The sequence below is a fragment of the Virgibacillus sp. LDC1 genome (assembly GCF_025792345.1).
In the GTDB taxonomy this organism is placed as follows: domain Bacteria; phylum Bacillota; class Bacilli; order Paenibacillales; family Paenibacillaceae; genus Paenibacillus_AQ; species Paenibacillus_AQ lautus.
Genome location: NZ_JAOXLZ010000004.1, coordinates 1 through 81693, shown reverse-complemented (window position 1 = coordinate 81693; position 81693 = coordinate 1). Strand labels below are relative to the sequence as shown.

62 protein-coding genes, 1 rRNA gene, 1 pseudogene and 1 riboswitch are annotated in these 81693 nt (G+C 51.3%); of the genes and pseudogenes, 14 read left to right on the top strand and 50 right to left on the bottom strand.

The features are described 5' to 3' along the window. From OHJ21_RS24710 to bcp, 23 genes are all read right to left on the bottom strand, one after another. A 16S ribosomal RNA gene (locus OHJ21_RS24710) occupies positions 1 to 397 on the bottom strand; the annotation flags it as partial. Between the two features lie 626 nt (positions 398 to 1023). Beyond that, entirely contained in the window at positions 1024 to 2394 is a 1371-nt protein-coding gene (locus OHJ21_RS24705) for an NCS2 family permease (RefSeq protein WP_100540230.1), read from the bottom strand. Between the two features lie 216 nt (positions 2395 to 2610). Then, a riboswitch (purine riboswitch) is annotated at positions 2611 to 2709 on the bottom strand. Between the two features lie 226 nt (positions 2710 to 2935). After that, the gene (locus OHJ21_RS24700) at positions 2936 to 3874 is read right to left on the bottom strand and encodes an NADP-dependent oxidoreductase (protein WP_486021416.1); all 939 of its coding nucleotides are present in this window, start codon (positions 3872 to 3874) and stop codon (positions 2936 to 2938) included. Between the two features lie 235 nt (positions 3875 to 4109). Continuing rightward, positions 4110 to 5648 carry a glutamine-hydrolyzing GMP synthase gene (guaA, locus tag OHJ21_RS24695; protein ID WP_100540228.1) on the bottom strand — a complete coding sequence of 513 codons (1539 nt, stop codon included), beginning with the start codon at positions 5646 to 5648 and terminating at the stop codon, positions 4110 to 4112. Positions 5649 to 5726: 78 nt separating this feature from the next. Beyond that, positions 5727 to 8051: a transglutaminase TgpA family protein gene (locus OHJ21_RS24690; protein ID WP_486021415.1), complete on the bottom strand. Its 2325-nt coding sequence runs from the start codon at positions 8049 to 8051 to the stop codon at positions 5727 to 5729. Continuing rightward, complete coding sequence (locus OHJ21_RS24685) at positions 8023 to 9321, bottom strand: DUF58 domain-containing protein (protein WP_486021414.1); 1299 nt, start codon at positions 9319 to 9321, stop codon at positions 8023 to 8025. Before OHJ21_RS24685 ends, OHJ21_RS24690 begins: the two co-directional genes overlap by 29 nt. Then, positions 9318 to 10325 carry an AAA family ATPase gene (locus OHJ21_RS24680; RefSeq protein WP_326119870.1) on the bottom strand — a complete coding sequence of 336 codons (1008 nt, stop codon included), beginning with the start codon at positions 10323 to 10325 and terminating at the stop codon, positions 9318 to 9320. Before OHJ21_RS24680 ends, OHJ21_RS24685 begins: the two co-directional genes overlap by 4 nt. 307 nt (positions 10326 to 10632) lie before the next feature. Next, positions 10633 to 15069, bottom strand: a complete 4437-nt coding sequence (locus OHJ21_RS24675; RefSeq protein WP_486021413.1) for an endo-1,4-beta-xylanase — start codon at positions 15067 to 15069, stop codon at positions 10633 to 10635. Positions 15070 to 15126: 57 nt separating this feature from the next. Continuing rightward, a complete protein-coding gene (locus tag OHJ21_RS24670) occupies positions 15127 to 16086 on the bottom strand; it encodes a carbohydrate ABC transporter permease (RefSeq protein ID WP_100540223.1) in 960 nt (319 codons plus the stop codon). After that, positions 16086 to 17045 (bottom strand): ABC transporter permease, encoded by a 960-nt coding sequence (locus tag OHJ21_RS24665; protein WP_100540222.1) that lies wholly within the window; start codon positions 17043 to 17045, stop codon positions 16086 to 16088. The genes OHJ21_RS24670 and OHJ21_RS24665 overlap by 1 nt, the downstream gene beginning before the upstream one ends. Positions 17046 to 17131: 86 nt before the next feature. After that, positions 17132 to 18835, bottom strand: coding sequence for an extracellular solute-binding protein (locus tag OHJ21_RS24660; RefSeq protein WP_100540221.1), 1704 nt, complete (start codon positions 18833 to 18835; stop codon positions 17132 to 17134). Between the two features lie 126 nt (positions 18836 to 18961). After that, the gene (locus tag OHJ21_RS24655; RefSeq protein WP_486021412.1) at positions 18962 to 20494 is read right to left on the bottom strand and encodes a response regulator; all 1533 of its coding nucleotides are present in this window, start codon (positions 20492 to 20494) and stop codon (positions 18962 to 18964) included. Further along, positions 20466 to 22310, bottom strand: a complete 1845-nt coding sequence (locus OHJ21_RS24650; protein ID WP_326119873.1) for a sensor histidine kinase — start codon at positions 22308 to 22310, stop codon at positions 20466 to 20468. The genes OHJ21_RS24655 and OHJ21_RS24650 overlap by 29 nt, the downstream gene beginning before the upstream one ends. 17 nt (positions 22311 to 22327) lie before the next feature. Continuing rightward, positions 22328 to 23875, bottom strand: a complete 1548-nt coding sequence (locus OHJ21_RS24645; RefSeq protein WP_100540218.1) for a helix-turn-helix domain-containing protein — start codon at positions 23873 to 23875, stop codon at positions 22328 to 22330. 189 nt (positions 23876 to 24064) lie between these two features. Further along, complete coding sequence (locus OHJ21_RS24640; RefSeq protein WP_326111926.1) at positions 24065 to 24898, bottom strand: carbohydrate ABC transporter permease; 834 nt, start codon at positions 24896 to 24898, stop codon at positions 24065 to 24067. Positions 24899 to 24929: 31 nt separating this feature from the next. After that, entirely contained in the window at positions 24930 to 25880 is a 951-nt protein-coding gene (locus OHJ21_RS24635) for a carbohydrate ABC transporter permease (RefSeq protein ID WP_113059341.1), read from the bottom strand. 30 nt (positions 25881 to 25910) lie between these two features. Beyond that, positions 25911 to 27233, bottom strand: a complete 1323-nt coding sequence (locus OHJ21_RS24630) for an ABC transporter substrate-binding protein (protein ID WP_100540215.1) — start codon at positions 27231 to 27233, stop codon at positions 25911 to 25913. Between the two features lie 140 nt (positions 27234 to 27373). Then, positions 27374 to 28927, bottom strand: coding sequence for a response regulator (locus OHJ21_RS24625; protein WP_486021417.1), 1554 nt, complete (start codon positions 28925 to 28927; stop codon positions 27374 to 27376). Further along, positions 28902 to 30680, bottom strand: coding sequence for a sensor histidine kinase (locus OHJ21_RS24620; RefSeq protein WP_326119874.1), 1779 nt, complete (start codon positions 30678 to 30680; stop codon positions 28902 to 28904). Before OHJ21_RS24620 ends, OHJ21_RS24625 begins: the two co-directional genes overlap by 26 nt. 316 nt (positions 30681 to 30996) lie before the next feature. Further along, the gene (locus OHJ21_RS24615; protein WP_486021411.1) at positions 30997 to 32172 is read right to left on the bottom strand and encodes an NAD(P)/FAD-dependent oxidoreductase; all 1176 of its coding nucleotides are present in this window, start codon (positions 32170 to 32172) and stop codon (positions 30997 to 30999) included. Positions 32173 to 32204: 32 nt separating this feature from the next. Further along, complete coding sequence (locus OHJ21_RS24610) at positions 32205 to 32675, bottom strand: DUF1641 domain-containing protein (RefSeq protein WP_100540211.1); 471 nt, start codon at positions 32673 to 32675, stop codon at positions 32205 to 32207. Between the two features lie 270 nt (positions 32676 to 32945). Beyond that, the gene (locus tag OHJ21_RS24605; protein ID WP_486021410.1) at positions 32946 to 34253 is read right to left on the bottom strand and encodes a polysaccharide deacetylase family protein; all 1308 of its coding nucleotides are present in this window, start codon (positions 34251 to 34253) and stop codon (positions 32946 to 32948) included. A 761-nt stretch (positions 34254 to 35014) separates the two neighbouring features. Then, the gene (bcp, locus tag OHJ21_RS24600; RefSeq protein WP_326111935.1) at positions 35015 to 35470 is read right to left on the bottom strand and encodes a thioredoxin-dependent thiol peroxidase; all 456 of its coding nucleotides are present in this window, start codon (positions 35468 to 35470) and stop codon (positions 35015 to 35017) included. 156 nt (positions 35471 to 35626) lie between these two features. Between bcp and OHJ21_RS24595 the strand changes: the two genes are divergently transcribed. The 5 genes and pseudogenes from OHJ21_RS24595 to OHJ21_RS24575 all read left to right on the top strand — a co-directional run bounded on the left by OHJ21_RS24595 (position 35627) and on the right by OHJ21_RS24575 (position 40981). Then, positions 35627 to 36700 (top strand): LCP family protein, encoded by a 1074-nt coding sequence (locus OHJ21_RS24595; protein ID WP_100540208.1) that lies wholly within the window; start codon positions 35627 to 35629, stop codon positions 36698 to 36700. 81 nt (positions 36701 to 36781) lie between these two features. Further along, positions 36782 to 38098: a glutamate-1-semialdehyde 2,1-aminomutase gene (locus OHJ21_RS24590; protein ID WP_486021409.1), complete on the top strand. Its 1317-nt coding sequence runs from the start codon at positions 36782 to 36784 to the stop codon at positions 38096 to 38098. A gap of 172 nt (positions 38099 to 38270) precedes the next feature. After that, positions 38271 to 39213, top strand: a pseudogene (locus tag OHJ21_RS24585) (aminoglycoside 6-adenylyltransferase). A gap of 231 nt (positions 39214 to 39444) precedes the next feature. Next, positions 39445 to 40044, top strand: coding sequence for an RNA polymerase sigma factor (locus OHJ21_RS24580; protein WP_486021408.1), 600 nt, complete (start codon positions 39445 to 39447; stop codon positions 40042 to 40044). Then, the gene (locus OHJ21_RS24575) at positions 39995 to 40981 is read left to right on the top strand and encodes a DUF4367 domain-containing protein (protein WP_486021407.1); all 987 of its coding nucleotides are present in this window, start codon (positions 39995 to 39997) and stop codon (positions 40979 to 40981) included. The genes OHJ21_RS24580 and OHJ21_RS24575 overlap by 50 nt, the downstream gene beginning before the upstream one ends. A 285-nt stretch (positions 40982 to 41266) precedes the next feature. Here OHJ21_RS24575 and OHJ21_RS24570 read toward each other — a convergent pair whose 3' ends face one another. The 14 genes from OHJ21_RS24570 to OHJ21_RS24505 all read right to left on the bottom strand — a co-directional run bounded on the left by OHJ21_RS24570 (position 41267) and on the right by OHJ21_RS24505 (position 57325). Then, on the bottom strand, positions 41267 to 42715 hold the full coding sequence (locus OHJ21_RS24570; protein ID WP_486021406.1) for an ABC transporter substrate-binding protein: 1449 nt from the start codon (positions 42713 to 42715) through the stop codon (positions 41267 to 41269). A gap of 130 nt (positions 42716 to 42845) precedes the next feature. Then, positions 42846 to 43712, bottom strand: a complete 867-nt coding sequence (locus OHJ21_RS24565) for a carbohydrate ABC transporter permease (RefSeq protein ID WP_486021405.1) — start codon at positions 43710 to 43712, stop codon at positions 42846 to 42848. Between the two features lies 1 nt (position 43713). Next, positions 43714 to 44649, bottom strand: a complete 936-nt coding sequence (locus tag OHJ21_RS24560) for a carbohydrate ABC transporter permease (RefSeq protein ID WP_100540200.1) — start codon at positions 44647 to 44649, stop codon at positions 43714 to 43716. Between the two features lie 96 nt (positions 44650 to 44745). Further along, a complete protein-coding gene (locus tag OHJ21_RS24555; protein WP_326119880.1) occupies positions 44746 to 46065 on the bottom strand; it encodes a response regulator transcription factor in 1320 nt (439 codons plus the stop codon). Continuing rightward, on the bottom strand, positions 46065 to 47897 hold the full coding sequence (locus OHJ21_RS24550; RefSeq protein WP_326111945.1) for a cache domain-containing sensor histidine kinase: 1833 nt from the start codon (positions 47895 to 47897) through the stop codon (positions 46065 to 46067). Before OHJ21_RS24550 ends, OHJ21_RS24555 begins: the two co-directional genes overlap by 1 nt. Before the next feature lie 301 nt (positions 47898 to 48198). Then, on the bottom strand, positions 48199 to 50064 hold the full coding sequence (locus tag OHJ21_RS24545) for an SLC13 family permease (RefSeq protein ID WP_486021404.1): 1866 nt from the start codon (positions 50062 to 50064) through the stop codon (positions 48199 to 48201). Positions 50065 to 50438: 374 nt separating this feature from the next. After that, positions 50439 to 51701, bottom strand: coding sequence for an SGNH/GDSL hydrolase family protein (locus OHJ21_RS24540; protein ID WP_486021403.1), 1263 nt, complete (start codon positions 51699 to 51701; stop codon positions 50439 to 50441). A gap of 74 nt (positions 51702 to 51775) precedes the next feature. Then, positions 51776 to 52111 carry a hypothetical protein gene (locus OHJ21_RS24535; RefSeq protein ID WP_486021402.1) on the bottom strand — a complete coding sequence of 112 codons (336 nt, stop codon included), beginning with the start codon at positions 52109 to 52111 and terminating at the stop codon, positions 51776 to 51778. Between the two features lie 180 nt (positions 52112 to 52291). Then, positions 52292 to 52558: a hypothetical protein gene (locus tag OHJ21_RS24530; RefSeq protein WP_100540194.1), complete on the bottom strand. Its 267-nt coding sequence runs from the start codon at positions 52556 to 52558 to the stop codon at positions 52292 to 52294. Between the two features lie 62 nt (positions 52559 to 52620). After that, positions 52621 to 53484 (bottom strand): inositol monophosphatase family protein, encoded by an 864-nt coding sequence (locus tag OHJ21_RS24525; protein WP_100540193.1) that lies wholly within the window; start codon positions 53482 to 53484, stop codon positions 52621 to 52623. Between the two features lie 264 nt (positions 53485 to 53748). Beyond that, a complete protein-coding gene (gene uvsE, locus OHJ21_RS24520) occupies positions 53749 to 54750 on the bottom strand; it encodes a UV DNA damage repair endonuclease UvsE (RefSeq protein ID WP_100540192.1) in 1002 nt (333 codons plus the stop codon). Further along, positions 54747 to 55064 (bottom strand): hypothetical protein, encoded by a 318-nt coding sequence (locus OHJ21_RS24515; protein WP_006208215.1) that lies wholly within the window; start codon positions 55062 to 55064, stop codon positions 54747 to 54749. Before OHJ21_RS24515 ends, uvsE begins: the two co-directional genes overlap by 4 nt. Before the next feature lie 98 nt (positions 55065 to 55162). Continuing rightward, positions 55163 to 56257, bottom strand: coding sequence for a D-alanine--D-alanine ligase (locus tag OHJ21_RS24510; RefSeq protein ID WP_326111954.1), 1095 nt, complete (start codon positions 56255 to 56257; stop codon positions 55163 to 55165). A gap of 45 nt (positions 56258 to 56302) precedes the next feature. Beyond that, entirely contained in the window at positions 56303 to 57325 is a 1023-nt protein-coding gene (locus OHJ21_RS24505) for an amidase domain-containing protein (protein ID WP_394058270.1), read from the bottom strand. 314 nt (positions 57326 to 57639) lie between these two features. Between OHJ21_RS24505 and acnA the strand changes: the two genes are divergently transcribed. Then, positions 57640 to 60357: an aconitate hydratase AcnA gene (gene acnA, locus OHJ21_RS24500; protein WP_486021401.1), complete on the top strand. Its 2718-nt coding sequence runs from the start codon at positions 57640 to 57642 to the stop codon at positions 60355 to 60357. Positions 60358 to 60540: 183 nt separating this feature from the next. Next, positions 60541 to 60696: a hypothetical protein gene (locus OHJ21_RS24495; RefSeq protein ID WP_165789747.1), complete on the top strand. Its 156-nt coding sequence runs from the start codon at positions 60541 to 60543 to the stop codon at positions 60694 to 60696. Between the two features lie 173 nt (positions 60697 to 60869). Here OHJ21_RS24495 and OHJ21_RS24490 read toward each other — a convergent pair whose 3' ends face one another. Then, positions 60870 to 61610 carry an IclR family transcriptional regulator gene (locus OHJ21_RS24490; RefSeq protein ID WP_071220874.1) on the bottom strand — a complete coding sequence of 247 codons (741 nt, stop codon included), beginning with the start codon at positions 61608 to 61610 and terminating at the stop codon, positions 60870 to 60872. 220 nt (positions 61611 to 61830) lie between these two features. Here OHJ21_RS24490 and OHJ21_RS24485 point away from each other — a divergent pair, with 220 nt between their 5' ends. The 5 genes from OHJ21_RS24485 (at position 61831) to OHJ21_RS24465 (ending at position 66533) form a co-directional block, all read left to right on the top strand. Then, entirely contained in the window at positions 61831 to 62823 is a 993-nt protein-coding gene (locus tag OHJ21_RS24485; RefSeq protein WP_100540188.1) for an alpha/beta fold hydrolase, read from the top strand. 161 nt (positions 62824 to 62984) lie between these two features. Then, positions 62985 to 64160 carry a Fe-Mn family superoxide dismutase gene (locus OHJ21_RS24480; RefSeq protein WP_100540187.1) on the top strand — a complete coding sequence of 392 codons (1176 nt, stop codon included), beginning with the start codon at positions 62985 to 62987 and terminating at the stop codon, positions 64158 to 64160. Positions 64161 to 64626: 466 nt separating this feature from the next. After that, positions 64627 to 64905 (top strand): hypothetical protein, encoded by a 279-nt coding sequence (locus OHJ21_RS24475; RefSeq protein WP_076325901.1) that lies wholly within the window; start codon positions 64627 to 64629, stop codon positions 64903 to 64905. A gap of 68 nt (positions 64906 to 64973) precedes the next feature. Beyond that, the gene (locus OHJ21_RS24470; protein WP_486021400.1) at positions 64974 to 66227 is read left to right on the top strand and encodes a Tle-like phospholipase domain-containing protein; all 1254 of its coding nucleotides are present in this window, start codon (positions 64974 to 64976) and stop codon (positions 66225 to 66227) included. Positions 66228 to 66260: 33 nt separating this feature from the next. After that, positions 66261 to 66533: a hypothetical protein gene (locus OHJ21_RS24465; protein WP_100540185.1), complete on the top strand. Its 273-nt coding sequence runs from the start codon at positions 66261 to 66263 to the stop codon at positions 66531 to 66533. A 107-nt stretch (positions 66534 to 66640) separates the two neighbouring features. Here OHJ21_RS24465 and folE read toward each other — a convergent pair whose 3' ends face one another. The 9 genes from folE to OHJ21_RS24420 all read right to left on the bottom strand — a co-directional run bounded on the left by folE (position 66641) and on the right by OHJ21_RS24420 (position 77122). Then, positions 66641 to 67234 (bottom strand): GTP cyclohydrolase I FolE, encoded by a 594-nt coding sequence (gene folE / locus OHJ21_RS24460; protein ID WP_100540184.1) that lies wholly within the window; start codon positions 67232 to 67234, stop codon positions 66641 to 66643. Between the two features lie 122 nt (positions 67235 to 67356). Beyond that, positions 67357 to 67593, bottom strand: coding sequence for a YneF family protein (locus OHJ21_RS24455; protein ID WP_486021399.1), 237 nt, complete (start codon positions 67591 to 67593; stop codon positions 67357 to 67359). A 141-nt stretch (positions 67594 to 67734) separates the two neighbouring features. Further along, complete coding sequence (queG, locus tag OHJ21_RS24450) at positions 67735 to 69582, bottom strand: tRNA epoxyqueuosine(34) reductase QueG (RefSeq protein ID WP_486021398.1); 1848 nt, start codon at positions 69580 to 69582, stop codon at positions 67735 to 67737. A gap of 43 nt (positions 69583 to 69625) precedes the next feature. Beyond that, entirely contained in the window at positions 69626 to 70228 is a 603-nt protein-coding gene (gene lepB / locus OHJ21_RS24445; RefSeq protein ID WP_100540182.1) for a signal peptidase I, read from the bottom strand. Between the two features lie 201 nt (positions 70229 to 70429). Next, a complete protein-coding gene (locus OHJ21_RS24440; RefSeq protein ID WP_100540181.1) occupies positions 70430 to 70855 on the bottom strand; it encodes a GNAT family N-acetyltransferase in 426 nt (141 codons plus the stop codon). A 436-nt stretch (positions 70856 to 71291) separates the two neighbouring features. Further along, a complete protein-coding gene (locus OHJ21_RS24435; protein WP_486021397.1) occupies positions 71292 to 72380 on the bottom strand; it encodes an efflux RND transporter periplasmic adaptor subunit in 1089 nt (362 codons plus the stop codon). A 33-nt stretch (positions 72381 to 72413) separates the two neighbouring features. Beyond that, the gene (locus OHJ21_RS24430; protein WP_243390922.1) at positions 72414 to 73691 is read right to left on the bottom strand and encodes an ABC transporter permease; all 1278 of its coding nucleotides are present in this window, start codon (positions 73689 to 73691) and stop codon (positions 72414 to 72416) included. A gap of 68 nt (positions 73692 to 73759) precedes the next feature. Then, the gene (locus OHJ21_RS24425) at positions 73760 to 74527 is read right to left on the bottom strand and encodes an ABC transporter ATP-binding protein (protein ID WP_326111965.1); all 768 of its coding nucleotides are present in this window, start codon (positions 74525 to 74527) and stop codon (positions 73760 to 73762) included. Positions 74528 to 74554: 27 nt separating this feature from the next. Then, positions 74555 to 77122 (bottom strand): hypothetical protein, encoded by a 2568-nt coding sequence (locus OHJ21_RS24420; RefSeq protein WP_100540177.1) that lies wholly within the window; start codon positions 77120 to 77122, stop codon positions 74555 to 74557. Between the two features lie 326 nt (positions 77123 to 77448). Here OHJ21_RS24420 and OHJ21_RS24415 point away from each other — a divergent pair, with 326 nt between their 5' ends. Continuing rightward, the gene (locus tag OHJ21_RS24415) at positions 77449 to 78057 is read left to right on the top strand and encodes a superoxide dismutase (RefSeq protein WP_100540176.1); all 609 of its coding nucleotides are present in this window, start codon (positions 77449 to 77451) and stop codon (positions 78055 to 78057) included. 268 nt (positions 78058 to 78325) lie between these two features. On the opposite strand, the gene mutY is transcribed toward OHJ21_RS24415, so the two are convergent. After that, on the bottom strand, positions 78326 to 79474 hold the full coding sequence (gene mutY, locus OHJ21_RS24410; protein WP_100540175.1) for an A/G-specific adenine glycosylase: 1149 nt from the start codon (positions 79472 to 79474) through the stop codon (positions 78326 to 78328). Positions 79475 to 79498: 24 nt separating this feature from the next. Further along, the gene (acpS, locus tag OHJ21_RS24405) at positions 79499 to 79894 is read right to left on the bottom strand and encodes a holo-ACP synthase (RefSeq protein WP_100540174.1); all 396 of its coding nucleotides are present in this window, start codon (positions 79892 to 79894) and stop codon (positions 79499 to 79501) included. Positions 79895 to 80084: 190 nt separating this feature from the next. Here acpS and OHJ21_RS24400 point away from each other — a divergent pair, with 190 nt between their 5' ends. Then, positions 80085 to 80636: a dihydrofolate reductase family protein gene (locus tag OHJ21_RS24400; RefSeq protein WP_100540173.1), complete on the top strand. Its 552-nt coding sequence runs from the start codon at positions 80085 to 80087 to the stop codon at positions 80634 to 80636. Positions 80637 to 80704: 68 nt separating this feature from the next. Here OHJ21_RS24400 and nadE read toward each other — a convergent pair whose 3' ends face one another. Then, positions 80705 to 81514 (bottom strand): ammonia-dependent NAD(+) synthetase, encoded by an 810-nt coding sequence (gene nadE / locus OHJ21_RS24395; protein ID WP_100540172.1) that lies wholly within the window; start codon positions 81512 to 81514, stop codon positions 80705 to 80707. Positions 81515 to 81693 lie beyond the last annotated feature (179 nt).

The following is an 81693-nucleotide window of genomic DNA, read 5'->3' as shown; positions in this document are numbered from 1 at the left end:
AGGCTTTCGCCCATTGCGGAAGATTCCCTACTGCTGCCTCCCGTAGGAGTCTGGGCCGTGTCTCAGTCCCAGTGTGGCCGTTCACCCTCTCAGGTCGGCTACGCATCGTCGCCTTGGTGGGCCGTTACCCCACCAACTAGCTAATGCGCCGCAGGCCCATCCCCAAGTGACAGATTGCTCCGTCTTTCATTATTCCACAATGCTGTGAAATAAATTATCCGGTATTAGCTACCGTTTCCGGTAGTTATCCCAGTCTTGAGGGCAGGTTGCCTACGTGTTACTCACCCGTCCGCCGCTAACCATTAGGAGTGCAAGCACTCCTTCAAGTCCGCTCGACTTGCATGTATTAGGCACGCCGCCAGCGTTCGTCCTGAGCCAGGATCAAACTCTCCAATAAAGTTTGACTTGCTCATTTCTTAACTGACGAGAATTTGTTCAATTCTCTATTTCAACGTCCCACCGAAGTGGTTCGTTTTACTCACTCGTTGTTCAGTTTTCAAAGATCAACTTCTTCGTTACTGGCGAATCTCGTTCGCACCAGCAACTCTTATATCTTATCACATCCACTCGATCATTGCAAGCTTTTTTTTGAATTTGTTTTTCAAATTCATTTTGGCTTGTTGACTCAAGCGTTTGTTTCGACCGTATTTCTTGGCCGGAAATATAATATACCATGCGCGGATCTTGAATGCAAGTCTTTTTTCAAAAGATTTTTTCATAGAATGCTCTCTATCTAATATAGTGTAGCTGACAGAAAAGAAAGAACTCAATGTTTTCTGCTCTTGATGACATGTCTACTTGGTCACTGAATCTCAGATTCGAAACGTCCCGCTTTATGTGCATCCATAGGAGAATGTCTGAGTAAGCTACCAACTTTCCTCAACCGTTCATGAGTCATACGCATCGTTTTTATCTTATCTATCACCCATATCTACATTTCAGAAATAAAAAAGCGAAAGCTCCGGATAGATACCCGAAGCCTTCGCTCTATTTGTTCATTTATTATGAGATAGAATTCCGAAACTATTCGGCACCGAGGAAAGCGTACCGGATCAAGATGATCACAAACAGGATCCACATCAGCCAATGCACCTTAGTATCTGTGCGTCCGATCAACTTGCCGAATACCGCCAGGATGACATAAGCAATGATACCGGCAGAGATGCCGTTAGCGATACCGCCAGTGAAAGGCATCAGGATGATGGTCAAGAATGCCGGGAATGCCTGCATGAAATCATCCCACTCGATATCCCGCACCTGGCTCATCATCAGTACACCGACAATGACAAGCGCTGGAGCTGTAGCAGCCGAAGGAACAACCAGAGCAATCGGAGCCAAGAACAATGCCAGAATAAAGAGTACGCCTGTAGTAACCGCAGTCAAGCCAGTACGTCCACCCTCTGCAACACCGGAAGTACTTTCTACGAAAGCTGTGATTGTACTGGTTCCAAGGAATGCGCCTGCGCTTACGCCGCCAGCATCCACGAGCATCGCTTTACCAAGCTTCTTCTCGCCTTCCTCTTTATTCTTCAGGAGTCCCGCACGACCTGCGGTACCAACCAATGTACCGAACGTATCGAACAATTCAACAAATGTAAAGATGAAGATAACTTCTACAAGACCAATGCCAAGGGCGCCCTTCAAGTCCATCTGACCGACAGCCAGATTATCAAATGAAGGAATCCAGCTTGCAGTGCTCAGACCTGACAGATCGGTTACTCCCATTGGAACACCAATCAGCGTCGTCAGCACGATACCGATAAGCAAAGCGCCCTTCAATTTGAGAACCATCAGGATGGCAATCAGGAACAGGCCGATGATCGCAAGCAGCGTATCCTTGTTCTCAACGAAATTCCCCAGGCCAAGATTGAAGGCACCGCCTGGTACCGGATGAGTAATATCCGTTCCCGGGTTAATGGAAGCCGTCACGATGTTGCCCAGCTTAAGACCAACGATGGTAATGAACAGGCCAATACCGACCGTAATGGCAATCTTTAAGTTGTTCGGTACCGCAGTCAACAGCATTTGGCGGACTTTGGTTACCGTGAGAATAATGAAGACAATACCGGAGATAAATACTGCACCGAGTGCGGCCTGCCAGGTAATCGCTCCGTTCGAGCTTAATACAACTGTCATGAAATATGCGTTCAAACCCATACCAGGCGCCAACGCAACCGGAATGTTAACGAAGAAGCCCATCGCCATCGTCACAAGGCCGGCACCTACTGCAGTAGCGAAAAATACGCCTTCCTGCGGAATACCCGCGCCATCAGGACCCAGGAACAAATTGTTGACCAGCAGGATGTAAGCCATGGTCATAAAGGTCGTCAAGCCTGCGATAATCTCGGTTCTTACATTTGTTCCGTGTTCCTTTAGTTTAAAGAAACGCTCCATTGTAGAGATATCCCCCTTAAAATTAATGACCGGCAACATACAAAAAAAGACCCTAAGGAATAAATCCCCAGGGCCGTCGCTTGAAAAAAGAGCCGCAAAACAATCATTCGCATGCTGCAGGGCAGCATCCTTATCGAATAACCAGCTGCTGCAAGATGGAGCGCTGCTCCATCTTGCAGGCCGATATCTCGAATGCTGGACGAGTCCGCATCATTATATTGCCGCTCTTCTTTTCGTAGCGAGATCATTACGGTGACCTGTAGAGACTCCCGGGCCCATTCCCGGGATTATACGAAAAAGCTCGTTATTTGTAGTTGTCATGTCAGTTTCTACACATATTCTAGGACGAGACGCCCAACCTTGTCAATAACAAAAACGAATATTAAACTTGTCAATTTAAAGAAATGTTCGGAAATTGATATTCCCATGCGCACATGATCACTGAAATCCGTTCGAGAGGCGTTTCATTCGTGATAGTAGCAGACGCGATCGAAGCCGGATTGTTTCCACACGCAGGATGAAATAGGGAGCACTGTGCTCCTTAGGAGAAGCTTATTGCTATTTTACCGACAGCATGATGGGTCTCACTCAATGCGTGGGCATCGTAGAGCCCTTTTTGCGAAAAAGGAAACGTAGCTCCCACAACTGATCTTATCTTTTTTTGCTCCAACAGGTCGGCTATTTCCTGAAGCTGCTGACCATTGGGATCCAGCCATATATTTTTGGCGGTTACGTCATATTCCCTTACCAGCTCTTCATCAAAATCGCTGACAATCGATATGATTCGCCCGGTATGTTTTTTCAGCACTTTAAAGCTATTCTTCTGAACGTCACCGCCCATCGTATCGAACACAACGTCCACATCCGATAATACATCTTCAAATCGGGTCGTGCGATAGTCAATAATCCGATCAGCTCCGAGTGGAGCCAGAAGCTCATGATTACGTTCCCTGGCTGTCGTTATAACGTAAGCTCCCGCTTGTTTGGCAAACTGGATAGCGAACATGCCAACGCCACCTGCGCCTGCGTGGATCAATACCTTCTCTCCTTGAGTCAGTTCACCATGTGTAAAAAGCGCCTGCCAAGCAGTCAGTCCTGCGAGCGGAACGGATGCGGCTTCCTCCCATGAGATAGCAGCAGGCTTCCGCGCCAGCAGGTGATCATCCACCAAAGTATATTCGGCATATGTGCCAAAACGGGTGGTTTCCGGACGGGCAAACACTGCATCTCCCACTTTCCAATCCGTTACCTCGTTCCCAATTTCCGAAATTATCCCGGCAACATCCCATCCCAAAATAATCGGAAACTCCCAATCCATCATTTGTTTTAAATAGCCTTCACGGAGCTTCCAGTCAATTGGATTGATCGAGGTGGCAGCCACTTTGACTAAAACCTGATGAGCTTGCGGTGTTGGCTTAGGTACTTCTCTTTCCTGAAGCTCTTCCTTGCCCCCATAACGATCAATGACGATAGCTTTCATTCTTTTCCTCCTCACAGGTTCAGGTCTTGGTTCTGCCTTAAAGCTCGCTCTTAACAATGCACCCTAACGTATTATTCATCTTATTTCACAAAAGATGCATACAATCCAAACGATTGGCTCCTATCCGTCCATTGGTTAAAGGAAAAAAATTCGTGTGTTACAAGCACACATAAAAAACCTTCAATCCCACAGTGTGGATTTGAAGGTTTTTTGGTTTAGTGCAGCAGTATAAAAACTATTCCCACTCGATCGTTGCTGGTGGTTTGGAAGTCACGTCATACACGATACGGTTGACATTCTCGACTTCGTTCACGATACGTACGGAGATCTTCTCGAGCACATCCCATGGGATACGCGCCCAGTCCGCAGTCATGCCGTCAATGGAGGTTACCGCACGGATACCTACGGTGTAGGAATACGTACGTGCATCACCCATTACGCCGACACTCTTCATGTTCGGAAGTGCCGTGAAATACTGCCAGATCTCGCGATCCAGTCCCGCCTTCGCAATCTCTTCGCGCAGGATGTAGTCGGAATCACGAACGATTTGCAGCTTGTCCTCCGTTACTTCACCCAGTACGCGAATCGCAAGACCCGGGCCAGGGAAAGGTTGACGGTGAACGATCTCATCCGGTAAGCCCAACTCCTCGCCGACTTTACGAACCTCATCCTTAAAGAGTGCTTTGAGCGGCTCGATCAGCGTGAATTTCATGTCTTCAGGCAGCCCGCCGACATTGTGGTGGGATTTGATTGTATGCGCCGTGTCCGTACCGCTCTCAACGATATCGGTATACAGCGTGCCTTGTGCCAGGAATGCAAAATCATCAAACTTGCTGGACTCCTCATCGAATACGTAGATAAACTCGTTGCCGATGATTTTCCGTTTTTTCTCCGGATCGTCTACGCCTTTCAGCTTGGACATGAAGCGTTCCTGAGCGTCAATCTTAACGACCTTCATATCAAACTTGCCGACGAAGGTTTCCATCACGCTCTCGGCCTCGCCCTTGCGCAGCAGTCCATGATCGATGAACATACATGTCAGCTGATCGCCGATGGCCTTGTGAATCAGCATGGCCACAACGGAGGAATCAACGCCGCCGCTCAGCGCGCACAGCACTTTTTGTTCGCCGACGACTTCACGGATTTCGCGAACCTGGTCCTCGATAAAAGTCTCCATGCTCCAGTTGCCTTCGCAACCGCACACTTCGTACAAGAAATTCTTGATCATTTCGTTACCATGGACGGAGTGACGAACCTCCGGATGGAACTGCACAGCGTACAGCTTCTTATCCTCGTTACTCATTGCAGCGATCGGAGCGGATTCCGTTCCTGCATCCAGCTTAAAGCCGGAAGGCAGCGATACCACGTGATCACCGTGACTCATCCATACCGTTTGTTTTTGCTCAATCCCTTTGACAAGTATCGAGTTCGGAGCAAATTCCAATTCGGCTTTTCCGTATTCACGTTTCGAAGCACGTTCTACTTTTCCGTCCAGCTGTTGAGCCATCAACTGCATGCCGTAGCAAATGCCGAAGATCGGCAGTCCCAGATCATAAATGGCGGGGTCCACATGCGGTGCATTCTCGGAATACACGCTGGAAGGACCTCCTGAGAAAACAATGCCGCGCGGGGAAAGTTCTTTAATTTTCTGGGCGGGCGTGTTGTATGGCAGAAGCTCACTATAAACGCCAAGATCGCGAATACGACGTGCTATAAGTTGGTTGTACTGTCCACCGAAGTCCATAACGACGATGATTTCATTAGGCTTATTCATTACCGGGCCTCCCTTGATTAATGAAATTAATTATACGCAACCCTAATTCATACCGTCAAGAAAGAGGGCCCTTTGTTTTCATGCCAGTTTTTTGACAATTCGAATACATTGGCGTAAAAAGAGTACTTTTTCAGTACGGGACCACGGTTCATCATGGTATGCCGCCCGCTCCCAGCGCTGTGCAAACTGCTCCAGCTCCGCCCTGAATTCGGTATCTGCAATCGACAAGGCATTGACGTATTGGCGCATGGTCTGCCCTCTTTCTAACTCTCCAAACCTTCGCTGGAGCTTGTCCCAAACCCAGACCGAGGCCGATACGAGTCCCTCCCGCCCGCTTACTGCTATCGTTCTGGCCATCCTCATGAAGGCCAAACTTTCGCGCACGGTCGGAATTTGATACATAACTGCCACTAGGATGGGAAGAACCAATAAGAGTACGCCCCCAAACATCACAGGACCGATGGCGGCTATCAGAAGGAGTACTTTAACAACTCCGTAAATCATGGAATTCCACAAGCTGTTCCAGTACTTAAGCCCGGCAGAACCGGAATCACCGGCAAGCGGAGGCGTGGACATCTGCCCGAAGCCAAAGCCTGGGGTTGGATCGAACATTACCCAGCCTTGTCCCGGAAAAAAAACCTCAACCCACGCATGCGCATTCTTTTGTGCTACCGCATAGCGGTCAAGAGTACCTGCCACCCGCTCACCCGGTGCAAATCCGGTCACGTAGCGTGCGGGTATGCCCTCGGATCGGAGCAGCACGGTCATGGTCGTAGCAAAATGAACGCAGTACCCTTCCTTCGTATCAAACAAAAAATAATCCGTAAAATCCCTGCCTTCCGGAGGCACGGATGTTTGCAGGGAATAGGTATAGTTCTGCTCCAAATAGGATTCGATAGCTTGCGCCTTTTCATACCTATTCACAGCGTCCAATGTGATCTCCCTTGCTAAATCCCTCACCCTGAAGGGCAGCTGCTCGGGAAGCTGCAGGTACATCTCCTTCAAATATTCGGGATCGTTGTCAGTCGCACTACGGAGTAACTGCTCCTCCGGCTGATGGTATAGAGTTTCTATGGTATAACCGGATACCGCCCTCTCGCCTTGCAAGGATACCGTTTCGGACAGCCTGTCAACGGCAAGCCTCGGTGTACCTCTCTCTTTGGAGAAATGCATCTCCTTCACGCGGGTAATAAGGCCTCCGGACAGCACGGTCTGGATGGGGGTATCTTGTTCAAAAGTCAGTGTCTGGACCAGCCTGTCTCCATTAGGACGCTCCCAATAGGGGAGGATGTCGCTCAGGTCTTCGGATAGCTTGACGGGCTTGCGGATCGAGGGATCTGCATCCCACTTCCGCCCATCATACCGGTTATACGTGTCTCCCCGCCAATAAGTCGGTTCAGGCGATTGTGCGGTAAAATACAACGCATCGTTCAGCGTCAGCGGACCTCCCAAATCTTTTCCCTGGGAAGCGTATCCGGCAACCTGAGAGGCAGGAATCGACGGTTCCGCGTTTCCCCAGATTCGATCCCCCCATCCCGTCAGTCGTTCCGCCATTTCGGATACCGTTAATCCCACACCCGCCGAAGGCTCGCTAAAAACTCCTCCCACTCGGGGAATTCCGGCGATCAAACAGGAAGCAAGCAGCACCACCAGGCTCCAGCGAAGCACTGGCAGCCCGGATAAGCGGCCGGATCGAACAGGCTCGGGGATATCAGTTCCACTATAGGATCCCTCAACGGTTTCCTGCTTCAGCTTAAGAATCAGCATCATACCCTGGGCCAGTAAAATATACAGTACAGCCCGCAGCATATCACGGTATATGCTCTCCTCCATGGCGGATTCCAGCACTGCCAAATAAACCAGCGTCGAACCGCCAAACAACCACACGGTTCGGCGATACAAAGCCAGCATATGGACCGCTGATACCATGATCGCCCAACCGACAAGGAGGATGATGGTTCTCGTCTCCTGGCTTAAGGCAGTAAACTCCCATGCATTTCCGAATACCGAAACGTCACCCGGTAGTATATCCGAAGCATAATCGGTCAGCCATGCCAGCGGACGGCTGTATTCAAACAAACGGGCACACAGCCAAACCACCAGAACGGCGTTCAGCGGCAGCCACACCCAGCCCCGCAACGTAAATAATCCTTGCAGCAGCAAGAATAAAGCCCAGATGAATAAGGTTTGGAGCATAAGATGGCCGCCCATGTCCCCTGCATCCCGAAGCGGCAAGAGCCACTCTGACAGCAGTCCCATAACCGGCAGCGTAATCAATATGCGGTGAAGAAGCGTTCCGTGCGACAATCGGGAGACGAAAATATGGGGGACGCTCCAGGCTCCGGATATCCCGGTCTTCCGATGGCCTCCATCCCTAACGGGCGAGCTTCCCGGTTCGATCATGGCCGGCACCTCCTATCTGCATTGGCTTCCCATTTGTCGGCTTTTCATGCAAATAAACCAGCCTCCCGCCTTTGCTGAAAAACTCTCGTGCCCACTCCGGCTGCGCCTGATTCTCCAATGGACTAACCCATGAGCTTGAATTTCCAGTCGATTTTAGACGCTTTACACTTTGCGTACAGAAGATGGTAACTTTCCTGCTGCCCTCATTGAGCAGGTTGATTGCTGCGACAGCCGCACCCTGATGAAAAACGCCCGTAATAATCGCCCAATCCGTATTCTTTTGCGAGGGAGAAAGAGACTTCTCGAAACTTTGGTTCCGTACTGGATCTTTCCCGGCTAGTTGAACGGAGGCAAGCGGCACCAACGTATTCTGCTGCTCCTTGGATACGCCTTTGCGTTCGATCGATTGGCCCTCTAAACCCGCTCCATCCATACATAATTGATAGGGAATTCTGCATCGAATGAGCCGGGATACAAATCCTGCTGCCGCAGATACCGCGCCTTCAAATGCATCCTCCGGTTTCAAAGCGCCAAGACCTTCATACCCTTGGAGCGATGTATCCAGCACAACCCCCTGCCTTGATCCATAGCCCTCATGCGGCATGAATGATTGCAAGCGTCCGAGCTTCGCGGAATTCTTCCAATGAATCCGGTTCATGGGATCGCCGGGAACATAATCGCGCACGCCTGAACCTCTCATTTCATTCCAAACGTTAAAGCGTATACGTTCATCTTCCATGTCCATATCGCTTCCATGTTTGGGCACCTGGGCCTCCGGCCACTCGGCGGGTCTTGGCAGCACGATCATGCCGCCTGTATCGCTTTGCACACTCCGGCTTGTCCTGAACCAACCGAACATATCGCCCCATTCCACCTCGCTATAGATTGAAGACCAGACTCCGCGGGGAACCTGGTTCAGTCTGTAGGTATACTCGAGCCTTCGCTTCATGCCGGGGAACAACAGCTTGCGATGTTCCCTGCTGCCGATCCGGTCGGTTATGATAAGCCACGGCACGGGCAGAAGGGAACGATAAGTTACTCGAACCGTCATCTGAGCAGAATCCCCCGCCTGTATGCACGAAGGGAAGCTTGTATGCGAAATGGTGATTCGGGTTGGGCCCAGCAAACTCGTCAAAGCCCCGCCAAGCAATAGAATCGTGGATGCCCACCATACAAGCCGCAGCGATTCCCCGCCTAACCAAACATAAAGGCCCAACGAAACGGACCAGATGGCCGCTCCTCTCGACCATTCCAGCAGACGGCGTCTCATGACGGATTTCCCTTCCGGCTGCGCTGGCGCGGCAAATCAAACCTCGTAATGATGGACTCCACCATTTCATAAGGAGTTACGCCGGCAGCGCGTGCCTCATGGGACAGATGAATCCGGTGGGTGAGCACAGATACGGCAACACGTAGACAATCATCAGGGACGACATACATTCGACCTGTCAAAAAAGCAGCTGCCTGTGAAGCGCGGAGCCACGCCAATGTCCCTCTCGGACTAATCCCCAGAGTCACGCCCTGTTGTCTTCGGGAAGCATCGGCCACACTGACCATGTAACGTTTTATGGTGTCATCCACAAATACACGGGAGACCATCTGCTGCATCCGGATGAGCTCGGAACCCATCATGAGCGGTTTCAGATCATCCAATCTGGAACTGCCCATCCCCCGCTCCAGCAGCTCCAATTCACCTTCCATATTGGGATATCCCAGCGATAATTTCATCAAAAAACGATCCAGCTGCGCCTCCGGCAGGCGGCTTGTCCCTTCATATTCATAAGGATTTTGCGTTGCCAGCAGGAAGAAGGGGGCAGGCAGCGGATAGGTATGACCGTCCACGGTGACGCGTCCCTCTTCCATCGCCTCCAGCAGCGCGGATTGTGCCCGCGGCGATGCCCGGTTAATTTCATCGGCCAACACAATATTGGACATCACGGGTCCTGGCCTAAATACGAATTCCCCCGTATGGGGATAATAGACCGATGCCCCTGTAATATCCCCTGGCATCAGATCATACGTAAACTGAATGCGGCTGAAATCACAGCCGATTAACGCAGCCACCGACTTCACCAGCATGGTCTTCCCGACTCCCGGCACATCCTCCAACAGCACATGTCCTCCGGCCAGCAAGGCAATCATCGTTAACGAGATTTGCTCCTCATGTCCTACAATGACACTGCCGATCCGTTGGGTAACCCTCCCCAGAAGCTCGGGTGCCCACTCCGGATGATTTGCTTCTTCAGCATGAACGGATGAACTAAACAAGAACATCAACCTCCAACCTATATTCATAGATTATTAGATAGCGGTAACTTGGAATCTTGAATCTATGAATAGGTTTTCCAAGAAAGCACGAAGATAGACGTCTTTTGCTAGAAAAGGATTGGCCTGCCCCGCATGAATTATATAGGTACGGTCGGCCTTGCCTAAGCACCTGGTTCGGAGAGTTCTTGACGATACTCACCAAACCACGAAAAAGGCCAGCCCGTTGCTACGGCTGGCCTTCAACACCATTCTACTTACATGCTAGCTTTCATCGTTCACATCAGATCATCGCATTAACGATTCACGGCCTTCATCATTTCCAATTCCAAATCCGGTCAAGGATCACCGCAGCCTGAGCACGCGTAAAGTAAGCCTGTGGAGCAAAGCTGCCATTCATGCCGTTCACGATGCCCGAGCCGGCAAGCAGCGCTGCACTCGATTTGGCATACTCAGCAACCTGATCCCCATCAGCAAAAGAATCCAGTGACCCCTGCATTTCCAGCTTCCTGCCGGCTGCCTCCAGAGCACGCTGCGTCATCACCATCATGTCCTGGCGTTTCATCGGCGTGTCGGGCAAGAAACGGTTTCCTCCGACACCTTGAACCAGTCCAAGCTCTGTGGCGATCTGCACGTCTTCGTAATAATATGCCGAAGACGTAACATCTCCGAATGCTGCCTGGCCTTCGCCCGAGCCCTCCAGCTCCAGCGCGCGTACGAGCATAACGAGAAATTGAGCTCGAGTAATCGGGTTCAACGGGTTGAATCTCGTTTCGGTCTCCCCTTGAATCATTCCACGGGATGCCATCGTTTCGATCGCATCGATCGCCCACGGTACATGCTTCAAGTCATGAAACGTCTTGAATGCGGAAGCGACTGCAAACGTGCCGCCATGCGGCAGCGCTGCATGCACGATCCCCTGTTTCGCATCATAGCGGCTGTTTGCAAGAGGCCGGTCTTGCCCGTTGGCATCGATCTTCCTAACAACGATATGATCCGGTTGTGCCAGCTCTTCCTGGGTTGGTGTATAAGGCACCAACCAGAGTAGGCGAGCCTTGCCCGATTTCCAAGACAGGGCCCGATCTCCGGCAAGAACCTCTATCTGGAACACCGGACGATCGCCGATCTTCTCGCGGAGGGCCGCATCCAGATTGCTGCCCGAAGCTTTCGCTAGACGCAGCGTGACGGTTTCTGTATCCGTTACACCGGTTCCCTGAATCAACATGCTTGGCAGTTCCAGCGTGCCAAACTCCGTTTGGAGGATAAGAACTGCCTGCGGATTCCCCAGCAGCCACTTAACCGGCAGCTGAATATCGTAGGACCGGGCTCCTTTTTGAGCCGGGATGTCCACAACCGCTCGCTTCGTCCCCTCTGTCCCAGCTGCCGCCTTCTCCAACGCCTGCTGAAGGAATTGGCTCGAGACAGCAGTGATGATCCGCCCGCCGTTGTTCCGGATTTCAAGTGAAGACCAAGACGTGCTCGGAACCGGACTCGTACTGCTTCCGCCTCCGCCCGTGGTTCCTCCGCTTCCTCCGTTACCGCCGCCGTTATGTTCTCCGCCGTTTCCATTGCCTCCGCCAGGAGCGGAGCTCTTCGTGAATTCCAGCACGCCGAACCTGGACGTGTTCTGATAGGATTGGCCGGTCGGATCCGACCATATGGCCACGCTGTCTCTTGTACCCTGACCGTCTTCATCGTTATTCACCTGCAAATCGAACCCGATGACTGTCCCTTTCTCAGCTTTGATCTTATCCAGGCGGATCGCTGCTTCAACGACATATCCGCCGTCGGTCACCTTCGCTGCGGATGTGAAGTTATCCTCGCCCGCATGACCGCCAAAAGAACGCACATTGTTGAAGTTCATCCGATACTGTCCGTCATCCTCCTGGTAGGCATCCGTCTTTCCATTATTCTGATCCACGAAAATCTCTACCGAATCCTGCTCCCATACGTTGGGACTCGCATCTGATAACAAGCTGTCGCTAATGACGGCATAAACGTACAGGTGATTCTCATCCCAGAGCGTCCGGAATTTAGCGGTCGCGCCGCTGTTACCCTCAACCCATACGCCGGTTGCCAGTTCCCCGGCTTCCTTCCAGATGCCGTCGAGCTCGCCATCCACCTTCGGGGTGCCATAGCGGGCCTGGGCCAAGTTCGGCGCAGCAGCGAGAGTAAGAATGCCGAGTCCGTCTTGATCGCTCTCCTGGGCATGCCTAAGATCGCTCCAGGACACCATTGCCCCATTCTTGCCATGCTCGGAACCGTCATCCGTGCCGGAATCCGTCACTCTGACATCGAAATAAATGTCGTTGCCCAGCGATCCTTCTCCGTTAAGCGGAAGCAGGGCTTCCCCTGTGTAACCTCCCGTGGTCTCTGCCGTGTTGGAGGCTCCACGCTGAATCCGGACTTTTTGCAGGGTACCGTTCACCACTGCGAAGATGTCAACCTGATCTCCCGGGGATATCGATCCGTCTTTCACGTCAACCCTGACATAGATATGGTCCTTGTCCCATAGTGTCTTAAATTCAGCAGATAACGATCCTAGCTGCTCTGTCTTAAGTGCCGAAACCAGATTCCAGGCAAAATCCGGTTGTCCGTCGATGACCGCCTTACCCTCCACAGACGCTCCGGTCTTTCTCACAATCGTTAGCCTGGAAGGATCGACCATTCCCCAATAAGCAGGCTTGGCCTGATATTGCTTGTCAAAAGGAAACGGAGCATCCTGGCGGCCTGTACCCGCGGGACGATCATGCAGCCAGGTGTGGTCGTCTGCAATCCCCCAAATGGTAACATTGCTGATCCAGCCTCCTTCCACACCCGCATCGACGCCCGTTTGGTCCAGCCGCTTCAGCTCTTCAAACAGCTCTTTGTACCGATAACCTTGCTTGTCGAGCAATTCCTGAGGGACGGTCTGGTACGCGTCGGTATTGTTCGTATACACCGAAACGTCCAGCTCGGTAAGCTGATTGTCAAAGCCCGCCTCGCCGAACATCCGGATGGAATCCGAGATTTGCTGGATGGACGGCCCGCTGATATTGATGTGCGTTTGATGGCCCACGCCATCGATCGGAACGCCTTCCGCCTTCAGCTGTTTCACGAGATTCAGCAGATAATCGCGTTTCTTCGGATTGTGCGTGCTGTAATCGTTGATGTACAGCTTGGCCTCGGGACCGGCTGCATCACGTGCCGCATGAAATGCGGTCCGAATATAGTCGAGCCCCGTTATTCGGTACCACTGACTGTCCCGCATGCCATCCGGACGCCCTTCGTCAATGACCTCATTCACGACGTCCCAATCGCGGGCATCGCCCTTGTAGCGGCCGACCACTTCATGGATATAGGCTTCCAGCCTCTGAAGGACGAGCACTTTATTCTCCGGCGTAGCTTCAAGATAATGGCCCTGATCATCCTTCAGCATCCATTCGGCCCCTTGCTGATGCCACAGCAGCGTATGGAACCGGAGGTTCATGCCATGATCCCTGGCATAATCCCTAATCAGATCCGCGTTGGTAAAATTATAGGTTCCTTCGCTTGGATTGAGAGATTCCGGTTTCATCACATTCTCGGCAACGAGCGAGTTGTAATGGTAATCCAAAAGCTCCTTGTGCACGCCGGACAGATGCTTGGGCTCTACCGCTGCCCCGATCTCGAAATAATCCTGATACACATCCTTCAGTGCCGGAATATCCGTCTGAATGGAACCCGGCAGAGCGAGCTTAATGTCATCGACATAGAAATTGGAAAGATCCGAGGTTTCCACATACAGCTTCAATGTTTCCATATCCGAACTGAAACCGAAGGTTCCTCTCAGCTCCACCCACTCCGTACCGCTCGCGGAGGCTGAGGCGACGGTCGTATAGGACGTGTCTGCTGCGCCCGCCGCTTTGTTTTCCATCGAAAGCGATATTTTGACCGCAGCGGCAGGGACCTCCTCAAGCCTGACATAGGCTGAGATTGTATACGTTTTTTGGCGTACCATGATGTCTTTAACATCTTGGCTGGGCCCGTTCCAGTTGTTCGTCCGATCATGGACCTTTAATCCGTAGCCGCCGCTATGGGCTGCTTCTGGCAAAGCTTCTACTGTCTCCGAATCGCGTGGTCCCCAATCCATCGTCGTTCCGTCTTCAAAATCCCATACGACCGTATTCTCTCCCCCCGGAATCTCATTGCCGGGGTCCGGTGCGGGCTCAATCAACCGGACCTTGAATTCGTCCATATAATAAGCGGCGTCCGGACTGCTCGGGCTCTGCAAATATACCTGCAAGGCTGAGGCATTAACATCGTATTTATAATTGCCTTTTACCTCTACCCACCCATCGGCGGATACATCAACCGGAATGCTGAAGTTCACGTATTCCGGCTCGGCTCCGGTTTGCTGCATGGCAAGCTGAAGCTTCTGAGACCCTTGGGTGCCCTCCTTCAAATGGACAAAAGCGGAAATTTCATAGGTAGCTCCCTTGTCCAGCTGATTCGTGGCGGATAGATTAAACCCCGGTCCGTTCCAGTTCGCCGTCCTTCCCTCCGTCAACAAACTCCCTGTCCCTTCATAGGCATAGGTAGCGGAAGTCACCGTCTCCGTTCCCCGCTTAAACCACCCCTCCGTCCCGCCGTCAAAATGATGGTGAATCACAAGATCCTGATCAGCGGGGGGATGGGCCGGTTCAACTGCCGCCGCACTCCAACTAGGCGGTATGAGCAGCATGAACGCGATCAGCATCAGGCTGGTCTTCCTAATGATTGTTCTCTTAGACACGGCATGCTTGCCTCCTCATCGGTTGCATTTATGGTCTGTCCTCTAGCAAAACCTTGGTTATTCTTTTACGCTGCCCACGTTCAATCCGACCACGAAATATTTCTGCAGAAACGGGTATACCACCAGAATGGGAACGGAAGCCACAACCGTTACGGCAGCGCGAATCGAAATCGGCGTTACCATGTTCACCGCAGCGTCCTGCGTCATCCCGGCTCCTGCAGCCACTGCCGGATTGCTGTTCGCGTTCATACTGGATGACAGCAGCTTCATCAGCTCATACTGCAAAGTGCTCAGCTCTTGGCGGGAGGAGGTATAGATGAATGCATCGAACCAGGAGTTCCAAGCCCCCACGGCCACGAAAAGCGCAATGGTTGCCAGCACCGGCTTACACAGCGGGAAGATGATCCGGATGAAGATTTTAAAATCCCCGGCTCCGTCAATTCTTGCCGATTCGACCAAGCTTTCCGGAATCGTTCCGATATACGTCCGGATAACGATCATATTGAATGCGCTGATCATCGACGGGATCACATATACCCAGAATGAATTCAGCAGGTGCAAGTCCTTCATCAGAAAATATCCAGGAATCAAACCGGCGTTAAAGTACATCGTCAGAATAAAGATCAATGTAATCGGCTTGCGGAACACATATTCCCGACGACTCAGCGTATACGCCAGCATCGTGGTCAAGACCAGATTCAGCAGCGTTGAAAGCACCGTTCGTGCCACGGAAATCCAGAACGCATCATATATCGTTCCCGAAGCAAATACCGCCTTGTAATTCTGCCAAGTAAATTCCCTCGGCCAGAGATAGATACCGCCCCGGATCGTATCATTCCCCGCATTCAGGGAAACGACGATCGTGTTCAGGAACGGATATAATGTAACAATGACAAGACCAATCATAAACAAGGTATTGAACGTATTAAAAAGGATCGGCTCTACTCTTTTTTTTCTGACGGATTTAGGCGCTGCGGCAGCAGTTGCTGGCCCAGGGCTGATTGTTTGATTTGCCATTATAGCAGCCTCTCTTCCCCTAGCCGTTTCGCGACTCCGTTTGCAATCAATAACAGCGTCACACTAACGACCGTTTTAAATATACCGGCAGCCGTTGCTAATGAGTAGTTTCCTTGGGCAAGCCCGTACTTCAGCACGAAAATGTCAATCGTTTGCGACCAGTCGACAACAAGACCGTTGCCCAGCAAGTATTGAACCTCGAAGCCTGCTTCCAGAATGTGACCGACCTGCATGATCAACAGAATGATGATCGTTGGCTTAATGCCCGGCAAAGTGACATGGAACATTTTCCGATAGCGGCTTGCCCCGTCCATATCGGCAGCCTCATAAAGCGCCGGGTCGATGGATGCCATCGCAGCCAAATATATAATCGTATTCCAGCCGACTTCTTTCCAAACATGCGACGCCCCGACGATTCCCCAGAAGTATTTGCCTTCACTGAGCCATTGGATCGGCTCCTTGATGAGATGCAGCTTCATAAGGATATCATTGATGATTCCGTTCGAAGCCAAGCTCGTCGCCACAATCCCGGTTACGATGATCCAGGATAGAAAGTGCGGAAGATAGGAGATCGTCTGTACGGTTCTTTTCCAAACCACTTTCTTGATTTCATTCAGTAACAATGCAAGGATAATTGCAGTCGTAAAGCCGAGAATCATATTGATAACACTCATTGCGAGCGTATTGCGAAGCACTTGCAGGAAACTTTCATCCTTAAAAAGAAATTCAAAATGTTTAAATCCTACCCACGTCTGTTCACTAAAGTCTCTAGCCGGCTTGTAGTTCTGGAAAGCCATGGTCCATCCCCAAATAGGAACGTAGGCAAACAAGATGATGTAAGCCATCAGAGGCACCGACATATAGATCAACTGTCTCTGTTCTTTGAGTACGGCCCAGGTGATTTTCTTGTTTGTCTTAGGCTTCCGGACGGCAGAGTCTTTGACAAAGGTCTCTTCCATAAGTTTGTTCTCCCCAAAACCCCATATTTCGTAAACAAGGAAGGCATGAAGCCTTCCCGTTTCCGATTCATGTACCTTCCGTTGCCTTACTTAACAGACCAAGTGTCTCTTCTCCATTGCAGCACTTCATTAATCCGATCTTCATAAGCCTTGATGTTGAGCTTGCGGATTTCAGTGACGTACTCATCCCAGACGCTATCGTATTCTTCTGGTTTAGCAAGAATGGCTTTTGGTAAGTACTTCGTGGACAACTCATTTTGCTTCGTATTCACGATTTTCGCTTCAGATCCGTCTACCAGGTCGACAGACCATGCCGGGTAAGCGATGTCGTTCTCGGGAGCCGGACTGAAGAAGTCGACATAGCTATTGAATCCATATTGGGCGAGGAAGTTCTTGTCATACTCTTTCATGCCTGCCAGAATTTCTTCAGGCTGGGCAGCCGCATCTGTAGCGTTGCCGTCCGAGAATAAACCTTCCATTTTTGGGGCTTGGCCGTAGAAGGAATCGGCTTTATTCGCGAGCTTCCAGGTTGCATCGGTAAACTGATCGCGCTGCTCTTGCGTTTTCATGAATCGGCCATCTTTGACGATGTAATCTTCCCCTTCGATCCCCCAGGCCAAGATTTTTTGCCAATCTTCTTGAATCAGCGTATCCAATAGTTTAATAATTCTGATAGCCTGCTCTTCGGATGCATTGACCGTAATCCCGAACCCGTTATTGAGGTTCAGAGCCGGACGATCTTTGTAATGATCCCGGATGCCTTCATCAAATACAAGCGGAAGACCAACATATGTTCTTTCATCTTTCTTCTGGGTAATCAGCGCGTTTTCTGCGCTTTGGAAGTTCCAGTGCTGGTCAAACATACCAAGAACTGCGCCGCTGGAGATTTTCGCCATATACTGGTCGAAGTTTTGAGTAAACGTTTCTTTGTCGATGATGCCCAGGGTATTCATCTCGTTCAGCTTTTTATAATAGCGTTTGGCATAGTCCTTATCGGCAAAAATTTCCGCCTTGCCGTCTTTAACGACCACACCGCCATCGTTCGGATGACCGATCAAATGCTGAGGAGCATTGAACAGCCCCCAGTTTTTCCAGTCATAGTTCAGAATTTCAAAGCCGATCGTCGGCGTACCGTCGATGGTCGGATGCTTTTCCTTGTATTGTTTAATCAAGTCAAAATATTGATCCAAGGTTTTAACCTCTGGATATCCCGCCTCTGCCAACACGTCCTTCTGAATCCAGAAAGCCGGGCCCGAATACCAAGACGAGCTAACGTCCGCATTCGTTACACCGTAGTTTGGAAGATTGTAAATATGACCGTCATTCGGGTCTTTCATCATGTTCCAGTACTTCTCATAATGCTTCTTCAAGTTTGGCGCATGTTCTTCAATCAAATCCTCGAGCGGGATAAAGGCACCGGCAGCTGTCAGCTTTTGATTCGCTGTCATCATGTCCGGATAATCGCCGCCTGCAATCATAACGCCGAGCTTCTGGTCAATATCGCCTGCCAGGAACTCGAATTTGAAGGATGCTCCTGTCTTTTCCCTGATTAATTTATAAATCTTGTTGTCAGGTGTTGGTTGCTGGTCGGGCTGACCGATAAAAACACTCACCTCAAATGGTTCGATCTTATCCCCGTCCGTCCCGGGTGTTGTTTGTTCTGCGGAGTCCTTTGCTTCCGGCTGGGCCCCGCTATTCCCGTTTCCGCCCCCGCAGCCCGTAAGGACGATGCAAAGCGACAACAGCAACACCGTGCTGAGCCGAAGCCATGATTTTGTCTTACCCCCCATAAAAGCACCTCCGTCATAATGTGGTTACATCGTTGGTCGATACGCCTCTTCATGTAACCTTCCTTTATTGTAAAAGCGCTTTCAAAGGCGGACTATACTATAATTAAAGCATTAACCTTAAAAACTTTAGAACATCCTCTTCTTGAACTCATTCGGTGCCATGCCCCATCTTCTTTCGAAATGCTTAAGGAATTGGTTGTAGTGGGTGTAGCCGACCCTTTCGGCGATTTCGCTGTTCTTCAGCTTGTTCTGCTTCAACAGCGCGGCCGCTTCCTCAATCCGCAAATTATGTATGAGTTCGTTGAAGCCAATCCCATTCTTACGCATCAGTAGCTGGCCGAGATAGACGGGATGCAGATAAAAAAGCTCCGCCAATCGCTTAATGGTCAGATTCTCCCGGTAGTGCTGCCGAATATAATCGTTAATCTCCTGGATTATGCCTTGCGAATGCCGGGCCTGCTCCTTGAGAAGAAGCTCGATGCACTCTTCCCCGAAGCGCAGCAGCTCACCCATCAAGTCGTTCAAATGGAAGGTTCCGTCCGTTAATCCAGCTGCATTGGATTTGGCTGCCAGGATTCGAGCTTCCGCACCTTCCGCCTCCCTCACCAAATCCATGATTTTATACAAAACATGGATCACCATTTTCTTCACGATCCCCGGCGCGATTCGCTGCTCCGCAAACCTGGACGCAGCCAATCCGGCAGCCTCGCGGTATCCCTTCTTGTCGAGGAGTTCCACGGACCTGATGACATCATCCATTAGGTTCGTGGGGTAACGATAATGAAACGGCCGATCCCGTACCTCTTCATATGAAATCATCCCGCCGTACGCCGGATCGTAAAATTGATGCTCGATGGCTTCCTTGGCGGTTTCGTAGCAGCGATGGATATGCACCAGAGACTGCTGGCCTTCTCCTACAGCCATAAACAGCCGCTGTCCTGCATAATGGCGGACCAGCTCGCGGATCGTGCCTGAGGGTACGCTCCCGTTGTCAGGGGAATAACCGTTCACCAAACCAAGCCGGTTCGATTCCAGATCGATGACATACTCCGAATTCGCGTGGGCTGACAAGCGGGCGACGGTTTCCTTGACGTCAGGAAACAAGGCAGACTCTGCTTGGATCAGACATACGTTCCACTCTTGATGGGCGGAGGATAAAACCTGAAGCCTCGACAGGCCGCTAGCCCTAAGCGGCATCTCCAAGAGCGTTTGCATGATCAGCGAAACATCCTCTTCCCTCTTAGCAATCGCGCTCAGGCTTAATCTGCGATGCTCCTGCATCAGCTCAGCATGAATCTTGCCGAGCTCCTCCTCGGCTTCCTCTGCAATAATAGGCTTCAGCATGTAGTGATGGATGCCGTGCCGCAATGCCTTCCTTGCATATTCAAATTCACTGTAGCCGCTCATGATGGCAAATTTCACACCGCTATCCCGGTGATGCTGCTGCCAGGTTTCAATCATATGAAGCCCGTCCATTAGCGGCATGTTTACATCGGTAATGACCAAATCCGGCGCAAGCCCATGAATCATCTTCAAGCCTTCCACTCCGTTGCCCGCGGTTCCGCAGACGCTAAACCCCAAGCGTTCCCAATCGATCCACAGCGCCAGCCCTTCCAGCGCACCCGGTTCGTCATCGATCAACAGCACTTTGAAAGGCATGGTTCTCCCCCTCTCCGCCTTCATGCTCCCGAGACTCCAACAGCCGGATCGGAATCTCGAATGAAACGGTTGTCCCTTGATTCGGGGTGCTGGCAATGTTGAAAATGACATGATCGTCGTAGTACAGCTCCAGCCGCCGATATACGTTTCGAATGCCGAAGCTGTTGCCCGAGAACTGCTCGTTGCGAACCGAGAGAATAATGTCCCGTAGCTTGCCTTGCTCAATGCCCTTACCGCTATCCGTAATGACGATGCGAAGATAATCACGGGCAACTGAAGCGCTTATGGTCACCAGACCCGCTCCATCCATCGCCTGCAGTCCATATTTGCATGCATTCTCAACGAGCGGTTGAATGCTCATTTTCGGAATTTTATAATGAAGCGCTTCCATATCGATGTTGAATTGATATTCGAATTTATCCCGAAAGCGGAATTTTTCGATTTTGAGATACATTTCGATAAATCTGATTTCCTCCTCCACGGAGACCAAATCCTCTCTCCAGCTCAGCAGTCTGCGAAGCAGCTTGGACAAGCTTTTGATAATATCCGTCACGTCCGTGTATCGATTCTTCGTGCAGACCACCAATATCGCATTCAGGGTATTGAACAGGAAATGGGGATTCATCTGGCTCTGCAAAAAGTTCAATTCAGCCCGAACCCGCTCCATCTCCAGGCTTTTCTTCTGAATCTCCAGCTTGTACACATTGTTGATCAGGGAGTTCATCTTCGCTGTCATCTGATTGAAATTCCGGATGAGTCCGCCGATTTCGTCCCGGCCTTCGTCCAGTTCAATCAAGTCGAACTTCTCGTTGCTCACCTTCTGCATATGACGGGACAAACGCTTCACCCGGTAATTGTAGGACCGGAGCATAACGGTAATAAAGACCGCCGCAACCAGCGTAACAACCGCTGCCAATACAACGGTAAACAGCTGCATATCCAGCATGGCGCTCGTAATCCGGCTCCCCCGGTTGATGCCGATCAGCTTCCACCCCTTCACGTACCTGGCCGTTCCGATCGAGAACACATGCCGATCCTCTTCATCGTATTGCTCCAGGTCAAGCTTCGAATATGCGCTGTACTTCCCTCTTTCATAACCGCTGCTGGCCGACATAATAATCTCATTGTTCTCGTTCACCAAATACATATCCAGATAATCGCGTTCCCGTACAATAACGTCATAGATCTTGCTCAGGTCGATGTCGATGCGAAGCAGCTTCTCATAAGTGGAATAGCTATCAAAATAATCCATCTTCTCAATGACGCTTAAATACGGAACCGTCGAAGCCGAATTGCTTGCCTCCGTAGCCCTGTATGCCGCCACCAGCACCGGATGGGCCGAGCTCTTCCACAACGCATACCAGTCGCTCTCGAGCACATTATCGTTGATCACATGATAATTGCCGCCGGACACAATGGTGGAATTTTCGGTGAAGATGCTAATCCGCTGAATCTGGTTGTTAACCGGTATGTAGCTCGTTACCCGATTCCGGAGCTGCTCATCAAAGGTTTCGTAGAAGTCCAGCTGGGACTCATACTCGCGATCGAGCATTTCGTAAAGGGTCTTATCCGTACTCAGCGCATGACTGACAGCCACCCCGCCGTCGATGAAATTATGAATATCCTTCCTAGCCCGCTCCATCGAGATATCGAGGTTCTGCTCCTCTCTCTCCCGGATCAGCTCCGACATCCGATCCATAAAGATGAGGTTGACCACCAGAATAGGCAGCAGTACACCAATGACAAAAATAAGAAAAAATTTAGTTTTCAACGGAATATCGTTGACGAAATTCCCCAGCCTGAACATTCTCTTCATGAAGGCACCCTCCCGGTCTAGCGCTGCTTGCTTTCAACATGATTCTTGTAATTCGAGGGCAGAATCCCGGTTGTCAACTTAAACTTATGGATAAAATAGTCCGCGTTCGGGAACCCGACATGGAGCGCAATCTCGGAAACCTTCATTCCGCTCCGTTTCAGCAGCAGCTTGGCCTCCTCGATCCGCTTGTCATTCAGGTATTCCTTGAACGGCTTGCCAGCATGCTTCTTGAACAGCTGCCCCAAATAGGTGGCGTTCATATGGAAATGTCGTGCCAAATCCTGAAGCTGAAGCCTGCTCCGGTACTCCCGGTCGACATACTGAATCACTTGAAAAATGGTGTTGTGCTCGTTAAGCTTGCTTAACTCTTCCAGCTGCGAAGCGGCCTCAAACGCGAGCAACCGCATATAATTCTTCAACGGCGCTTTATGGCAAGCATCACTCAGATGACCAAGCTTCCTTTGCAGCCGGTTCATGAATAGATCCGGATCTCCATTCATTTCCGCGATTCTTCGACACAGCTTCAATTCCAGATCGGCCACATCGGCTTGAAAAGCCCTCAGGTGGAGGAGATGATCGGGCATGCCCGTAAAAATCCGCGCCAAGCATGACTCGATGGACGCATGCTCCCCCGCCATAATCATGGAAAGCAATTCGTCCATCCATCCGCAGGGAAGTCCCCGGAGCCGCTCCGCTCCTCTCGGTTCTTGGCAACAAAACACGCCGCTTCGGCCTTGGCTTCGCTTATCGTCGCGCACCTCCGCGCTTTGCCTGTAAAGCTTTCCGATCGCCTGGATTCCCTCCCCTGTGCCGCTTAACGCCACGATAACCGGCCCTTCAAGCTCCCGGGCCAGAGCAGACTGCAACTGCAGCGCAGTCTCCATGACCTCATCCGGAGTCGAATGCTCGACATGCAGCACCACTCCGATGCTCCCGCTATTGTCTTGGAAGCATCCCAGTAAGCTCGGGGGCCCGTAATCGGTCATCCATTCGATCCAATCCACTCCCGTTTCAGTAATCCCTGTTTCAATCAATAGGCACTGCAGCAGCGGCTCGCCCTGGATTTGCATCGCATTGCTGGCTTGCTCGGCCAAATCAGGACTCAACTCTTCCCGAATGAGCCGGTTCAACAAATAATGGACGGCAAGGCCGGCTTTCTTCCGGTAGCTGCGTTCAGCGTCTCGTTCGTCCTGGATCTCATGGCTGAGCTTGGCAAGCACTGCCTCGATCTCCTCGTCATCAATCGGTTTCAGCAAATACTCGGCGACCCGTTGGCGCATGGCTTGATGCGCGTATCCAAAATCATCATATCCGCTCAAAATAACGAATTTCGGAGGAAGAGGCAGTATCCGTTTGCTGTGCTCAATCAATTCCAGGCCGTTCAGGACTGGCATGTGGATATCCGTCATCACCAGCTCGGGCTTCAACTGTTCCATTAACTTTAGCGCTTCCGGAGCGCTCAGGGCTTCTCCGCATATTTGAAATCCAAACCGGTTCCAATCGATCATGGTTCGAAGTCCTTCCAGAACCCATGGTTCATCGTCCACCAGAAGTACATTGAACAATACCCTCGTCCCCCTTCATGATATGTTAGATGTAAGCGTACTCATTTTACCTTATACTACCATACTAGTATATCTGTGAGAATATACTGCAGCTCCTCTGCTTTATATTGGTATCCTGGTCAGAACACAAATAACCCGTAAGCGGGGGTCCTTATACAAGAACTCCGCTTACGGGCTGCTTAAGCTCGCCTACCCCTTAATTCCGGATAAAGTAACGCCTTCGATAATGTATTTCTGTCCGATGATATACACGATGAGGACCGGGATCAGTGCAATGGATGCCCCGGCCATCATGAGCGTCCAATCCGTGGCATACATGCCCCGGTACAAATTCAGCATCATCGGCACGGTAAACTTATCCGTACTGCTGAGAAAAATCAGTGGGTTAAAGAAGTTGTTCCACATCCCGAGGAAGGTAAAAATCCCGAGTGCCGATAAAGCCGGTTTGATTAGAGGTATCATGATCCGGGCGTAGATCGTCCAGCGATTCGCGCCGTCCACGATGGCCGCCTCTTCCATTTCCTTCGGAATGCCTCTGAAGAATTGCCGGAGCAGAAATACCCCGAAGGCGTTCAGCAGCGCGGAAGGGACGATAATCGCCAGATGCGTATCCAGCCATCCGATATTTTTCATGATCAGATAAAGCGGAATAATGGTCACTTGTCCCGGCACCATCATCGTTGCCAGAAACAGAATGAACAGCGGCTCCCGGAACGGGAACGTGATTTTGGCAAAAGCATAAGCCGCCATGGAGCAGGTAATCAGCTGTGAAACCACGACGATGATATTGATGTAGAAGCTGTTGAAATACGCACGCCCGAACGGCAGCGCCGTCAGCGAATCCTTATAATTGGACCAGATGAACGGGTCCGGAATCCATTTGGGCGGCACGACGAATACTTGCGACAAATCCTTGAGCGAGCTGAGCACCATCCATACAAACGGCAGCGCCATCATGCAGGCGCCTATGATCAGCACGATATGCAGCACCACGGTGGACATCCTCAATCCCCGATGTATCATTCATGTTCCCTCCTTCCTAAAGGTTCGACCATCAGTCTTCGTAATGCACCCACCGCTTGGACATTTTCATCTGGAACAAGGTGAGCGACAGAATCATCACGAACAGGATGACCGCCGACGCCGTGCTCTTGCCAAAGGTAAAGTCCGCAAAGGCGGTCTCGTAGATGTGATAGACAAGCGTATAACTCGCCTTCGCCGGCCCGCCGGAGGTCATGACAAACGACTGGTCGAACACCTGAAAGGAACCGATGATGGACATGATCGTTACGAAAAAGGTCGTCGGGGACAGCAGCGGTATCGTAATATGGATCAGCTGCTGCCATTTGCCGGCGCCGTCAATCTCGGCTGCCTCGTAATAACTTCTTGATATGCCCTGGAGCCCGGCAAGGAACAGGACCATGTTGCCTCCCAGCCCCATCCAGACGCTCAGCAGGGCAATCGAAGGCATCACGTACCTGGAATCCGTCAGCCAAGAGGGGCCCGTTATCCCGAACCACTGCTGCAGGTACATGTTAATAAGGCCGAAGTCGGCGTTGAACAGCCACATAAACACAACCGCGACGGCAACGGACATCGTAATGTTCGGCATGAAGTAGATCAGCCGGTACAGAATCTTCCCGCGGACCCGGTTCAAGCCTACCGCTACCAGCATGGCGAGAACGATGCCTGTCGGTACCGACAGAATCGTGTAATACACCGTGTTCACCAGTGCGATGTGGAACTCCTCATCCTGAAGCTGGGACACGAAATTTTGGAGACCGATAAACTTCTTGGCTCCCATGCCGTCCCAGTTCATCATGCTGATGACAAAAGCCGAGATGAGAGGGACCAATGAAAAAGCGATCAAGCCGATCATCTGGGGAAAGATAAAAAAGTAGCCCCATAAACCGTCGGACGTCTTGCTCTTTAAGGTTGTTCTCCTCTCCGGAATCCGCTCCGGAGAAGGAGCGGCTCCGGAGCTTCCTGCAGGCTGCGTGTTCATTTCATCTCACCGTTCCTCCCCAGAGCTGGATCAATTCTTGCCGCTCTTGTAATCCTGAATTTTCTTGTTGGCCATATCCTGAATATCCTTCAAGGAGCTTTCCAGATCCTGATCTTTCAGCCACAACGCCTCGAACTTGGACGTAATATCCTGGCTAAGCCCGGGAATGCCGGCTTCGAACGGAGTCAGGGAATACCCGATCTCACGCGCGTCCAGGAATAACTGGGCATGCTCCGGCAGATTCCCTTCCAGCACTACTTCATCCGTTCCCTGTACCGACGGGACCGCATTGCCGCCGCCCTGCAGGCGGAAACGTTGACCCTCTTTGCTTACGTACTCGGAGAAGAAGGTGTATGCCGCTTCCTTATTCTTCGATGCCTTGTTCATCACCATGTATGCGGTCGGGATACCGGCCGGCTCGATTTTATTGCCGGTATTGGTTGGCCATGTGACCACGTCATACTCAAGTCCTTGATTCTTCTTGAACAACGGCAGGTACCAGCGGCCTGCAGCAACGAATCCGACCTGGTTGGACATAAACATGGCATCTCCGCCTTGCCCTTTGGGAAGCGTGCCGGAGAAGGTGATGTTTTTGGATTTCACGTTGTCGTACAGGAAGCGGAACGCCTCCATTGCTTTCGGATCCGAAGCTGCCACGAAATTCCCTTCGTCGTCGTACACCCGACCGCCGTTGGAAGTAACCCAGCTGTGGTAGCTGTTCCAAGAGTTATCCAGCACGTAGCCGTACTTTTTGCTGTCCCGGATCTTGTCCGACATCTCCTTGAATTTGTCCCAGGTCCACTGACCGTTCGCCTGAAGATCGGCCGGCATCTCGGTAATCCCTGCTTCCTTCAGCACCTTCTTGTTGTACCACAGCACCATCGGATTACAGTCCACCGGTACCCCGAAGGTCTGACCATCCCGCACGGCTGCGCCCCACAAGCCTTCAAAATAATCCTCTTTCTTGATCACGCTTTCCGGTGCTTCCATATACGTCGTCAAATTCTCAATGCTCTGATTCTCGATCAGTTTCACGACCAGGGCGTCCCCTGCGTAGAAGACATCCGGAGCGGTCCCACCTGTTAATTGGGTTAATATTTTCTGATCATACTCGCCCGGAATCGGAATAAATTCGACCTCAATGTCCGAGTGCTTCTTATTAAAGTCCTTCGTGAGCTCCTGAAAGCGGCTAAGCTCTCCGGGATTTCCCCAGGTTGCCCATTTAATCTTGACCTTCTCACCGCTTCCGGACTCCCCACCCTCTGATGTTCCGCCGCCTCCACACGCTTGGAGTATGGATGATAGTAGAAGAATGATTACAAGCAATGACCCTCTCACCTGTTTCCTTGTCATTTCATTTCCTCCATTCAAACCAGATTTGGACTCGCTGGCACAGCTCTTGTAAACGCTTTAATTATAAAATTTTGACAAAAAGCTTTTGAACGGATTATGTTCCGAAAAAGTGGATTCTTTTCCGATCCTATGAATTCCCATTATTTCCGCTGCTGTCCCTGGTACTCCGCAGGCGTCATGCCTACCATCTTCTTGAACAGCTTGCTGAAGTATTTCACGTCATTAAATCCGGAGCGGTCCGCCACTTCATACACTCGCAGCGATGTCGTGGAGAGCAGCTCCTTGGCCCGTTTCAACCTCAGATCAATCACATAGTCAATGAAGTTGTGTCCCGTGACACGCTTAAACAATTCGCTAAAATAGTTGCGGCTGACGGCCACTTCGTCCGCCACCTCCTGCAGGGAGATCGGCTCGGTAAAGCGTACGTTAATATATTGAACGGCCTGCAGCACGATTCGCTCATGCAGCGTAGATTCCGGTACAGGGTGACGCATGGCCTCGTCCCGCAGCGTATGGAAGCCTTGAAGGACCAGCTCCTTCACTTCCCCCACCGAGCGAAGCTTGCCCACTTCCCCGATCTGTGGAAGCGGCGGGCCGCCGGGAAGATGAAACATAGCGAGCAAGCTCAGAAGCTCCTCTGCTTCTCGGATGACCGACGGTTTCTTCATCCTTCCGGGCTGCCAGCGCAGCATGATGGACTGCAGGCGCTCTCCGCTTATGTCCATGTTCCCAACCGTCAGCGCGGCTCTTAGGGCATGCAGCTCGGCAGACGGCCTCTCCTGAGCCGAATCGGCATCGGTCAGGGGGAGCTCCTCTGCCCGCAGTGTCTGTTTATCTTTATGAAAAAAGAGGCCTTCCAGGCTCTCGCTAGCTTCTCGAAACGCTTCCTGCAGCTTATCCATGCCGTTATATCTCCTGCTGAGCCCCATGGTGCATCGGGCCGGCAGATGGATTGCTGCTTCATGCTCTGAAGCAGGCACCCTTCCTGCATGCCGCAGAGGCACGTAGGCAGCGATCCGGTCCGTCTCCAGCCGAACTGCCAGCGCCTCCGGCACCTGGTCATATAACAGCCCCATCAATCGCTCAATCTCGTCATGCCAATCCTTGGGCTGCACCCCGGCTGCACCAGCCCCTGAATCAGAGTCAAGCTGGAGCACGGCCAGCATATAAGCGCCATTTAGATTTTGGGCTTCCAGATTGGCGATTGCCCCCGGTTCTCCGGACAGCGCCTGAAAGAGGATTTTCTCAGCGGCTTTCTTCTGATTCATACGCTGCTGGTGCTCATGCTCGGTCAGAATCCGCTGCATTTGCTTCTCCTCTTCGAGCTTCGAACGCATGTGATCCAGCACAGCACCCAAAGATTCCGCATCCAGCGTCGGCTTGAGAATATAATCCGAAGCGCCAAGCCTTATGCCTTCGCGCACGAATGCGAAATCGCTATGACAGCTGAGCAGCAGCACCTTCACCCAAGGACAAAGCTCTCTTGTCCGGCGGGTCAGTTCCAAGCCATCCATGACCGGCATCGCGATATCCGTGATCAGAATGTCCAGATCCCCCTTCAGAATCCATTTCATTGCCCGTTGTCCATTGGAGGCTTCTCCCACAAGCCGGTAACCATATTTCTCCCAGTCGAAGGTCGAGCGCAGTCCTGTACGTGCGATCGCTTCGTCATCCACGAGCAGCACTCTGTACATAATCTTCACCCCTTTGCCTCGCAAACGTTATCGTGACCCGCGTTCCTCCGCCTTCCGGGCTTTCCACCCATACCCCATAGCGGCTGCCGTAATACAGCTGGACTGTTTGGTGAACATGACGCAGCCCGATGCGGGTCATGCCGTGCTTGGAGTGATCCTGTTCATACGACAGCAGTCCCTCTATTCGTTCAGGCTTGATGCCGATTCCATTATCCTCGATCCGAACCATGACATCCTGCTGGTGTGAAGTTACCCGAATCGTAATGACGCCGGCTTCATCAAGCGGGGCAATCCCGTGAAAGATTGCATTCTCCACAATCGGCTGCAGCAGCATCCGGGGAACATAAAGGTCCTCCATTTCCTCGGGGCAGTCGATCCTCAGCTCAATTTGATGGTCATAACGGTAATTCTGGATGATCATATATTTCCGAAGCAGCTCAAGTTCATCTCCAAGCCTTATAAACACGCCGTTTCGCTCCAGGCTCCCCTCCAGCAGATGAACAAGGGCCGTGACCGATCGATCCACGTCATTCGTCCGATTAAGCTTGGCCATCCAGCGAATCGAATTCAATGTATTGTAAAGAAAATGGGGATTGATCTGATACCGCAGCGCACGGATTTCCGCCTTCTTCTTCTCGGATTCCTCCGCAGCGATTCGCCTGATGAGCAAATCGATCTGCTCAATCATTTTGTTGAAGCTTCGGCCCAACTGGCCGATTTCACTGGGCCCCACATTCTTGCTGCGGACCGACAAATCACCTGCTTCGCTTCTGCGCATCAAGCGGCTTAAATGAACGAGCGGATTGCCAATCCTCCGCGTCATGAAATAACCGATGCCGATCGCCGCCAGGATCGATCCGAATACAATCCAGACCGTGAAACTCCGAATGCTCGCCGAATCTGCCGTCAGTTCCTTCAGCGGCACCATGCCGACCACATGCCAGCCGTTGTTCAGGCGCGAAGGGATCATCAGCGTTTTTTTGTTGTTCAGGTTATATTCCGTCAAACCCGAGGGCAGCTTGATCGGGGACTGCTTCCCGTACATTGAAGGATCGGGATGGTAAAAGTAACGATTCTCGTCATTGGCCACGTACATATACCCTGTGTCGCCGAACTGGACATGGTTTAATTCATCGATCAGGACGTCTCCCATAATCTCGATGAACATCACCCCGACAATCTCCCCCGTATCCCAGCTTCGGATTGCCCGGCCCAGCCCGAACACGGGAAATCCCATTCCCGTTTGCTTCAGGTAGGAGGTATCGGACAAACCGAACCATACTGCCTGCCCGTTCGCCTCCAGTATCGATCGATACCAAGAAGAATCCCACTGGTCCGGGATGGACATCAAGGAATCGGCGCTCAGGACCGAATTGTTCCGCTGCACGTCAAACACGTACACGTCCAATATCTCCGGCGAGTTAATCATGATGGAGGTCAGCAGGTCCTTCCCCTCCTTTACCTTCAACGTCAGGTCATATTTACTGATATCCTGATCCTCCAGAATGCCGTGAACCACCTTGCTGTTCAGCACCATCATCGAGGAATCGTCCAGTTTCTTGAAGAACATATTCAGCTTGTCACTGACTTGGGTGATGGTGAGGGAAGCCACTTTACTGACCTGTTCCTCCACGATTGAGGCCGATTTGTTATACGACAGGAACCCCATAATGAGAACCGGGAGTGTTGTGCCGATGAAAAAAAACAAAAACAGTTGAATGACAATGGAATGAAGACGATGATATCCCCGCATACATGCTCCCTCCGTTCATAAAATGAAAATTGCGGACCTTTTACGATAGCGCTTACATAACTGTTTGCCCTTCTTTCTTCTACCAATTGGACTCTCACCTTCTGCCTTTCCCTTACCTCCTTCTCTAACATCCCCTCCGGAGCACGCGTTTGAAGATCATATTGCCTTCCTCGCTCCCGGGTGTAATCATCGTATTATGTTTTCATGTCGATGTCCCTAAGTCCATCTGCTTATGTTTGTCTGCGCAAAAAAAAGATGGACCCGAAAAACTCCGGGTCCATCTCTTTATATGTTGATATAATGCCGCCTTCTAGGCTTAGTAAGCCAGTGTAAACAAACCGTTGATGTGGGACAGGTAACGCATGTTACTTGCTTCTTTCATCAAGGTTGCAGGCAGACCTTTCAATTGAGTCTTGTTAGCACCAATGGTACCGATGGCATCTTTACGTCCCAAGCTGCCGAGCGTACCGGAGAATACCGGGGTGAACGAAGCTGGTGCGCCGCCATTCAATTGAGCGAAGATGTTGTAGCCGATCAGCTCGCCCATTTGCCATGCCAGCTGTGCAGTTGGCGGGTATGGACGACCTTCTGGTCCCATGACCACCGCGCTGTCGCCTGCAATGTAAACATCAGGGTGAGATGCGGATTGCAGGAATTCGTTGACAACCGCACGTCCACGATTGACTTCGATGCCGCAGTTTGCCACAACGGAGTTGCCCTGTACGCCGCCCGTCCATACCAAGGTGCTGGTTTCGAGCGTGCTGCCGTCTTTCAGTTCAACGGTCGTGCCGTCCATTTTGGTAATCGGCAATCCGGTCAGGAAGTTCACGCCGCGTTTCTGCAGGCTTGTTGTCGCGCGGTCAACCAGTTCGGCAGGGAAGCCTGGCAGAATGGAAGGAGCTGCTTCAACACAATAAAGCGTGATTTCTTGTGGGTCGATACCGTATTTGCGAGCCAGCTCGCTTCTCATATCGGCATATTCACCAACAAGCTCAACGCCTGTCAAACCGCCGCCGCCAACCACGATGGTAGCGTCCGCTTTGTTTTTCGTTTTGCTGTATTCCGCAATGCGGGACTCCACATGAGCACGCAGACGATTCGCATCGTTCACGGACTTCAGAATGAAGCTGTTCTCTTGCAATCCCGGAATACCGAAGAATGCCGTTTCGCTGCCCAGTGCGATAACCAGGGCATCATATGTGAAGTTTCCGCCGTCATCGAGGGAAACCGAACGCTCATCCGGCTTGATTTCCTTAACGTTGCCGATGCGCAGGTCAACGTTCGCGCCGCGCAGAAGCTTGTCGAGCGGCAAAGCTACTGCTTTCTCTGCGATGTTGCCTGCTGCCAGACGGTGCAATTCCGTAATGATCTGATGGGTTGGGAAACGGTTGATCAGCGTGATTTTTGCAGCAGCACCAAAATGCTCGCGTGCAGAAAGCGCACTAAGCAAGCCGCCGTAGCCTCCGCCCAAAATTAAAATATGTTTAGACATGACCATCCTCCGTTCTTCGTATGATTTATGGATTAACGCTTGTTTTGTTGGTCACGTTCGTTAAGAACGTCCAAAAAAGCCTGAGCATAGCGAAGACCCTTTTGAACCTGAGGATCTTTCAGCATTTTCATCAGACCAAATACGCCGATCTGAGCTTGGTCGCCTTGAGCGTGTACACGGTCTCCGGCTTCGATGGCTGCAGATGCAACGCCTTTTGCTGCTGTCGTGATTGGCTTCGCGAATCCGCTAAGGGAAGCCATGGTGTCTTCCGCAAGCACGGGATCCGTAGCTACGGATTTACCGAAGTCATATGCCTTAGTCATGACGGTCAGCATTTCCGTAAGTTTTGGAAGATTGTCCACGAGAGTTGTGAGGGATTCCTGAACCTCGGGCTTGAGCAGTTGTTCGAGCAGCACATCAGGACGGCTGGACGCCGCAGCTTCTTGGTTTCCTACAACATTTTCCGGAGTTTCGGACGGCTGTGGAGAAGATGTTTCTGTCATAAAGAATTGCCTCCTTTTCTTTAAGTGAATTCCCAAGATGGACTTGGCGACGATCGAACCGGCTAGTTTTAATTTTGGGATAACCGGTATCTATTATGCATCACGTACAAAAGTGCGAACTTATGGGTGACTCACTATCGCCAAAAATAAAGCAGGGGGAAGCCTCCCCCTCCTTTAATCTGAAACAATCTTAGGGATTGTGATAAATATCTCTAAGTACTAGTCTATAACTTGTGAAGCATAATTACAAACATAAAATGCAATTTTCGACTACAAAGTTAGAACGCGATACTCGCTTTCCTCATATGTCACTCTTGTAACAGGTCGGCCGGAAAAGTCAAGCGCTTCCCGAAGCGGAATCCAAGCGGTGCCGCCGATTAAATGAACATCCGAAGACACCGGTTTGCCCCCTGTTTGCATGGGGAATAGCAAGCCGTTAAGCGGATCTGCTTCCCAGCGATTCCCTGCCAGTGTCACCTGCACGGTCTTGTTGTGAGACTTCCAAGACACGCTTCCGCCGAGCCGCTCCACCAGGGAACGCAGCGGTACCATCAACCGGCCGTCCACCATTTTGTATTCCCCTGCCGAAAACGCAGTCTCCATTCCTCCGAATTCCACGGCCAGCGTTCGCCCAGTCTCAAATAGCGCGGCGTTGGCTGCGACATGCTCGCGAATCCACTGCTTTGAAGGCTGCGAAGCCTTCCGTGCACTCTGCTGGGCACGAAATTGTACGGGCTGGATTTCCGGAGACAGTACATCAAAGGCATAGCCTTGCTTTTTATAATATGAAATAATGTCCGGCAGAGCCTTTACGCTTTCGGCATGCCCTTTACCGTCATGAAGAAGCACAATGGCCTCGTTGCCGTTCACTTTCGTGGTTGCCCCTTTGACGATGTCTTTAACCGGGACGCCTCGATACCTGGAGTCGCCGCTGTCGACGTTCCAATCAAATACATGATAGCCCCCCTGCTTCATGAATTGAAAATAGGCTTCGTCAAAATGGCCGGCCGTCCCCCCGGGAGCTCTGACCAGCTGCGGCCGCTCACCCGTAATTAAACGAATGATTTCCTCCGTTCTCTTAATCTGTCCCCAGAAATCCTGAAAATGCCCGTAGAGCTTGTCATAACGATGATCATATGTATGATTCCCGATCACATGGCCTTCCTCGTAGATGCGGTTAATAATCTCGGGACGGGTCTCCGCTTCCTTGCCCAGTACAAAAAACGTGCCTTTAATTCCTTCCCGCTTCAAAATATCCAACACATCAAGCGTCAGATCCGATGGCCCGTCATCAAATGTCAGGTATACCGTTTTGTCACTTGGTTTCTTATATTGAACAGGTGCGGCGTTCACGGCCGATGGTTTCTTGAATGCAGTCGTGACGATTGGCTTGCTTGCCTCTTCCGGCTTCACCTGTACATCCTGCCGAGTTACTGTCATTGGCGGCGATGCCAGAGGAGACTGTTCCACATATATGTCTATCGGCCGCTGGACCTCAAGCCCCATACCGATCATAATCAGCAATGCCAATACGCCGAAAAATACCGCAATTGATGTTACCCGCACCATATTTTTCATTATCAACTCTACCTCCATCATTTCTATGAGTTCGGCTTCCTGATAGATTATATGGAGGGCGTTTCAAAAAAAGACTAGGATTTGATATTTTACAACCGGAAGGGATGATAGAACATCCCGTCAGACAAGAAAATGGTGCGGTCGTGCGAGTCTTCACCGGTTCTTCTGGCAATGTCGTATCCGCCACCCTTGAGAGGAGCGGAACCTTTGGGGCAATGCCGTGAACGCGGCTAAAAGCCAGGTGTTGTGGCTGGGCCCTGGAATCGACGGAGAGCCAAGCGAATGACGGGCAACAGGATCCGCATGGTACTCCCAAACAGCTCGATTCTCCTGGATTAGCGATATTTGATGATATTCGAGGACTGTGGTTCCGCTATTCCTTTGTTTTCTGCCCTTTAATGGAGGTATGAGGACATGAGATCCGCTATTGCAAGATATTGCGGGCTAAATTCGTGATTTTGGGTGCATTAACGGATCCTCTGTCCGGATGGCCTCCCAAATGGATCGGTTTTCGGTAAATAGCGGATCGAGTGTCCAAATGGGCTCAAAAACAGCTCGTTTTTACAGCATACAGGGGATCCTATGTCTGCCGGCCCGAAACAGCTCGTTTTCGGTAAATAGCCAAACGCGGGCGAGCAGCTGAGGGAGCCGGTGGCCTCCTGCGGTCCCTTCGCCGGCCTATACCTCTGGTCTTATTTCTCTAAAAAAACGGTCCCTTATCATGCCTTTCCAGGCATGCTGAGGGACCGTTCTTCATATAGCTATGACAGCACGGCTGCGAGAACCGCTTCGACATGACCTTTCACTTTCACTTTCCGCCACTCGCCTGCCAGCTTTCCCTGCTCATCAATCAAGAAGGTAGAGCGTACAATACCCATATACTCGCGGCCGAACATCTTCTTCATCTGCCAGACGTCAAACATTTCGCTAACCTTATGCTCCTCATCAGACAAGAGCAAGTAGGGCAGGCTATGCTTATCGATGAATTTGGCATGGGATTTCAGCGGATCCGGGCTAATCCCGATCACGACTGCGCCCGCCTGCTCCAAGGCTCCGTAATGGTCCCGGAAGCTGCAAGCCTCCTCGGTGCAGGTTGGGGTCATATTTTTCGGATAGAAGAACAGCACGACTTTACGTCCACGAAAATCGCTTAAAGCTATCTTCTCCCCGTTCGAAGCCGGAAGTGAAAAATCCGGCACTTGGCTTCCGACTGTCAACTGTGTTTGATCTGCGATAAGGCTCCACTCCTACTTTACGGACTTTAGTCCCGAAAATTGATTGTCTTTTCGAAAAAAATTATAATAGAATGAATGTCGAATGTTCAAATGTTCTATCGAATTTATTCATCAGCGTAATCCGAAAGGAAGAACACAATGACCAAAAAAACAAAGAAGACGATTATATGGAGTGTCAGCCTCATCCTCGCCGCTATTATTGGTTATGGCATTTATTATGCGGCATCGTTCTACGACGGCTTACAAAGTCTTCAGAAATCAGGTGAATCCTCCCCTTTTCGTGAAATTGAAAAGGTAGATGCCAAAGTGCCGGCGCCGCCCGAGTGGGAAGGAACGGAGACGGTTAACATTCTGCTGATGGGCGTGGATGCACGCGGTTTTGAGGAAGGGGAAATTCCTCGTTCCGACAGTATGCTTGTTGCCTCGATTGATCCGGTGAAGAAAAAAATGCACTTATTCTCTATTTTGCGCGATACTTACGTAGAAATACCCGGATATGACCGCAACCGAATCAATACGGCCATCACGCACGGCCCAAATACGGCGATGAAGGCGGTAGGCGATCTGCTGGGCATTCCGGTTCAATACTACGTCTATACGGATTTCCAGGGTTTCATGAAGCTGGTTGATTCCGTCGGCGGGGTTGATTTCTATGTTGAGAAGGACATGAATTATGCCAGTAAAGCAGATAAAAACGAATACGACATCGAATTGAAGCAAGGCATGCAGCATCTGGATGGCAACGCGGCGCTGCAATATGTCCGGTTCCGCTACGATGCGATGGGCGACTTTACCCGCACCGAGCGTCAGCGCGAGCTCTTGAAGGCCGTAGCCAAGAAAATGCAGACCACCACGTCCATCATGAAGCTTCCGGACATTCTGAAGTCCGTCAGCCCGTACATTGATACCAATCTCGATGTCGAGGATATGTGGAAGCTTGCGAACGTTGCCTACAAGAGTAAAATGAGCGGCAGCGAACAGGTACCGCCGATGAAACTCCTGAAGGAAGAACATATCGGCGGCGCTGCCGTTCTAACGGTGGGCAATCCGGATACGCTGAAACAGTATATCCAGGATATCATGAACCCGCCAACGCCTGACCCTGAGACCGAAGGCAGCGAAGGCACGGAAGGTGATTCCGAGAACAGCGATACCGAGAAGAGCGACGCTGAAAGCTCCACTGTTCCATCTGCAACAACGGATCGTAACTAATACACATACAGCAATCAGGACAGGGCGCTACGTCATTTTAGCTTCCTGTCCTGCTTCATGAAGAAAGGAAGTTTAACTATAATGTCAACATCCAGAAACCGTTCCGAAACTCTATATCAAGAAGCGCTGCAGCATATCGTAGGCGGCGTAAACAGCCCCTCCCGTTCGTTCAAGGCCGTAGGCGGCGGTGCCCCCGTTTTCATGAAACGTGCAAGCGGATCCCACTTCTGGGACGAGGACGGCAACCGCTATATCGATTATTTAGCAGCCTACGGCCCGATCATAACCGGACATGCCCATCCGCATATTACAGCTGCAATCACGTCGGCAGCTCAAAACGGTACCCTCTACGGGACGCCGACCGAGCTTGAGATCACCTTGGCCAAAATGCTGAAGGCCGCCATCCCGTCCATGGATAAGGTGCGTTTCGTCAATTCCGGCACCGAGGCGGTCATGACCACGATCCGGGTGGCCCGCGCCTACACCAAGCGCAACAAAATCATCAAGTTCGCCGGCTGCTACCACGGCCATTCCGATCTTGTCCTCGTAGCTGCAGGCTCCGGCCCCTCCACGCTCGGCATTCCGGACAGTGCCGGGATCCCGGCAAGCATTGCAACGGAAGTCATTACCGTTCCGTTCAACGATCTGGAAGGCCTGCGCGCTGCCCTCGACGCATGGGGCGATGATGTGGCTGCCGTTATGGTGGAGCCCATCGTTGGCAACTTCGGCATGGTGATGCCGAAACCGGGATTCCTCGAAGGCTTATGCCAGATGACGCACGACAACGGCTCGCTGGTCATCTATGACGAAGTCATCAGCGCTTTCCGCTTCCACTACGGATCTACCCAAACCTATGCGGGTCTGGCCAATCATGAAGCGATTCAGCCGGATCTTACGGCTCTTGGCAAAATCATAGGCGGCGGTCTGCCTATCGGCGCGTATGGCGGCCGTAAACACGTGATGGAACAGGTCGCACCGCTCGGCCCAGCTTATCAAGCAGGAACTATGGCGGGTAATCCCGCCTCCATCGCTGCCGGAATCGCTTGCTTGGAGGTTCTGCAGGGTGAAGGCGTATATGAAGAAATGGAGCGCTTGACCATCAAGCTGACGGAAGGTTTGCAGGCATCCGCTGACCGCCACGGCATTCCGCTCACGATCAACCGCATCCGGGGTTCCTTCTCCACTCACTTCTGCGATCATGCGGTCACGAACTATGATGAAGCGCAGGACACCGACGGCGAAGCCTTTGCCGCATTCTTCCGCCATATGCTGGACCGCGGCGTGAACCTGGCTCCTTCCAAATACGAGGCCTGGTTCATGACCACCGCCCATACGGATGACGACATCGAGGCTACGCTTGAAGCTGCGGAGGAATCTTTTAAGGCCATGAAGAATTAATTTAGATATATTAGAAATCACGAAAAGGAGTTTTCCCCATGAAAAAGCGCTTGAACAAGTTATAACATGCTCCATATCCATGCCATGCTTCTACGGTCCGGATTCGTGGACCTCCTGACCTGTCCGATTCGAAACCTGAGTCATCTAAATATGAATGCGGAGGCTGGATAACATGAGAAGCGAACAAGAAATGATGGATTTGGTATTGGGCTACGCAGCCCGCGACGAACGGGTTCGGGCCGTGACCCTGGAGGGCTCCAGAACGAATCCCAACGTGCCGAAGGATATTTTCCAGGATTACGATATCAGCTTTCACGTAACGGACATGGACAGCTTTATTCAGGATCCGAACTGGATTGACGTTTTCGGGGAACGGTTGATTCTGCAGACGCCGGAAGACATGGCCTTGTTTCCCCCGGATCTTGGAGGCTGGTTCTCGTACCTGATGTTATTTACCGACGGCAACCGGATTGACATGACCCTGATTCCCATTGAGGAGAAGGAGAAATACTGCAGAGAAGACAAACTGATCCAGATCTTAATGGATAAAGACCAGACCTTCCCTAAGGTTTCTGCTCCGTCCGACGAGGATTTCTGGGTAAAGCGCCCGTCGGCAGCCTTTTTCGAGGATTGCTGCAATGAATTCTGGTGGGTATCCACGTATGTAGCCAAGGGCTTGTGGCGGGAAGAAATACTGTATGCCCAAGACCACTTTCACAACATCATGCGTCCGATGCTGATGAAAATGCTGGGGTGGCAGGTAGGTACCCAGACCGGTTTCTCGCTCAGCATAGGCAAGAACGGCAAGTACTTGAAAAACTACCTGTCATCGGACAGCTGGAACGAGCTGATGTCCACCTACCCTCGCGGAACCTACGAAGAGGTGTGGGAGGCGCTGTTTACGATGGGAGCGCTGTTCCGCAGAACCGCGCTTTATGTCGCTGAACAGCTGGGCTTCGAATACGATATGGGACAGGATCAGCGCGTGACCTCCTTCCTGCAGCATGTCCGGCAGCTGCCGGCGGATGCTAAGGCGATCTATTAAGATTGCGGGAAGCTGTGGTTCCCTTGATTCCAAATATCGAATCCAGGCAGCCGGGCTCGAAGAGGATTAACCACTGGTCCAAATGAAGCCACGATTGCTAAGAAAATGAATCAGCAAAGAGAGACGCCGCTCCGGCGTCTCTCTTTTTTTGTTGCAGAATTCTCCCCAATCCATACAGGGCACCGCTTACTCCAACTCGATTTTGCCGAATGCCCTCTCCTGCAAACAAGATTTATTAAATCCATTTGTCACATTTGTGCTTTGCCCAAGCGTAATACAAATTGTAAAGGGGTGAAACCACTTGGATGAACCAGCATTCCATCAGATCGCTGCTGATGTTTTAAAGGGAGAGATCGACAAATATGAACTGATCATGAACCGCTGCCACAAAGCCATCTTCAACTATTGCTATCACATGCTTGGCGACTATGCCGAAGCCGAAGATTGCACACAGGAAGCTTTTTTGAAAGCTTATCGCAATCTATCTAAATTCGAACCGGACAAGCCCTTCGAAGCCTGGCTGTACCGCATCGCCTCCAACCAGTGCATCGACTACCTCCGCAAGCGAAAGCTATCCCGATACCTCCCCTTTCTGTATCAGAAGGATCAGGATAACAGGCATGTCGATCAGGTCATCGAGCACAAATACTACAATCCGTCCGTGCTCAGTGCGCTGGCCAGGCTAACCGCCGAGGAAAGAAGCCTGCTCATCCTGCGCTGCGTCGAGGACAAGAGCTATCACGAGATCAGCCTTATTTTGCAACAAAGCACGACCTATCTTAGGAAAAAATTTCAGCGGGCCGCAGCCAAGTTCCGCAAACATTATGCCATGGCCGAGGGGGAAGAAACGAATGAGCATGGACAACGACCAGGACCTGAAACCACTCTTTCAAAGGGTTGAGCCGCTCGGGGCGGCCCTCCAGGAACGCGTCATGAACCAAATTCGGAAAAAACATCTTAAAAGGGAGCGATTTTTCGTGAAAAACAAAGTGAGCATTCTCTTAATTACCGGCATGCTGCTTACCGCATCGACCGGTTTCGCAGCAGTAAAGTACCACTCTTTAACCAACGGCAAGGGAGAGGTAGTCTATGAGGAGAAATCGAACGCAGAGTCGCCTTCGCGTAAGGACTATTCAAAAGAGGAACTGAACCGTATACATCTGATGAACACCATCTGGGACGAACAGATCATGCCGGGCGAAGCCGCCATCATTTATGTCGTACCGGATAATCCGAAGCATGCCATCGACATCAAATCCACTCCACATGCCGTCAAGGATTTCGCCAAGCTGCAAAGCATGGTGAACGTGCCCGGTTTGCCGCTGGCCAAGGAGCTTTCCGGTTCGGGCACATACACGTTCAATAACGCCAGCGTGCACATGGAGCGCGAGACTGACGTGAACCCGCTGACCGAGCAGGAAAAAGCCGACATCGCCAAAAAGCTGCTTGAGAAAGCCAAAGCCTCCGGGAAGGACTACGCCCTGATGCCGGTGAAGTTCACCGATCAATTCTGGCTTTCGACGGTATATTATGCCAGCGGCAATAAAAAAGTCTCCCTTACCATTCTGAATAACGGGGACCACGGAAGCGTGACTTCCTACTGGGATGAGAGCACGGGCATGACCAGCCGGAAAATCGAGATCAACGGGCAGGATGTGCTGCAAAAAACGTGGAACGGCGGAAACTCGGCGCAGCTGGCACAGCTGGACTGGGTCTATGAAGAACCAACCACCGGACATCACTACATGTTTTCGCTCAACGCTACCACGGGTGACATCGCTGCCGAAGAGCTGATCCGCATCGCCAAGACGATCATTCCAAAGGCGGATTCCAAGTAAGCAGCGTTGTGTCACTTGGCTTAAGGCCGTCATAATCATAGCCAATCGTAATCACCAATATGGCTCTTTTTCGTAGGAACGCTGTAAAAATGAAAAATTATACAAAAAAGCCGCCTGATTCGTGTCGGGATCCGGGTACGAATCAGCGGCCGTGCTTGAGAAGGGCTGACCTTTCGCCCGGCTTTTGCAACTATAACCAAGGATATGAAAAAGCAAAGAGAGACGCCGCTCCGGCGTCTCTCTTTTGTGCTGCCATGTTCCCCAATCCCATCCGGGGCAGTACCCTTACTTCTGCTCGATCTTATCGAAGAAATTCTCCTGAACCAACTTGGCCGTATCGTCCAGCTGTTTCTTGGAATCCGTGCCTTCCTTCGAGAACGATTCCTGCACGACATTGGACATCGCGGCATAATAATCCTGGGTGCCGAATTGCGCTTCCGGCTTGCCTTCCAACAGGCTGAAGAGCTGCGGATCATATTTGTAGACGTTGTCGTACTTATCGTAGATGGCTTTCACCTTCGCGGCATACTCGGAATCATCGCTGAAATATTCCAGCGGGGTCGGAACAAAGTATTTGCCTTCGGCTTTGCGGGCATTAATCGTATCTTCCACCGATTTCAGCGCATCGTCCGTAAAATAATCAAACGTGATGTAACGGAATGCCATTTCCTGCTCTTCCTTCGTGGCATTCGGGTTGATGACCAAGTAATTGCCGCCCAAAATGCCGTGATGTGCTCCGCCTTTCTCCATCGCAGGCATCGGATACGCAAGCACATCCTCAGGCTTCATGCCCCCTTCATTCAATGCCGGCTGGATCACGTCAAATGCGCCCGCAATGACCATCGCCGTACGTCCCTGCTGGAACGAGCTGACGGCATCGCCCCAACCAAGGGCCCAGTCCTGCGGAATGGCATTCGCTTCCCATCTCAGCTTCTTGTAGAAGTCCAGCGCCTTCACGCCGGCTTCCGAGTTAAACACCGCTTTCACTTTACCGTCTTCGTTCACTTCAATGTCCCCGCCAGCTTCAAACAGGAAATTGGTCCAGTTCCAACCCGCTTCATTGCCTTTACCCATCGGCGCGATTCCGGAAATGCCGGCCTTCGGATCTGCGGCGCCCTTCGCTGTGTTGTACATGTCGTCCCATGTCCAATCCATTGGCGGAACGGGCACGCCCTTCGCATCCAGGAGCTTCTTGTTCACAATCGTTGACGTGATGTACCCGTTCTGCGTAACGCCGTACACCTTGCCGTCCACGATGAATTGATCCTGCAGCACGGGGTTCATGTCGTCCTTGTACTCCCAGTCGTTCCAGAACTCCGTAATGTCGGCCACCCAACCCCGCTCCACGAGCAGCTGTGCTTCCGTAGCCCAAGTGTTATAAAACGTCGGTGCTTCGTTCGAAGCCATCTTGACCCCAATTTCGTTGACGCTGTACTGCCAGTCATCCTTCACGATGGTCACGTTCGGATATTTCGCCTGGAAACGGGCGATTTTATCATCCTCCTGCTGACGCAGCGTTGTGTCATCCGGCAGCGGATAGTGGATCTTAATCGTTATCTTTTGATCCGCGATATCCTCTTTCGGTTCCTCTGTCTGCGTTGTAGTCGTTCCGCCCGAATTGGCGGTCCCTCCGTCTTTATTGCCGACCTCCGGCGCTGCTTTGCCGCCGCCGCATGCGGCGAGCAAGGAGCTGAACAGCATAAGGCAGATCAGTAGTGCTGAGAACTTGCGCATGGATACTCCCCTTTTCCTTATTGAAATAATAATGTCCTTTCTTATCTCCATCATAGAATCGAAACCCGGAAAGGACGATGTGCATTCATATGACGATCATGTGCAGGGCTACGATGCTGTACACGCTGCCCTATCCTTTAACGGCCGAGAGACTGACGCTGCGCATAATGAATTTCTGGAACACCAGAAATACGAAGATCGGCGGCACCATGACCATGAACAGAATCGCGAATTTCACGCTGCTGTCCAGGCTCCTTGCGTTGATGACATATTTGTAGATGGCCGTAGCCAGCGTGTACTTGTCCTGCGTCTGCATGACCAGCGACGGCCAGAACCAGTCATTCCATGCCGTGGAGAAAATAAAGATTGCCAGCGTTGCGAAGATCGGAACGGACAGCGGAACGGCAATCCGCAGGAAGCTGCTCAACTCCGAAGCGCCGTCAATGCGAGCTGCCTCGAAGATCTCCGGATGAATGCCATCGAAGAAGTTTTTGATCAGCAGGAAGAAGTATGCGTTCGCTCCGGCCGGCAGCCAGAAGGCCCAATAGGAATTCAGCAGCCCAAGCTCCTTCAAATTGACGAAGTTCGGAATCATGTAACTCGACGCCGGAATAAACAAGGTCATGAGAATAAAGAAATAGATGGCCCGGTGATAGGGAACCCGGATCCGGGATATGCTGAATGCCGCCAAGCCCAGTACCAGAATCGTCACCAGCAGATTGCCGCCAAAAATAAGCAGCGTATTCTTCAGAAACATCGGCAGATCGATGTATTCCCACCCCTTCGGGAAGTTACCCCAATGCCATTCCGACGGAAAAAAGCGCGGCGGAAACGTGTTGATCTCCTGATTGCTTTTCAGCCCGTTAAACATCGTCATGCCGATCGGGTACAGCATCGTAAAGACCATCACCGCGATGCACAGCACCATAAACCCGTATACCGCCTTGTTCCACGGTTTTCTCAAATCCGAAGCGGACAGTATGCCTCTCTCTTTCATCCTAGTACTCCTCCCTGTTCATCTTGAATTGCAGGATGCCCAGCAAACTCAGCACCAGAAACATCAAAATGCCCATAGCGGTTCCTGCCCCGTAATCCAGCTGGTTAAACGCGTATTTTACGGTTAGAAGCGCATAGGTGAGCGTGGCCTTGTTCGGTCCGCCATCCAGCATCGCAAGCTGCGACTGATACGCCTGCGAAGTGCCGATCAGCTGCAGAATCAGCATAAGCATAATCAAATTGCGCATCGAGGGGAGCGTAATGTATTTAATCCGGGCCCATACGCCCGCACCATCGATTTCGGCGGCTTCATACCAATCCTTCGGTATGCTGAGCACGCCGGCCAGATAGATCAGCATCGCCGAGCCGAATTGCTGCCATGTCTCCATCACGACAAGCGACACCATGGAGAAACGGCTATCCGAAATAAACGATACCGGTTCTGCCCCGAAGAAGCCGAACAGGGCGTTGATCGGACCTACCGGGTCATACATCCACCTCCACATGCCGTAGAGCACGACGCCGGGTACGACAAACGGGAGATACGCCGCAATCCGGGCGAAGCCCTGGAACAGCTTCAGCTCCGAGATGGCGATGGAGGCCGCAATGGGCACCCAGAAGCCGATGACCAGCGTTAACAGCATGAAATACAATGTATTTCGAACGGAAAGCAGCAGGTCGGGATTGCTCAGAACGTTTGCATAATTATCAAACCCGACGAAGGTGTTTCCTTTTACGAAATCGATATGAAAAAAGCTGTAAAAGATCCCTTTAAAGATCGGCACCCACAAAAAGACGATAAAGATCGCAATCGCCGGAACGAGGAACAAATACCCCCATAAATACTTCTTCCACAGCGGCTTGCGCTTATGCTCCTTTCGGGTGCGATGACCGGGCTCGATCCGAGCCTGGCCTTGCGGCATGGCCGTTTCTTCCATCTGACTCCCTCATTCCTTTATTAAATGTCCAGCTTTAATTGTAAAAAGGCGGGGAGTCTTCGAACATGTCTAAAACTATGTGAAGTATAACCGTTCTTACTTCTTTAACTCGCTTGGGCTGACGCCGTAGTATTTTTTGAAGATTTTGCTGAAATGCTCCGGGGATTCATAGCCGACTCGCTCCGCGATTTCGTATCGGCGGAGATCCGTGCTCAGGATCAGAGACCTGCTCTCCTCCATCCGCAGCTTCACGACATACTCCCACAGGCTGCTGCCGGTATATTTTTTGAACAGATAACTCAAATAGTTCGGGCTTACATGATTGCTCTTGGCTACCTCGTGAATCGTCAATCCCTTCTGGCGGTAATGCTCTTCGATATATTGCCTCGTATTCTCCACGATCCGGTTGCTCTGGCTCGAGAGCACCTCCTGCGACGTCTCCTGGGCATAGTTATGCCAATTGAAATCCCCGTAATAAAACACATGGAAATCATGCAGCTGCTCGCTCCACAGCATCGCTTTGTCCGCCTGACGGCTAAGCACGCTCAAAAATTCCGGCCCCCTCAATATTTGGCTGATCCCTACGGTACAGCTTCGTTTCAGGTACAGCTCCACATGGTGGTGCAGGCTCCGGCCAATCATCTCCAGATGGTGGATCTTGCCGCTCGCATGCTCCTCCATCTCCTGCTCGCTCCATTGGAGGATGATGTTGATGTCCCGCTCCGGCGAATAGAATACGAAGGTGTGCGGCTCCTGCTCCAGCAGCTCCTTGGCAATATTCAGCGCGGCATATTGAATCAGGTTTAGATCTTGCCTGGAAAAAGAAGCGCCGCTGTCTTTCGTTAGGCCCAGCTTCATCTTGATCACCGCAAAATAAGGACCGATCAAGCCCAGCTCCGACTCGTCTAGACCGACCAGCTCCGGCTGATCCAGCTCCGTAGAGAGCCGCTGGTTCAGCCGCTCTATTCGCTCGGACGGAGGCTCCTCCATCCGAAAATGCTCATTATCGGCCATGAGAAAATGCTCCACCTGAGGTGCCGGTCGTTCCATCTTGAGCAGCACGCTGCGGACCGAATCCAGAAACTGCTCGCTGTTCAGCGGTTTAATCAAATAATCCTTGGCTCCGAGCTGAAGCGCCCGCTGCGCATATTGAAATGTTTCATGGGCTGAAATAATGATCGTCTGAACCCACGGCTTTACGATCTTTGCCTGCTGCATCAGCTCAATGCCGTTCATCTCGCCCATCTGGATATCGGTAACCAGCAGATCGATATCCCCCATCCGTATGTAATCCAGCGCTTCCTGCCCGCTGTAGGCCGTAGTAATCCCATCGATGGCTAGGCCCGAGGACGTTAACAGCCCGGCTAAGCCCTTGCAGATCAAAGGTTCGTCATCTACCACCAAAACGTTATACATCAGGAAACCTCCTGTCCGGTTGCGGTAATGGTTGCAACTTCTGTTCGGGGGATCGTAATGGTCACACGGGTTCCCCCTTCTTCTCTTGGTTCATATTCCAGCCCATAGCGGCTTCCAAAATGCAGCCGGATCCGCTCCTGGATATTGCGGATGCCGTAGCCCAGCGAAGGGTCCGGCGCTTCACTATGGAGCAGCCTGTGGATGGACTCGTAGTTTACGGGGCGGAAGCCGTTATCTTCAATGACGAGTAGGCAGTGTCCATCCTCCAGATGTCCTGAAATCCGAATGATTCCATCCTCGCCCATATTTTTAATGCCATGAATAATCGCGTTCTCCAGCAGCGGCTGCAGCGTAATCTTCGGCACATGGTTCACCAGCAAGGACTCGGGCACTTCCCAGCGGACGGTAAACTGATAGTCGTAACGGTTCAACTGAAGATTGATATAAGCCCCCGCATGCTCGAGCTCTTCCCCGAGCGTGATAAGATCCCGGCCCCGGCTGAGACTGATCTTCATCAATTTGGACAAATCCTTGATCATCTCGGCTGACTCGGTATTGCCTTCCATCGTGCTCTTCCAATAAATGCTTTCCAGGGTGTTGTACAGCAAATGGGGGTTAATCTGCTGATAAAGCAGCTGCAGCTGCGCTTCCTTCTGCTTCAGATCCATACGGTATTTGTAGTGGATCAGATCATTCAATCGGCGGGCCATGTCATAGATCGTGGAGATGAGGACACTGACTTCATCTTTTCTGCGCCTATAGGGGGTTTCCGGCACAACGTTCCCCGGTTCGTACCTTCTCACGAAATGCGCCAGCTTCTGGAGCGGCGTCATCAGCGACTGCCAGAAGTAAAAAACGATAATGAGCCCCACGGCAAAGTAAGCGATGGAGATAACCTGGATGACGCGCTTCATCTCGCTTTGCTGGGCGAGCAGCGTTTTGACGGGCACCTTGTAGACCAGCTTCTGCTGAAGCACGTAGTTATAATCGATGACATAGATAAAATCCGACGTAATCACGTCCATGACACCGATGGTGGAATGGCCCGGATCCGCTTCAGGCGGCAATTCAAGCCTTCCTGCCATGCCTTGTACCGACGAAGTCAGGATATGGTCGTTCCAATCGGTAAAATACAGTTCCCCATCCGGTATCGATACCGTCGATAACGACTCGCCGATCCGCGCGTCCAGATTGGTTACGACCAAAACGCCGATGGTACCGCCCCGATAAATATTGTTAACGGCCCGCACATAGCTTAAGGTCTCTTGATCCTGGCGTCCTTGTACCGGCGGTGACAAATTCGCTATGCGCTTGAGATACCCGTTCCCTTTCATTGCCACGGCTTCATCGAACCATGCCGGCTTCTCCTTCTCGTCGGAGAAAAAATACACCCCCGCTTTTCTGCGGTCAGGGTAATAGGGAGCAAAGAAGTAGCTGTTGTCCGGGTCGTACACATAGAGCGAGTAATAGACCGGTTCGCGTTCATCCGTCTCTTGGGAGAAGGACAACAGCATCTTTTCAAGCCGCTCGTAGTTTTTGACGCGCTCCAGAACGGTGCCCTCGGCAAAGGGATCCAGCTGCTGGATCTGCGAATTTTGGATGACCGTGGAGGTTACTTTGTTAACGGTTTCAATATCACGGTTAATCAGCTTGAAGTTCTGCTTGTTCAGTTCGATATAAGCATTGGTCACATGACGCTTCAGGATTTGACCGGCCATGGAATTCCCGTAGGCATTTAGCGCAAACAACGGGATGACCAGCACCAGGAACAGCAGAATCATCTGCTGTTTGATATTCATGCGTCCCAGCGGATTTTTAAAGCGGTTCTTCATCGGTCCTTGCACCTCCGGCTTTCTCAAGCATAGCAACAATCCAGCGGCACCAGCGTAGTCATTTCTACGCAAATGATGCGTATTTTTACGATGAGGCAGGAAGTCACAAATTCAACTATTAACCTCGGGTCGGGGGATTTCCTGCTTACTAAGGCTAGCATGCCAGTTGTTAACTGACTTTCCATGAGCAAATTTGCCTGATAGGTAAGTAAGATCCAGTATGCATTACAGCCAAATTGAATAACACCCCCATGTCGGACCCTACCGGACCCAACATAGAGGTGTTCATATGCAAATTCCTTTAGAAGGGAAAGAACAGCGGCAGTACCGCCATCATGACCATGCCAATCACCAGTTGAAGCGGCACTCCGACCTTCACGTAGTGGCTGAATTTATAACGGCCTGCCGACATGACGAGCGCGTTCGGCGGCGTGGAGAACGGTGATGCAAAGCACATGCTCGCCCCAATGGAGACGGCGAACAGAAACGGATACGGGCTGGCTCCCATCTGGATCGCAGCCGAGAGTGCAATCGGCGCGAATAATACGGCGCAGGCCGTATTGCTGATGAACAGCGTCAACAGCGAGGTGGTGAAGTACACCCCTGCCAGCAGGGCAAGCGGGCCATAGCTGCCCAGCGAATGGACCAGCATATCCGAGATTAGCGTGGCGGCTCCCGTCTTCTCGATGGCAATGGACATCGGAATCATGCCGCCAATGAGCACAATGCTCTCCCAGTTGACCGTCTTATAGGCCTCCTCCATGTTGCGCACGCATCCGAACACCACCATCAATACCGCAGCAACCATCACGGAGGCAACCGCCGGAATCCATTCGGTCACCAGCAGGATCACCATCAAGAGCATGATCCCGGCCGCAATCGGCGCTTTGTGGTCCATCGTCAATTTGCGCGACTCCTCCACGGGCTGCCCTACCACCACGACATCCGTTTGCTCGGCAGCCAGGAGGGCTATATCCTTCCAGGTGCCCTGAACGAGCAGGGCATCACCAAAGCGCATTTTCTCCTCCTTCAGATGATGCAGAAGATACTGTTCTTTTCGTTGAATTCCCAAAATGTTCACCCGATACTTCTCGCGGAAGCCCGAATGCTTGACGAGCCGGCCAATCAGGCGCGAGGACGGCGTCAGCATCACCTCGGCAATGCCGACGTCACTCGTGGCGTACTGCGACTCTTCGGCACGTTTCCGATGCTCGGGTACACGCTGGTCCAGCATGACAAGCCCATACGTCTCCGCAAGCTCCGAGGCCCGCTCGAACGGGCCGTTCACATACAGAATATCGTCTTCCTCAATCACGGTCTCGGGACCTGCGATCTCCTGGTTGATCGTTTTGAAGAATTGATTCTTGGCCGACATTTTACGGCGGATTTCAATGACGTTAATCTCGAACTTCGCCGGAATGTCCAGCTCCCGCAATGTCTTGGATCGAATGGAGGAATCGGCTCCGACCTGAATCCGATACAGGTTCTGAGTCAGCTGATACTGTTTGGCAAGTTCTCGAAGCGAGCGCCCGCCCTGTTTACCTGCTCCCCCTTCTTCATCGCTGGGAAGAAAACGGCGAAGGAACAATATCGCGATGATCCCCGTTGCCAAACACACCAGGCCGATCGGCAAAAAAGCAAAGAACGACAGCCGTTCGTAACCTACGTTGATCAACGTCTCCTGAATCACGAGATTCGGCGGCGTACCGATTAACGTAAGCATGCCGCCCAGGCTGCTCGCAAAAGCAAGCGGCATCAGCAGCCGCCCCGGATTGATCTCTGCGCTGAATGCCAGGCTGACAACAATGGGCAGCATCACTGCTACCGTGCCGGTATTACTGACGAATCCGCCAATGAGCGACGTCACCAGCATGATCATAATCAAGAGCCGGGTCTCGCTTCCGCCGCCAAGCTTCAGCAGCTTTCCGCTTGCCATCTTGGCTAATCCGGTCTGAAAAATGCCGCCGCCCACAACAAACAAACCAATCATCATGATGACAACCGAATTGGAAAAGCCCGAAAGGGCTTCAGCCGGACTTAAAATGTCCGTTAACATCAGTACCATCAACACGCCGATCGCGACCAAATCCGACCGCACTTTCCCCGACATGAACAATGCGGATGCCACGGCCAAGACAGACAATGTAACGATCATCGGTCCATTCATTCCTAGTTCCCCCTATATTGCCCTATCTATGTTTCTTCCAAGATTCGACATTCAACATCCCTTTCCCTGCCACTTTCATGCATCTCCACTCTCCATCCTGTCAGGATCTGGGTTCAACTTCTGATCTGATGTCAAACCATTCATGAAAGGAAATGATGTCGTATTGTACCACCTGCTTGGAGTTACTCATGTTAGAAACATCACACCGCTGTGCAAGTGCATCCCTAAACCTATATCTCCAGCATGTTCTCTATTGGGCCGTCAACCAAACAGGGGAAATCAAATGGATATCTCTCCTAGGCCATCACCGCAACCGGTAATCACAAAAAAAAGCTGCATCGGCTCCTTCCAGCCGGTGCAGCTTGCTTATGGAATTACAGGTTAATGAATGCGGTACGCAATTTGGTGCTGTATTGAACATCAAAACCTAGACCGGATGCAATCACGGCGAGCGGAACGTAGGTTTTATCTTCTTTCCCTACTTTTTGCAGGAAAGCCGGCGTATCGATCGGTACAGCCGTTCCGTTAACTTGAACGGTTTTGGCGCCAATCTTCACCACCACCGTCTGATCTCCCAACGTAATCGTTGCACTGGACGTTTTATTTTCCCACTTGGTCGTCGCCCCCACAGCATTTACGATATCCTGTATCGCTACGTAATTCAGGTTATCGCGAAGGATCGGCTTATACGGCGTGTTCAGCTCCTGCCCCTTCACGATGATACGCATCGGCTGCCCCTGTTCTTGAACAGCGGGATTCTTGTAGCTGCCCCAGATCGTCTCTGCGAACACGCTGGCCATCGTCTCGTATCCATATTGGTTCGGATGAATATCATCTTTCAGGATATGGGTCATCGTCAGCTCGGAGCCCACGAATTCCTTCGCAACATGGGCCACCTTGATATCCACGCCCTGAGACGCAAAACTGTCAGCTACGCCTTCCACCAGCTTCGTAAACTCTCCAGATGCTGCAAGCAGTTTAGCGTATGCGACCTCGTCAGCGACTTTAGGCACCGGGTTGTACTGGTCCGCCACCACGATTGCGGCATCCGGATTGATGGCTTGCAAGTTGGTAATGACGGATGAGACATTATCGGTATAGATCTTGAACAGTTCCTGCATCTTTGCTTTCAGCTGTTCGTCGCTTAATGTTTCCACGGTACTGACCAGACTCATCATGTCATTGCCGCCGATGGTAATGGTAATCAGATCCGCATTGGCGATAACCGGCTTGGCTTTCGCTGCGTCAGCACCAATCTGCTTGGTGCGCGGATCGATGCCGCTGAGCCCCGGCTGCAGTTCCTCCGCCGTAATCGCGCGTTCATCCAAGACGGCCTTGACGTAATGATTCAGCCCATCGGTTTTCAGGCCGCCGATCCCCAGATTCGTTACCTCGGTCCGGCCGTGGAACAAACCCTGCTCATACAGCCGGTCAACAAAACCGTAGGGCTTGCTGTTCAGATCCATTCCCGGCTCATACCCAACGGTCAGCGAGTCCCCCAACGCTACAATATGATATGTATCCTTGGCTGTAATCTCATCGGCATAAGCCGGCGCAACGCCCGGTCCAACCAGTGCCACCGCGAGCGTCAAGGTGCCGGTTACTGCCGCCAGCCCCTTCTTCCATTGTTTGAACATGCCTTCACTCCCTTAACGTCAATTATCTTGATACAGCCTTATTTTACCACCGGCAACCTGCGAATGGTACCGAATCAACCAGGAGGATAAGGTTTCATGATAAGAAAAGTGAATAAATAGCCGAGGGAGGTAACTCCAAACCAAGCAAATATTCCAGGCGTGGATGCAAAATACAGGCTTGGCAGGATCGACCATCCAAAGGCAACCAGCAGCAGCAATCGGTATGAGTACATCACCGCGAGCATCGCCAAAGTGGCTGGAAGAAACAGCATGACGAACGTAGTTAAGGCCGGTTTCCAGCTGATCTCATCGGAATAGGGGTTGAAGAAGATCAGGATGCACCACAGCATCATGGAGGCTGCCCCTGATGCGCCTCCCAGAACATGATAAATTTGAAGCCGAACTCGCACCGCGCTCTCCCCCTATGGACAAGGTCAAACCTCGTGACTCCAACTTGAGCCATCTTGAGCATTGTTATCTTGGCTAGTTATCATAAAAAAAATGGACAGCTCACTCTATGCTGTCCATTCCTGATTCGGCCTTTAATGAATAGATATGCGCCCGCTTCGGAATCATCCCTTAAAGCGTTATCAAGCTTCTTCACCTGAATCCTCAGGCTTATCCTTCTTAACTGCCTTCTCCATGTACTTGTCATAGCGATCATCCACTTCCTTCGCCATGCTGCGGTATTTCTGCGTCTCCTCCACAATGGGATCGAGCTGCGTCTGAATCCGGATCTCGTATTTCGGAGAGAGAAGCCTGCGCTCCTCCTTCTCCCGATCCTTCTTCTGCATTTCACCGTCCGTTAACATCTCGCTGAGCTGGCGCTCCAAATCCTGATCCGACTTCTCATTCATCGTAAGCACACTCCTTTATCAAGCGGTTGTAAGTGATCTGCATCCTCTGTTGTCCCGGGCCTTTAGCGAACCAAAGCTTCGCCCGCGTCCTTTAGTGTATCCAGAAAACGCTGATGAATCAGCCCGTTGGTTGCCGCCAAATGACGGACCGACAGGTCGTATGACTTTCCTTCCGTATCGGTTACTTTACCGCCGGACTCCTGAACCAATAGCGCGCCTGCGGCAACGTCCCAAGCACTCAAGCCGTGCTCCCAGTATCCGCTGAGCCGGCCGGCAGCCACATAAGCAAGATGAAGCGCAGCGGATCCGCCGGCTCTTACATTACGGACCATCGGCAGCAGCACCTGCAGCTCCGCCATATTCAGCGGCAGGTTGACCGTGCTGTCCAGCGGGAAGCCCGTGGCCAGCAAGCTGTCCGACAATTGATCTTCCTTGGAAACATAGGTAGGGTTGCCGTGAACGTAGGCCCCTTTTCCTTTTTCCGCAACAAACAACTCGTCCCGGGAAGGGTCGTAAATAACGCCGACAATGACTTCTCCATGATTAGCCAGTGCAATCGAAACGGAGTAAAACGGAAATCCATGAACATAGTTCGTCGTTCCGTCCACAGGGTCGATAATCCAGAGATACTCTTCGTCCTTGGCGTCCTCGAGTGCCTTCGCGTAGGCATCGGTACCCGGGGCAACCCCTTCTTCTCCAAGGATCGCATGATCCGGAAAGTGCGTCAAAATCAGCTTGCGGATCATCTGCTCGGCACCTTTGTCCACCTCGGTTACGATATCCTGTGCCGAAGACTTGGTGCTCAACTGCTTGACGGTACCGAGCTTGCTCTTAATCCACTCACCCGCTTTGGCGGCGCAATTAATGGCAACGGCGGTGTAACTCTTACTGCTGACAACATAAGGAATCTTTTCATTCTCGTTCAAAGCACTCACTCTACTTTCTATATAAATCTAGTGATTTTTGACAATCCCTACATCCTATTCAGTCATTGTAGTAATCGAAAGGGCAGCTAAGCGAAATTTCCGCCTATTTCAATAAAAGTCCGTCCTATGCTGTGCACCTGAATGCTTGGCGAGAACGAACTTTTTTATCCGATGTCATGTGTTAAGGGGAATCTCTGTTTGGATACTTCCAACGTAACCCAAAATCCATCAACTTGCAAGTGTTAACAAGCTCATCTTATCGGGTTAAGGGTTCACTTGGATGGAGGCACCGTCAAGAATGGTTACGCCCTCTGCCGTATAATCTCCCAAATCCTTCATCAGATCAAACAAAGCGCCGTCCTTCATCTTTGCTTCAATCATAACGTCCACCTTAGGCGTAGCCCCCGCAATATTTCGTAAAAACGCCAGCAATGGCACGACATCCACCCCATCCGCATGGCTGCGGATATCGGTAGGGCTCTTGGGACTGGATACGTGAATCTTGGGCGGCAGCGGCTGCGCCTCGTCCGAATCCGCCTGCGCAAGCGGCGTCTCCCAGGTGCGAAGAATATCCGGCCACAATTCCCAAGGCGCCTCGCCATCGTTGTTGACCCACTGATGGTGGATATCGAGCACCATGGGCAGCCCCGTTTGCTGGCATACGGCCAGCGTTTCCTGCGCCGTAAAGGTTTTGTCGTCATTTTCAAGAGTCAGCCGTTCCTTAATATGCGGTTCAAGCTCATGGAAGTGTTCCACGAATCGGGCCGAGGCCGAAGGCTTGTCTCCATAGGCGCCGCCGATGTGAATGTTATTTTTCATGGAAGCAGGCAGCTCCATCGCCTGCAGCATATGGACGTGCGACTCCAGATCACGGATCGAGTTGACCAGCACCTCAGGACGCGGCGTGCTCAGCACCGTGAAATGATCCGGATGAAAAGATACCCGCATCCCGTATTTTTTCACAAAATCCCCAATGCCCTGAAAGCCTTCCCGCAAAGCCGGGAACGGATCCCAATCCTGCATATCTTGATGCGTGGCCAGCGGAATCAGCTTGGACGAGAAGCGGTACACCTTGATATCGTGAGCCGCGTTATGCTTCAGAAGCCGAAGGGTATTATGTAGATTCTCATTCGCGATCCGCTCCAGTTTGTGCAGGCCGGCCTCACGGTCATTCAGCTTCATAAAACTCTTCATGGTCATCGTCTTGGAAGGAGAAGCATTCTGCACAACCGTGGACATGGCTACATAACCGAAACGAACAATCATGCATGGTCTCCAAAAAACATTTCGTGAGCGAGTGCTGTCTGTACGCGTGCTTCCTCATCGGTCAATTTGCGAATCAGCTGCAGCTCGACCGAAGTGACCTCGCGGCCCTGGAAGTTAATCTCCGATACGCACGCGGTGATCAGGACGATCGCCACCGCCTGGTTATCCGGCGTATAAGCAATGACCTTCTGTCCTGTCGGAAATACCCGAAGGCCATCCTTCAGCATTTTGCCGCGGCCGTATTCCAGCAGCTCATAGAGCTCCTGCTCACTCTTAAACTTACAAACGGAATTGAACTCGGTTTGAAATCCCATATCACGTATCTTCCTTTCATCCCAAAATATTAGACTCAAGGGGAGCCGTATTGAATAGCGCGGACTCCCCCTGGTGTTTCATATCCTATTGTGACGGCTTACGCCTGATTCTCATAAATTAGGGATTGCTTACGGTTGTACCGCTCAAGGCCCAGCTCGATCATCCGGTCAAGCAGCTCGCGGTAGGATACGCCCGTTTCCCGCCACAAGAGCGGGTACATGCTGAACGGCGTAAAGCCCGGCATCGTGTTCACTTCATTGATCAGAATCGCGCCGTCCGAGCGGCGGACAAAGAAGTCGGCCCGCGTGATGCCGCCGCCTTCAATCGCTTTGAACGCGGTAATGGCGAGGTCGCGCAGACGATCAGCCGTATCCGGTTCGATTTCGGCCGGAATTTGCATTTGTGACTGTCCATCCGTATATTTAGCCGCATAGTCGTAGTATTCACTGGAAGAGACAATTTCACCCGGAACGGATGCCATCGGCTCATCATTGCCGAGCACGCTGACCTCCACTTCGCGCGCATCCACGAACTCTTCAACGATGATCTTGTCATCGAACCGAAGCGCGGATTCAATCGCCGCCTTAAGCTGCTCCCGATCCTTAGCCTTGGATATCCCAACGCTTGAACCCAGGTTAGCCGGCTTGACGAAGCTCGGGAATCCGAGTTTGTCCTCGATATCCTTCAGCACTTCATGCTGGCTCCGCTCCCACTGGGTACGATTGAAATAACAGTACTCGCATTGCGGTAATCCCGCCTGGGCGAAGAGCTTCTTCATCACGACTTTATCCATCCCCGCTGCCGACGCAAGCACACCGGTTCCCACATAAGGAATGTCCGCCATTTCGAACAGTCCCTGAATCGTTCCGTCCTCCCCGAACGTCCCGTGAAGCAGCGGGAACATAATATCCACCGTCTGCGTCTCTTGGCCATACAATCTGCTGAACACGGCGTTCAGCGCTGTTTGCGTGCCATCCCCTTCAGCCAGCTTCAATTCTTCCAACTGGGCAAAAGGAGCCGACAGCTTGCTGCCGATTCTCCATGTACCCTGCTTGGAAATATAAAACGGAACAATCTCATATTTATCAAAATCAAAAGCGTTCATGACCGCGAATGCCGTGGATAATGACACCTCATGCTCGCCGGATTTCCCCCCGTATACTAAACCTACCGTTAATTTATCCTGTCCCATGTTAACCTCTCTCTTGTCCGTATTGCAGCATGACATGCTGTCATCTTAAAAATAATCGGGGATATGATAAAACCGATATTCGGTGTTATCGTTCCAAGCGTAGGAATCCCGGTAGTCCCAATAGCGATGACGGCTGGACACCGTATGCGCATTAACCAGCGGCATGCCGCCCGCGTCAAACGCCGTGACGATGGTGCTGTGCTGAAACGCGCCGTCACCGTCCCAGTCGTACACGATGACATCCCCCAGCATCAGCTGCTCGGGACGCTCCACCTGCTCGGCCCGCAGCCCCGAGGTACTGGCGTTCAAATAATGCGCAAAGCTGTTCGATACCGCCCAGCTGTAGCTCCACCATTCCCGTTTGTTTACGTATCCCTTGTACCACCATCCCGTTTCTCTTTTACCAGTATAGTGGATTGGAGCTTTGCCTGCAAAGAGGCACTGGGAGATATAATTCGTGCAATCCACGTCAAATTCCTCAAACTCCGGATTCCCGGAATCCCACCAACGGTCGGCATAAGCAGCTGCGGCTTCACGCTCGTAACGGCCGGACCGCGGGCTGCTGCCGGCGGCGTATACGCGGCCGTTCATAAAGGGAATGGACGGCTCTCTTCCGGCCCCATCCGAGCCTGCTGCCGGAACATCGGTTCTTTGCAGGGGATGGCGTTCATCCTGCAGACGTTCGATGCCAACGATCAACCACGCATCCCCGTCCCGGATCAGCGTCAGTCGCTCCCTAAAAACCGTATCTTCCCGGTGCGTCATCCCTCTTTTTTCATAATAAAATACGCTGTGGAGCCGCACGTCCGCGATCACATCATCCTCCGTTTCCCTCAGAATACGCAGGAGGCGGGCACGAGTCTCGCTCTTTAGCGGCGTAACCTCCCGCTGCGCATACCACGACTGCAGCCGAAACTGCCTTTCTCCTCTCTCTACCAGGAAATTCAGATCCGCTACAATCTGCTCTTTCAGGCCTGAAGAATAGTCCACGCGATTTTGGTTATATTGATTGACGTAAATATATAGAGCTTGCTTCCAAGGCTTCTCTGCTTGCTTCAGACTGTTCATCTACTCTCCTCCTCTAACCTTGCCTTTCACGCTGTTCCCTATCACAACTATATGAAGAAAATGTTCAGGCTATGAACTTCGGTCAAGAGAATACAGAAACACCGGGATTACAGCGACTGCATTCGGATAAAAAACGGGCTTGTTTTCACCTTTTTGAAATACTTTTCTTCTATAAAAAATGCTTTACGCAGCGAGTTGAAAACGGTATACTTAAGGTAGTTAATTTATGAAATTAGGTTTCATCTAGTGAAACCACAGGATTTAACTCAAACTGTTTTTATTCGATTTATGAAATGACTTAAGGAGGTTCATCAATGCCAGCAAAGGATCAATTCTCCATCTCCCGCAACCTAGAGGTGGGCGGTAAAAGTTACCGTTATTTCAGCCTGCAGGCGCTCGAAGAGCAAGGATACGGCAGTGTATCCAAGCTTCCTTTCTCCATTCGGGTACTGCTGGAAGCAGCTGTGCGTCAGTTCGACGGACGCGCAATTACCGAAGATCATGTAAAACTCTTGTCCAAGTGGAATGAAGGACGCGACAACAACAAGGAAATTCCGTTCATTCCTGCCCGTATCGTATTGCAGGACTTCACCGGCGTTCCGGTTGTCGTAGACCTTGCAGCTATGCGTGACACCGTTAAAAAATCCGGCGGCGATCCTAAACAGATCAACCCTCTCGTTCCGGTTGACCTCGTTATTGACCACTCCGTCATGGTTGACGCTTTTGGTACCGACCAAGCTCTGGAAACAAATATGAAGCTTGAATTTGAGCGAAACGAAGAACGTTACCGCTTCCTCCGCTGGGCTCAAACGGCATTCAACAACTTCCGCGCAGTTCCTCCGGGAACGGGTATCGTTCACCAGGTTAACCTGGAATACCTTGCTTCCGTAGCAGCTACGAAGACGGTTGACGGCGAAACGCTTGTTTTCCCTGATTCCCTCGTAGGTACGGACTCCCATACAACCATGATCAACGGTCTTGGCGTTGTGGGCTGGGGCGTAGGCGGTATCGAGGCGGAAGCCGGCATGCTTGGCCAACCGCTGTATTTTGTAACGCCTGAAGTTATCGGCTTCAAGCTGACAGGCAGCCTGGCAGAAGGCGCTACTGCGACTGACCTTGCCCTCACGGTAACCGAGCTTCTCCGCAAGAAAGGCGTTGTAGGCAAATTCGTAGAATTCTACGGACCTGGCCTGGCTAACATCAGCCTGGCTGACCGCGCCACGGTGGCCAACATGGCTCCGGAATACGGCGCTACCATCGGCTTCTTCCCGGTTGATAGTGAAACGCTGGCTTATCTCCGCAACACGGGCCGCACCGATGAGCAGGTTGAACTCGTGGAGAGCTACTATAAAGCGCAAAACATGTTCCGTACGGCAGATACGCCGGACCCTGAGTTCTCCGATGTGATCGAATTGGATCTCGCTTCGGTTGTACCGAGCTTGGCTGGTCCGAAGCGTCCGCAGGACCGTATCGAGCTTACCAACATGAAACAAAACTTTAACGATATCATCCGCACGCCAATCGACAAAGGTGGATACGGCCTCAGCGATGAGAAAATTGCAGAAACCGTTAAAGTTAATCATAAAGACGGCTCTACCAGTGAGATGGGAACGGGTGCTGTTGTTATCGCAGCCATCACCAGCTGTACGAACACGTCAAACCCAAGCGTTATGCTCGGCGCAGGTCTCCTGGCAAAGAAAGCCGTTGAACGCGGCCTGACAAAGCCCGGCTATGTGAAGACCAGCTTGACTCCAGGTTCCCTTGTCGTAACCGACTACCTCGAGAAGTCCGGTCTCTTGCACTACCTTGAAGCTCTCGGCTTCTATGTTGCAGGCTATGGCTGTGCAACTTGTATCGGTAACTCCGGTCCATTGCCGGATGAAGTGAGCGAAGCGATTGCCGACAACGACATGACGGTCGCTGCCGTATTGTCGGGTAACCGTAACTTCGAAGGCCGCGTGCATGCTCAAGTCAAAGCCAACTACCTGGCTTCGCCGCCGCTGGTTGTAGCTTACGCCCTGGCAGGCACAGTCAACATCGACCTGCAGAACGAGCCGATCGGCTACGATCCGAACAATGAGCCTGTATATTTGAAAGACATCTGGCCAACGAGCGCGGAAATCCGCGAAGCAATCGGTCAAGCCGTTAGCCCTGATGCTTTCCGTGAGAAGTACGAGAATGTGTTTACCGCCAATGAGCGTTGGAACAAGATTCCTGTTCCTGAAGGCGAGCTGTACGAGTGGGACGATCAATCCACTTACATCCAGAACCCGCCATTCTTTGAAAGCCTCGCCAACGGCCTGAACGACATCCAGGACATCAAGGAAGCGCGCGTGCTTGCTCTCTTGGGCGATTCCGTTACAACGGACCACATCTCCCCAGCGGGTAACATTGCAACGAACAGCCCAGCCGGCAAATATCTGAGCGACCGCAACGTGGAACGCAAAGACTTCAACTCCTACGGCTCCCGCCGTGGTAACCACGAAGTCATGATGCGCGGTACCTTCGCTAACATCCGGATCCGTAACCAGGTAGCTCCAGGTACGGAAGGCGGCGTAACCACTTACCTGCCAACGGAAGAAGTGATGTCCATCTATGATGCTTCAATGAATTATCAAGCAGGCGGACAGAACCTCGTCGTTATCGCAGGTAAAGAATACGGCACAGGAAGCTCCCGTGACTGGGCGGCAAAAGGTACGTATCTCCTCGGCGTCAAAGCTGTACTGGCTGAAAGCTTCGAGCGTATTCACCGCTCCAACCTTGTGGGCATGGGCGTTCTTCCGCTCCAATTCCAGGAAGGTCATGGCTGGAAGAGCCTTGGTCTGAACGGCCGCGAGACATTCGATATTCTAGGCCTCAGCAACGACGTGAAGCCAGGCCAGGAATTGACGGTTGTCGCTACGCGCGAAGACGGAACCCAATTCGAGTTCCAAGCCATCGCCCGTCTCGACAGCATGGTGGACGTGGACTACTACCATAATGGAGGTATCCTCCAAACGGTACTGCGTCAAATGATCGCATCGAACCAATAAGGTCTTCCTTACAGGCGCTTTAGCCTTAGGAACAAATCCCCATCATCCACTAGTGATGATGGGGATTTTTGTTATGATCTGGTACTTCCCTCCTGAATATTGGATATTCCGTTTCGAATGGTGCCACGGAGGTTAATTGGTAAAAAACATTAACGGAAATCTATATCTAGGAGGAAGGTACCTATGATCAAAATACATACGATGGCTTCGTTCCATTATCAATACCAGCGGCCGCAGCCGGTGGCTGCGCCCAAAAGAGAGGAATCGAAGGATAAACCCCTCACCTTTCATGAGATCCTCAATCAGAAAATAGAGGAAAAGAATATGAAGCTGACCTAAATGATGCTTACCTATTATATAGATGAGCCGCTACGACAAAAGGACCGTTTCCCCAATCGCCAAGATTGTAGGGAACGGTCCTTTTTGATTCTAAAAAGCTGTATCACATGGAGTCGCCCGGTCATTCAATAACTTATAGTGATGCTGTCCGCACTCCGGCAATAGAATGAATATTATATCATCATTCCCATTTCCCGTGCCGCCTCCATCAGGATGGGCGCATGTTCGCGGAGCGTTTCCGCTGACAGGCGGGTGACTGGCCCTGACATCGACAGTGCTGCCGCCACTTGACCATTCCGGTCGAAGATCGGTACCGATACCGCAGCAGCCCCAGGCTCGCGCTCTTCGATGCTGATCGCGTATCCCTTCTCCAATATTTCGGCCAGCTGCTGCCGGTAAACGATGCGGTCGACAGATTCCGGCCAATCCGGCGCATTCAGCAGCTCCTCCTGATCGGCCGGTGGCGCAAAGGCCACCAGAACCTTGCTGGAGGCGCCCACGGACAGCGGCAGTCGTACTCCGACCTGGGCGACCCGCCGAATGCCCTGATTGCTCTGAACCGCTTGAATCCGAAGACGATCCGAACCGTCTCTTAAATACAAACTCACCGTTTCCCCAAGGCGATCCCGTAAGGCTTCCATCGCGGGCAGAAGGCGAATCGCCGGGTCGTCGCTTTGGGACAGATGCATGGACAGCTCCCATATTTTCAAGCCGAGCCGATATTTCTCCGTCTCTTTGTTACGCACAACGAATCCTTTGTCTTCCAGCGTTGTTAGCAGTCGATGGACGGTGCTTTTATGTAATCCGATAAGGGTAGAAATCTCTGTGAGGGCAAGTTCACTGTCTTTCGTAAAACACATCAATATATCAAGTGCCCGCTCTACAGCACGCACCGTTAATTTACGGTCTTCCATCCCGACCAGCTCCTTCCTGTTTCATTCTATGAAACCTGGTTACAAGAATTATATGAGAATTCTTCTCAAAAGTAAACCATGGAGACAGGGACTTTACAGTTGTCTTACAATCTATGGATTTGCATTGACTTTATAGGCTTCCGGGCATACGATTATTATAATTTCAACTCTTTCATGTTAACGAAACATATCCAGACTATATGGTAAGGAGGGGCCACTTATGAGCACAACGACTGGTAGTAACGCCCCACTCTCCCAATTAAATGACACGCCGGCCGAGCTGTCGACCGGCTTGGTTCGTTTAAAGCATATTATATTAGCGTTGTTATTATCTGTCGTTTTTTTTCTCGTTTTCTGTTTTATTGCGCTTCATGCCTATATTGCTTGGGTTTTGTCGAATCCGACGGTTGCTCCGCTCTATTCCAATCCCAAGCTTGCTAAAGATATGAATTACGAGAATGTCACGTTCCACTCCATTGACGGCAAACGAAATATAAATGGATGGTATATACCGGCCGAAAATTCTTCGAAAACCATCGTGCTCAGCCATGGTTACGGCGCCAACCGGGAGGAAACCTGGGTACCGATGTACGATATCGCCCACTACGCGCACAACATGAATTTTAATGTGCTCATGTTTGATTACGGCTTTGCCTCCCAGACCAGCAAGGAAGTGGCGACCGGTGGCAAAGAGGAGAAACGCCAGCTTCTTGGAGCCATTGAACATGTGAAGCAGCGCGGCGCGAAGCAAATTGTCGTCTGGGGCTTCTCCATGGGGGCTGGCACCGCACTGCAGGCAGGGCTTGAGACCAAGGATGTGGATGCCATGATTCTGGACAGCGCCTTTTTATTGGAGCCGGACACGCTTTATCACAATATTCACAACCAGATTAATCTCCCGCGCCATCCTTCCCTGGAGATTCTGGAGCTGCTCTTCCCGGTGCTTAACGGCACAAGTCTGGATCAGATCCCTTACAATGAGGTGAAGAAGCACGATTATCCGTTCCCGACCTTGTTCATCCACGGAACGAAAGACGATAAGGCACCTTACCCGATCGCCGAGAAGATTGCTTCCAATCAAACCCATACGGATTCGGATTCCTGGATTGTAGAGGAGGCGCATCATGAGCTCATCTTCCGTGAGCACCCTAAAGAATATCTGCGCAGAGTATCCACCTTTCTAGGCAAACTGGAAACTCCGGATGAATCCTAATATTTTTAACAAATGCACTCACTATTAAAATAGCCATTCATCATACGATCCATCTCCCCCGCTGCTTTGATGCAGCGGGGTTATTTTTATTTCCCCCTCATAATACAGGCCGCCATATGAATATAGTGTGTTTAGTGAACCTGATACTGGAGGGAACGGACATGTTATTTATTTACGGAGCGAAGCTCCCGGTACGATTACTCGAAGAGATTCGCTATTGGAAACATCAGGAAAGGAAGCATACTGAACTCATCAAAGCCATTGCGCCGGATCTGGAGCCGGTCTATGTCAAAATGCTGGATCAGTGGGCGGTGGTGTTCGCTGATACGGAAAAAGCAGCAGACGAACTTTTGCGCCACATTCTCCGTTATGACGGACCTCCTTCGCCTCAAGTACTGACCCAAGTCGAGCAGCTGCTGCGCGCTTCCTGCGAGCAGTCCAGAGAGTTCATCCGCCAGCTCCACGGATTGAAGGAGAATAGCGAGGCCATTCGGAAAGTGCCGCTCGCCGGCACGGTCGTGCATCATGTGATTCGAGAGTCCGAATACTTCCTGAATACGCTCGAGACCCTCAACTCCGCCGGAGCACTGGAAAGATTCATGGATGTAGAGATGCCGATGCAATCGATGACGCTTCACGAGGCCGCCTCCCCTCCCCCATCTCCCCCTGAGGCTGAATTGTCCATTCAAGGTATGGGAGACAGCGGCAAGGCCGTACCGATTGGCGGGCACCGCCTTCCTCCACTGCCTTACGCTTATAATGCACTGGAGCCTCATATTGACGAGAAAACCATGCGGATTCATCACGACGTCCATCACCAAAGCTATGTCGATGGTCTGAACAAGGCGGAGAAGAAATTGGAGGAGGCCCGAAAAAGCGGCGATTTCGAGCTGGTGAAGCATTGGGAACGCGAGCTGGCTTTTCATGGTGCCGGCCACTATCTGCACACGATCTTCTGGAACATTATGAACCCGAGGGGCGGTGGCGAGCCTGGCGGTGAGCTGGCCCAACAGATCAAGAAGGATTTCGGAAGCTTCGATCGCTTTAAAAAGCACTTTAGCGAGGCGGCAGACAAAGTGGAAGGGGGCGGCTGGGCGATCCTTGTCTGGAGTCCACGCAGCCATCGACTTGAAATTTTGCAGGCTGAGAAACATCAGAATCTCTCCCAGTGGGATGTCGTCCCTCTCCTGGCTCTGGACGTATGGGAACATGCCTACTACCTTAAACATCAAAGTAAACGCAAGGACTACATCAAGGATTGGTGGAACGTGGTCTACTGGCCGGAGGTTGCAGAGCGCTTCAAGCATGCCAGTAAGCTGAAATGGAAGCCTTTTTAATTCAAAGCCTTGCTGGGCTGCTTCATATTGGTTAATATTGGGTATGATGTCTATAGCCCTCCTTACTTCCCTTATGGAGTTTAAGGAGGGTTTATCAATATTCAGGGGGTGACTCATGAACCGGGCACTTGGTCATGAGCCCCGAATTGGACAAGATTATTCAAGCTAAGGAGTAACCCGAGCCTATTGTTAGGTCTTTTTTACCACATATCTGGTTATTTATTCGGTTGAACGCTCCCATATGCTGGATTATGATATGACAGTAAGCTTGATAAGCAGTCTCTGCATTGCCTAAGGCGAAACGAAGAGAAATGATGGCTCCATGTAAGACTGCAAGATTCAGCGCGCCTGTAAGAGCAGAACATCACCACTGAAGGGATGGGTCAGTGTGAAGAGTAAGTTCCAATCACGTGTTTTTATTTTTACTTTTGTGCTTATCATTTTAATAGTTGGAGGATGCCAGCCAGTGAACAATAACCAAGCCACTACAGACGACAGCTCGGACGAGGTCATAACGAAGGCTAAAACCACAGCCGTTCAGCATTTTAAAGAGAAATACAACTTGGATGTAGAAATTACCAAGGAAGAGATGATGCCTTCTATCGTAGCGGACAAAGTCAACCTCGAAGGGTTTGTCGTAGATCATCCTGAACAAACCTTTAAAATATCCGTTGATTTCAACACAGGCGAGACATCCAACTTCGTGATGAACCCGGAGCTCAGAAAAGCGATTAAGGGTGAGTGATGGGTTGTGCTGCCTTTTGGCTGTAGCTACAGGTTCTGATCCTGCTGAATGTTAAGGAGGGAGTATATTTGAGTTCACCGCAAGTGGATGACGAGACATACCGATTGATGTCAGAAGCGGCTTATCTCGATCTGAAAAAAGAAGATACCGTTGAGGACTTGCCTGGATGGGAGGTCCTTGAGGACTATAAGAGCAACAGCATATCAGGTTTTGATGCGGTAACTTTCTACAACAAGGAAACGAATCAGGCCGTTATCGCTTACCGGGGCACCGAGGCAGGCGAAGACTTATCCCATGCCCTCCCCGATTATTTAGCCGATGCGGATATTGGCATTGAAGAGATCAAAAGAAAGATTCCGGAATTTCGGCCACCTTGGGCGGACCATGTAGACAAAGTCAAAGAAGCCACGGGGATTAACGATGTCACGGATTGGTTCGGTGAACAATCGAGGAAAATCGATAAAAAAACGGATATATTAGGAACCAACCAATTGTATCAAGCCGAGGATTATGCGCTGGAAATGAAGGAGAAATACAAGGGCGTTGATTTCACCCTCACGGGGCACTCCCTGGGGGGAGCCAATGCACAATATGCTGCCGCCTATACGGGCATGTCGGCTGTCACCTTCAGTGCTCCTTCGGTCATCGGGAGCCTCTCCCCTGAAGCCAGAAGAAAGGCAGAGAACGGGGAATTTGACTCTCAAATCACTAATTTCGTCCATCCTGGCGACATTATTGGCAGCGGTGCGCTCGGCGGCTTCGATGGCCACGTCGGTTCAACCTATTACATAGACTCCAGTTATAAAGACGCCAATGACGGGCTTAGTATAAAGGAAAAAATTGATAATACACTGGGCGGCCCCAATTATCATCAGCTTGACCGCTATCGATTCGAGGATGGTTACATCTCAAATCCTCTGTACGACGGCGCTACCGACAAAGCCGTTGATTCGCCCAGAATACCTGCCCATGGCAGTCTCTTGTTCGGCCTGGGTGGGCCGATGAGCCATTTAGGCTTAGGTTTAGGCGGCTCCGTCGGAGGCTCCTCCGGAACCATTCAGGTGACCCCTGCCGAGCTGCGAAGCGTAGCCGAGAAATGGAGAGCACACGCCCATCAAAGTGATGCCGAAATCCAAGGAATCCGGCAGCGTCTCTCCAAATACATGTTCTCCAGCCACAGCAGACGTCTGCAGCCGATTGTCCAGCAGCTGGATACATCCATCATGTCGATGAGTCAATGGCATCTGCAGCATACCACCGACATCGTTCAATACATTAAATTCAAGGCGGATTTATTTGAACGGACAGACAACAGCGGGTAAAGATCAATACAAAAGCTACCGGGAGGGATGGAGATGAGTCGAGAGATTCTGCTGGAGCTGGATGATTTGCTTCAAGCCGAACGCGAGCTGACAGGATTGCTGGCAGCCATTCGGGCCGACGAACAGGAAGCACGGGTCATGTACGCACGTCTGCAGGATTGGAAGGGACAGTCTGCCAATGTGCTGCGCGATCAGATTGAAACCTTCTTTATGGAGATGTCCCGCCGTATCCGGGATATTGAGGAGCAAAAACACGCACTCATCCAGTATGTGCAATATATGAAACAAGTGGATGGCGCTTCTTGAGGAGCCCTTCCCCCTATCGATTATCATATGAGCTCACAATCATTATTGAGCACATAAAAAGGCTTCGCCTCCGTGGGCGAAGCCTTTTTTGATCCTCTGGATCATGCTTAGTCTTTAATCAAAGACAGAAATTCCGAACGCTGCGCCGAATCACTTTGGAAGGTACCTCGTACAGCTGACGTGACCGTCTTGCTGCCCGGCTTCTTCACACCGCGCGCGCACATGCACAGATGCTCGCCTTCCACAACGACCATCACGCCGTTTGGCTGCAGCGCCTCCACCATAATATCCGCGATTTGCGAGGTGATGCGTTCCTGCACCTGAAGACGGCGGGTAACCGCCTCGACCAGACGTGCCAGCTTGCTCAAGCCGGCGATTTTGCCGCTAGGAACATAACCGATATGGACCTTCCCAAAAAACGGCGCCATATGGTGCTCGCACTGGCTGTAATATACGATATCCTTCACGATAACCAATTCCTCATGATTCTCATCAAAGGTAACCCCGAGAACATCCTTGGGATCCACTTCGTATCCCGCAAAGATCTCCTCATACATCCGTGTCACACGGGCCGGTGTCTCAAGGAGCCCCTCACGCTGGGGATCTTCACCGATCAGTTTCAATATTTGCTCTACATGATACTCGATCTGCTCTCGGTTAGCGCCGACTTTATTGTTCACATAATCCTTTACACCCGCCACAGTACATCCCCCTTTTCGTTCCATAGAAAAAGCAAACGGTTAACTTATAGCCGCTGTTAGCGGCCTTTTTAAATAGAAATGCCCCTCCGTCATTTCATTTAGACGGGAGCGGGCTTTTTTCATTATGGTTTGCGTTTACGGCCTTGCCCTTTACCCGGCATAGGCTGATTTTTCATCATTTGCTGTGCGCGCTGCATTTGCTTGCTGTTCATGTTATAGCCCATTTGTTTTGCCATCTTCTGCAGCATTTGCGGATCGTTCTGCATCTTCTCCAATTGCTTGCGGAGATAAAATACGCCGATGAAAAATCCGCCAACCAGACCCACGATCAATGTAATAATCGGAATGACTATATCCATCACTTGACCACCTTCTACTATACTAATATCTACCATTTAATGGCGCATACACGAACCTATCATAGCATGTCCTTTTCGCCACAGCAAATGAAAATAACGGATACATGGCAGCAAGCCGCCCTAATCATGCACCTTGATCATTTATTGCCCATTCCGTCCCGGCATAACCCCTTCCAGGGTCAGCAGGATGCGCTTGATCTCCGGTCCGCCGGCATATCCGATCAAAGTACCGTCAGTACCAATCACCCGATGACACGGCACCACAATCGGCACCGGGTTTTTGTTGTTCGCACCGCCTACCGCCCGAACGGCTTTCGGACGACCGATGGATTCGGCTACATCCTTATAAGAACAAACATTTCCATAGGGGATGGATTTCAAAGCTTCCCATACCTGCAATTGGAATGACGTTCCGCGCATATCCAGCTTTATGTCAAACTCCTTCAACTCACCGGAAAAGTACTGTTTCAACTGCGATGTCATAGGAGCTAATCTTGCTTCATCGCGCTGATAACCGCCATTACCGGCCCAGGTCCGCGACCACTGCTGGATGACCGCTTCCTTCACATAAAAGCTGCCAAACTCAATCAGGCAAAGGCCCTTCTCCGTTGCACAGACCGTCAAAGGTCCGATCGGTGATTGAATTTCATCGTAATACAAAATTTCCGGTCCTCCTTCAGGAATGGCCATCGGCTCAACTCCCTGAATAACAGGACTTTCAGGCTGGGCTTTCGTTCCCCCATTCGAAGAATCAGACGCTTTGTTGCTATTGTCGTCTGCGGCGGCTTGCGCTCCAGCAGATGACTCATTCTCATTTGGTTCAGACTTCAGTTTATTCAAGGCTTGCTGCAGCATATTTCGTACTTGGGAATCCCCTTCTGATTTCATGCTTTTCTCTAAGTTGTTCAACGCTTCTTCGCCTCCAATACGGCCCAGAGCCCATGCAGCGGTTCCCCGCAGCTCCGGGCGCGGGTCTTTCAGCAGTACCTCGCTTAGCTTCGGCACAGCTGAACTATCTTTAAAGTTGCCAAGCGCGATGACAGCATTGCGCTGAATCGGCTTTCGTCCGCGCCAAGCCGCGGACGTATCTCCAAACGTTTCCTTGAATTCGCGGTTGCTCATATCCAGGATGGGCAGGAGCAGCGGCTTGGCTTTTTCAGGATCGGGCTTGAAGTCCTCTTGATGAGTCCAATTCTTGCCCCGGTTCTTCGGACAAACAATTTGACAGGTATCACAGCCGTACAGCCGGTTACCGATCTTTCGCATGGCTTCTTCGTCCAGAAACCCTTTGGTCTGGGTTAGAAAAGAAACGCAGCGCTGGGCATTCAGCTGCCCGGGACCGACAAGCGCGCCGGTTGGGCAAGCGTCAATACACTTGGTGCACTCCCCGCAGTCCTCGGTTACCGGCGTATCCGGCGGAAACGGAATATTGGTTACCATTTCGCCGAGGAATATCCAGGAACCGAACTTCGGAGAGATGATGGCGCAGTTCTTGGCGCTAAAGCCAATTCCGGCTCGCTGCGAAACCGCCCGGTCGACAAGCGCGCCCGTGTCCACCATGCTTTCAAGCTTCGCATCCGGCACGCGTTCTTTAATGTATTCCTCCAGACGGCTCATGGCCTCCCGGAGCACATGATGATAATCCCTTCCCCAAGCGGACCGCGCCATAATCCCCCTGTACTTGCCAGGCTCCGATTTGGGCGGGTTCTCCATCTTCGAGTGGTACGTTATGGCAATGGCGATCAGGGACTTCGGCTCCGTACCGGGAAGGGCCGGAGTAACCCGCTTATCCAGATCCGACTCCTCAAAGCCCGACTCATACCCTTTATCCCGATGATTTTGCAAAATGCTCTTCAAGGATTCGAACGGCTCCGCCGAAGCGAAGCCAATATCATCAATGCCAAGCTCAGGCGCAACGGCCTTGAGCTCCTGCTTGAGCTCCTCCCATACCGAAGGCGGAGGAGCGTACGAGCCGAGTGTGTAGGTCATTCTCCAGCGCCTCCTTTCCTGGGATGATGTTCTGTCTTTTCAGCTACAGCTTTTTGATCTCGGACAACGGCCAGAATATAAATTCCGCCCTGCCGACGATGTCGCTTTCCTTCACGCTGCCGAACATGCGGCTGTCCTTACTCTTTCCAAGATGGCGGTTATCTCCCATAACGAAGTAGCGGCCCTCTTCCAGGGTTATGGGCTCAAAGCCCGGGTCCTCGATCGGAACATCGGTATACCCTTCCTGCTGTGCAACTCCGTTCACGTACAGCTTCTGGTCCTTTACCTCAATGGTGTCCCCAGGTACGCCCACGACACGCTTTACAAGAAACTCCTTCTTATCCGGGCCATCACTCGGGTCCTTAAGCACAATGACATCGCCATGGCTCGGTTCGGAAAAGCGATATACCACTTTATTAATAAACAGCCGCTCCGATGCTACCAGCGTCGGCTGCATAGATTCACCTTTAACCATAGAAAGATTGAACACAAACATATTTAGAAGCACCATAATAACAAATGCAATCGCAATCGTCTTTACCCAATCCCAAAGCTCGGCGGCCCAGCCGTTCTTCTTGCCAGGTTGATTCTGAGGTCCGTTGTTCTCGCCATGCTCAGTTGAATCCGGAGAAATCACTTGTCCCATGCTACACCTACTTTACTTCGATTTCGCCTTCGGGTACCAAAGGCGGCACCTTCAAAAAAGGTACATTAATAGAAAAGCATATCTCCCACCCATTTGCAACGGCTGAAAGATATGCTTCATATCGAAAAAATGTCGTTTCTTATCTCTGTCGAAGCTTAAAGCCGCCGTTTGCGTCGCTCGTATGTACCGCTTATGTCATGACTACGATTGACCAAGGATACTGAGCTTCTGGAACGACCGCAGGATTTGGCTGGCACCGTATCCCATGGCTTCATAAAATGGCATGGCTGCGGCGTTGTGCTCGTCTCCGGCTACCATGATCCGACTGACTTTTCGTGATTGAAAACGCTGTTCCATTGCCGAAATCAAGGCTTTGCCAATCCCTTTTCTGCGATAGTCGGGATGAATGGCAATGCGGTAATAACAACCATGATTGCGCTCGATCGTACCGATTAAGGCACCAACGATTTCACCGTTTTCTTCAGCCACCATAATCAGATCGGAGTCCCAAGCAAGCTGCCTGGAGAAGGGCTCCATCGTGTTTTCGTAGCATTCTTCCGATAAAGCAATCTGCAGCAGCTCGGTTACGGGGTTACAGTCACTCAACTGAAAGGAACGAACATGCATTTCAAAATCTCCCTTTTCGTTAGCATGATGCGGTTTACCCGGTTTACAAAAATCTAGTATTCCGTTAACGCAAACCTGACATTTAGGTTACTACAAAAAACCCGAAAATCCTCTTTCCTTGTCCATTAAACCACATCTTTATCGTAAATTCACGAGTTTTCTTCTGAAAGCGCTTTATATGAAGCGTTTTCATCTTTTTAGCTGGATAATATTCCATATTTTTGTGGAATGATAGGTTTGTTTCCTGCTGCTAAACCATTAGCTCACTGTTAAAATTACACCCATTAATTCCCAAGGTTTTTCTTCCTGATTGAGATCTATATTTTAATAAAACGACCAGACTTTCCCAGCCCCGCCGTTAATAAAGCAAGCAAAAAAACAACAGCGTCCTCTCGGCAATGTGCCTTTGAGGAACGCTGTATTTCGATCATGATATTTATTGAAGAACGACGGTGTCGCCCGCTTTCAGCCCTGACAAAACCTCGACTTTATCTAGCGTCTGCAAGCCGGTCTCAATATCCTGCCGTTCAATCTGGCCGCCTCCCTTGTCCACCATGACATAGGAGGTGCCTCCGTCCGTCATAACGGCAAGTTTAGGAACGACAACCGCCTTATCCTTCCGTTTGGTTACAATATCTCCGTTTAGCGTCAGCCCGCCGATCAAACGTTCTTCCTTCGGCAGCGAGATGATCACCTTAAACTGTGGTGTCTGGGAAGTTTGCTTCTCCTGAGCCGTCGTTTCGGCAAATTTGGCCACCTCCAACACCTTTCCCTTCAGCTTTAGATCCTTGATGGACGGCAGCTTTACTTCAACCGCCATGTCCTGCTTAATGCTGAATATATCGTTTTCCCCGACATATGCCACTAATCGAAGAGAATCCAGGTCGACGATTTTGCCGATATACTGGTTCGCCGTCACGGATTGCGGCCGCTGCTGCGTCGGATCGAACAGAAACAGGCCTGTTGCAGGCGATAGGTATGTAGCTTTCTTCAGCCTGTCATTCAAGTCGGCCAGCGTCTGGCGCTCAATATCGTTGGTAACCTCGTCCAGCTGACTGCTCAGCCGAGCATTCTCCTGGTCTGCCAGCATTTTAAGGCGCTCGGCCTCCGTTGCTAACGCCGGGGCGCTATCGAGGTCCTGATTTAACGTGAACTCCTTCAGCTCCTGCTCCAGCTTCCGCTTCTGCAGCTCGGCTTCCTTCTGCTGAAGCTGCTGGCGAATGGCCGTTTGCTCCAATTTAAAAAGCGCATCGCCTTTCTTGATCTGCTGGCCGTTCTCGACGTTCCATGACTCCACTTTCGCTTCAAAAGGTGCGTAGACATTGGTCTCCCGCCCATATTCGGATGTTCCCTTGACCTGCACGGTCGAGACGATGGTTTCCTCGGTTACGGGAAATGAGATGACCTGCGGCTCTTCCATCATGGGAATCTCGGGTTCTTTCGGTTTCACCTGTCCATATCCCCAATATCCCACCAAGCCCAGCACGGCAACGATAACCGTCCATTTTATAATTTTTTTTATCATACCGATTTAGCTTCCTTTCCGAAACTCATTATCCTAATCCCGCTTGATGGCCAGAAGTGCATTCGTTCTAGCTGCACTGATCGCCGGATAGATCCCTGAGAAGATTCCGGTCATCACAGCGAATGCAATGCCGATAGGCAGCGTCTCCAGCGTAACCGCAATTTGCAGCCCAGACATACCCGCCGAAGCCATAATGAATGAATTTAGCCCCTTGATGATCAAAAATGCGAATACGATGCCAAGCAATCCGCCAAGCAAACCGAGCAGGCTGGCTTCTACGATGAACATGTTGCGGATTTGCGGCATATTCGCCCCCAGGACCTTCATGATGCCGATTTGTCTACGGCGCTGATGCGTAGACATCGTCATCGCTACGATGATCGATATCGAGGCCAATAACAGGATAAATACGCCGATGCCGAGAGCAATCGCTTTGAAGGTATCCAATTGGGAAGCGACCTGATCACGCATGGCCAGATTGTCGCTCGCATTAAGCGCAAGCTTTGAGATCAAATCCTCGAGCGGTTTAATATTCTGCAGATCATCCACTTTGACGGTTAGATTATCGTATACCCGTTGTTTCGAAGCTGTCCCATTTTGCAAGTTCAAACTGTTTGTTAGCCATTCCGCCGTATCAAAGGAAATATAGGCCTGACGATCATAGATCGCAAACTGGGCATCTCTCCCCGTAGGCACGTCCAGCACGCCTCCAACATAAAGCTGCGGGCTAAGCTGTTTCTTGTCAGCGTCCATCTGCTCCAACTGAATATTTTTACCGTTCATTTCCGATACGGTGCTCTCATACATCTGATATTCTTCCCATATCTTCGGATTGTTGGGATCGGTATTGATCATATTCATCAATCTTTCGCTCGTCTCTGCATCCTTCCATCCGGTTGTTGCTCCGTAATTGAGCACCATAGCACCGATCTGATCAAGCGGACCGCCTTCCTTGAACCTGTTACCCTGCTCTTTGAGCTTTGACAGGTCCACGGCCACAACGTTAAAGCCGTCGTTGATTAGGTTGTCGGACGAAATGGCTTTAAAATACCCGAGTTGCTTGGTGGCTATAACGGATTTGACATGATCAAAGCCCTGAATCACCTGAACCTTATCATCCGTAAGCAATCCCCGGTCAGCTCCGACCGTGGGGCCGCTGCCTTCACCTTGCCCGCTTGAGCCCTGCGGAGTCACCGTAATTTCGTCAAGCTTCATGCCGCCTATAATTTCCGTCTCCAAATAATTCTGGGCACCGTTGCCAATGCTGATCGCTACGATAATTGCCGCGCATCCAATCGAAATACCGGTCATGCACAGGGCTGTCACCACTTTACGGCGTTTAATCTGTCCCCATGCCAGCCTTATGCTGTCTAAAATTATCAGCTGACCTCACCTGCCTCCTCCGCATGAACCGGGACCCCAGACAGGGGCGAGGGGGCGTTTGGCCCCCGTTGACCTGCTGCTGGCGCTGTATAGTCCTCCGGCTGAACCAGATAACCGTCACGGAGCATAATCGTTTTTTTCATTTGAGCAGCGACTTCCATCTCATGGGTAACGATGACAAACGTCGTTTTCATGGACTCGTTCAGCGCCATCATGATTCGGATAATTTCCTCTTCCGTCTTGGTGTCCAGGTTGCCCGTCGGCTCGTCCGCAAAAATAACGGAAGGCTCGGTAATCAATGAGCGAGCAATACTGACGCGCTGCTGCTGTCCGCCTGACAGCTGGGACGGGTACAATGAAGCCTTATCGCCGATCCCCGTCATCTCCAGCAGCTCCATCGCTTTCTTGCGGCGCTTGGACGGAGAAACGGATTGAAAGACCAGGGGAAGCTCCACGTTTTCCCGAACCGTGAGCGTCGGGATCAGCTCATAGGCCTGAAAAATAAATCCGATATGCTTGCGCCGGAAGACTGCAAGCTTGTTTTCCCCGTATTTGACAATATCCTGATCGGCAATATAAATATGGCCTTCCGTCGGCTTCATTAGTCCTGCCATCAAGTTGAGCAGCGTGGACTTGCCCGACCCGGAACTGCCCAGCAGGGCAATCATCTCACCCTTCTGGACTTCGAACTGGATATGATGGAGCACTTTTAACACTTCGTTACCGTTCTTAAAGCTGTGCGATACATTTTCCAAACGCAACATGTTCGCTATTCCTTTCCGGTTCTTAATTTAACTCTCCTCGTCGGGAACTGCGGTAGGCGTGAATATCAGATTGTAGCTTTGGCTGCCGAGCGTGATACGCTCATTCTGGAATTCGTCCACCAGGGTTAAGTTAAACCAACCGCCGCGAAGTTTTTTGTATTGCTCATCCGACAGCTCCATCGACACCGACCGGGTACCTGGCACCTGGATATCGGTTCCTGGCGTGAGCGTACGCTCCTGTGTCTGCCCGAGGCTGTCCTTGATGATTAAAATCAGCTTGTGGCCGGAGTCCGCTGCAATGATGCTCTCGCTGCGTTTCACATCAAACGTGATATTCAGCGGAATGGAAGAACTGCCCTCCTGCAGATGTCCTACCGCTTTCGTAACCGAAACGTGGTAAGGATACCAATCGAGGTTCGTCAGTCCGGAGCTTACGGCTGGTCTGATCGGATTCAGCATCAATTTTTTCACGCCCATGACACCGGTAGCGTCTTTGCCCGTCTCCGCAAGCTTGCCTCCGGTCATTGCCGTACCCAGAGCAAGCCCCAGTTCGCTTGCAGCCCCCTTCGGCACTCTGGCCCAAAAGACGATCGACTGCTTGGACCCCGGCTGAAGCGAGGCTTCCGGCTGAATGGTTTCCGCTTCATAGATCTTGCCATCCGTGCTTTGGAAATACCCCTTCAGCACCGCTGCTTGAACGCGGCGCTGTTCATTGCTGGTCAGCAAGAACTCGGAATAGACAATGTCGGAGTCCAGGCCTTCATAGATGACCGTCCGCCGTTCCTGCGCCTCTGCGCGCTTACCAATCGCGGTAACTGTATACGGCTTCCCTTTCTCCAATGTGCTGATCGACTGCGTCATGCCTGACGTGGTCATGGTAAGGAACGACGTTTTGGCTGTATCCTGCTGCGTAAACAGCTCGAAGCGGAGCGAACGGATATCCTTGGTATATGGGATCCGAGCCATGACATACACCTCGGTTGATGACCCCGGGGCAATCAGGGAACCCTGCTCCTCTGCAATAACCTCCGAACCGGTCAGAGTTGTCTTTTCGTCCGCTGTGACGTTCACTTTAAGCTCAGGCAGCGGCAGCGATTTGGATTCCTGAGTATTCCGCAGACGCAGCTTCGCAACGATCAGATCCTGATCCTGCCATGGCAGCCGCTGCATGGATTCCAGCGTGTATGCAAATCCTTTCGCCGTCTGCGCATCGTACTCCACGCCAATCGATGATTTGCGTTCCGTTTGATAAGGGATGGCAAAGTATGCAATCGGCAGGGTCAACGACTCCTGGACCTCGACGGTCGACTCACCGCCAGGTTCATCCGAGTTCGCCGGCGGTTTGGATGAGCCGACTGGGCCAGATGCCCCGATCATTTGCAGCTTCAACCGGTCCTGCTTGAGATCAAGCGGAAGCGTTATTTCCATTACCATCGTTTTCTCTTCCCCGGGACGGAGCGTCAAACCCGCTTTGTTATCCGGGGTATAAGGATGGAAGGAGCCTTCGGATGCTTTAATTGCATACTCGTAGGCCGGAACCTCCACCGATTTTTTCCCTTTGTTCTTGAAGGCCATCTCGATATTCCATATGCCCTGTCCCCCGGCGGCGCGCAGCGAAGCTTGGCGGATTCTGGCATCGACCGGAATGCCCTTGATGGTCAACTTCTTGGCCGCGCCAGCCGCGACATCCCACTTTGGAGCTGTTGCCGCAGGGAGCTTGAAGGATGCGACCGGCAAAGACAGCTTCAGCGTTTCATCGTTTTCGGTCCACAAGAAACGCAAACCCGCCGTTTTAAGATAGGAGGGAACTTCCGTTATGTAATAAACAAGTTTCTTTTCTTTCGGCTGAACAGGCACACCCTCGGCCCCTGCCTCATGACGCAGAGGGAATGAGCTGCCGCTTGCCGTCACCAAGTACGGTTCGAACCCCCGGTCATTCCATACCTTTCCGCCATGGTTCGTCATATACATCCCGACTTTGGCGATGACTTTGCCGTCATACTTGATGATCTCCAGCGATTCAGCCTGTACGGTAACCGGCGTGCCGCCCAGATTCAGTTTGGAGGTCAAGCCGGATGGTACGGCTGCTGAATAGTTGGCGGGCATTCTGTACGTTCCGACACGCTGCAGGTAGCCTTTGACTTGCGGATTCCATACATCCATCACCAGCTTCATGCCGGACAAGGAGCTGCTGTCGGTTTTCGCATAATAGGTTACACTCAGGCTTTGCCCGGGTTCTACCTTCTTCTTGGCCAGATCCTTGGAAATGGGATTGGCTGCCGTCACGGAACCGCCGGGAAGCACCACCTTGGGAAAATAAGATACCAGACGCGCTGCGCTTTTCCCCCCGTTTTTATAAGTCAGTGTAAATACCGCCACATTCGTACCGGTTTGCTGCCATACGTCGGCATGGTCAAGCTTTGCCGTGACGTTGTTGCCAAGTTTCACGCTCCAGGCCAGCGCTGCACCCTTCTGCGCATTCGACTTCGTGATTTGCGATGGCTGCGTCTTAGATGCCGCAGCTTCCACTTGCGGTGCCGCAGCCAGAATGGCAGCCATCAGAATGGCAGTCACTCTGAACTTTGTACTATTCATGTTATGTACCGACTCCTTTCTACCTCGACATATCCCTTCTATATCGACGTTTCGATCATAGATTTGTTCAAGACTATATATATAACGACAAGTTTCACAGAAAAGTTTTCCATTATTATTCATTGCGCTGAAACAACTTTCCATCGTGCAATAAATCAGCCCTCTCGGACTTTTCAAACATAAAAGTTGATTTAATCACCCAAAACGGTTTAATATATGTAGTGTAGCCGGATTACATATTCCATTGCTCCGGGATGATAAAGACTTCCTGATGAAGGAAGACCTTTCATCATAACCAAAAACTAAATTTACAGGAGGTTTTTACTATGGCATTTCAATTACCAGCACTTCCTTACGCAAACGACGCGCTCGAGCCTCATATCGACGCACAAACGATGGAGATCCACCATGATCGCCACCATAATACCTACGTAACCAACTTGAACGCTGCTCTTGAGAACGCTCCTGAGCTTCAAGGGAAATCCCTTGAGGATCTGATCGCTAACCTTGACGCTGTACCGGAAAGCATCCGCACAGCGGTTCGCAACAACGGCGGCGGCCATGCTAACCACTCCCTATTCTGGGAAGTTATCGGACCAAACGGCGGCGGACAACCGACTGGCGCATTGGCTGATGCTATCAACAGCGAGCTGGGCGGCTTCGATAAATTCAAAGAAGATTTCGCAAAAGCGGCTACAACTCGTTTCGGCAGCGGCTGGGCTTGGCTCGTTGTTAAAGACGGCAAACTGGCAGTAACCAGCACGCCGAACCAAGACAGCCCGATCATGGAAGGTCAAACTCCTCTCCTCGGCCTGGACGTTTGGGAGCATGCTTACTACCTGAAATATCAAAACAAACGCCCTGATTACATCTCCGCATTCTGGAATGTAGTGAACTGGGAAGAAGTCGGCAAACGTTACGATAACGCGAAATAATATCGCTTAACTAAAAACCGATATCATACCAAAAAGGCTGCTTTCAGCTGTAGACCCTGTCTACCGCTAAAGCAGCCTTTTTCTATCACTATTTCATGCTGTTACGTGTTATTTACCGCTGCTGCAGGGTTAGACCCATAATGGCGTTCGACACCCCGATGCCAAAAATGTAAAGAAGCGCATTCTTCCAGCTATGCAAAGCTCCACTACTCCTTACGAGCCATTCCGTTTCATCATTATATCCCCCATTACATGGGAAATTACGGCTTTAAGATGAGAAATACGAGTTCAAAATCCGAATGAACACATTCGGAAATGCGTAGCGTTCCATGTCGTGAACGTGAATCCAGCGAAAGTTCTCTTCGCCTGTCTCATACGCCGCTGCACTCTCGGCTGCTTGCAGGGCTGCCGGCGGCACATCCTGCCACTTACAGCGGTACACGCCCATATTCCATTGAATATGGCTAAAGGTATGCTCGGCGTCCATCACATGGCCGATCGGCAGGACCGGAACTCCTTCTTCCAGCAAGGCATCCCTCAAGCGGCTCATTGCCGTCTCCTCGGACATCACGGCTGGAACGCCGCTCTCCTCGGTCGATACAATCACATGCGGCAGCTCCCACATCCCTGCCAATAAACCGGTCGATGGACGCTTGCGGATCAGAATCTTCCCTTCATGCACGCCGGTGCCCTCTACGATCGCCGTAAGGCGGTGTTCGGGACGCGGCGGCTTGGCCTTCGTCTTAATAGGAAGAGACTCCTCTTTGCCCTCAAGACGCGCTGTACAATGCTCCATCACCGGGCATACCAGACATTTGGGCGATTTCGGCGTACATATTAACGCCCCCAGTTCCATCAACGCCTGGGTGAAATCCGAGGCTCGACCGTCCGGAACCAGCGTCAGCACCAGCTCCTCCATCTTGGTGCGGGTTTTCACCTTCATAATATCTTCTTCAATCAAAAAATAGCGGGACAGCACGCGCATCACGTTGCCGTCCACTGCTGCGGCAGGAATGTTGAATGCGATGCTGCGAATGGCGCCCGAGGTATAAGGACCAATGCCCTTAAGTCCCGACACTTCATCTTTTCCGCTCGGCATAACGCCCCCATACTGCTCTGTCACTTGCCTTGCGGCTGCCTGAAGATTGCGTGCCCGGGAATAATAGCCGAGGCCCTCCCAGCATTTCAATACATCGTCCTCCGGCGCATCCGCAAGCGACTGAATCGTTGGAAACCGCTCGATAAACCGGTGGAAATACGGGATTACCGTGTCCACCCGGGTCTGCTGCAGCATAATTTCAGATACCCATATATAGTAGGGATCGCGATGCCTGCGCCATGGCAAATCCCTTTTGTTGATCTCATACCAATTCAGCAGCTCGTGGCTGAAGTATGGTTTGTGTTCCGTATTATGCATCTATAAAAATCTCCTTCGTCATCCTTACTTTATCTTCTCAACCACAGCGAAAGCGGAAGCCAGCGTGGCCTGATGCGAAATCGTCAGATGAATCGCATAATGTGCGGACTCTTCCATTCCGAGACGGTCCCAGGCTTCCCGTGATAGACGGGTCTCAGGCCTGCCAAGAGCACCTGGCAGCACTTCGATATCACGGAACCCGATTACACCCCCGATTCCGGAGCCGAAGGCTTTGGATATCGCTTCTTTGGCAGCAAAGCGCCCGGCAACAAACTCCGTCCGTTTCGCCCCCTTGCCGGCCGCGATGACCTGCTCGTCCTGCGTAAGCACGCGCTTCATGAACCTCTCGCCATGCGGGCCTGTCATCAACATCTCCATTCGCTTCATGTCCAGCACGTCATGTCCGATTCCGTAGATCACAATCGTTCGCTCTCCTTCATGGATCCAGTCTTCCTGTCCAAAAAATATACTCCTACTTATTGTATCAGTCGATGTACGTCAACGCGAGACCAACGGTGTTACAACACCATGAATTAAATAAATTTGTTGTATTTCAAATTTTATCCATATAGACTGTACAAAATAGCATAACTTAAGGGGGAATCATGTTATGGGTTCATTGATTTATCACGTTGCCGTTTCGCTTGACTCTTTTATCGCCGATCAAGCCATGATGGATGGAAGAATCGACCACACCCTCTTTTTATTCGACGGGGAACATGTTCCGGACTTCTTGGCCGACATTCAGGAGTTTGAGGCTGTACTGATGGGCGGTAAAACGTATGAGTTTGGATTTAAGATGGGTGCTAAGCCGGGGGAGCCTGGTTACAAAGGACTCAAGCATTATATATTCTCACGGTCATTAGAATTCGAATCCAATGATGAAGTTGAACTAGTCAAGGAGGACGCCGTCCCGTACATCCATAATCTCAAACAACAGACGGACGGCAAGCTGTGGCTGTGCGGCGGCGGAGAATTAGCAGGAAGCCTGCTTCAGCATCAACTGATCGATCAGCTTGTATTGAAGGTGAACCCGGTAATGGTTGGTGACGGCGTTCCGTTGTTCGGCAGTGTCAAGCCGCGACTAAGACTCGAACTGGTCGATATGAAGCAATATGCCAACGGCGTTCTCAAACCGACCTACAATATTATGTATACCTAGTGCCTCGCTAAATATAAAGCCTTCCGGAGGGGATTCTCCGGAAGGCTTTATGCTTGGGAATTCGTATGTTAGATGCCTGGAATCGTATTGCGCTTGTGCGCGGTTTTGACGTAATAACTCTCGAGCTTCTGCTGAACATCAGGGTTGATCGTCTTGCCTTCCAGATAATCGCTGTTATCCTCGTAGCTGATTCCGAGCTCTTTCTCGTCCGTCTGACCTTCCCAAAGGCCGGCAGAAGGCGCTTTGTCCAGAATCGATTGCGGAACCCCCAAATAGGATGCGAGCATACGGACCTGACGCTTGTTCAGGGAACTCAGCGGCGTAATATCCACTGCTCCATCGCCCCACTTAGTATAGAAGCCGGTAATCGCCTCGGAAGCATGATCCGTGCCGACAACGATCAAATTTTGTTCGAATGCCAACGCATATTGTACCACCATACGCACTCTGGCTTTCACATTGCCTTTACCGGGAATACTCATATGCTTATGGACGCCGATATTTTTCAGGCCGTGCTCAACCTCTAGAGCAACCTCGTTCACGGCTTCCTCGATATTGGTCTCGACGGTATATTTCAAATCGAAGGCTTTCGCCGTCGCGTAGCTGTCGGAAATATCAGCCTGCTCGCCGTATGGCTGGAACACCCCGAGTGTCTTGTATTCCTTACCGGTCTCCTCTGTAAGCTCGTCAGTAGCCCGCTTGCACAGACCGGCAGCCACAGCGGAATCAATCCCGCCGCTAATCGCGATCAGCAGTCCGGAAGTGCCCGAGTTCTTTACATAGGTTTTCAGAAAATCAACGCGCTTGCGTACCTCTTCCTCCACATTAATGGTAGGTTTGACACCCAGTTCTGCGATAATTTGTTCTTGTAGGCTCATGATATATGACTCCTTTCAGTATGTTCTCTCTTTCTGAAGTACTTCATTCATACGTCTATCGACGTACTTTCTCAGAAGACAGACCGCATTTAGCGGAAGTTTTTCTTGCGATATAGAATTTCATCAGCGTAGCTGATAACTTATAAATTCTATATCTATAACAAAAACGTCCTATCGAC

Coding starts and splice junctions, on each gene's coding strand:
- OHJ21_RS24640 (WP_326111926.1), bottom strand. CDS start 24,898: ATGATACATCGGGGATTGAGGATGTCCACCGTGGTGCTGCATATCGTG.
- OHJ21_RS24565 (WP_486021405.1), bottom strand. CDS start 43,712: ATGAAAGAGAGAGGCATACTGTCCGCTTCGGATTTGAGAAAACCGTGG.
- OHJ21_RS24570 (WP_486021406.1), bottom strand. CDS start 42,715: ATGCGCAAGTTCTCAGCACTACTGATCTGCCTTATGCTGTTCAGCTCC.
- OHJ21_RS24635 (WP_113059341.1), bottom strand. CDS start 25,880: ATGAACACGCAGCCTGCAGGAAGCTCCGGAGCCGCTCCTTCTCCGGAG.
- guaA (WP_100540228.1), bottom strand. CDS start 5,648: ATGAATAAGCCTAATGAAATCATCGTCGTTATGGACTTCGGTGGACAG.
- OHJ21_RS24515 (WP_006208215.1), bottom strand. CDS start 55,064: ATGGGATTTCAAACCGAGTTCAATTCCGTTTGTAAGTTTAAGAGTGAG.
- OHJ21_RS24550 (WP_326111945.1), bottom strand. CDS start 47,897: ATGAAGAACCGCTTTAAAAATCCGCTGGGACGCATGAATATCAAACAG.
- OHJ21_RS24660 (WP_100540221.1), bottom strand. CDS start 18,835: ATGGGGGGTAAGACAAAATCATGGCTTCGGCTCAGCACGGTGTTGCTG.
- OHJ21_RS24485 (WP_100540188.1), top strand. CDS start 61,831: ATGAGCACAACGACTGGTAGTAACGCCCCACTCTCCCAATTAAATGAC.
- OHJ21_RS24510 (WP_326111954.1), bottom strand. CDS start 56,257: ATGGGACAGGATAAATTAACGGTAGGTTTAGTATACGGGGGGAAATCC.
- OHJ21_RS24705 (WP_100540230.1), bottom strand. CDS start 2,394: ATGGAGCGTTTCTTTAAACTAAAGGAACACGGAACAAATGTAAGAACC.
- OHJ21_RS24690 (WP_486021415.1), bottom strand. CDS start 8,051: ATGATCGAACCGGGAAGCTCGCCCGTTAGGGATGGAGGCCATCGGAAG.
- OHJ21_RS24540 (WP_486021403.1), bottom strand. CDS start 51,701: ATGTTCAAACAATGGAAGAAGGGGCTGGCGGCAGTAACCGGCACCTTG.
- OHJ21_RS24435 (WP_486021397.1), bottom strand. CDS start 72,380: ATGATAAAAAAAATTATAAAATGGACGGTTATCGTTGCCGTGCTGGGC.
- queG (WP_486021398.1), bottom strand. CDS start 69,582: ATGACCTACACACTCGGCTCGTACGCTCCTCCGCCTTCGGTATGGGAG.
- OHJ21_RS24420 (WP_100540177.1), bottom strand. CDS start 77,122: ATGAATAGTACAAAGTTCAGAGTGACTGCCATTCTGATGGCTGCCATT.
- OHJ21_RS24400 (WP_100540173.1), top strand. CDS start 80,085: ATGGGTTCATTGATTTATCACGTTGCCGTTTCGCTTGACTCTTTTATC.
- OHJ21_RS24615 (WP_486021411.1), bottom strand. CDS start 32,172: ATGTCTAAACATATTTTAATTTTGGGCGGAGGCTACGGCGGCTTGCTT.
- uvsE (WP_100540192.1), bottom strand. CDS start 54,750: ATGATTGTTCGTTTCGGTTATGTAGCCATGTCCACGGTTGTGCAGAAT.
- OHJ21_RS24505 (WP_394058270.1), bottom strand. CDS start 57,325: ATGAACAGTCTGAAGCAAGCAGAGAAGCCTTGGAAGCAAGCTCTATAT.
- OHJ21_RS24555 (WP_326119880.1), bottom strand. CDS start 46,065: ATGTATAACGTTTTGGTGGTAGATGACGAACCTTTGATCTGCAAGGGC.
- lepB (WP_100540182.1), bottom strand. CDS start 70,228: ATGGGACAAGTGATTTCTCCGGATTCAACTGAGCATGGCGAGAACAAC.
- OHJ21_RS24670 (WP_100540223.1), bottom strand. CDS start 16,086: ATGGCAAATCAAACAATCAGCCCTGGGCCAGCAACTGCTGCCGCAGCG.
- OHJ21_RS24560 (WP_100540200.1), bottom strand. CDS start 44,649: ATGGAAGAAACGGCCATGCCGCAAGGCCAGGCTCGGATCGAGCCCGGT.
- OHJ21_RS24665 (WP_100540222.1), bottom strand. CDS start 17,045: ATGGAAGAGACCTTTGTCAAAGACTCTGCCGTCCGGAAGCCTAAGACA.
- OHJ21_RS24430 (WP_243390922.1), bottom strand. CDS start 73,691: ATGACCGGTATTTCGATTGGATGCGCGGCAATTATCGTAGCGATCAGC.
- OHJ21_RS24655 (WP_486021412.1), bottom strand. CDS start 20,494: ATGCCTTTCAAAGTGCTGTTGATCGATGACGAACCGGGTGCGCTGGAA.
- OHJ21_RS24480 (WP_100540187.1), top strand. CDS start 62,985: ATGTTATTTATTTACGGAGCGAAGCTCCCGGTACGATTACTCGAAGAG.
- OHJ21_RS24440 (WP_100540181.1), bottom strand. CDS start 70,855: ATGCATGTTCGTTCCTTTCAGTTGAGTGACTGTAACCCCGTAACCGAG.
- OHJ21_RS24610 (WP_100540211.1), bottom strand. CDS start 32,675: ATGACAGAAACATCTTCTCCACAGCCGTCCGAAACTCCGGAAAATGTT.
- mutY (WP_100540175.1), bottom strand. CDS start 79,474: ATGCATAATACGGAACACAAACCATACTTCAGCCACGAGCTGCTGAAT.
- OHJ21_RS24680 (WP_326119870.1), bottom strand. CDS start 10,325: ATGTTCTTGTTTAGTTCATCCGTTCATGCTGAAGAAGCAAATCATCCG.
- OHJ21_RS24545 (WP_486021404.1), bottom strand. CDS start 50,064: ATGAATGGACCGATGATCGTTACATTGTCTGTCTTGGCCGTGGCATCC.
- OHJ21_RS24650 (WP_326119873.1), bottom strand. CDS start 22,310: ATGAAGAGAATGTTCAGGCTGGGGAATTTCGTCAACGATATTCCGTTG.
- OHJ21_RS24455 (WP_486021399.1), bottom strand. CDS start 67,593: ATGGATATAGTCATTCCGATTATTACATTGATCGTGGGTCTGGTTGGC.
- OHJ21_RS24575 (WP_486021407.1), top strand. CDS start 39,995: ATGAGCATGGACAACGACCAGGACCTGAAACCACTCTTTCAAAGGGTT.
- OHJ21_RS24465 (WP_100540185.1), top strand. CDS start 66,261: ATGAGTCGAGAGATTCTGCTGGAGCTGGATGATTTGCTTCAAGCCGAA.
- nadE (WP_100540172.1), bottom strand. CDS start 81,514: ATGAGCCTACAAGAACAAATTATCGCAGAACTGGGTGTCAAACCTACC.
- OHJ21_RS24620 (WP_326119874.1), bottom strand. CDS start 30,680: ATGCGGGGATATCATCGTCTTCATTCCATTGTCATTCAACTGTTTTTG.
- OHJ21_RS24630 (WP_100540215.1), bottom strand. CDS start 27,233: ATGACAAGGAAACAGGTGAGAGGGTCATTGCTTGTAATCATTCTTCTA.
- OHJ21_RS24700 (WP_486021416.1), bottom strand. CDS start 3,874: ATGAAAGCTATCGTCATTGATCGTTATGGGGGCAAGGAAGAGCTTCAG.
- OHJ21_RS24625 (WP_486021417.1), bottom strand. CDS start 28,927: ATGTACAGAGTGCTGCTCGTGGATGACGAAGCGATCGCACGTACAGGA.
- OHJ21_RS24530 (WP_100540194.1), bottom strand. CDS start 52,558: ATGAATGAGAAGTCGGATCAGGATTTGGAGCGCCAGCTCAGCGAGATG.
- OHJ21_RS24605 (WP_486021410.1), bottom strand. CDS start 34,253: ATGAAAAATATGGTGCGGGTAACATCAATTGCGGTATTTTTCGGCGTA.
- OHJ21_RS24595 (WP_100540208.1), top strand. CDS start 35,627: ATGACCAAAAAAACAAAGAAGACGATTATATGGAGTGTCAGCCTCATC.
- OHJ21_RS24685 (WP_486021414.1), bottom strand. CDS start 9,321: ATGAGACGCCGTCTGCTGGAATGGTCGAGAGGAGCGGCCATCTGGTCC.
- OHJ21_RS24495 (WP_165789747.1), top strand. CDS start 60,541: ATGATCAAAATACATACGATGGCTTCGTTCCATTATCAATACCAGCGG.
- OHJ21_RS24415 (WP_100540176.1), top strand. CDS start 77,449: ATGGCATTTCAATTACCAGCACTTCCTTACGCAAACGACGCGCTCGAG.
- acnA (WP_486021401.1), top strand. CDS start 57,640: ATGCCAGCAAAGGATCAATTCTCCATCTCCCGCAACCTAGAGGTGGGC.
- OHJ21_RS24425 (WP_326111965.1), bottom strand. CDS start 74,527: ATGTTGCGTTTGGAAAATGTATCGCACAGCTTTAAGAACGGTAACGAA.
- OHJ21_RS24490 (WP_071220874.1), bottom strand. CDS start 61,610: ATGGAAGACCGTAAATTAACGGTGCGTGCTGTAGAGCGGGCACTTGAT.
- OHJ21_RS24590 (WP_486021409.1), top strand. CDS start 36,782: ATGTCAACATCCAGAAACCGTTCCGAAACTCTATATCAAGAAGCGCTG.